103 protein-coding genes, 1 tRNA gene and 2 pseudogenes (1 of these 106 cut by a window edge) are annotated in these 112,405 nt (G+C 74.5%); 58 read left to right on the forward strand and 48 right to left on the reverse strand.

All coding sequences use genetic code 11. The features are described 5' to 3' along the window. Nucleotides 1-217: 217 nt before the first annotated feature. Together LEP48_RS09860 and LEP48_RS09865 are read left to right on the forward strand one after the other, a co-directional pair. Nucleotides 218-979 carry a lysophospholipid acyltransferase family protein gene (locus LEP48_RS09860; protein WP_225565427.1) on the forward strand — a complete coding sequence of 254 codons (762 nt, stop codon included), beginning with the start codon at nucleotides 218-220 and terminating at the stop codon, nucleotides 977-979. A 68-nt stretch (nucleotides 980-1,047) separates the two neighbouring features. Beyond that, entirely contained in the window at nucleotides 1,048-2,001 is a 954-nt protein-coding gene (locus tag LEP48_RS09865; protein ID WP_422723829.1) for an NAD(P)H-dependent glycerol-3-phosphate dehydrogenase, read from the forward strand. Between the two features lie 57 nt (nucleotides 2,002-2,058). On the opposite strand, the gene LEP48_RS09870 is transcribed toward LEP48_RS09865, so the two are convergent. From LEP48_RS09870 to LEP48_RS09900, 7 genes are all read right to left on the reverse strand, one after another. Beyond that, nucleotides 2,059-2,769: an AMIN-like domain-containing (lipo)protein gene (locus LEP48_RS09870; RefSeq protein WP_225565429.1), complete on the reverse strand. Its 711-nt coding sequence runs from the start codon at nucleotides 2,767-2,769 to the stop codon at nucleotides 2,059-2,061. Nucleotides 2,770-2,872: 103 nt separating this feature from the next. Then, complete coding sequence (locus LEP48_RS09875) at nucleotides 2,873-4,018, reverse strand: trans-sulfuration enzyme family protein (protein ID WP_225565430.1); 1,146 nt, start codon at nucleotides 4,016-4,018, stop codon at nucleotides 2,873-2,875. Between the two features lie 186 nt (nucleotides 4,019-4,204). Then, on the reverse strand, nucleotides 4,205-5,794 hold the full coding sequence (locus tag LEP48_RS09880; protein WP_225565431.1) for a pyridoxal phosphate-dependent decarboxylase family protein: 1,590 nt from the start codon (nucleotides 5,792-5,794) through the stop codon (nucleotides 4,205-4,207). Then, on the reverse strand, nucleotides 5,791-7,227 hold the full coding sequence (locus LEP48_RS09885; protein WP_225565432.1) for an MFS transporter: 1,437 nt from the start codon (nucleotides 7,225-7,227) through the stop codon (nucleotides 5,791-5,793). Before LEP48_RS09885 ends, LEP48_RS09880 begins: the two co-directional genes overlap by 4 nt. Before the next feature lie 150 nt (nucleotides 7,228-7,377). Then, entirely contained in the window at nucleotides 7,378-8,574 is a 1,197-nt protein-coding gene (locus LEP48_RS09890; protein WP_225565433.1) for an acyl-CoA dehydrogenase family protein, read from the reverse strand. A 28-nt stretch (nucleotides 8,575-8,602) separates the two neighbouring features. Next, the gene (locus LEP48_RS09895; RefSeq protein ID WP_225565434.1) at nucleotides 8,603-9,664 is read right to left on the reverse strand and encodes a hemolysin family protein; all 1,062 of its coding nucleotides are present in this window, start codon (nucleotides 9,662-9,664) and stop codon (nucleotides 8,603-8,605) included. Beyond that, a complete protein-coding gene (locus LEP48_RS09900; RefSeq protein ID WP_225565435.1) occupies nucleotides 9,661-11,070 on the reverse strand; it encodes a hemolysin family protein in 1,410 nt (469 codons plus the stop codon). Before LEP48_RS09900 ends, LEP48_RS09895 begins: the two co-directional genes overlap by 4 nt. Before the next feature lie 185 nt (nucleotides 11,071-11,255). Between LEP48_RS09900 and LEP48_RS09905 the strand changes: the two genes are divergently transcribed. Beyond that, entirely contained in the window at nucleotides 11,256-12,836 is a 1,581-nt protein-coding gene (locus tag LEP48_RS09905; protein WP_225565436.1) for an AMP-binding protein, read from the forward strand. A 45-nt stretch (nucleotides 12,837-12,881) separates the two neighbouring features. Next, nucleotides 12,882-14,048 (forward strand): D-alanine--D-alanine ligase family protein, encoded by a 1,167-nt coding sequence (locus LEP48_RS09910; protein WP_225565437.1) that lies wholly within the window; start codon nucleotides 12,882-12,884, stop codon nucleotides 14,046-14,048. 65 nt (nucleotides 14,049-14,113) lie between these two features. On the opposite strand, the gene LEP48_RS09915 is transcribed toward LEP48_RS09910, so the two are convergent. Continuing rightward, entirely contained in the window at nucleotides 14,114-14,611 is a 498-nt protein-coding gene (locus LEP48_RS09915; RefSeq protein WP_225565438.1) for a DUF3515 family protein, read from the reverse strand. A gap of 52 nt (nucleotides 14,612-14,663) precedes the next feature. Between LEP48_RS09915 and LEP48_RS09920 the strand changes: the two genes are divergently transcribed. Beyond that, on the forward strand, nucleotides 14,664-15,722 hold the full coding sequence (locus tag LEP48_RS09920; RefSeq protein ID WP_225565439.1) for a thiamine-phosphate kinase: 1,059 nt from the start codon (nucleotides 14,664-14,666) through the stop codon (nucleotides 15,720-15,722). Nucleotides 15,723-15,762: 40 nt separating this feature from the next. Here the strand turns inward: LEP48_RS09920 and LEP48_RS09925 are convergent, their stop codons facing one another. After that, the gene (locus LEP48_RS09925; RefSeq protein ID WP_225565440.1) at nucleotides 15,763-16,281 is read right to left on the reverse strand and encodes a GNAT family N-acetyltransferase; all 519 of its coding nucleotides are present in this window, start codon (nucleotides 16,279-16,281) and stop codon (nucleotides 15,763-15,765) included. A 214-nt stretch (nucleotides 16,282-16,495) separates the two neighbouring features. After that, entirely contained in the window at nucleotides 16,496-16,687 is a 192-nt protein-coding gene (gene rpmB / locus LEP48_RS09930; RefSeq protein WP_069984843.1) for a 50S ribosomal protein L28, read from the reverse strand. A gap of 109 nt (nucleotides 16,688-16,796) precedes the next feature. Between rpmB and LEP48_RS09935 the strand changes: the two genes are divergently transcribed. The 10 genes from LEP48_RS09935 (at nucleotide 16,797) to mutM (ending at nucleotide 26,387) form a co-directional block, all read left to right on the forward strand. After that, nucleotides 16,797-18,785, forward strand: a complete 1,989-nt coding sequence (locus tag LEP48_RS09935; protein ID WP_225565441.1) for a DAK2 domain-containing protein — start codon at nucleotides 16,797-16,799, stop codon at nucleotides 18,783-18,785. Then, nucleotides 18,782-21,040 carry an ATP-dependent DNA helicase RecG gene (locus LEP48_RS09940; protein ID WP_225565442.1) on the forward strand — a complete coding sequence of 753 codons (2,259 nt, stop codon included), beginning with the start codon at nucleotides 18,782-18,784 and terminating at the stop codon, nucleotides 21,038-21,040. Before LEP48_RS09935 ends, LEP48_RS09940 begins: the two co-directional genes overlap by 4 nt. Next, on the forward strand, nucleotides 21,033-21,995 hold the full coding sequence (locus LEP48_RS09945) for an endonuclease/exonuclease/phosphatase family protein (RefSeq protein ID WP_225565611.1): 963 nt from the start codon (nucleotides 21,033-21,035) through the stop codon (nucleotides 21,993-21,995). The genes LEP48_RS09940 and LEP48_RS09945 overlap by 8 nt, the downstream gene beginning before the upstream one ends. Nucleotides 21,996-22,107: 112 nt before the next feature. Next, on the forward strand, nucleotides 22,108-22,689 hold the full coding sequence (rsmD, locus tag LEP48_RS09950) for a 16S rRNA (guanine(966)-N(2))-methyltransferase RsmD (RefSeq protein ID WP_225565443.1): 582 nt from the start codon (nucleotides 22,108-22,110) through the stop codon (nucleotides 22,687-22,689). Nucleotides 22,690-22,711: 22 nt separating this feature from the next. Beyond that, a complete protein-coding gene (gene coaD / locus LEP48_RS09955) occupies nucleotides 22,712-23,212 on the forward strand; it encodes a pantetheine-phosphate adenylyltransferase (RefSeq protein WP_225565444.1) in 501 nt (166 codons plus the stop codon). Next, nucleotides 23,209-23,778 (forward strand): hypothetical protein, encoded by a 570-nt coding sequence (locus LEP48_RS09960; RefSeq protein ID WP_225565445.1) that lies wholly within the window; start codon nucleotides 23,209-23,211, stop codon nucleotides 23,776-23,778. The genes coaD and LEP48_RS09960 overlap by 4 nt, the downstream gene beginning before the upstream one ends. A 160-nt stretch (nucleotides 23,779-23,938) precedes the next feature. Continuing rightward, nucleotides 23,939-24,490 (forward strand): YceD family protein, encoded by a 552-nt coding sequence (locus LEP48_RS09965; RefSeq protein ID WP_225565612.1) that lies wholly within the window; start codon nucleotides 23,939-23,941, stop codon nucleotides 24,488-24,490. 2 nt (nucleotides 24,491-24,492) lie between these two features. Next, the gene (gene rpmF, locus LEP48_RS09970; RefSeq protein ID WP_225565446.1) at nucleotides 24,493-24,687 is read left to right on the forward strand and encodes a 50S ribosomal protein L32; all 195 of its coding nucleotides are present in this window, start codon (nucleotides 24,493-24,495) and stop codon (nucleotides 24,685-24,687) included. Nucleotide 24,688: 1 nt separating this feature from the next. Beyond that, nucleotides 24,689-25,468, forward strand: coding sequence for a ribonuclease III (gene rnc, locus LEP48_RS09975; protein ID WP_225565447.1), 780 nt, complete (start codon nucleotides 24,689-24,691; stop codon nucleotides 25,466-25,468). Then, on the forward strand, nucleotides 25,461-26,387 hold the full coding sequence (gene mutM, locus LEP48_RS09980) for a bifunctional DNA-formamidopyrimidine glycosylase/DNA-(apurinic or apyrimidinic site) lyase (protein ID WP_225565448.1): 927 nt from the start codon (nucleotides 25,461-25,463) through the stop codon (nucleotides 26,385-26,387). The genes rnc and mutM overlap by 8 nt, the downstream gene beginning before the upstream one ends. A gap of 9 nt (nucleotides 26,388-26,396) precedes the next feature. Here the strand turns inward: mutM and LEP48_RS09985 are convergent, their stop codons facing one another. After that, nucleotides 26,397-26,936, reverse strand: a complete 540-nt coding sequence (locus tag LEP48_RS09985) for a TetR/AcrR family transcriptional regulator (RefSeq protein ID WP_225565449.1) — start codon at nucleotides 26,934-26,936, stop codon at nucleotides 26,397-26,399. A gap of 61 nt (nucleotides 26,937-26,997) precedes the next feature. Between LEP48_RS09985 and LEP48_RS09990 the strand changes: the two genes are divergently transcribed. Beyond that, nucleotides 26,998-27,762 (forward strand): DUF3995 domain-containing protein, encoded by a 765-nt coding sequence (locus LEP48_RS09990; protein ID WP_225565450.1) that lies wholly within the window; start codon nucleotides 26,998-27,000, stop codon nucleotides 27,760-27,762. A gap of 70 nt (nucleotides 27,763-27,832) precedes the next feature. On the opposite strand, the gene LEP48_RS09995 is transcribed toward LEP48_RS09990, so the two are convergent. Next, nucleotides 27,833-28,777 carry a phosphoglycerate dehydrogenase gene (locus LEP48_RS09995; protein ID WP_225565451.1) on the reverse strand — a complete coding sequence of 315 codons (945 nt, stop codon included), beginning with the start codon at nucleotides 28,775-28,777 and terminating at the stop codon, nucleotides 27,833-27,835. A gap of 42 nt (nucleotides 28,778-28,819) precedes the next feature. Here LEP48_RS09995 and LEP48_RS10000 point away from each other — a divergent pair, with 42 nt between their 5' ends. Beyond that, a complete protein-coding gene (locus LEP48_RS10000) occupies nucleotides 28,820-30,445 on the forward strand; it encodes a phytoene desaturase family protein (protein WP_225565452.1) in 1,626 nt (541 codons plus the stop codon). A gap of 43 nt (nucleotides 30,446-30,488) precedes the next feature. On the opposite strand, the gene LEP48_RS10005 is transcribed toward LEP48_RS10000, so the two are convergent. The 6 genes from LEP48_RS10005 to LEP48_RS10030 form a co-directional block, all read right to left on the reverse strand. Continuing rightward, nucleotides 30,489-31,295, reverse strand: a complete 807-nt coding sequence (locus LEP48_RS10005; RefSeq protein ID WP_225565453.1) for an ABC transporter permease — start codon at nucleotides 31,293-31,295, stop codon at nucleotides 30,489-30,491. Beyond that, entirely contained in the window at nucleotides 31,292-32,215 is a 924-nt protein-coding gene (locus tag LEP48_RS10010; RefSeq protein WP_225565454.1) for an ABC transporter ATP-binding protein, read from the reverse strand. The genes LEP48_RS10005 and LEP48_RS10010 overlap by 4 nt, the downstream gene beginning before the upstream one ends. A 131-nt stretch (nucleotides 32,216-32,346) precedes the next feature. After that, nucleotides 32,347-34,089 (reverse strand): thiol reductant ABC exporter subunit CydC, encoded by a 1,743-nt coding sequence (gene cydC, locus LEP48_RS10015; protein WP_225565455.1) that lies wholly within the window; start codon nucleotides 34,087-34,089, stop codon nucleotides 32,347-32,349. Beyond that, on the reverse strand, nucleotides 34,086-35,858 hold the full coding sequence (cydD, locus tag LEP48_RS10020; protein ID WP_225565456.1) for a thiol reductant ABC exporter subunit CydD: 1,773 nt from the start codon (nucleotides 35,856-35,858) through the stop codon (nucleotides 34,086-34,088). Before cydD ends, cydC begins: the two co-directional genes overlap by 4 nt. A 10-nt stretch (nucleotides 35,859-35,868) precedes the next feature. Next, nucleotides 35,869-36,918 (reverse strand): cytochrome d ubiquinol oxidase subunit II, encoded by a 1,050-nt coding sequence (cydB, locus tag LEP48_RS10025; protein WP_225565457.1) that lies wholly within the window; start codon nucleotides 36,916-36,918, stop codon nucleotides 35,869-35,871. A 38-nt stretch (nucleotides 36,919-36,956) separates the two neighbouring features. Continuing rightward, complete coding sequence (locus tag LEP48_RS10030; protein WP_225565458.1) at nucleotides 36,957-38,465, reverse strand: cytochrome ubiquinol oxidase subunit I; 1,509 nt, start codon at nucleotides 38,463-38,465, stop codon at nucleotides 36,957-36,959. Between the two features lie 480 nt (nucleotides 38,466-38,945). On the opposite strand from LEP48_RS10030, the gene LEP48_RS10035 reads away from it, so the two are divergent. Together LEP48_RS10035 and LEP48_RS10040 are read left to right on the forward strand one after the other, a co-directional pair. After that, nucleotides 38,946-42,566, forward strand: coding sequence for a ribonuclease E/G (locus LEP48_RS10035; protein WP_225565459.1), 3,621 nt, complete (start codon nucleotides 38,946-38,948; stop codon nucleotides 42,564-42,566). 143 nt (nucleotides 42,567-42,709) lie between these two features. Next, nucleotides 42,710-43,348 carry a thymidine kinase gene (locus tag LEP48_RS10040; RefSeq protein ID WP_225565460.1) on the forward strand — a complete coding sequence of 213 codons (639 nt, stop codon included), beginning with the start codon at nucleotides 42,710-42,712 and terminating at the stop codon, nucleotides 43,346-43,348. A 32-nt stretch (nucleotides 43,349-43,380) separates the two neighbouring features. Here the strand turns inward: LEP48_RS10040 and LEP48_RS10045 are convergent, their stop codons facing one another. From LEP48_RS10045 to LEP48_RS18790, 4 genes are all read right to left on the reverse strand, one after another. Then, nucleotides 43,381-44,472, reverse strand: a complete 1,092-nt coding sequence (locus LEP48_RS10045) for a fatty acid desaturase family protein (protein WP_225565461.1) — start codon at nucleotides 44,470-44,472, stop codon at nucleotides 43,381-43,383. A 139-nt stretch (nucleotides 44,473-44,611) separates the two neighbouring features. Then, entirely contained in the window at nucleotides 44,612-45,436 is an 825-nt protein-coding gene (locus LEP48_RS10050; protein ID WP_225565462.1) for an inositol monophosphatase family protein, read from the reverse strand. Nucleotides 45,437-45,487: 51 nt separating this feature from the next. Beyond that, the gene (locus LEP48_RS10055; protein WP_225565463.1) at nucleotides 45,488-46,093 is read right to left on the reverse strand and encodes a protein-L-isoaspartate O-methyltransferase family protein; all 606 of its coding nucleotides are present in this window, start codon (nucleotides 46,091-46,093) and stop codon (nucleotides 45,488-45,490) included. Between the two features lie 34 nt (nucleotides 46,094-46,127). Continuing rightward, the gene (locus tag LEP48_RS18790; RefSeq protein ID WP_225565464.1) at nucleotides 46,128-46,664 is read right to left on the reverse strand and encodes a TetR/AcrR family transcriptional regulator; all 537 of its coding nucleotides are present in this window, start codon (nucleotides 46,662-46,664) and stop codon (nucleotides 46,128-46,130) included. A 191-nt stretch (nucleotides 46,665-46,855) separates the two neighbouring features. Between LEP48_RS18790 and rplU the strand changes: the two genes are divergently transcribed. The 12 genes from rplU to LEP48_RS10120 all read left to right on the forward strand — a co-directional run bounded on the left by rplU (nucleotide 46,856) and on the right by LEP48_RS10120 (nucleotide 56,505). Beyond that, complete coding sequence (gene rplU, locus LEP48_RS10065; protein ID WP_225565613.1) at nucleotides 46,856-47,164, forward strand: 50S ribosomal protein L21; 309 nt, start codon at nucleotides 46,856-46,858, stop codon at nucleotides 47,162-47,164. A 70-nt stretch (nucleotides 47,165-47,234) separates the two neighbouring features. Further along, nucleotides 47,235-47,492: a 50S ribosomal protein L27 gene (gene rpmA / locus LEP48_RS10070; protein WP_225565465.1), complete on the forward strand. Its 258-nt coding sequence runs from the start codon at nucleotides 47,235-47,237 to the stop codon at nucleotides 47,490-47,492. Nucleotides 47,493-47,605: 113 nt separating this feature from the next. After that, complete coding sequence (obgE, locus tag LEP48_RS10075; RefSeq protein WP_225565466.1) at nucleotides 47,606-49,123, forward strand: GTPase ObgE; 1,518 nt, start codon at nucleotides 47,606-47,608, stop codon at nucleotides 49,121-49,123. 25 nt (nucleotides 49,124-49,148) lie between these two features. Then, nucleotides 49,149-50,276 carry a glutamate 5-kinase gene (gene proB, locus LEP48_RS10080; RefSeq protein WP_225565467.1) on the forward strand — a complete coding sequence of 376 codons (1,128 nt, stop codon included), beginning with the start codon at nucleotides 49,149-49,151 and terminating at the stop codon, nucleotides 50,274-50,276. Nucleotides 50,277-50,384: 108 nt separating this feature from the next. Next, nucleotides 50,385-51,830: an alpha/beta hydrolase family protein gene (locus tag LEP48_RS10085; RefSeq protein ID WP_225565468.1), complete on the forward strand. Its 1,446-nt coding sequence runs from the start codon at nucleotides 50,385-50,387 to the stop codon at nucleotides 51,828-51,830. A 43-nt stretch (nucleotides 51,831-51,873) separates the two neighbouring features. Continuing rightward, nucleotides 51,874-53,187, forward strand: a complete 1,314-nt coding sequence (locus LEP48_RS10090; RefSeq protein WP_225565469.1) for a glutamate-5-semialdehyde dehydrogenase — start codon at nucleotides 51,874-51,876, stop codon at nucleotides 53,185-53,187. A 65-nt stretch (nucleotides 53,188-53,252) separates the two neighbouring features. Continuing rightward, nucleotides 53,253-53,402, forward strand: coding sequence for a hypothetical protein (locus LEP48_RS10095; RefSeq protein WP_225565470.1), 150 nt, complete (start codon nucleotides 53,253-53,255; stop codon nucleotides 53,400-53,402). A 19-nt stretch (nucleotides 53,403-53,421) separates the two neighbouring features. After that, entirely contained in the window at nucleotides 53,422-54,039 is a 618-nt protein-coding gene (nadD, locus tag LEP48_RS10100; RefSeq protein ID WP_225565471.1) for a nicotinate-nucleotide adenylyltransferase, read from the forward strand. Then, nucleotides 54,032-55,210, forward strand: coding sequence for a hypothetical protein (locus LEP48_RS10105; protein ID WP_225565472.1), 1,179 nt, complete (start codon nucleotides 54,032-54,034; stop codon nucleotides 55,208-55,210). Before nadD ends, LEP48_RS10105 begins: the two co-directional genes overlap by 8 nt. Next, complete coding sequence (gene rsfS, locus LEP48_RS10110; protein ID WP_225565473.1) at nucleotides 55,207-55,653, forward strand: ribosome silencing factor; 447 nt, start codon at nucleotides 55,207-55,209, stop codon at nucleotides 55,651-55,653. The genes LEP48_RS10105 and rsfS overlap by 4 nt, the downstream gene beginning before the upstream one ends. Further along, nucleotides 55,650-56,339, forward strand: a complete 690-nt coding sequence (locus tag LEP48_RS10115) for a histidine phosphatase family protein (RefSeq protein ID WP_225565474.1) — start codon at nucleotides 55,650-55,652, stop codon at nucleotides 56,337-56,339. Before rsfS ends, LEP48_RS10115 begins: the two co-directional genes overlap by 4 nt. Before the next feature lie 90 nt (nucleotides 56,340-56,429). Continuing rightward, nucleotides 56,430-56,505 (forward strand) — tRNA-Ala (locus LEP48_RS10120). A 91-nt stretch (nucleotides 56,506-56,596) separates the two neighbouring features. Here the strand turns inward: LEP48_RS10120 and LEP48_RS10125 are convergent. Together LEP48_RS10125 and LEP48_RS10130 are read right to left on the reverse strand one after the other, a co-directional pair. Further along, nucleotides 56,597-58,620 (reverse strand): annotated as a pseudogene (locus LEP48_RS10125) (heavy metal translocating P-type ATPase). A 58-nt stretch (nucleotides 58,621-58,678) separates the two neighbouring features. After that, nucleotides 58,679-58,912, reverse strand: coding sequence for a heavy-metal-associated domain-containing protein (locus LEP48_RS10130; protein WP_225565475.1), 234 nt, complete (start codon nucleotides 58,910-58,912; stop codon nucleotides 58,679-58,681). Nucleotides 58,913-59,033: 121 nt separating this feature from the next. On the opposite strand from LEP48_RS10130, the gene LEP48_RS10135 reads away from it, so the two are divergent. Beyond that, the gene (locus LEP48_RS10135; RefSeq protein WP_225565476.1) at nucleotides 59,034-59,717 is read left to right on the forward strand and encodes a Crp/Fnr family transcriptional regulator; all 684 of its coding nucleotides are present in this window, start codon (nucleotides 59,034-59,036) and stop codon (nucleotides 59,715-59,717) included. A gap of 229 nt (nucleotides 59,718-59,946) precedes the next feature. On the opposite strand, the pseudogene LEP48_RS10140 reads toward LEP48_RS10135, so the two are convergent. Then, nucleotides 59,947-60,846 (reverse strand): annotated as a pseudogene (locus tag LEP48_RS10140) (TagA domain-containing protein); the annotation flags it as partial. Between the two features lie 200 nt (nucleotides 60,847-61,046). On the opposite strand from LEP48_RS10140, the gene LEP48_RS10145 reads away from it, so the two are divergent. Then, nucleotides 61,047-62,276 (forward strand): MFS transporter, encoded by a 1,230-nt coding sequence (locus LEP48_RS10145; RefSeq protein WP_225565477.1) that lies wholly within the window; start codon nucleotides 61,047-61,049, stop codon nucleotides 62,274-62,276. Here the strand turns inward: LEP48_RS10145 and LEP48_RS10150 are convergent. Further along, nucleotides 62,232-63,101 (reverse strand): NAD(P)H-dependent oxidoreductase, encoded by an 870-nt coding sequence (locus LEP48_RS10150; RefSeq protein WP_225565478.1) that lies wholly within the window; start codon nucleotides 63,099-63,101, stop codon nucleotides 62,232-62,234. The two genes, LEP48_RS10145 and LEP48_RS10150, sit on opposite strands and share 45 nt — an antisense overlap. Before the next feature lie 114 nt (nucleotides 63,102-63,215). Here LEP48_RS10150 and LEP48_RS10155 point away from each other — a divergent pair, with 114 nt between their 5' ends. Genes LEP48_RS10155 through LEP48_RS10170 form a run of 4 tightly spaced genes read left to right on the forward strand, consistent with a single transcriptional unit; the run spans nucleotide 63,216 to nucleotide 68,180 of the window. After that, nucleotides 63,216-64,277, forward strand: coding sequence for a GlxA family transcriptional regulator (locus LEP48_RS10155; RefSeq protein ID WP_225565479.1), 1,062 nt, complete (start codon nucleotides 63,216-63,218; stop codon nucleotides 64,275-64,277). 9 nt (nucleotides 64,278-64,286) lie between these two features. Then, nucleotides 64,287-65,528 carry an aspartate aminotransferase family protein gene (locus LEP48_RS10160; protein WP_225565480.1) on the forward strand — a complete coding sequence of 414 codons (1,242 nt, stop codon included), beginning with the start codon at nucleotides 64,287-64,289 and terminating at the stop codon, nucleotides 65,526-65,528. A 26-nt stretch (nucleotides 65,529-65,554) separates the two neighbouring features. Further along, nucleotides 65,555-66,787, forward strand: a complete 1,233-nt coding sequence (gene doeA, locus LEP48_RS10165; protein WP_225565481.1) for an ectoine hydrolase — start codon at nucleotides 65,555-65,557, stop codon at nucleotides 66,785-66,787. A gap of 10 nt (nucleotides 66,788-66,797) precedes the next feature. Beyond that, a complete protein-coding gene (locus LEP48_RS10170) occupies nucleotides 66,798-68,180 on the forward strand; it encodes an aldehyde dehydrogenase family protein (RefSeq protein WP_225565482.1) in 1,383 nt (460 codons plus the stop codon). Between the two features lie 21 nt (nucleotides 68,181-68,201). Here LEP48_RS10170 and LEP48_RS10175 read toward each other — a convergent pair whose 3' ends face one another. From LEP48_RS10175 to LEP48_RS10185, 3 genes are all read right to left on the reverse strand, one after another. After that, complete coding sequence (locus tag LEP48_RS10175; RefSeq protein WP_225565483.1) at nucleotides 68,202-70,106, reverse strand: rhamnogalacturonan lyase; 1,905 nt, start codon at nucleotides 70,104-70,106, stop codon at nucleotides 68,202-68,204. Nucleotides 70,107-70,204: 98 nt separating this feature from the next. Continuing rightward, complete coding sequence (locus LEP48_RS10180; protein WP_225565484.1) at nucleotides 70,205-70,534, reverse strand: cupin domain-containing protein; 330 nt, start codon at nucleotides 70,532-70,534, stop codon at nucleotides 70,205-70,207. 32 nt (nucleotides 70,535-70,566) lie between these two features. Then, the gene (locus LEP48_RS10185) at nucleotides 70,567-71,373 is read right to left on the reverse strand and encodes an HAD hydrolase family protein (protein WP_225565485.1); all 807 of its coding nucleotides are present in this window, start codon (nucleotides 71,371-71,373) and stop codon (nucleotides 70,567-70,569) included. 74 nt (nucleotides 71,374-71,447) lie between these two features. On the opposite strand from LEP48_RS10185, the gene LEP48_RS10190 reads away from it, so the two are divergent. Beyond that, on the forward strand, nucleotides 71,448-72,191 hold the full coding sequence (locus tag LEP48_RS10190) for a maleylpyruvate isomerase family mycothiol-dependent enzyme (RefSeq protein WP_225565486.1): 744 nt from the start codon (nucleotides 71,448-71,450) through the stop codon (nucleotides 72,189-72,191). On the opposite strand, the gene LEP48_RS10195 is transcribed toward LEP48_RS10190, so the two are convergent. From LEP48_RS10195 to LEP48_RS10205, 3 genes are all read right to left on the reverse strand, one after another. Next, complete coding sequence (locus tag LEP48_RS10195; protein ID WP_225565487.1) at nucleotides 72,184-73,770, reverse strand: UxaA family hydrolase; 1,587 nt, start codon at nucleotides 73,768-73,770, stop codon at nucleotides 72,184-72,186. The two genes, LEP48_RS10190 and LEP48_RS10195, sit on opposite strands and share 8 nt — an antisense overlap. Continuing rightward, nucleotides 73,767-74,813, reverse strand: a complete 1,047-nt coding sequence (locus LEP48_RS10200) for a LacI family DNA-binding transcriptional regulator (protein ID WP_225565488.1) — start codon at nucleotides 74,811-74,813, stop codon at nucleotides 73,767-73,769. Before LEP48_RS10200 ends, LEP48_RS10195 begins: the two co-directional genes overlap by 4 nt. 69 nt (nucleotides 74,814-74,882) lie before the next feature. After that, a complete protein-coding gene (locus LEP48_RS10205) occupies nucleotides 74,883-75,590 on the reverse strand; it encodes a rhamnogalacturonan acetylesterase (protein ID WP_225565489.1) in 708 nt (235 codons plus the stop codon). A 226-nt stretch (nucleotides 75,591-75,816) separates the two neighbouring features. Here LEP48_RS10205 and LEP48_RS10210 point away from each other — a divergent pair, with 226 nt between their 5' ends. The 3 genes from LEP48_RS10210 to pntB are packed head-to-tail and all read left to right on the forward strand — an operon-like array spanning nucleotide 75,817 to nucleotide 79,211. After that, nucleotides 75,817-76,239: a pyridoxamine 5'-phosphate oxidase family protein gene (locus tag LEP48_RS10210; protein WP_225565490.1), complete on the forward strand. Its 423-nt coding sequence runs from the start codon at nucleotides 75,817-75,819 to the stop codon at nucleotides 76,237-76,239. 9 nt (nucleotides 76,240-76,248) lie between these two features. Next, complete coding sequence (locus tag LEP48_RS10215) at nucleotides 76,249-77,802, forward strand: Re/Si-specific NAD(P)(+) transhydrogenase subunit alpha (protein WP_225565491.1); 1,554 nt, start codon at nucleotides 76,249-76,251, stop codon at nucleotides 77,800-77,802. Beyond that, on the forward strand, nucleotides 77,799-79,211 hold the full coding sequence (pntB, locus tag LEP48_RS10220; protein ID WP_225565492.1) for a Re/Si-specific NAD(P)(+) transhydrogenase subunit beta: 1,413 nt from the start codon (nucleotides 77,799-77,801) through the stop codon (nucleotides 79,209-79,211). Before LEP48_RS10215 ends, pntB begins: the two co-directional genes overlap by 4 nt. A gap of 57 nt (nucleotides 79,212-79,268) precedes the next feature. Here the strand turns inward: pntB and mqo are convergent, their stop codons facing one another. The 5 genes from mqo to LEP48_RS10245 all read right to left on the reverse strand — a co-directional run bounded on the left by mqo (nucleotide 79,269) and on the right by LEP48_RS10245 (nucleotide 84,401). Continuing rightward, nucleotides 79,269-80,834 (reverse strand): malate dehydrogenase (quinone), encoded by a 1,566-nt coding sequence (gene mqo, locus LEP48_RS10225; RefSeq protein ID WP_225565493.1) that lies wholly within the window; start codon nucleotides 80,832-80,834, stop codon nucleotides 79,269-79,271. 113 nt (nucleotides 80,835-80,947) lie between these two features. Next, nucleotides 80,948-81,685, reverse strand: coding sequence for a maleylpyruvate isomerase family mycothiol-dependent enzyme (locus LEP48_RS10230; RefSeq protein WP_225565614.1), 738 nt, complete (start codon nucleotides 81,683-81,685; stop codon nucleotides 80,948-80,950). Continuing rightward, entirely contained in the window at nucleotides 81,682-82,419 is a 738-nt protein-coding gene (locus LEP48_RS10235; RefSeq protein ID WP_225565494.1) for a pyridoxine/pyridoxamine 5'-phosphate oxidase, read from the reverse strand. Before LEP48_RS10235 ends, LEP48_RS10230 begins: the two co-directional genes overlap by 4 nt. After that, on the reverse strand, nucleotides 82,416-82,982 hold the full coding sequence (locus tag LEP48_RS10240) for a TetR/AcrR family transcriptional regulator (protein WP_225565495.1): 567 nt from the start codon (nucleotides 82,980-82,982) through the stop codon (nucleotides 82,416-82,418). Before LEP48_RS10240 ends, LEP48_RS10235 begins: the two co-directional genes overlap by 4 nt. 168 nt (nucleotides 82,983-83,150) lie before the next feature. After that, complete coding sequence (locus tag LEP48_RS10245; RefSeq protein ID WP_225565496.1) at nucleotides 83,151-84,401, reverse strand: GNAT family N-acetyltransferase; 1,251 nt, start codon at nucleotides 84,399-84,401, stop codon at nucleotides 83,151-83,153. A 69-nt stretch (nucleotides 84,402-84,470) separates the two neighbouring features. On the opposite strand from LEP48_RS10245, the gene LEP48_RS10250 reads away from it, so the two are divergent. Then, nucleotides 84,471-85,823 carry an MFS transporter gene (locus LEP48_RS10250; RefSeq protein ID WP_225565615.1) on the forward strand — a complete coding sequence of 451 codons (1,353 nt, stop codon included), beginning with the start codon at nucleotides 84,471-84,473 and terminating at the stop codon, nucleotides 85,821-85,823. On the opposite strand, the gene LEP48_RS10255 is transcribed toward LEP48_RS10250, so the two are convergent. Beyond that, nucleotides 85,807-86,298 (reverse strand): GNAT family N-acetyltransferase, encoded by a 492-nt coding sequence (locus LEP48_RS10255; RefSeq protein ID WP_225565497.1) that lies wholly within the window; start codon nucleotides 86,296-86,298, stop codon nucleotides 85,807-85,809. The genes LEP48_RS10250 and LEP48_RS10255 overlap by 17 nt on opposite strands. Nucleotides 86,299-86,408: 110 nt before the next feature. On the opposite strand from LEP48_RS10255, the gene LEP48_RS10260 reads away from it, so the two are divergent. Together LEP48_RS10260 and LEP48_RS10265 are read left to right on the forward strand one after the other, a co-directional pair. Then, the gene (locus tag LEP48_RS10260) at nucleotides 86,409-87,422 is read left to right on the forward strand and encodes an NAD-dependent epimerase/dehydratase family protein (protein ID WP_225565498.1); all 1,014 of its coding nucleotides are present in this window, start codon (nucleotides 86,409-86,411) and stop codon (nucleotides 87,420-87,422) included. Between the two features lie 166 nt (nucleotides 87,423-87,588). Continuing rightward, complete coding sequence (locus LEP48_RS10265) at nucleotides 87,589-88,344, forward strand: SDR family NAD(P)-dependent oxidoreductase (RefSeq protein ID WP_225565499.1); 756 nt, start codon at nucleotides 87,589-87,591, stop codon at nucleotides 88,342-88,344. 110 nt (nucleotides 88,345-88,454) lie between these two features. Here the strand turns inward: LEP48_RS10265 and LEP48_RS10270 are convergent, their stop codons facing one another. From LEP48_RS10270 to LEP48_RS18795, 3 genes are read right to left on the reverse strand one after another with little or no spacing between them, the layout of a single operon-like run. Next, entirely contained in the window at nucleotides 88,455-88,961 is a 507-nt protein-coding gene (locus tag LEP48_RS10270; protein ID WP_225565500.1) for an SRPBCC family protein, read from the reverse strand. Between the two features lie 10 nt (nucleotides 88,962-88,971). Then, nucleotides 88,972-89,310, reverse strand: coding sequence for an ArsR/SmtB family transcription factor (locus tag LEP48_RS10275; RefSeq protein WP_225565501.1), 339 nt, complete (start codon nucleotides 89,308-89,310; stop codon nucleotides 88,972-88,974). Between the two features lie 30 nt (nucleotides 89,311-89,340). Further along, nucleotides 89,341-90,180: a DUF2599 domain-containing protein gene (locus LEP48_RS18795; protein WP_225565502.1), complete on the reverse strand. Its 840-nt coding sequence runs from the start codon at nucleotides 90,178-90,180 to the stop codon at nucleotides 89,341-89,343. A 96-nt stretch (nucleotides 90,181-90,276) separates the two neighbouring features. On the opposite strand from LEP48_RS18795, the gene LEP48_RS18800 reads away from it, so the two are divergent. After that, a complete protein-coding gene (locus LEP48_RS18800) occupies nucleotides 90,277-91,197 on the forward strand; it encodes a siderophore-interacting protein (RefSeq protein ID WP_225565503.1) in 921 nt (306 codons plus the stop codon). Here LEP48_RS18800 and LEP48_RS10290 read toward each other — a convergent pair whose 3' ends face one another. The 3 genes from LEP48_RS10290 to LEP48_RS10300 are packed head-to-tail and all read right to left on the reverse strand — an operon-like array spanning nucleotide 91,198 to nucleotide 95,926. Further along, nucleotides 91,198-92,346, reverse strand: a complete 1,149-nt coding sequence (locus LEP48_RS10290) for a M24 family metallopeptidase (RefSeq protein ID WP_225565504.1) — start codon at nucleotides 92,344-92,346, stop codon at nucleotides 91,198-91,200. It abuts the gene before it with no gap. 37 nt (nucleotides 92,347-92,383) lie between these two features. Next, a complete protein-coding gene (locus LEP48_RS10295; protein ID WP_225565505.1) occupies nucleotides 92,384-93,322 on the reverse strand; it encodes an NADP-dependent oxidoreductase in 939 nt (312 codons plus the stop codon). A 51-nt stretch (nucleotides 93,323-93,373) separates the two neighbouring features. Next, the gene (locus LEP48_RS10300; protein WP_225565506.1) at nucleotides 93,374-95,926 is read right to left on the reverse strand and encodes an ATP-dependent DNA ligase; all 2,553 of its coding nucleotides are present in this window, start codon (nucleotides 95,924-95,926) and stop codon (nucleotides 93,374-93,376) included. Between the two features lie 86 nt (nucleotides 95,927-96,012). Here LEP48_RS10300 and LEP48_RS10305 point away from each other — a divergent pair, with 86 nt between their 5' ends. Then, nucleotides 96,013-96,795 (forward strand): SDR family NAD(P)-dependent oxidoreductase, encoded by a 783-nt coding sequence (locus tag LEP48_RS10305; protein ID WP_225565507.1) that lies wholly within the window; start codon nucleotides 96,013-96,015, stop codon nucleotides 96,793-96,795. An 18-nt stretch (nucleotides 96,796-96,813) separates the two neighbouring features. On the opposite strand, the gene LEP48_RS10310 is transcribed toward LEP48_RS10305, so the two are convergent. Beyond that, entirely contained in the window at nucleotides 96,814-97,839 is a 1,026-nt protein-coding gene (locus tag LEP48_RS10310; protein ID WP_225565508.1) for an alpha/beta fold hydrolase, read from the reverse strand. 67 nt (nucleotides 97,840-97,906) lie between these two features. On the opposite strand from LEP48_RS10310, the gene LEP48_RS10315 reads away from it, so the two are divergent. Both LEP48_RS10315 and LEP48_RS10320 read left to right on the forward strand, forming a co-directional pair. Next, nucleotides 97,907-98,482 carry a helix-turn-helix domain-containing protein gene (locus tag LEP48_RS10315; RefSeq protein WP_225565509.1) on the forward strand — a complete coding sequence of 192 codons (576 nt, stop codon included), beginning with the start codon at nucleotides 97,907-97,909 and terminating at the stop codon, nucleotides 98,480-98,482. Between the two features lie 24 nt (nucleotides 98,483-98,506). Continuing rightward, nucleotides 98,507-98,788, forward strand: coding sequence for a glutaredoxin family protein (locus tag LEP48_RS10320; protein WP_225565510.1), 282 nt, complete (start codon nucleotides 98,507-98,509; stop codon nucleotides 98,786-98,788). A gap of 7 nt (nucleotides 98,789-98,795) precedes the next feature. Here the strand turns inward: LEP48_RS10320 and LEP48_RS10325 are convergent, their stop codons facing one another. Both LEP48_RS10325 and LEP48_RS10330 read right to left on the reverse strand, forming a co-directional pair. After that, nucleotides 98,796-99,620: an ABC transporter permease gene (locus tag LEP48_RS10325; RefSeq protein WP_225565511.1), complete on the reverse strand. Its 825-nt coding sequence runs from the start codon at nucleotides 99,618-99,620 to the stop codon at nucleotides 98,796-98,798. Next, nucleotides 99,617-100,567: an ABC transporter ATP-binding protein gene (locus tag LEP48_RS10330; protein WP_225565512.1), complete on the reverse strand. Its 951-nt coding sequence runs from the start codon at nucleotides 100,565-100,567 to the stop codon at nucleotides 99,617-99,619. The genes LEP48_RS10325 and LEP48_RS10330 overlap by 4 nt, the downstream gene beginning before the upstream one ends. 112 nt (nucleotides 100,568-100,679) lie before the next feature. Between LEP48_RS10330 and LEP48_RS10335 the strand changes: the two genes are divergently transcribed. From LEP48_RS10335 to ku, 4 genes are read left to right on the forward strand one after another with little or no spacing between them, the layout of a single operon-like run. Next, nucleotides 100,680-101,810, forward strand: coding sequence for a sensor histidine kinase (locus LEP48_RS10335; protein WP_225565513.1), 1,131 nt, complete (start codon nucleotides 100,680-100,682; stop codon nucleotides 101,808-101,810). 59 nt (nucleotides 101,811-101,869) lie between these two features. Continuing rightward, nucleotides 101,870-102,496 carry a response regulator gene (locus LEP48_RS10340; RefSeq protein WP_225565514.1) on the forward strand — a complete coding sequence of 209 codons (627 nt, stop codon included), beginning with the start codon at nucleotides 101,870-101,872 and terminating at the stop codon, nucleotides 102,494-102,496. A 41-nt stretch (nucleotides 102,497-102,537) separates the two neighbouring features. Next, on the forward strand, nucleotides 102,538-102,759 hold the full coding sequence (locus LEP48_RS10345) for an SCO4848 family membrane protein (RefSeq protein WP_225565515.1): 222 nt from the start codon (nucleotides 102,538-102,540) through the stop codon (nucleotides 102,757-102,759). 14 nt (nucleotides 102,760-102,773) lie between these two features. Next, on the forward strand, nucleotides 102,774-103,757 hold the full coding sequence (ku, locus tag LEP48_RS10350) for a non-homologous end joining protein Ku (RefSeq protein WP_225565516.1): 984 nt from the start codon (nucleotides 102,774-102,776) through the stop codon (nucleotides 103,755-103,757). 3 nt (nucleotides 103,758-103,760) lie between these two features. Here the strand turns inward: ku and LEP48_RS10355 are convergent, their stop codons facing one another. Continuing rightward, complete coding sequence (locus LEP48_RS10355; RefSeq protein ID WP_225565517.1) at nucleotides 103,761-104,315, reverse strand: TetR/AcrR family transcriptional regulator; 555 nt, start codon at nucleotides 104,313-104,315, stop codon at nucleotides 103,761-103,763. Between the two features lie 55 nt (nucleotides 104,316-104,370). On the opposite strand from LEP48_RS10355, the gene LEP48_RS10360 reads away from it, so the two are divergent. The 6 genes from LEP48_RS10360 to leuS all read left to right on the forward strand — a co-directional run. Next, nucleotides 104,371-106,005, forward strand: coding sequence for an MFS transporter (locus LEP48_RS10360; protein ID WP_422723828.1), 1,635 nt, complete (start codon nucleotides 104,371-104,373; stop codon nucleotides 106,003-106,005). Nucleotides 106,006-106,071: 66 nt separating this feature from the next. Then, a complete protein-coding gene (locus LEP48_RS10365; protein WP_225565519.1) occupies nucleotides 106,072-107,919 on the forward strand; it encodes a metallophosphoesterase family protein in 1,848 nt (615 codons plus the stop codon). Between the two features lie 9 nt (nucleotides 107,920-107,928). Then, nucleotides 107,929-108,636 (forward strand): metal-dependent transcriptional regulator, encoded by a 708-nt coding sequence (locus LEP48_RS10370; protein WP_225565520.1) that lies wholly within the window; start codon nucleotides 107,929-107,931, stop codon nucleotides 108,634-108,636. Between the two features lie 73 nt (nucleotides 108,637-108,709). Continuing rightward, nucleotides 108,710-109,876, forward strand: coding sequence for an MFS transporter (locus LEP48_RS10375; protein ID WP_225565521.1), 1,167 nt, complete (start codon nucleotides 108,710-108,712; stop codon nucleotides 109,874-109,876). Nucleotides 109,877-110,021: 145 nt separating this feature from the next. Continuing rightward, nucleotides 110,022-110,678: a vitamin K epoxide reductase family protein gene (locus LEP48_RS10380; RefSeq protein WP_225565522.1), complete on the forward strand. Its 657-nt coding sequence runs from the start codon at nucleotides 110,022-110,024 to the stop codon at nucleotides 110,676-110,678. Nucleotides 110,679-110,775: 97 nt separating this feature from the next. Next, a protein-coding gene (gene leuS, locus LEP48_RS10385; RefSeq protein ID WP_225565523.1) for a leucine--tRNA ligase crosses the window boundary here: on the forward strand, nucleotides 110,776-112,405 show its 5' portion. The gene runs 1,307 nt beyond the window's last position; the window shows 1,630 of its 2,937 coding nt (coding positions 1-1,630); its start codon is at nucleotides 110,776-110,778; the stop codon falls past the right edge of the window.

Raw genomic sequence — 112,405 nt, forward strand, 5'->3', positions numbered from 1 at the left:
CTGATCGCGGCGTTGACCGCGAAGGGGACGTCCACGGTGCGGGGGATCAGCCTGATCGATCGTGGGTACGAGGCGTTCCAGGACAAGCTGGTCGCGCTCGGCGCCGACGTCTCCCGCGACTGAGCACGACCGAGCAACGACCCAGCGCGCACCGATCCGACGGCTCGGCGTCCCGCGGCGCCGGGCCGTCGTCGTGCGAGCGGTAGGCTCTGGCTCCGTGCCGATCGCCCGACCTGACTCCCGTGCCTACCGCGCCGTCGCGGTCGTGGTGCGCAACCTGATGTTCGCGCTGGTTCGCTACGACTGGGACCGCGGGGAGGAGAACCTGCCCCGCGACGGCGGCTTCATCGCTGCCGCGAACCACGTGACCGAGTTCGACGCGCTCACGTTGGCGCACTACATGTTCGACAAGGGCTACGAGCCGCGGATCCTGGCCAAGCGCGGCCTGTTCACGACGCCGCTGGTCGGGTGGGCGCTGCGGGCCACGCGCATGATCCCCGTCGACCGGGGCACCGCGGCCGCCGCCAGGTCCCTCGAGGCAGCCGGAGAACAGCTCGGCGACGGCGCGTGCGTGACGATCCTGCCCGAGGGCACGCTGACGCGGGACCCGGACCTCTGGCCTATGGAGGGAAAGACCGGGCTGGCGCGAATGGCCCTCGCGAGCAAGCTGCCCGTGGTGCCGGTCGCCCAGTGGGGCGCGCACGAGTTCCTGCCCCGGTACGGCCGCGTCCCGCGCCTGTTCGGCCGCAAGAAGACGGTGACCATCGTCGCCGGGCCGCCCGTCGACCTGTCCGACCTGTACGACCGACCCGTCGACTCGCAGGTGCTGCGCCAGGTCACGGACCGCGTCATGGACGCGATCACCGCGCAGCTCGCCGAGATCCGGCAGGAGACGCCGCCCGCCGCGCGCTTCGACCTGCGCAGGCACCCCGAGTACGAGGCCAAGCGCACGACCTACCCGCCTGTGGAGCGCCCGTGACGAACCCGACCACCCCTGCGACACGTGTCGCCGTCCTGGGCTCCGGCTCCTGGGGCACCACCTTCGCGATGGTGCTCGCCGACGCCGGCTGCGACGTCCGCCTCTGGGGGCGCTCCGCCGACGTCGCGGAGGAGGTGACCACGCAGCACACCAACGCCCGGTACCTGCCCGGGATCACGCTGCCCGCGATGACGGGGACAACCGACGCCGCCGAGGCGCTGGCCGACGCGCAGATCGTCGTCGTGGCCGTGCCGTCCCAGGTGGCCCGCGCCACCCTCACCGCGCTGCGCGACCTCGTCGAGCCGGACGCCGTCATCGTCTCGCTGATGAAGGGGGTGGAGCTCGGCACGGACGAGCGCATGAGCCAGGTCATCGTCGAGGCGCTCGACGTCCCGCTGTCGCGCGTCGCCGTCGTGTCCGGCCCCAACCTGGCGCTCGAGATCGCCGAGCGGCAGCCCACGGCGACCGTCGTGGCCTGCATCGACGAGGACGCGGCCAGGTTCGTCGCGGAGGCGTGCTCGAACCCCTACTTCCGCCCGTACACCAACGACGACGTGGTCGGCGTGGAGCTGTGCGGGGCGGTGAAGAACGTCATCGCCCTGGCCGTCGGCATGGCCCAGGGGCGTGGCTTCGGCTCGAACACCATCGCCACCGTGATCACGCGTGGCCTGGTGGAGATCACGCGCCTCGGCCTCGAGCTGGGCGCCGACGCAGCGACCTTCTCCGGCCTCGCAGGCATGGGCGACCTGGTCGCCACGTGCACGTCGCCGCTGTCGCGCAACAACACCCTCGGCCGCCACATCGGCGAGGGCATGTCGCTCGAGGAGGCCGTCACGGCCACCGGGACCACGGCCGAGGGCGCCAAGTCGTGCCGCTCGGTGCTGGACCTGGCGAGCAAGCACGGTGTCGACGTGCCCATCACCTCCGGCGTCGTCTCCGTGCTCTACGACGGCCTGCCTGTCGAGGACATGGCACGTGGCCTGCTCTCGCGTCCGCAGAAGGCGGAGGGCATCGGCGGCTGAGGCCGCCGCACGCCGCGCCGCCCTGGGTGTCGTGCGGGGAACCGACTCGTTGTCGGCTCAGTCGTCGTCGGGTCCGTGCTGGACGTCGACGACGACGCGTGCCGGGTCCTCGAGCGCGAACACGCGGAACGGCAGCGGCTCGCCCGCCTCGCCGTCGTCGACCCCGACGAACGCCGTCGTGTAGCCCTCGAACCAGAAGCGGTAGACGACCTCCTCCACGGCGTCGGTGCCGTCCGGGTCGAGGGTGGCCCCGTCGTACTCGGTAACGTCGCCCTCGGTGGGCACGGCCATGCCCGAGAGCCGCACCTGCAGGATCTTGTCGCCGTCCACGTCGACGGGCTCGCCGCTGCCGTCGTCCGTCGCGCTGTCGACGTACTCCACGCTCCAGCCGGGCGTCCCCGTGCCCTCGAGGTCGAAGACGACGCGGTCGAACCCCTGGTGCGTGCCGACGCGGACGCCGGTCACGACCAGTGCCGCGTCCTGGCTCGCGTCGCCGGTGTCCTTCTCGGCGTTCGCGGGGAACGGGGCGTCCTGCGTGGGCTCGTCGCCGCTCGTGTCGTCGAGCGCTGTGTCGTCGTCGGCGCTGTCGTCCGTGCTGTCGTCCGCGGGACTGGTCGCCGGGCTCGGCGTCGCGCTCGCCTCCGTCGTGGTGGAGGTGGTTCCGTCGGTGCCCGGTGCGTCCGCATCGTCGGCGCACGCGGCGAGCAGCAGGACGGCGGTCGCTCCCACGACGACGCCGGTGCGGGCTCGGGTCAGGCTCCTGGACATCGCGCCTCCGCTCGTGGGGTTCCTCCCTCGACCGTAGACACACCGGCTGGTCACCGCATCGCGACCGGGCCGCCGTCGGCGACGGCCGGCCGCGCGGCGGGCGTCAGCGGGCGGTGCCGGCCAGCGCCTGGTCGAGGTCCGCCCAGAGGTCCTCGACGTCCTCGACCCCCACCGAGAGGCGCAGCAGGTCCTCGGGCACGGTGACGGACTCGGTCGGGAAGCGCCGACGCCGTTCGAGCGTGGACTCGACGCCCCCCAACGACGTCGCCGGCACCCAGAGCCGGAGGGCGGCGACGACGGCGTCCGCGGCGTCCGCCCCGCCCCGGGGGCGCAGGCCGAGGATGGCGCCGAACCCGTTCATCTGCGCGGCCGCGCGGTCGTGGCCCGGGTCGTCGGGCAGCGACGGGTGCCGCACCTCCACCACGGCGGGGTGCGCGGCGAGCCGACGGGCCAGCTCCGCGGCGTTCGCGTTCGCCCGCTCCACCCGCAGGTGCAGCGTGCGCAGGCCGCGCAGTGCCAGCCACACCTCCATCGGGCCGGCGATCGAGCCGTGCAGCGTGCGATAGGCGCGCAGCTCGGCCGCGAGGGCGTCGTCGCGCGTCACCGCCGCGCCGAGGACGACGTCGGAGTGTCCGGCGAGGTACTTGGTCACGGAGTGCACGACGATGTCGGCACCCAGGTCGAGAGGCCGCTGGCCCAGCGGGGTGGCGAACGTGTTGTCGACGACGGACCGTACGCCCCGCTCCCGGGCGGCGGCGAGCAGCACGGGCAGGTCCGCGACCTCGAGCATCGGGTTGGTGGGGGACTCCACGAGCAGCACGTGCGCGCCGTCGAGGGCCGTGAGCACCTGGTCGGTGTCGGCGATGTCCACGCGGCGCACCTCGACGCCGTGTCGCGCGGCGAGGTCGTCGAGGTAGCCCAGCGAGACCTGGTAGGCGTGCCGTGGCGCGACGACCACGCCGGCCGGCGGCACGGCACCGACGGCTGCGACGACCGCGGCCATCCCCGAGCCGAAGACGACGCCGTGCCGTGCGCCCTCGAGCGCCGCCAGCGCCTCCTCGAACGGGTGCCACGTCTCGGTGTCCATGCGCCCGTAGAGCAGGTCGCCGGGGGCGCTGACGCCCTGGTTGACGAACGTGGAGCTGAGCACGACCGGCGGGTTCACCGGGCCGCCCTGCACGCGGTCGGGCCGGCCGGCGGTGACCGCGACGGTGGCGGGGGACAGCGGGCTGGGTGCGTCGTGCGTCATGGTCGCAGCGTACGACGTGGTGCGAGGGCTGGAGCGGCCCGTTCCACCGTGCCGGGGAGAGTTGTCAGGGCCACGTGCAGGTTCCTGTGCACGTGGGCCTGACAACTCGGGGCACCCGGCAATCTGTCAGGGCCACGTGCACGTTTTCGTGGTGCTGGTCCTGACAACTCGCGGCAGGGGGACGGGTCAGCCCGTGTGCGGCTCCACGAGCCGGGCGAGGAGCTCCACCAGCAGCCGCTCGACGAGCGCGGCAGGGAGCGCCTCGACCAGGGCGAGCAGGGGCGCCATCGGGCCCACGCCCCGAGCGGCGCCTGTCCCGTCCACGCCGCCGACACCACCCAGGCCGATGCCCTCCAGCAGCGCGGCGGCGGTCGCGGAGTCGAGGGGACGCCCCGCGTCCAGCGGTGGCAGCGTACCGAGCAGCGCGCCCGCATCGGGGCGCGGGAGGCCGCGCACCTCGTCGGCGGCGCCCGTGAGCACCGGCAGCAGGTCGTCGAGCACCGACGCGGTCACGGGCGTCACCGTGAGATGGGTGGTGTGCGGCAGTCGCGTGCCGTCCGGCTGGGTCAGCGCGGGCTGGGCCTGCAGCACCCAGCCACGGCGCGCGACGGCGTCCGCCCACAGGTGCGGGTCGACGCGCCGCTCCGCCGGGGCGTCGTCGTCCGACGCGACGGCGAGCAACGGGCCCGCCGGCGTGCCGACGACGCGCAGCCCTTCGATTCCCGTCGCGGCGGACGAGCCACCGGACGAGCCACCGACGGCGTCGCGGAGTGCCAGCGTCGCGGTCCGCGCCCGGTCCGCCAGGGTGCCCAGACCGCCGGTGCCCAGGGCCCGCAGGATGGCCCACGACGCGGCGAGCGGCCCACCCGACCGCGAGCCCAGCAGCGTCGGGTTCACCACGGGGTAGCCCGGCCAGCGGGTGGTGGCGAAGTACTGCGCCCGCTGCCGGTCTCGGTCGCGGTGCAGCAGCACCGAGGCGCCCTTGGGGGCGAACGCGTACTTGTGCAGGTCCGCGCTGATGCTGGTGACCCCGGGCACGCGCAGGTCCCACGCGGGCAGGTCCGGCCAGAACGGCAGCGCGAAACCGCCGATGCAGGCGTCGACGTGCAGCGGCAGCCCGGCGCGGGCGGCGAGCTCCGCCACCTGCCCGACCGGGTCGAGCGCCGCGTGCGGGTACGACGGCGCAGAGACGACGACCAGAGCGACGTCGTCCGCGAGTCCGCCGGCGAACCGGGCGCCGATCGTGGCGGCGTCCACCGCGCCCGCCGCCGGGCCGGAGGCGGCCACCGGCACCAGGTCGAGCTCGAGCCCGTACAGGTGCGCCGCCTTCTGGAAGGCCGCGTGCACCGTGACCGGGGCGACCAGTCGCGGGCGGGCCTGGCCCGGCTCGAGCCCGCGGGCCGCGAGCCATGTGTCGCGGGCCGACTGCACGGCCAGCAGGCAGCTCTCCGTGCCGCCGCTGGTCACGGTGCCGACCGTGTCCTCGTCGCCGCCCAGCAGGTCGCGGGCGAAGGCGAGCACGTCACGCTCGAGCGCGGCGACCGAGCCGAACGTCGTCGGGTCCAGGCCGTTGACCGGCTGCATGGCGCGCACCGCCTCGGCGGCGAGCTCGTCGAGCTCGGGCACGCCCGGGTCGTACACGTAGCTGAGCACCCGGCCGCCGTGGGTGGGGGCGTCGTGGGCGCGCAGGGCGGCGAGGGCCGCGAGCACCGTGTCGGGCGCCTCGGCGAGATCCACCCGCGCGGGCGGTGCGGCGGGGGCGGGGGAGTCGGTCACGGGTTCTCCTGGGCGGTCGTGGTCGGTGCGCGGCCGGTGGTGTCGGTGGGGTCGCTCTTCTCGCCTCCGACGGTGTCCCCGCCACCGCCGTCGTCATCGATGTCGGCCCGGCGCAGCGGGTAGCGCGCCAGCGGTACCAGGCTCAGCGCGACCAGGAGCGCCGGCACGACGCTGAAGCCCGCGACGACGCCGACGACGGCGGACGCGGGCTGGGTGACGGACTGGACGTCCGTCGAGGCGACGTAGCCGGTCGCGGCGAGGACGGCGGTGAGCAGCGTGGTGCCGAGCGCCATGCCGGTCGTCTCGCCCGCGGTCCACACGCCGCCGAAGGTCCCGGCCCGCCCGGTGCCGCGCGTCCGGGCATCGTGCGCGATGACGTCGGGCAGCATCGCCATCGGCAGCGCCTGCATGCCGGAGTACGCGCCGCCGGCGGCGGCGACCGGCACGTAGACCCAGGCGCCCGGCGCCCAGGCGAGACCGACGAGCGCGAGCGCCGCGACGAGGAACACCGCCGAGGCCAGCCCGAACGCCCGCTCCTTGCCGACGCGGCGCGCGACCCGCCCCCACAGGGGCGTGCAGACCAGCGCCGGGCCCACGAGCGCGACGAACAGGAACGTCACGGCGGCGGTGTCGCGGAGCACCCAGGTGGCCACGTACTGGGCGGCGGCGAGCATCGCTCCGGTGGCGAGCGCCTGGAGCACGAACGCGGCCAGCAGCGTGCGGAAGGGCCGGCTGGTGCGCAGCAGCGCCACGCCGTCCCGGTAGTGGGTGAGCACGTGGTGCCCGGGCGCCGGGTCCCCGGTCGGTGCCGCGAGCGCCCCGGCGGAACGCTCCACGGTGGACGAGACCAGCATCGCCGCCCCGAGGACGAGCGCAGCGGCCGCCGCCATCACCAGGTAGCCGAGCCGTTCGTCGTCGCCGCCGAGCTCTCGCAGGGCCGGACCGCCGCCGCCGAACAGCAGGATCGCCGCGGAGAGGACCACGACGCGCGCGGTCAGCAGGCGGGTGCGGGCGTCGTAGGTGCCGGCGATCTCCGCGGGCAGCGCGATGTAGGGCACCTGGAACAAGCTGAACGCCGTCGCGGCGAGCAGAAACGCGCCCAGCACCCACAGTGCGCTCGCGGCCGGGGCCAGCCCTGCCGGGACGGCGAACGTGAGCAGGAAGAACAGCGGGAGGGCGACGCCGCCCGCGACCATGAGCCGCCGTCGCCGGCCGGTGGTGGCGCGCTCGCGGTCGCTCGCCGCGCCGATCACCGGGTCGACGAGGACGTCCCAGACCTTGGCCGCGGTGACCAGCAGCCCGGCGACGCCGGCGGCCACGCCGAGCGTGTCGGTGAGGTAGAAGACCAGGACGAGCCCCGGCAGGGTGCCGAAGCCGCCGGTCCCCACGGAGCCGACGGCGTACCGGGCGACAGTGCCCCTGGCCAAGGTCATGACGCGGGATCCTAGCCCCGCCCGGCCCCGACCTGTCAGGTCCAGGTGCACGGAATCATGCACGTGAGCCTGACAGCTCTCGGGCGCTCGGACCTGTCAGGTCCAGGTGCACGGAATCATGCACGTGAGCCTGACAGCTCGCCAGGGAGGTCAGGCGAGCGGGCCCAGGACGGACTGCGCCACCGTGGAGTGCGCGGACTCGTCGTCGGACGGGTGGAAGATCCCCGCGAGCACGTCGCGGTACAGGCGGCCGAGCTCGGAGCGGTTGAAGTACGTGGAGCCGCCCGAGCAGCGGATGGCCTCGTCCACCACCTGCCGCGCGGTCTCGGTGACGCGCACCTTGAGACCCGCCGTCGAGCGGAAGTAGCCGGCGCCGGACCCGGACCGCACGTCGACCTGCGCGTCGACCTCGCCCGCGACCATGTCGAGCTGCGGCCACAGGCCGTCGAGCGCCAGCGCGGCCGTGGCGATGCGCCAGCGGATGTCCGGGTCCTGCGCGTACGTCTTGCCGGTCTTCATCGAGCGGCGCTTGTTCACGGTCTCGACGGCGAGCGTCAGCGCCCGGTCGGCGATCCCGAGGTACACGCTCGCGAGCAGGATCTCGAACGACGTGAAGATGCCGAGCACGTACGGGTCGAGGCTGGGCCCGGGCGCGATGCGGCGCAGCACACGGTCCGCGGGGGCGTGGGCGCCGTCGAGCACCGTGGTGCAGGACTGCGAGGCACGCATGCCGAGGGTGTCCCAGTCGTCCTTGATCTCGAACCCGCCGCCGTCGCGCGTGATGAACGCGTGCACGATGCGCGGGTCGTCGGGGTCCGTCTCCTCGTCGAGGCCCATGACGCCGAGGCGCGTCCAGCCGGGCGAGTTGGACGTGAAGATCTTGGTGCCGTGGAACGCGTACCCGCCCTCGCCGTCGGGACGGGCCTGCGTGCGCGATCCCAGCAGCACCAGGTCGTTGCCCGCCTCGGAGTAGCCGAAGCCGAACACCTCGCCGCGCGCGGCCTCGGTGAGCAGCCAGTCGAGCGAGCCGTCGCCGCGCTCGTGCAGGTACCGGGCCACACCCACCCAGACGTGGTGCATGTTCACGGCCAGCGCGGTGGCGGGGGCCGCCCCGGCGAGGCGGGCCTGCTCCCGGGCGGCCTCGCGAAGCGTCAGCCCGGCGCCGCCGAGGTGCTCGGGGACCATCGCCGCCAGGTATCCCGTCGCCTTGAGGTCCTCGAGGTCCTCGGTGAAGAACGAGTTCTCGCGGTCGTGGGTCGCGGCGCGGCCGCGGATGGTCTCCAGCAGCTCCTCGGTGAGGATCTGGCGGGGCGGGGTGAACGGTGAGGCGGCTGAGGGCGCGGGCATGGGTTCACCGTAGCCCGCACCCTCGCTCTCAGTCGTCCGTCCCGGGCCCGACGGCGGCCGCGCCCCCGGGTGCCGGCAGCAGCCTGCGCAGCACGTCGGAGAGGGTGACGACGCCGACCGTGCGGCCCTCGCGCGTGACCAGCGCGAGCTGCTCCCCGGCCTCGCGCAGACGGGCCAGCGCCGCGTGCACCGTCGTCGTCGCGTCGAGCACGACGGGCTCGCGCGCGATGTCCGCGACCGGGGCGGCGTCGTCGAGCAGGAGCGTGTCGCGCACGTGCACCACGCCACCCGCCCCGCCGGCACCGACAGGGCTGGGGTCGTCGGGCGTGCCCAGCAGGATGCGCAGGTGCCCGGACGTCACGGACGCCGCCCGCACGTCGGCCGCCGTCGCGCTCGCGGGGACCGCCGTCGGGCGGGCACCCGCGGGCACGAGCGCCTCCACGGTGAGCGTCTGCAGCTCCAGCGCGCCGGAGATCTGCGTCGAGTACGACGCGTCGAGCGACCCGACGTTGGCGGAGTGCTCCACCAGGTGGCGCAGCGTCGCGGGGTCGTGACCGACCGCGACGTGGTCCACGGGCTCGACGCCCACCGCCCGCAGGCAGCGGTTCGCCAGCGCGTTGAGCCAGCGCAGCACGGGGCGGGTCGCCCACATGAACGCCCGCATCGGCAGCGCGAGCAGCGTCGCCGACCGCTCCGGGTGGGCGATGGCCCACGACTTCGGCGCCATCTCGCCCACCACCAGGTGCAGGAACGTCACGATGATCAGCGCCAGCACGAAACCGGCGACGTCGGCGACCCAGGACGGCGCGCCCCAGGTGGCGAACAGCGGGGTCAGCCAGTGGTGCACGGCAGGCTTGGTCACGGCGCCGAGCGCGAGGGTGCAGGCCGTGATGCCGAGCTGGGAGCCGGCGAGCAGCAGGGTCAGCTCGGAGGAGCTGCGCAACGCGGCGCGGGCCGAGCGGCTGTTCGGCGCGGCGTCCTCCAGGCGGTGTCGGCGGGCGCCAAGGAGGGCGAACTCGACGGCGACGAAGAACGCGCTCAGCGCGATGATCGCGACGGTCGCGACGAGGACGGTCCAGGGGTTGCTCATCGGCCCTCCTCCTGCGTGGTGGCGGTGCTCTCGCCGGCGCCGGTGAGCGGGGCGGCCCCGGTGCGCTCGACCAGGTGGCACCGCACGTGGTGCGGCACGTGGCGCTCGACGCTCAGCACCTCGACGTCGAGCCACCGGGTGACGGGCTCGTCGAGGACGAGGTCGGCCGCCTCGGGCGGCAGGTCGATGCGCACCGTGTCCCCGGCGCGCGGCAGGGCGCCGTGCCGGGAGATCACCAGGCCCGAGACCGTCTCGTGGTCGCCGCGCGGCAGGTCGTGCCCGATGGCGCGCTCGGCCTCGTCGAGGTGGACGTCGCCGCCCATCACCCAGGTGGCGTCGCCGGTGGCAGTGACCGTCGCGGGCTGCGCCACGTCGTGCTCGTCCGTGATCTCGCCCACCAGCTCCTCCGCCAGGTCCTCGAGGGTGAGGACGCCGGCGAAGCCGCCGTACTCGTCGACGACGACGGCGAGCTGGTTGCGGGCGCGGGTGAGCTCCGTCAGCGCGGTGGGCAGCAGCATGAGGGTGGGGAGCACCGTCACCGGCTGCATCATCTCGACGACGGGCGCGTCGTCCGGCAACGGGGTGCGCAGCAGGTCGGCGAGCTGGACCACGCCGAGCGCCTGGTCCTCGTCGTCGACCACGGGATAGCGGGAGTGCCCGCCCGCCATGAGCCGGCGCAGCTCGCCGACGCTCAGGTCCGGCGCGACCGTGCCCACCCGGGACCGGGGGATCATCGCGTGCTCGACGTCCTGCTGCGGGAAGTCGAGGATGCGGTCGAGCAGCACCGAGAGCTCGTCGGGCAGGTCCCCGCTGGTGCGGGAGTCCGCCACGATGTGCTCGAGGTCGCGCGCCGTGGCGGAGTGCTCGACGTCGTGCACCGGCTCGATGCGCAGCAGGCGCAGCAGGGCGTTGGACGCCCGGTCGAAGACGGCGATGAGCCAGCCGAGCACGGTGAGGTACGCGGTCGTGGAGGCCGCGAGGCTCCGGGCCGTGGGCTCGGGACGGGCGATCGCGAGATTCTTCGGGAACAGCTCACCGAAGAGCATCTGCACGAGCGTGGAGACCAGCAGGGCCACGACGGTGCCGACCGCGACGCCGACGCCGGTCGGGACGCCGACGCCGCCGAGCAGGGTGCCCAGCGCGTCGCCCACGAGGGGCTCCGCGACGTAGCCGACCAGCAGGCCGGTCACGGTGATGCCGAGCTGGGCGCCCGACAGCACGAAGGAGGTGCGGCGCGTGACCGCCAGGGCGCGCGCGGCGGTCGCGTCTCCGGCCTCCGCGGCGGCGGCGAGCCGGGACCGGTCCACCGTCATGTAGGCGAACTCCTGGGCGACGAAGTACGCCGTCACGGCGGTGATCGCGAGGATCACGACGACGCCGGCCAGGAGGCTCAGGACCGCGCTCATCGGGGCACCGCCCCGGGACTATGACTGGGGTCGTCGGCGGCCGGGGGGTCGTCCGCGGCCGCGGGTCTCAGGGTCGTCGTCTCTGGCACGTCCATCCCAACGAGGCTCCCGCCCGTGCGGTTCCCGCGGCTATGCTCCCGGCCACCACGGTCGACGAGGACCGTGCCGTACGGAGAGGTAGTGCCATGGTCATCCGCAGCCCCCACCCCGACGTCGAGATCCCCGACGTGACGATCTACGACTTCCTCTTCGACGGCCTGGACGACGCCGACCTGGACCACCCTGCGGTGATCGACGGACCGTCGGGCGCGGTGACCTCCTACGGGGCGCTGCGCGCGCAGGTCGACGCGGTCGCGGGGGCGGTGGCGGCCCGTGGGTACGGCGTCGGGGACGTCGTCGCGCTGCACAGCCCGAACGTCCCCGCGTTCGTCACCGTCTTCCACGGACTGCTGCGCGCGGGCGTCACGGTGACCACGATCAACGCGCTCGCCACCGGGGCGGAGGTCGGCAAGCAGCTCAAGGCCTCCGGCGCGCGGGCGCTCGTCACCGTCTCGCCGCTGCTCGACGCCGCGCGGGCGGGGGCGTCGGCCGTGGGCTTCGGGTCGGACGACGTCGTGGTGCTCGACGGCGCCGAGGGGCACCCGTCGCTGCGCGACCTGCTCACGTCGGGCAAGCCGGCGCCGGACGTCACGTTCGACCCGGCGACGCACCTCGCGGTGCTCCCGTACTCGTCCGGGACGACGGGGCTGCCCAAGGGCGTCATGCTCACGCACCGCAACCTCGTGGCGAACGTCGTGCAGGGGGAGCCGTACATCCCGCTCGGCCCGGACGACGTGATCCCGGCCGTGCTGCCGTTCTTCCACATCTACGGCATGACGGTGCTCATGAACGGCGCGATCTACCAGCGCTCGACGCTCGTCACACTGCCGCGGTTCGACCTGGCGCAGTACCTGCAGGTCATCGAGGACCACCGGGCCACCGTGCTGTTCGTCGCGCCGCCGATCGCGCTGGCCCTGGCCAAGCACCCGGCCGCCGCCGGCCGCGACCTGTCGAGCGTGCGGATCCTCATGTCGGGCGCGGCGCCGTTCGACGAGCAGCTCGCCGCCGCCGTGGGGCGGCGGCTGCCTGCGGCGCGGGTGATGCAGGGCTACGGGATGTCGGAGATGTCGCCGGTCTCGCACGTCATCCCGGCCGGCAGCACCGGAATCTCCGCCGGGTCGGTGGGGCTGCTCGTGCCGAACATGGAGGCGCGGATCGTCGACCCGGCCACCGGCGAGGAGATCCACCAGCCCGCCGAGGGGGTCAGCGCCCCGGGCGAGCTGCTGTGCAAGGGGCCGAACGTCATGGTCGGCTACCTCGCCGACGAGCAGTCGACCGCCGACACCCTCACCCGCGACGGGTTCCTGCACACCGGCGACATCGTCACCGTCGACGCGGACGGCGCGTTCTACGTCGTCGACCGGCTCAAGGAGCTCATCAAGCACAAGGGGTACCAGGTGGCCCCGGCCGAGCTGGAGGCGCTGCTGCTGACGCACCCCGAGATCGCGGACGCCGCCGTCATCGGCGTCCCCGACACCGAGGCGGGGGAGGTGCCGAAGGCGTTCGTGGTGCGCGCCCCGGGGAGCGAGCTCACCGCCGACGGCGTCCAGTCGTTCGTGGCGGAGCAGGTCGCCCCGTACAAGAAGGTGCGCGTCGTGGAGTTCGTCGAGGCGATCCCCAAGTCGTCCGCGGGCAAGATCCTCCGCAAGGAGCTCCGCGCCCGCTGACCGCCCGCTCACAGCAGAGGTGGTGGTCCGGTAGGGTCGGCGGCGATGTCCGACGCCACGACCGCACCCGTTCCCGCCGTCCCCGCAGACGCCGTCCCGCCCCGCCGGGTGCGCGTCGCGCTGCTGTTCGGCGGGCGCTCGGGGGAGCACGCCATCTCCGCCTCGACCGCCGCCGGGGTGCTGCGTGCCATCGACCGCGACCGCTACGACGTGGTGCCCGTCGGCATCACCCGCGCGGGCCGCTGGGTGGTGGCCGCCGACGACCCGGCCCGCTGGCAGATCACCGACGGGCGGCTGCCCGAGGTGACGGCCGACTCGGGCGCCGAGGTGCTGCTGTCCCTCACGCAGGGCGAGCGCACGCTGCGTACGCTCGAGCCGGGCCAGGTGCCGGCGGTGCTGGGCGAGGTCGACGTCGTCTTCCCGCTGCTGCACGGCCCGTTCGGCGAGGACGGCACCGTGCAGGGTCTGCTCGAGCTCGCGGACGTGCACTACGTGGGCGCGGGCGTGCTCGCCTCCGCCGTCGGCATGGACAAGCACTTCATGAAGCTCGTGCTCGCCGGCCAGGGGCTGGCCGTCGGGCCGTACACCGTCATCCGCCCGGGGGACTGGGCGCGGGACCGGCAGGCGTGCCTCGAGGCCGTCGAGCCGCTCGGGCTGCCGCTGTTCGTCAAGCCGGCGCGCGCCGGGTCGTCGCTCGGCATCACCCGCGTCGACGACCTCGCGGACCTGGAGGCCGCCGTCGAGGCCGCGCGCGAGCACGACCCCAAGGTGATCGTGGAGGCCGGCATCGACGGCCGCGAGATCGAGTGCGCCGTGCTGGGCGGCCGCGCCGGCGCCGGCCCGCGCGCCTCCCTGCCGGGCGAGATCGTCGTCGACCACGGCAGCCACGCGTTCTACGACTTCGAGGCGAAGTACCTCGACGAGGCCCACGTCGACCTGCGGTGCCCGGCGGAGCTGCCGCAGCACGTCATCGACGAGATCCGCGAGGTCGCCGTGCGCACCTTCGAGGCGGTGGGCGCCGAGGGCCTGTCGCGGGTGGACGTGTTCGTCACGCCCGACGAGCGGGTGATCGTCAACGAGATCAACACCATGCCGGGCTTCACGCCGTTCTCGATGTACCCGCGCATGTGGGAGGCATCGGGGGTCACCTACCCCGAGCTGGTCGACGAGCTGATCCAGCTCGCCCTCGAGCGGCCCACCGGCCTGCGCTGACCGCTCAGGGCAGCAGGCTCTCGCCGGGCGCGACGATCGCCCGGATCTCTGCTCGGGCGACCCGGTCAGGTGCAGACGGCGGTGGGCTCGATCAGGCCGACAGCCTGGGCGAGGTCACCGATGAACGACGTCGAGCGGCTCTCGGTGACCGCGGGCGGCACGAGGACCTCGACGGCCGGCTCGCGCCCGTACGTGGTGAACCGCCACGTGCCGTCGTCGCCCGCCTCGACGATCCAGTCGACCGTCCCGCCGGCGGACTCGACGCTCTGGCAGTCCGCGGACGGCCCCGGAGGCGTGACGCCGCACCGCAGCGTGACGGCCGCGCCGGGCTCGCCCCACGCGGTGGTGGCCTGTGCGTCGGTCTGGCGCTGGACGAGGTCGCCGGCGAGGGTCTCGGGCATCGCGAGCATGACCGGCGCGCAGGCGGGGTTCGCGGCGTCCTCGGCGGGGATCGCGCCGATCGTCGGGGCGCACGCGGCCAGCGGGACGACGGCGAGCGCGGCGAGGAGCGTCGCGGCGGCGCGCCGGGACCGGGGACGTCGCAGGGTGGGTGGGCGCAGCACGCGCCCACCGTACCCGGCGGCCCGAGATGGTCGAGCGCTTAGGGTCGTGCTCGTGACCGACGCCACCGCACCGCTCCCCGCCGCTCGGCCCGAGGGCGAGGTGCTCGTGCGCGACCTGTCCGAGGAGGAGCTGCTGGCCAGGGTCTTCCCGCTCCTGCCCGCGGGGGACGCGACGCTGCTCGGGCCGGGGGACGACGCGGCGGTGGTCGCCGCGCCGGACGGCCGGTTCGTCGTGACGACCGACGTCCTGGTCGAGGACCGGCACTTCCGCCGCCGCTGGTCGTCGGGCGACGACGTCGGGGCGCGTGCGGCGGTGCAGAACCTCGCCGACGTCGCGGCGATGGGCGCCCGCCCGACGGCGCTGGTGGTCTCGCTGGTGGTGCCGGGCAATGTCCCCGCGGCCTGGGTCGAGGGCCTGGCCCGCGGGGTGGCGGCGGCGTGCGCACCCGTCGGGGCCGCGGTGGTCGGCGGCGACCTGTCCGGCGGGGACGCCCTGGTGGTCGCGGTGACCGCCCACGGAGACCTCGAGGGCAGGGCGCCGGTGGTGCGCTCCGGGGCACGGCCGGGGGACGTCGTGGCGCACGCCGGGGTCAGAGGTCGCTCGGCCGCCGGGCTCGCCCTCCTGGGGGCCGGTGCCGCGTCGCCGGCTGACGGCGCCCCCGGGGCGTCGGGGCCGTCCGCGCCGTACGTGGCGGGCTACCTGCGCCCGCAGGCGCCCCTCGCCGCCGGTGTCGCGGCCGGGGCCGCGGGCGCGACGGCGATGCTCGACGTCTCCGACGGACTGTTGCGCGACGCCGGCCGGATGGCGCGGGCGAGCGGCGTGGTCGTCGACCTCGACGCCGCGGCGCTGCGCCCGGCGGTTCGCGGCCTGGAGGCCGCGGCCCGCGCGCTCGGGCTCGTCGGGCGCGCCGCGGCGGACCAGGCGCTGGACTGGGTGCTGTCGGGCGGGGAGGACCACGGCCTGCTCGCCACGTTCCCGCCCTCGGCGGCGCTCCCTGCGGGGTTCACCCCGATCGGGGTGGTGCGGGAACGGGCCGCGACGGGTCCGCGGGTGACGCTGGACGGGGCGGTGCCTGCCGTCGGGCCCGGGTGGGACCACTTCGGCGGCTGACCAGGCGCCGTCCGGCCGCGGCTCCGGGCCCTTCCGGGCGTCAGCCGCGGCGGAAGCGAACCTCGGTGACCGGGATGTCCGCGATGTCGTCGATGCGCTCGACGCCGTCGAGGGCGAAGCCGTGCCGGCGGTAGAAGTGGTGCGCCCGCTCGTTGTCGGCGAGGACCCACAGCGACATCGGCACGCCGTCGGGCACGCCGGCCAGGACGGTCCGCATGAGGTCGCGGGCGACGCCGCGGCCCCAGGCCTCCGGGTCGAGGTAGATCGCGTAGAGCTCGAGGTCCTCGTCCTCGGCGTCCTCGTCGCGCGACGGGCCGTAGCTGGCGAACCCCAGGAGGCGCCCGTCGCCCTCGGCGACGAGGACGGTGCCGCGCCCGGAGTCCAGGATCTGCTCCCACTGGGAGATCCGATCGGCGGGATCGAGCGAGTCGAGGTACTTCGCCGGGAGGACGCTCGAGTACGCGCTCTTCCACGAGGCGACATGGACCTGAGCGATGCGCGTCGCGTCGGCCACGTCCGCGGAACGGATCACCACGTCGTTATCGGTCTCCACCATCATCGCCTCAGGATGCCACGGAGGTGGCACCCTGGCCAAGGTGCGTTGGTGAATGCTTCACGAATTCTTTGCCGTTGCGGGGGTGTGCACGTCGTGCTCGGCGGCGCCCGGGCCGGTATCCGGCCCGTGTCCGGGCACAGCACGACGCCCGCCGGGTGAACCCGACGGGCGTCGATACGGTGTTACGTCTGAGACCGGGCAAGCCCGGCGCGGCGGCTCAGGCCTGTCGCGTGACCTTGCCGGCCTTGAGGCACGAGGTGCACACGTTGACACGCTTCGGGGTGCCCGCGACCACGGCACGCACGCGCTGGATGTTGGGGTTCCAGCGACGCTTGGTGCGGATGTGGGAGTGCGAGATGCTGTGCCCGAAGCCCGGGCCCTTGCCGCAGACGTCGCAGTTGGCAGCCACGGTGTCTCCTGAATCGTCGTGCACGTCCGGGTGCGCAGGGCAGCAGGACGTGGGTTCGGGTGTCTGGGGGAAGCCCAGGACAACCCGGGCAACCACACGAGGATAGCCGATGGAACGAGGCTGCCTCAACGTGGGGTCGGTCACCGCTACCGTGGGACCGCCGACCGGTGCCCTGTGGACCGGCGGCGGATCGTCCGACCGCCGGCGCACGAGCGCCCCCGAGGAGGTGCCCGTGCCGCACGTCGAGTCCCCTGTCGACGTCTGGGTCGACAACGTGGAGATGCTCGACGCCGCGGTGGTGCGCACCTGGGCCGTCCTCGCGGCCGAGGCCCTCGGGAGCGCGCGGGCGACGCTGGACGGCGCGAACGTGTTCCCCGTCGCGGACGGGGACACCGGCACCAACATGCACCTCACGCTGCGCGAGGGCGTCCACGCGGTGCGCGCCGAGCCCGTCGACGCGGGCGGTGCGCGCCTGCTGCGCCTGCTCGCCCGCGGCGCGCTGCTGGGGGCGCGCGGGAACTCGGGGAGCATCCTGTCGGAGTGGCTGCGCGGTCTCGCGGCGTCGGCCACTCGCCGCGCGTCGCTCGCGGAGGCGCTGGACGTCGCGGCCAGGACGGCCGCGCGTGCCGTGGCCCACCCGGCGCCCGGGACCATCCTCACGGCCGCCGAGGTCGCCGCCGGCGCGGCGCGGGAGGCCGCCGCCGGGCACGACCCGGCCGACCCGGCGTCCCGCCAGCGCGTGCTCGACGCCGCACGGGCCGGGGCGCGCCGCGCGGCCCTGGACAGCGGGCAGGCGCTCGCCGCGCTCCGCGACGCCGGAGTGCTGGACTCAGGGGCGGCGGGGCTGCTGCTGGTGCTGCACGCGCTCGCCGAGGCGCACCGCCGCTCGCTGCCGTACCCCTGCCTGACGGCGCCGGGCACCGCCGGACGAGCCGTGTCGGAGGCGCGCGGCACCATGTCGACCGTGACGCTCGACATCGACCTGCGTGAGCCGAGGGTGCGTGCGCCCGCCGACGGGGGCGCGCCCGCTGACGACGAGCTGGAGCTCATGTTCGTGCTCCACCGGCCGGGCGCGGCGGCGGAGTTCGGCGCCGGCGCCGTGGCAGACGAGCTGCGGCGGGACCTCGGCGCGGTCGGCGGGTCGGTGGTCGTGGTCGGGGGCGCCGACGGCGGCTCGGACGGCGGCTCCGACGGCGGCTCGGGCGGGGCCGGCGACGCGGACGCCGACCGTGACGCCGACCGTGACGCCGACCGTGACGCCGACGAGGAGACCCTCTGGCAGGCGCACGTGCACACGGCGGACCTGGCCGCGGCCCTGGCCGTCGCCCGGCGCTGGGCCGGGCGCGGCACGGTGTCCCGCGTGCACGTCCGCGACCTGGCGGCGACGCACCAGCACGGCGTCGCCCCGCCCGCGGGCACCGCGGGACGGGTCGCCTGGGGCCTCGTCGCGGCGACCGGCGCGCCCGGCCTGGCCGCCGACCTGGCGCGCGGGGGAGCGGTCGTGCTCGTCCACGTCGACGACCCCGTGACCGCGGACGAGCTCGCTGCGGCCGCGCTCGGACACCCCGCGCCCGGCGTGCTCGTCCTGTCCGGGCCGGTGGGCGGCGGGGCGGGCAGCGTGGTCCAGGCGGTGGCCGCGCACCGTGCCGCCGACACCGCCGCCGACGACGCCGCCGCCGCCGACGCCGCGACCGACGGCGCGACTGACGGCGTCGACCCGCCCGGGGCCACCGACACGGCGTCGGCCTCCGAAGGACCGGCGTCGGTCGTCGTCCTGGACGCAGGGACGGACGCCCACGTGGCCGTCGGGGCGGCGGCTCTGGCCGCCGCGGACGACGCCAGCGCCGCACGTGACGCTCTCGCCGGACTGCGGGTCGTGACCACGGACGCGGCGGGGGCTCCGGCAGCGCTCGACGGGCTGCTCGCCGAGGGTTACCCCGCCGTCGTGACGCTCCTCCTCGACGACGGGGTCCCGGCGGCGCTGGCCGGTGCGCTGGCCGAGCAGGTGGCGCGCCGGTCGGCGGACGCCGAGGTCGTGACGCTGTTGCGGGGCGTGCCGGGCGAGGGGGTCCAGCTCGCGATGGAGGTGGAGCGGTGACGGGTCGCGAGGCGGAGGCGCTGGCGAAGGTGCTCGGCGCGCGCAGCGCGACCCCGCTGGCGAAGCTGGGCCTGGAGACCGTCGGCGACCTGCTGCGGCACTACCCTCGCCGGTACGGTGACCCGGGCACGCTCACGGACATGGACCGGCTCGCCCTCGGCGAGCACGTCACGGTGATGGCACGGGTGGCCCGCGCGTCCGTGCGCACCATGCGCGCCCGCAGCGGTGCGCTCCTGCAGGCGGTCGTCACGGACGGCCGGCACGAGCTCGCGCTGACGTTCTTCGCCAAGCGCCCGGGTGCGCTGCGCCCGCACGAGGAGAAGCTCAAGCCGCAGAGTGTCGGGCTCTTCACCGGCGTCGTCAGCGAGTACCGCGGCACGCGCCAGCTCACGCACCCGGACTACGTCATGGTCGGCATCGACGCGGACGACGAGGAGTCCGCGATGTTCGAGGCGAGCCGGCCCATCCCGATCTACCCGGCCTCGTCGTCGGTGCCGAGCTGGCGCATCCAGCGCGCGGTGCGCACCGTGCTGGACCCGCTGAGGGCCGACGACGTCGAGGACCCGGTGCCGGTCGAGGTCCGGGCGCGGCTCGGCCTCGCAGGGAGGCTGGACACGCTCCGGGCCGTGCACACGCCCGCGGACAAGGAGTCGTGGGCCAAGGGTCGCGACCGGCTGCGGTTCGAGGAGGCGTTCGTCCTGCAGGCCGCGCTCGCGCAGCGACGGGCCCGCGCGGCCGAGCAGGAGGCGACGGCCCGCCCGCCGCGGCCGGTAGGGGAACCGAGCCTGCTCGCGGACCTCGACGCGGCGCTGCCGTTCGACCTCACGCAGGGCCAGCTCTCCGTCGGCGAGGACCTGGCGCGCGAGCTCTCGGAGCCCCGGCCCATGCAGCGGCTGCTGCAGGGCGAGGTGGGCTCCGGCAAGACGGTCGTGGCGCTGCGGGCCATGCTCCAGGTGATCGACGCCGGCGGGCAGGCGGCGCTGCTCGCGCCCACGGAGGTGCTCGCCGCGCAGCACGCCCGCACGCTGCGCCTGCTCCTGGGGCCGCTCGCCGAGGGCGGGCTGCTCGGGGGCGCCGAGCACGGCACGCAGGTGGCGCTGCTCACCGGGTCGCTGGGGGCCGCCGCCCGCAAGAAGGCCATGCTGCAGGCCGCGAGCGGGGAGGCGGGCATCGTCGTCGGGACGCACGCCCTGCTGTCGGAGAAGGTGCAGTTCGCTGACCTCGGCCTCGTCGTCGTCGACGAGCAGCACCGGTTCGGCGTCGAGCAGCGCGACGCCCTGCGCGCCAAGGGGCGCACCGCGCCGCACCTGCTCGTCATGACGGCCACGCCCATCCCGCGCACCGTGGCCATGACCGTCTTCGGGGACCTGGAGACGTCGTCGCTCACCCAGGTGCCGTCCGGACGTGCCGGCACGACGTCGCACGTCGTCCCGGCCGACAACCCGCGCTGGATGGAGCGCACCTGGACACGGGTGCGCGAGGAGGTCGACGCCGGGCACCGCGTGTACGTGGTGTGCCCGCGCATCCACCCCGACGAGGACCTGCCCGACGGCTCGTCCGCAGCGCGCCAGGACTTCGACGACGTCCCGGACCTGCTCGAGCTCGTGGACGCCGAGCCCGGCCGGTCAGGGGACCGTGCCCCGCTGCGGGCGGTGCTCGAGGTGGCCCCCATGCTGCGTGAGACCCCGGCGCTCGCGGGTCTCGAGGTGGGCGTGCTGCACGGCCAGATGGCGCCCGCGGACAAGGAGGCGGCCATGGCCGCGTTCGCCGCGGGCGAGGTCCAGGTGCTGGTCTCGACCACCGTGATCGAGGTGGGCGTGGACGTGCCGGAGGCGACCGTGATGGTGATCTTCGACGCGGACCGTTTCGGCCTGAGCCAGCTGCACCAGCTCCGCGGCCGGGTCGGGCGCGGCGCGGCCGCAGGCCTGTGCCTGCTCGTGTCCACCGCGCAGCCGGGCAGCCCGGCCGCCGCACGGGTCGAGGCCCTCGCCGAGACGACCGACGGGTTCCGGCTGGCGACGCTCGACCTCGAGCTCCGCTCGGAGGGCGACGTGCTCGGCGCGGCACAGTCGGGCAGGTCCAGCTCGCTGCGGCTCCTGCGGGTGGTGCAGGACGCCGACGTCATCGCCCGGGCGCGGCGCGAGGCGGCCGACGTCGTCGCCTCCGACCCGGGGCTGGACCAGCAGCCAGCGCTGCGCGCCGCCATCGCCGCCCGCCTCGACGAGGAGCAGGAGGAGTTCCTTGAACGTGCCTGACGGCCGCAGGCCGGGTACCGCGTGGACCCGGGGCCTGTTCCTCGCCGTGCTCGCCCTGGGGGTGGCGGTGCTGCTGCTCGGGGGTCACCGGCGGCTGCCGGACGCCGGCGGTCTGGCGAGCCTGGCCGGGACGTTCCTGCCGTGGCTGGGCCTCGTCCTGGTGGCCGTGCTCCTCGGGGCGGCGCTGCGCCGGTCCGCGACGGCGGCGCTCGCGGCGGTCGCCGCCGCGGGCGTGTGGATCTGGGTGTGCGGACCGCTCCAGGCCGAGCCGCTCGCGCCGCGCGGTGGCCAGGGGCTCGTCGTCGTGCAGCACAACGTGGCCGACACCAACACGGACCCGGACCGGACGGCGCAGGTCCTGCTGGCCTCCCAGCCCGACGTCGTCACGCTCGTCGAGGTGACCCCGGCGCTGGCCGGTGCGTTCACGGCGGCGTTCGGCGACGACCTGCCGCACCACGCCGTGCAGGGGACCGTCGGCGTGTGGTCACGGCACCCGCTCACCGGCGCGGAGCCGGTCGACCTTCGTCCCACCAGCGTCGACGCCTCGTGGGACCGCGGGCTGCGCGTGACCGTCGACCTCGAGAAAGGGCCGGACCCCCGCGTGTACGCGGTGCACCTGCCGTCGGTGCGGTTCGGCTCGGCGGGCCTCGAGTCGGAGCTGCGCGACGAGAGCGTCGGCCGGCTCGCGGCGGTGCTCGCGGACGACGACGCCCGGGCGCTCGTCGTGGCCGGCGACCTCAACGCGACGGTCGACGACCGCGCGCTGGAGCCGGTCCTGGCGCACGTGGCCGCGGCGCCGGCGACCCTCGGGTTCACGTTCCCGGCGTCCGCGCCGGCGGTCCGCATCGACCACGTCCTGGCGCGCGGCGCGGTCGTGACCGGCGTCGACGTGCTGGTGCGCACGGCCAGCGACCACCTCCCGGTGGCGGCCACCGTCGCGCTGCCCGAGCGTTGACCACAGCGTCGGGGCAGCGTCGGGGGCGGCGTCGAGGGGAGGGCCGACGGCGACCGCAGGGTCCGCACCGGCGCTGCTGGTGCGGCCGGGCCACCGGGATACGCTCGGCGCCATGACGAGGATCGTGGCCGGTACCTTCGGCGGACGTACCATCGCCGTCCCTGCGCAGGGCACCCGCCCCACGAGCGAGCGGGTCCGCGAGGCGATCTTCTCCCGTCTGGTGCACCTGGACGTGCTCGACGGCGCCCGGGTGCTCGACCTGTACGCGGGATCGGGCGCGCTGGGCCTGGAGGCGGCGAGCCGGGGCGCGGCCGAGGTGGTGCTCGTCGAGTCCGCCCGCAAGGCGGCCGACGTCGCGCGGCGCAACGTGGTCTCCCTCGGCCTGCGCGACGTCGTGCACGTGGTGGCCGACACGGTCGAGCGGTTCGCGGCGCAGGCCGCCGCGGCGCCGGGCGCGCGCCCCTACGACCTGGTGTTCCTGGACCCGCCCTACGACCTCGCGGACGACGTCCTGGTCGCGGTGCTGGGGCACCTCGCCACGCCGGGGCTGCTCGACGACGGCGCCGTCGTCGTCGTGGAGCGCTCGACGCGCAGCCCGGAGCCGGCGTGGCCGTCCGGCCTGGCGCCGTTCTCCCGCAAGGACTACGGCGAGACGGCGGTGCACTACGCCGAGCCAAATCCCCGCCTTCCGTGACGTGTCGTCATACGGTGACCGCGTGAGCATCGCCGTCTGCCCCGGGTCGTTCGACCCGATCACCCTCGGTCACCTCGACATCGTGCGCCGCGCGCGTCGCATGTTCGACGTCGTGGTGGTGGGGGTCGCACGCAACGCCTCGAAGACGGCGCTGCTGCCCCCGGAGCAGCGGGTCGAGCTGGCCCGGGGGGTCCTCGCGGACGACCCGGAGACGGCGGACGTGCGGGTCGCGGAGGTGCCGGGACTGCTGGTCGACTTCTGCCGCCAGGTGGGGGCCGTCGCGGTGGTCAAGGGGCTGCGGGGCGGCGCGGACTTCGACGCCGAGCTGCCGATGGCGCTGATGAACCGTCATCTGTCCGGGCTGGAGACGATCTTCGTGCCCGGCGACCAGCGGTTCGAGCACGTCGCGTCGTCGCTGGTCAAGGATGTGGCCCGGTTCGGCGGGCCGATCGACGACCTCGTACCGCCAGGGGTCGGGGACGTGGTGCGGGCGGCACTGGCAGGGCGAAGGAGCGAGGGATGAACAAGGCGAGCGCCTCGGCGCAGGAGAACCCGACGGCAGGACTGCTGGAGATCCTCGACGATCTCGCGGCGCTGGTGGAGAACGCGCGGTCCAGCCCGCTGTCGACGAACGTCAAGCTGGACCGCGAGCAGGCGCTCGGCCTGGTCGACGAGCTGCGCGACGCGCTGCCCACCCAGGTGGCGCGGGCCGACGAGGTGCTCGCCGACGCGCAGGCGGCGCTCGACGCCGCCCACCGGCAGGCGGAGGAGATCGTCGCGACGGCGCGGGCCCGTGCCATCGAGCTGGTGGAGGCCGAGCAGGTGGTGGTCCAGGCGAAGTCGCGGGCGGCCGAGATCGTGGCGGACGCCGAGCAGCGCGCCGCACGGCTGCGTTCCGACGCCGACCAGTACTGCGACGGGCGGCTCGCGGACTTCCAGCAGGACCTGGACGCGCTGGGCGCGCAGGTGCGGGCCGGCCGGGAGAAGCTCTCGGAGCGGCTCGAGCAGGGCACGCCGCGCGTGCGGTGGGACGCCGTGCAGGACCCGGCGTGGCCCCGGCAGCGGGCCCGGGCCGAGCGCGGGGCGTGAGAGACGGGTCACGTCCCCGCCCCGTGCGGATCGCCCCCGTGATGGCCTAGACTGGACCGCTGGCCCGGCAACGGGCTACGGGCAGCCTGGCTGCCACCCACCCCCTTGAGTCCCGTCGTCCTTGGAGCCTGCCATCAGCACCGAGAAGCGTTCGCCGCTCGTGCTCGACACGCACGAGCTCTCCCGTCGTCCCGGGACGATGGTGGAGGTCGCCAAGGTCGTCAAGGCTCCCGCGGACATGGGCACCACCGTCATCGGTGTCCCCGAGGGCGACGACCTGACGCTGGGGCTCCGGCTCGAGTCGGTCATGGAGGGTGTGCTCGTCACGGGTGTCGTGCGCGGCACGGCGGTCGGCGAGTGCGTCCGCTGCCTCGACACGGTCTCCCAGCAGGTCACGGTCCGCGTCCAGGAGCTCTTCGCGTATCCTGAGCGGGCTCAGGCTGCTGAGGAGTCCGGTGACGAGGACGCCGAGGACGAAGCCGTCCTGGTCGACGACCAGGCCGACCTGGAGCCCGCGGTTCGGGATTCGCTGGTCACTGCACTACCATTTCAACCGCTGTGTCGTCCGGACTGCCCCGGGCTGTGCTCCGAGTGCGGAGCGCGGCTGGCGGACGACCCGGATCACCATCATGACCTCGTCGACCCCCGGTGGTCGGCGCTGCAGACCATGCTCGAGCAGTCGAGCGTGTCCGACGAGACGAAAGAGAGCTAGCCGTGGCTGTTCCGAAGCGCAAGATGTCGCGCAGCAACACCCGTGCGCGCCGTTCGCAGTGGAAGACCACCGCCGCGGCCCTCACGACGTGCCCGAGCTGCAAGGGGCAGAAGCTGTCCCACGCCGCGTGCCCCACCTGCGGCACCTACAAGGGCCGCCAGTACGCCGAGGCGCTGCGCACCGAGCACGCGGGCTGACATGCCTGCACCCGGCAACCGGGATCGTCCGGTGCCGACCGCTCTTCTCGAGAAGCTCGGGGTCCACCTGGACCCCGAGCTTCTCGTGCTTGCGCTGACGCACCGGTCGTTCGCGCACGAGGCCGGCGGCATCCCGACGAACGAGCGCCTCGAGTTCCTGGGCGACACCGTGCTCGGCCTCGTCGTCACCGAGGCCCTGTACCGGCGGCACCCGGACCAGCCCGAGGGCGAGCTGGCGAAGATGCGCGCGGCGACCGTGTCGCAGCGCGCGCTGGCCGCCGTCGCCCGCCGTCTGGAGCTCGGCCGCTACGTGCTGCTCGGCAAGGGGGAGATGCGCACGCGCGGCTTCGACAAGGACTCGATCCTGTCGGACACCGTCGAGTCGCTCATCGGTGCGACCTACCTCTCGCACGGCCTGGAGACCGCCCGCGGGCTGGTGCACCGGCTCGTCGACTCCACCCTGGACGCGGCCGCCGACCTCGGCGCCGGCCTGGACTGGAAGACGTCGCTGCAGGAGGCCACTGCCGAGCGCGGCTTCGCCGCGCCGATGTACGAGGTCACGGGCGAGGGGCCGGAGCACGCCCGCGTCTTCCAGGCGCAGGTCACCGCCGGTCCGGTGCTCGGGCTCGGTACGGGGACGGCGAAGAAGCACGCCGAGCAGGCTGCCGCGGAGCAGGCGTACCACGCCCTGCAGGCCCTCGACTCGGTCTCCGATGCGGCCACCGGCACCGACGACGCCACGGTCGAGCAGCCCGCGGGCGGTGAGGGCGCGAGTGCCTGAGCTGCCCGAGGTCGAGACCGTCCGCGACGGTCTCGACCGGCTCGCCGTGGGCGCGGTCGTGTCCGACGTCGAGGTGTTCCGCGACTACTCGGTGCGGCGGCACGCCGGAGGGCCGGCAGGGTTCGCGGACGAGCTGCGCGGGCGGCGCCTCGCCGCCGCCGTGCGCCGTGGCAAGTACCTGTGGCTCCCGCTCGCCGATCAGACCGAGCCGGCTGCAGCGCTGCTCGCGCACCTGGGCATGTCGGGCCAGCTCCTGGTGCGCGACCCCGCGGTCGTGGACGACTGGACCCACCCGCACCTGCGCGTGCGGCTGCACCTCGACGGTGCGCCGTCCGGCGCGCGCTACCTCGACTTCGTCGACCAGCGCACGTTCGGTCACCTGTCGGTCGTCGACCTTGCCCCGACGCCGGACGGTGCGCCCGGCGGCCACGGCAGCCCGCTCGCCGCGGTGCCGGAGCCTGCCGCGCACATCGGCCGCGACCCGCTGGACCCGGCGTTCGACGTCGACGCGGTGGTCGCGGCGGTCCGCCGTCGGCGTACGGGGATCAAGCGCGCGCTGCTCGACCAGACGCTGCTGTCCGGCGTGGGGAACATCTACGCCGACGAGGCGCTGTGGCGCGCCCGCCTGCACTTCGCCCGCGCCACGGACCGGCTCCGCCCGGTCGAGGTCCGCCGGGCGCTCGACGCCGCGACCGAGGTCATGACGGAGTCCCTGGCCCAGGGCGGCACGAGCTTCGACGCCCTGTACGTCAACGTCAACGGGGAGTCCGGGTACTTCGCCCGCGGCCTGGCCGTGTACGGGCGCGAGGGCGAGCCCTGCCCGCGGTGCGGCACGCCGGTGCGGCGCGACGCGTTCATGAACCGCTCGTCGTACACCTGCCCGGTCTGCCAGCCCCGGCCCCGCGCCGGCCGCTGGTGAGGTCGTCCCTCAGCGGCTGAGCGCCCAGTCGGCCAGGGCGTCGACGGCGTCCTCCCTGAGCGCCGGCGATCCGGCGTGCCGCATCGCGTACTCGCCGAGCAGGGTGCGGTAGACCACGGCGGCGCGGAGCTCCGGCTGGGGCGCCTCGGCGTCGGTGAGCAGTCGCACGAGGTAGGCGACGCGCACCTCGTCGATCTCCTGCACCACGGTGCGTGCACGCTCCTCGCGGGCGGCCCAGGCCCGGACCGCGCCGTCGAACCCGCGGTCGGCGTGCGCGAAGGCGAGCCGCACGAGGCGGTGCAGCCGGCGCGCGGGATCGTCGCCGGCGGCCTGCTCCACCTGCGTGATGACGCCGGCGGTGCCGGCGTCGCGCCAGTACACCAGGAGCGCGCCGAGCAGTGCGGCGCGGTCGGGGAAGTGCCAGTAGAAGCTGCCCTTCGAGACGCCGAGCTCCTTGGCGAGCGGCTCGACACGGACGGCGTCGACGCCGTCCGCCGCGAGCCGGCGGGCGGCGGCACGGACCCAGTCGTGGGCGGTGAGCGTGGCCACCCGTTGACCATACGTCACCGTATGGCTACCGTGGCCATACGCCACCGTATGGAGGATCTGGATGTCGACCGCCGCTGCCGTCCCGCTCATCGTCATCGCCGTCACGCACTCCGTCCTGGGGGAGCACGTGATCATCCGGCCCCTGCTCGCCGCACCCGGCTGGAGTGTGCGGCTCGCCCGCCCCTGGGCGGACCGCCTGCTGCGCGTCATCTGGCACCTGCTCTCCGTCGCCTGGGCCGGCCTCGCCGTGCTCCTGCTCGGGGCCTCGGTCCCCGTGGTCACCGGCGTGGTCTGCCTGCTGACCGGCGCCGCGATCTTCGCGTGTGCGCCGGGCCACCTGTCCTGGCCCTTCTTCGCCACCGCGGGGCTCCTCGCGCTGGCGGCGGGCGGGGCCCTCCCCGACGCAGCGCTGTGGGCCGGCGTCGTGCTCGCCGTGGTCACGGCGCTCGTCGCCGCCGGGTTCCACGTGGCCTGGGCCGCCGGGTCGCGGGCGGGCGCGACCCGGGTGCTGCCGACACGCCGGGGCACGCACGAACCGACGGTGCGCCCGCCGGTGGTAGCGACACTGGCGGCCGCGGTCGCGTTGTCCGCCTACGTGGGCGTCGTCGTCGCGCTGGTGCTCGGCGCCGCGGGCGCGGGGTGGCGGGTGCTCGGCGTCGTGGTGCTCGTCGTGCTGCTGGCGCGGGTCGTGGGCGACGGGCGCTACGTGGGAATCCTCAAGCGGGTGCGGGGCACGCGGTTCGCGCACGCGGACGACCGGTGGTGGACCCCGGCCGTCGGGCTGCTCGCCGCCGGTGCCGCCGCGAGCCTCGCGCTCGCGGCCTGAGCCCGAGCCCGCCTCGACCTGCGGCGCCGACAGCCTCCGGCGGCGTGGAGCGTGGTCGCCCCAGGCCCGATCACCGAGGGACGACGTTGCGCAGCCCGACCGCGCCGTCGGCCAGCCAGGCCCGCAGCTGCTCGGCGACGAACGCCGCCGCGCCCTGCGGGCGCCCGCCGGCGACGTGCGGGGTGAGGATCAGGTGCGGCGCCTCCCACAGGGGCGAGCCGGTGGGCAGCGGCTCGGTCTCGGTGACGTCCAGCGCGGCACCGGCGATCGTCCCGTCGCGCAGAGCGGCGACGAGCGCCTCCTCGTCGACGGTGGCGCCGCGCCCGGCGTTGACGAACCGGGCGTGGGAGGGCAGCAGGCCGAGCGTCGGTGCGTCGAGCACGTGCCGGGTGTCCGGTGTCGCGGGCAGCAGGGAGATCAGCACGTCCGTCGTGGGCAGGATCTCGTCGATGGACGACGCGGCCACCACGGGGAACCCGTAGCGCTCGCCCGCCGACGACGCCACGCCCGTCACCTGCGCGCCGAGCGCGGCGAGCTGGGGTGCCAGGACCGCGGCGATCGACCCGAAGCCCCACACGGTGACACGGGCGCCGTGCAGCGTGAACAGGGCCTCGTCGCGAGCCTGCTCGCGGCCCAGCTCGCGGTCCCACGTGTGGTCGTGCTGGGCGGCGAGCGTCCGGTCGAGCCGGCGCACCGACGCGAGCACGAGGGCGAGCGTGTGCTCGGCGACGGGCGTGTCGTGCAGGGAGCGGCCCGAGGAGATCACGACGCCGGGCGCGAACCCGGCGGCCAGCGCCTGGTCCGGCCCGGCGTTCAGCGTCTGCACCCAGCGCAGCCGGGTCAGCCTGCGGGCGGCGTCGTCCAGCACCCGCTGCGGGCTCGACCAGGTGACCAGCGCCTCGGCGTCGACGTGCTCGGCCGGGATCTCGTCGCGCATCACGTAGCCGGCCACCTCGACCCCCTCGACGTCGATCGTGAGGTCGAAGGGCACGTTGCTGGGCACGAGGATCTTCACGCCTCGGGACGCTACCAGCCGGTCATGCGGCAGCATGGGCCCATGACGACGACGTCACGGACGACTCCCGTGCTCGCCCGGTACGACGCCGTGGTGGTGGGCGGCGGCCACAACGGGCTCACGGCGGCGGCCTACCTCGCCCGGGCGGGCCGCAGCGTGCTCGTGCTGGAGCGCCTGGACCACACCGGCGGGGCGGCCGTGTCCGCCCGGGCGTTCGACGGGGTCGACGCGCTGCTGTCGCGCTACTCCTACCTGGTCTCGCTCCTGCCCCGCCAGGTGATCGACGAGCTGGGCCTGGCGATCACGCTGCGCCGCCGCCGCTACTCCTCGTACACGCCCGTGGGCGACGCGGGGCTGCTCGTCGACACCGGGTCGGCCGCCGCGACGGCGGCCTCGTTCGCCGCCGTCGGCGCGGGCGCGGCCGACCACGACGCGTGGCGCCGCTTCTACGGCGCGACCGGACGCCTCGCCCGGCGGCTGTTCCCGACGGTGACCGCGCCGCTGCTGTCCCGGGCCGAGGCCCGCGCCCTGGTCGACGACGACGAGACCTGGCGCGCCGTCGTCGAGCGCCCGCTCGGCGAGACGCTTCGCGCGGCGTTCGCCCACGACGTGGTGCGCGGCGTCGCCGCCACCGACGGGCTCATCGGCACGTTCGCGGACCTCGACGACGCGGACCTGCGGCAGAACCGCTGCTTCCTGTACCACGTGGTCGGCGGGGGGACGGGGGACTGGGACGTTCCGGTCGGCGGCATGGGCGCCGTGACCGGTGCCCTGCGGGACGCGGCGCTCGCGGCGGGCGCGGAGATCGTCACGCGGGCGGACGTCACCGCCGTCGAGCCGGGCGGCGGCGACCGCGAGGCCGAGGTGACGTGGACCGACGACGACGGCCGGGCGAGGGCCGTCGCGGCCGGGGCGGTGCTGTCCGGGGCAGCACCGGCGACCTTGGACCGGTTGCTCGGCGCGGCCGGTGCCGCGCCGAGCGGACGGGCCACGGATCAGGCGCCCGAGGGCGCTCAGCTCAAGGTCAACGTGCTGCTGCGCCGGCTGCCACGGCTGCGCGACGGCGTGGACCCGGTCGCCGCCTTCAGCGGCACGTTCCACGTGAACGAGTCGTTCGACCAGCTCCAGGCCGCCCACGCCCAGGCCGCCGGCGGGCGGGTCCCCGACCTGCCGCCGTGCGAGATCTACTGCCACTCCCTGACGGACCCGTCCGTCCTGGGTCCCGAGCTGCGGGCGGCGGGGGCACAGACGCTCACGCTCTTCGGCCTGCACATGCCCGCGCGGCTGTTCCGCACCGACCCCGACGGCGCCCGCGACCGGGCGCTCGCGGCCACGCTCGCGTCCCTCGACTCCGTGCTGGCCGAGCCGGTCGCCGACGTGCTGCTGCACGACGCCGACGGGCGGCCGTGCCTCGAGGCGCGGACGCCCGTCGACCTGGAGGGCGACGTCGGCCTGCCGGGCGGCAACATCTTCCACCGCGACCTGTCGTGGCCGTGGGCGGACGACGGCGGCCACGCGGAGCGCGAGGACGGCCTCGACGCCCCGGGGTCGTGGGGCGTCGAGACCGTGCACCCGCGCGTCCTCGTGGCGGGGGCCGGGGCCCGCCGCGGTGGGGGAGTGAGCGGCATCCCCGGTCGCGCGGCGGCGATGGCGACGTTGGGGACCTGACGACCGGCGCGCCTGGCCGGCCCGGGCGGGCCCGGCGCCTCGGTCAGCGGATCTCCACCCGCAGCAGGCGCCGCATGCCGAGCACGAGCGGCACCACCAGCCAGAGCACGGCCGTGGTGCCGAGCTGGGCCCACTGCTCGCCGGTCATGGTCCCGGCGAAGAGGCTGAGCTGGCCGTGGGTGAGGTCCACCCACGGCGCGACGTCGCCGTACCACTCCTGGGCGCCGGCCAGCATGCTGGAGAGCGTCGGGACCACGAGCGCGAACACGAAGTAGCCCACCAGCGCGGCGGGGGAGCTGCGCAGCACCACCGCGAGGGTGAACGCCGCCGCCATCCCGATCGCCTGGAACAGGGTGAGGAACAGGTGCTCGGCGGCCGACACGTCCCACACCGGGTCGATCCCGGCGACGGCGGCCGCCGCGACGTTGCCCGCCGCGGACAGCGCGAAGCACAGCGCCATCGCGGCCAGGACCACCCCGGCGGCGCACGCGGCCTTGGCGCCGATGACGCGACCCCGGCGGGGCACGAAAGCGAACGTCGTCAGTCCGCCCCGCTGGCTCCACTCACCGGTCACGGAGAGCAGGCCCACCATCGGGATCATGAGCGACCATGGGTAGCCGATCGTGTTGACGAACATGGCGTACGTGATGTCGCCGGTGGGCTGGAACGCGATGACCATGGGCACGGCGGCGAGCGCCACGATGCCGATGCTGGCCAGCAGCCAGAAGCTGGACCTGGTGTCGAACATCTTGCGCAGCTCGACCCCGACCAGCCGGCGGAAGGGGACGGGCGCGGTGCGGCGGGGCACCACGACGGCGCGGAGGGTGGCGGTGGCGGCGACGGTGGTCATGCGGAGGCTCCGGTCGGGATGGGCGCGGACCCGACGGCCTCGCGCGCGGTGGCGGCGGTGAGCTCGAGGAACATGTCCTCCAGGCCGGCACCGTCGGCGGTGCGCAGCTCGGTGACGGCGAGACCGGCGCCGAACGCCAAGCGTCCGGCGGTGCCGGGGCCGGCGTCGGTGAGGACGGCGTCGCCGGACGGCGTGACGTGGTGCCCGGCGCCGGCGAGCGCGGCGCCGAGGGCGACGACGTCGTCCGCACGCACCAGCGTCCGGGCGCCGGCCAGCAGGTCCGTCGTGGGTCCTTGGGCGACGACGCGCCCGGAGCCGATCATGACGATGTCGTCGGCGATCATCTCCACCTCGGCGAGCAGGTGGCTGGACAGCAGCACCGTGCCACCGTCGTCGGCGAAGCCGCGCAGCAGGTCGCGCATCCACCTGATGCCGGCGGGGTCGAGCCCGTTGGCGGGCTCGTCGAGCACGAGGACGCGCGGGTCCCCGAGCAGCGCGGTGGCGATCCCCAGGCGCTGGCGCATGCCGAGGGAGTAGTCGCGCACACGACGCCGGGACTCGGCGCGGGTGAGGCCGACGAGCTCGAGCGACTCGTCGACGCGGGCGGCGGGCAGGCCCATGGTGCGCTGGGCGAGCACGAGGGTCTCGCGCCCGGTGCGGCCGCCGTGCTGGGCGGAGGCGTCCAGCAGGACGCCGATCTCGAGCCCGGGGTTCGGCAGGTCGGCGTACCGGTGGCCGAGCACGGTGGCACTGCCCGACGTCGCCGTGGCGAGTCCTGCGAGGATCCGCAGGGTGGTCGACTTCCCGGCACCGTTGGGCCCGAGGAAGCCGGTGACGCGGCCGGGGGACGCTGTGAACGACACATCGTCCACGGCCGCGAGCCGGCCGTAGCGCTTCGTCAAGGACGTGATGGTGATCATGGCCACGACGCTAGGCCGACGGGTACGACCCCCGGATCGGGCATCGCCCCGGTCGTGACCCTGAACGCCGACCCTGAGCCGCTCCGGGGGATGTCCCTGGACTCCCGGACTCCCGGACCCCCGGACCCCGGTCAGCCGACCGGGGGCGGTGCGGCCGGGCGCGGCGCGGTCGCGGCCTCCTGCGCCAGGGACCACGCGTACCCGGCGTCGTCGCGCAGCAGCTCGTCGTGGGTGCCGCGGGCGACGACGCGGGCGGGCCCGCCCGCCGCGGGGGCCGGTGCGCCGAGCACCAGGACCTCGTCGGCCACACCGAGCGGGGTGAGGCGGTGCGAGGCGACGACGACGGCGCTCCCGGTGTCCCGCGCGTGCGCCGCGAGCGTGTCCAGCAGGGCGTCGGCGGTGACGGCGTCGAGGTGCTCGGCGGGCTCGTCGACCAGGAGCACCCGCGCCGGTGCGAGGAGGGCGCGGGCGACGAGGAGACGCCGGCGCTCGCCGCCGGAGACGTCCGCGCCGTCGGGGCCGAGCATGGAGTCCAGGTCCCGGGGGAGCGCGTCCAGCCAGTCCGTCAGACCCACGGCCGCCAGTGCCCTGCGGGCGTCGGTCTCGGTGACGTCGGGCCGCGCCACCCGCAGGTTCTCCAGCACCGTGGTGCCGAAGAGGTGGCCGTCCTCGGCGGCGAACAGCGCGTCCTCGGCCCGCACCTCGCCGGCGAGGGACGGCACCAGGCCGGCAGCCGTGAGCAGGAGCGTGGTCTTGCCGACGCCGGACGGTCCCGCCAGCGCGACGACCGATCCGGGCCGCAGGGTGAGGTCCACGCCGGCCACGACCGCACGGTCGTCCCAGCCCGCGGCGACGTCGTCCAGGGTGAGGAGGGTGCCGTCGGCCGGCCGGCCGGGGGTGCGGGGGCGCTCCTCGCGGTCGGGCAGCAGGGCGACCAGCCGGCGCGCCGCCTCCCGCGAGCGTCGCAGCTGCACGGCCGCGGCGGGCAGCGTCGAGGTCGCCTCGAACACGGCGAGCGGCGTGAGCACGACGACGGCGAGCTCGACCGGGGCGAGCGTCCCGGCCGCGACGGCGGGCAGGCCGAGCAGCAAGGAGCAGATCACGGCGAGGGTCTGCGCGCCCGCGTCGATCGCGGCGGACACCCCCGAGATCCGCGCGCCGTCGTGCGTCGAGCGGGTGAGGCGGGCGTCCGCGGCGCGCAGGGCGGTCAGCCGGGCGCCGAGCCGCCCCGCGACGCGCAGCTGCTGGCCGTCGTCGAGCAGCTCGAGGGAACGGCCGGTGACCTCCGCACGTGCCTCGGCGCCGCGGCGCTCGACCGAGACTGCCGCCCGCGACGCGAGCCACGGGGCGAGCACGCCGGTCAGGAGCAGGCAACCGAGCAGGGTGAGCCCGGCGGCGGGCAGGAAGACGCCGACCAGGACGACCGAGCCGATGCCGAGGCACACCGCGACGCCCGCCGGGATCAGCGCGCGCACGACGACGTCGCCGACGTCGTCGACGTCCGCGCCGACGCGGGCGAGCAGGTCGCCGCGGCGCAGCGCGACGACGCGGCTCACCGGGCCGCGGGCCAGCGCGTCGTAGAGGTTGGCGCGCAGGGCGGCCATCCCGCGCAGCGCGACGTCGTGGGAGGCGAGCCGCTCCAGGTAGCGCCACACGCCGCGGCCGGTGCCGAACGCGCGCACGCCCACCGTCGCCACGGACAGCTGCAGCACGGGCGGCATCTGCGAGGCGCGGGCGATGAGCCACGCGGCCGTGGCGGCCAGGCCCACGGAGAAGCCGAGGGCGAGGGTGCCGAGCAGCACCGCGCGAGCCACCCGCGACCAGCGCACCTCGAGCATGGGCAGCACGCGCCGGAGCGGGTCTGCGGCGCTCATGCCGGGGCCTCCTCGGTCTCGAGCCCGACCTCGCGCGACGCGATGTCGACGACCTGGTCGGCCAGGGCGAGCAGCGACGCACGGTGCGCGACGACGACGACGGTGCGCCCCGCGTCGCGCCAGGCACGGACCGTGTCGAGCACGACCCGCTCACCGCGTGCGTCCAGGTGCGCGGTGGGCTCGTCGAGCAGCACGAGGGGTGGCGGGTCCGCGTCTCCGGTGCCGTCCAGCAGCGCGCCGGTCAGCGCGACGCGCTGGCGCTGCCCGACGCTGAGCCCGGTGCCGCCCAGCCCGACGGGGGTGTCCCAGCCGGCGGGGAGCCCGGCGACGACGTCGTCGAGGCCCGTGGTGCGGGCCGCCGCGGCGAGGGCCTCGTCGGTCACCGGCCGCCCGTCGGCCACGACGTCGCGCAGGGGCCCGGGCGCGAGCGCGGGGCGCTGGGGCACCCAGGTGATCTGCGACCACCAGGTCTGGGGGTCGATGTCGGCGAGGTCCATGAGCCGGCTGCCGCCGGTCTCGACGAGCACCCGCCCGGCGTCGGGCCGCAGCAGGCCGAGCAGCACGAGCGCCGTCGTCGACTTCCCGGACCCGCTCGGGCCGCGCAGCGCCACGACGCGGCCGCTGCCGGGTCGCCCGCTGCCGAGCGGGACGCGGGCGGTGAGCCCGGCGGGGGCCAGGACCCCGCGGTCGCCCGCCCGCACGCTGACGCCGTCGAGCACCAGCGTCGCGCCGGCGAGCGCGGGAGCGGGCGTGGTGCCGGGCGTGGGCAGCGGCCGCTCGAGCACGGCGAACGCGCGCTCGGCGGCGGCCAGGCCGTCGGTCGAGGCGTGGAACTCGGCCCCCACCCGCCGCAGCGGCAGGTACACCTCCGGAGCGAGCACCAGCACGGCGACGGCCGGCACCAGGGCGATCATCCCCTCCACGAGCCGCAGTCCCACGCCGACGGCGACGATCGCCACGGACAGGGTGGTGAGCAGCTCCAGCACCATGCCGGAGAGGAACGCGACCCGCAGCGTGCCCATCGTGGCCCGCCGGGACGCGTCGCCCAGCGCCCGGACGCGCGCCCCCGGTCCGGTCTGGCGTCCGAACGCGCGCAACGTGGGCAGCCCGGCGAGCAGGTCGAGCACCTGGGCGCCCAGCCGCTCGATGGTGCGCAGGCGCCGCTGCGACGTGCCCGCCGTCATCACGCCCACCAGCCACATGAACAGCGGCACCAGCGGCAGCGTCACCACGCAGACGAGGGCCGACACCCAGTCCAGGCCGAGCACCACGAGCACCAGCGCCGGGGTGAGGATCGCGGTGAGCAGGAGCTGCGGCAGGTACCGCACGAGGTACGGCTCGAGGTCGTCCAGCCCGCGCGTCGCCAGCGTGGCGGTCGCCGCATGACCGGCGACGTCGGCGGCCGCGTCCGGGCTCACGTCGGGGGTCGCGGCCCTGGGTCCGAGCGCCACGGTGTGGGCGACGACCTGCTCGCGCAGCTCGGCCACCACCTGCGCGGCCGCCTTCTGCGCGTACCGTTCCTGCGCCCAGGCGATGACCGCCCGGCACAGCATGGCGCCCACGAGCACCCCCAGCCAGGGCGCGACGTCGGCCAGGCCGATCGGCGTGCCGGCGCTCCCGGCCGTGACGGCGGGGCCCAGGGTGTGGGCGATGGCGAACGCCTGGACGACGATCGCGCCGGCCGCCGCGACGCCGAGCCCGGCGGTGAGCGCGACGTACCAGCGCGCGGCGCGGGCGCGTCGCAGCAGGCGCGGGTCGAGGGGTCTCACAGGAGCCAGGCTAGAACGCGGCGTCCTTGATCTTCTGCCAGCTGAGCCCGGCGGAGGCCGGGATGTCCCGGGTCGACAGGCGGCGGCGGAAGATCCAGTACGTCCACGCCTGGTACGCGATGACCAGCGGGGTGAGGACGACGGCGACCCACGACATCACGGTGAGCGTGTACGGCGTGGAGGACGCCTCGGCGATGCCCAGCGACGTGCCGCCGTCGAGCGCCGGGATGACGTCCGGGTACATGGAGCCGAAGATCAGGACGACGGCGCTGGCGATGGCGACCGCGGAGAGCGTGAAGGCGACGCCCTCGCGCCGTGCCCGCGTCGCGACGACGACCCCGGCCAGCGCGATCGCTGCCACGGCGACAGCCGCCCAGGTCCAGGCCACGGAGAAGGCGAGCTGGGCCCAGACCGCCCACCCGCCGGCGACGACGAGCGCGACCACCGCGAGGCCGGACGCGAGGCGCTGGGCCCGCAGGCGCAGCTCGCCGTCCGTCTTCAGCGCGACGAACACGGCGCCGTGCAGCAGGAACAGGGTGGCGGTGGTGAGGCCGCCGAGCAGCGCGAACGGGTTGAGCAGCGCCCAGAACCCGCCGACGTACTGGTGGCCCTCGTCGAGCAGCAGCCCCCGCACCAGGTTCCCGAAGGCGACGCCCCACATCACGGCCGGGATCCAGGAGCCGAGCTGGATCCCCAGGTCGCAGCGGCGCACCCAGGTGGCGTCCGCGATCTTGCCGCGGTACTCGAACGCGACGCCGCGCGCGATGAGGCCGACGAGGATGATCAGCAGCGGCAGGTAGAAGCCGGAGAACATCGTGGCGTACCACTCGGGGAACGCCGCGAAGGTGGCGCCGCCCGCGGTGAGCAGCCACACCTCGTTGCCGTCCCAGACCGGTCCGATGGTGTTGACGAGCACGCGGCGCTCGGTCTCGCGATGCTCCTTGCTGCCGCGGGGCAGTACGGACATCAGCATCCCGACGCCGAAGTCGAAGCCCTCGAGCACGAGGTAGCCGGTCCACAGGACGGCGATGATGACGAACCACAAGAGTGCGAGGTCCACGGGAGTCTCCAGTCAGTTCTCGGGCGCCGGCGGGACGCTCAGTAGGCGAACGACAGCGGTCGGTCGGCGTCGTCGTCACCGGCGGCCGCGCGGGCCTCGGGCGAGACGTCGGGCACCGAGTCCGGGGCGCCCTCGATCGTGTACCGGTGCATGAGCCGGAACCAGACGACACCGAGGACGGCGTAGACGACGGTGAAGACGATCATCGAGGTGAGGATGACGCCGGCCGGCACGGCGGTGGAGACCCCGCGCTCGGTGAGCAGGCGCACCGCGTCGATGCCGGTCGGGTTGGGCGCGACGGCCCAGGGCTGCCGTCCCACCTCCGTGAAGATCCACCCGAACGAGCAGGCGGCGAACGGCATGGGGATGGCCAGGAGGCCGAGCCGGGAGAGCCAGAGGTTGTCGGTGACCCGGCCCTTGCGCGTGAACCACAGTGCGGCGAGCGCGAGAGCCACGGAGAAGGCCGCGAGGCCGATCATGAGCCGGAACGACCAGTAGGTGACGGCCAGCGGCGGCGTGTACCGGACGGGTTCGCCGGCCGCCGTGGTGTCGCCGTACCGCTCGGTGTACTGCTCCTGGACGTCGTAGACGCCGGGCAGGTACGACTCGGGGCCGGAGAAGTGGCCGGTGCCGAGGAAGCTCGTGACGCCCGGGATGGAGATGAGGTGGTCGACGTCCTCGCAGCCGGCGTAGAGGGGCCCGACGGCCAGGATGGAGAACTCCGCGGCCTCGGTGCCCGTGCAGAGCGCCTCCGCCGAGGACATCTTGCCGGGCTGCTGCTCGTACATGAGCTTGCCCTGGACGTCGCCGGACCAGATGACGCCGATCCCGGAGATGATCATGACCCACACGCCGAGGACGACGGCGGGCCGGTAGACGGTGCGTGCGGTCTCGACGTTCTCGGGCCGCCGGGAGCGCACCAGGCGCACCATCCACCAGGTGGCGATGCCGCACACGAACGTGCCGGCGGTGAGCCAGGCGGCGCTCACCGTGTGCGGGAACGCGGCCCACAGCGTGTTGTTGGTGAGCACGGCGCCGATGGACTCCATCTCGGCCCGCCCGGTCTCCGGGTTGTAGACGGTGCCCACGGGGTGCTGCATCCAGGAGTTCGCGGCGAGGATGAAGAACGCCGAGAGGTTCGTGGCCAGCGCGAACAGCCAGATCGACGCGAGGTGCACCTTCTTGGACACCCGGTCCCAGCCGAAGATCCACAGGCCCAGGAACACGGACTCGACGAAGAACGCGGCGAGCGCCTCCATCGCGAGGGGAGCGCCGAAGACGTCGCCCACGAAGCGCGAGTACTCGCTCCACGCCATGCCGAACTGGAACTCCTGCCAGATGCCGGTCACGACGCCGAGCGCGAAGTTGATGAGCAGCAGCTTGCCGAAGAACTTGGTGAGCCGCAGCCAGCGTTCGTTCTTCGTCATCACCCACGCCGTCTGCATCCCGGCCACGATCGGGGCGAGCCCGATCGTCAGCGGCACGAAGATGAAGTGGTAGACGGTGGTGATGGCGAACTGCCAGCGGGCCAGGTCGAGGGCGTCCACGGGTGCTCCTGTGTCTCGGGCGCCGTCCGGTGGAGCGATGCCTCTGGTCCCAGAGGTCCCGCACCACCGCCGGCTCCGACGGTGGTCTGGTGCCTTCCGTGGCGTGGTCGGGACCCTGCGGACGGCGCTCGTGAAGACGTTCACAATATAACTAGTGAAATCCTTCACGAGTCAAGTCGGGCTACGGCGCCGCGCCGCCGACGACCCGGGGAGCCGGTGTGTCGATCGGGATGCGATACTGGTCCGAGGCCGCCGGGACCACATCCCCTGACGGCCACGAGCTCGCAGCACGCGCGATCCGCACGCGATGCCGCGGCCTGGCCGTGAAGGCCGGCCGCGGGCGTCCGCGAAGAACGCCGGGTGCCGCAGCCGAGACCGAGACTTCCGTCCGGTCGGTGCGCTGAGCAGCGCCGCCGTCCGACGACGACCACCCGGTGGTCCGCAGGTGTGGGCGGGGCCATCGGAGCAGGAGCGCATTCCGTGACGTCCGACAACACCACCGGGACAGATGCTGGCGCCACGCAGGGGGCCGACGCCCCCGCGGGACGCAGGCCCGCCCGCCGGCGCGCGACCCGCGCCGCGGCAGCACCCCAGGCCGCACCGGTGAGCACCCCCGCGCCCGGGCTGGCCGCCATCGTGATCCCCGACCGGGCCGCCCCCGAGCAGACACCGGCGCCGGAGGCACCTGCCGCCTCCCGCTCGCTGGCCGACATCGTGCTGCCCGAGGGCCCGGCAGGCGCCGCGGGCGCCGCCCCGGCCGAGAAGCCGGCGCGGACCCGCCGACGCGCGACGCGGCCCACCACCGCCCCGGCCGCGACCACCGAGCCCACCTCTGCACCCGACTCCGCGTCCGCGGCCGAGCCGGCCGAGGCCCCGGAGCCCGCTGCGCCGAAGAAGGCCGCGTCGAAGAGGTCCGCGGCCTCGAAGAGGTCCGCGGACGCGAAGGCTGCGGACGCGCCGACGACGGACGCGACGACGACGGACGCGGCGTCCGCTGAGGGGGCCGAGGACGCGAGGCCCGCGGAGACCAAGAGCACGGCGAAGAAGGCCGCCCCGAAGAGGGCTGCGGCGAAGAAGTCCACGGAGCCGGTCCCGGCGAAGGCCGAGCCCGCTGCCGCCGACGCCGTCGCCGACGTCCCGGCGGAGCCCGCGGCCGAGCCCGGAGCCAAGGCTCCGGCGAAGCGGGCCGCCACGAGGCGGACCGGCACGAAGAGGTCCACGGCCCGCACCGACGTCGCGCAGGACGCGCCGGAGGCAGCAGCCCCGTCAGCGTCGTCGACGTCGTCAGCGGCGCAGACGGAGCCGGGTTCGAAGCCCGAGACCGACCCGAGGTCCGCGACCGGTTCCACGACCGCCCGCGCCGGTGGCACGTCGACGCCCCGCCTGGCGACGACCGCGCTGCTGTTCCAGGCGCCTGACCTGTCGACGCCGCGCCGCTCGCGCCGCGCCCAGGCCCCGGCCGGGCCGCCGCGCCCGCACGAGGAAGTCCCGTCGACCGTCATGTCGCGGCCGGTCGAGCGGCCCGCCCAGAAGCCGTTCGAGCAGCCCACCGTGCAGCCGGCCGAGCAGCCGGCCGAGACGGCCGCCTCCGAGCGACCCGCCGCGCGCCGTGCCGAGAAGCCGGCCACGACCTCGTCCGACCAGGGGACGGAGACGGCCGTGGAGCCCGCCACGCGCGGCACCTCCGAGCGGCCCGCCCGCCGTCGTGCCTCCCGCGGCACCGGCGCCCCGAAGGCGGAGAGGCCGGCGACCGAGCGCGCCCCGCAGGGGACGACGAGCAGCATCGAGCTGCCCTCGGCGTCCGGCGAGTCGGTGCGGATCGAGCTGCCGACGGCCGCTCCCGCGAGCACGCCCGAGGCCGGGAAGGCTCCGGCGACGGCCCAGGTCGAGCTGACCGAGGACGAGGTCGCCGCGGTCCACGAGGTCGAGGTCATCGAGTCCGAGCTCGTCGCCGAAGGCCTCGAGCTGGTCGACCTCGGCCCGGAGGACCTGGTCGAGGACTCCGAGGAGGAGGACGAGATCCGTCCGCGCCGTCGTCGTCGCCGGGGTGGCCGTGGCCGTCGCGGCGGACGCCGCGAGGACGGCGACGAGAACGGTGACGAGGGCTCTCACGAGGGCGACGACCTCGACCAGGACGAGGGTCACCGCGACGAGGATGCGGACGCCGAGGGCAGCGACCCCGACGACTCCGACGAGGCAGAGGGCGACGGCGACCCCGACTCGTCGTCGGGCCGCCGTCGTCGTCGCCGTCGTCGCGGCACCCGCGCCGAGCGGGCCGAACGGGCCGAGGTCACCCGCGGGCGCGAGCGTGACGAGGTCACCGCGCTCAAGGGGTCGACGCGTCTCGAGGCCAAGCGCCAGCGTCGCCGTGAGGGCCGTGACGCCGGCCGTCGTCGTCAGATCATCACCGAGGCCGAGTTCCTCGCGCGCCGCGAGTCGGTGACGCGATCGATGGTCGTGCGCGAGGACGACGGCCGCACGCAGATCGCCGTGCTCGAGGACGGCGTGCTCACCGAGCACTACGTCTCGCAGCAGTCGCAGGCGTCGATGGTCGGCAACGTCTACCTGGGCCGCGTGCAGAACGTGCTGCCCAGCATGGAGGCCGCCTTCGTCGACGTCGGCAAGGGGCGCAACGCCGTCCTGTACGCCGGCGAGGTCAACTGGGACGCCGCCGGGATCGAGGGCCAGCCGCGGCGCATCGAGGAAGCGCTGAAGTCGGGCGACCCGGTGCTCGTGCAGGTCACCAAGGACCCGATCGGGCACAAGGGCGCGCGCCTGACCTCCCAGGTCACGCTCGCCGGCCGCTACCTGGTGTTCGTGCCGGGCGGCGGGATGACGGGCATCAGCCGCAAGCTCCCCGACACCGAGCGCAACCGGCTCAAGAAGATCCTCCGGGACGTCGTCCCGGAGGGTGCCGGCGTCATCGTCCGCACCGCGGCCGAGGGGGCCAGCGAGGACGAGCTGCGCGCCGACGTCGAGCGGCTGCAGGCGCAGTGGTCGGCGATCTCGGCGAAGGCGGAGAAGTCGAGCACCTCGGCGCCCGCGCTGCTCCAGGGCGAGCCCGACATGGCCATCCGCGTGGTCCGCGACATCTTCAACGACGACTTCTCGTCGCTGGTCGTCCAGGGCACCAGCTCCTGGGACGAGATCTCCCAGTACGTCGAGGAGCTCGCACCGGACCTGCGCGAGCGGGTCTCGAAGTGGACGGAGAACACCGACGTGTTCGCCGTGCACCGCGTCGACGAGCAGCTCGCCAAGGGCATGGACCGCAAGGTGTGGCTGCCGTCGGGCGGGTCGCTCGTCATCGACCGCACCGAGGCGATGACCGTCGTCGACGTCAACACCGGCAAGTTCACCGGCGCCGGCGGCACTCTCGAGGAGACCGTCACGCGGAACAACCTCGAGGCCGCGGAGGAGATCGTCCGCCAGCTGCGGCTGCGCGACATCGGCGGCATCATCGTCATCGACTTCATCGACATGGTGCTGGAGTCGAACCGCGACCTGGTGCTCCGCCGCCTGGTCGAGTGCCTGGGGCGTGACCGTACCAAGCACCAGGTGGCCGAGGTGACGTCGCTCGGGCTCGTGCAGATGACGCGCAAGCGTGTCGGCCAGGGCCTGGTGGAGGCGTTCTCGTCCACCTGTGAGCACTGCAAGGGCCGGGGCTTCATCGTCCACGAGCACCCCGTCGAGAAGGGTTCCCCGCAGCCTGCGGCCGAGGAGGCCGGAGACAGCGGCACCAAGCGCTCGCGTCGCAAGCGGGGGAGCGGCAAGTCCGCCGAGCCCGCCGAGGCGCACGCCGACGTCCCCAAGCTCCCGGAGGACAAGTCGGAGGCGCGCGAGGCGGTCAAGGCCACGCTCGCGACGATCGCAGCCGCGGCCGCGCACGCGCACGACCTCAAGGAGGACGGCGAGGAGCCGGCCGCCGCCGAGGCCCTGGTCGCCGACGAGGCCGCATCGGCCGAGCCCGCACCGGTCGAGGCGCCGGCCGAGGCGCCGGCCGAGGTCCCGGTCGATGCCCCGCTCGAGGCCGCGACGCAGGAAGCGGCCGCACCGGAGCCCGCCGACGAGGAGTTGTCCGTCGAGGGAACCCCGGAGGCCTGAGCCGCGTCCCTGCGGCGCACGGCTGAGACGACGCCCCGTGACCCGGCACAGCGCCGGGTCACGGGGCGTCGTGCTGCCTGCCGGTCGAAGGTCGCCGACGTCCGGTCGGTCAGGGCGGGGGCCGTCGTGCTTCACTGGCGGGCATGGACGAGCCGCAGGGCAACCCGGGCAACCAAGGCGACCTAGGCAACCAAGGCAACGAGGGGAGCCGCGGTCCCGGCGACGGCCGCGTCGAGGTCGTCGCCGGCCCGATGTTCGCGGGCAAGACCGAGGAGCTCGTGCGCCGGGTGCACCGTGCGCAGATCGCGCGGCAGCGGGTGCTCGTGGTCGCCCACGAGCTCGACACCCGCAGCGGCGCGGGTCGGGTGCGCTCCCACTCAGGGCTGGAGGCGGCGTCGCGCACGGTGGCCGCGGCCGGTGACATCCCGCGGCTCGTGGAGCCCGGCACCACGTTGCTCGCCGTCGACGAGGCGCAGTTCTTCGGTGCGGACCTGGTGGACGTGCTGGTCGGTCTCGCCGACGCGGGGCTCGTGGTGGTGGCCGCAGGGCTGTCCGTGACGTTCGACGGGCGGCCGTTCTCCCCGCTGCCAGAGCTCATGGCGGTCGCGGAGTCGGTCACGAAGCTCACCGCCGTCTGCACGGTGTGCGGTCGTGACGCGGCCTACCACGTGCGGCTCGCGGGCGGGGTGCCCGCTGTCGGCGACCCCTTGGCCCCGACGGCGGCCCACGTCGGCGGTGCCGAGACGTACGAGGCGCGGTGCCGACGGCACCGCGCCTCCTAGGCAGGGCTCAGGGGTGGCTCGAGGTGGGCGGGTCAGTACCCGCGCATCTGGCGGCGCATGGGGCAGTCGAACGGGTCGCGCGCGGCGAGGCCGACCCGGTTGAGGTAGGCCACGACGATGGCGTACGACCGCAGCAGGCTGGTCTCGGTGTAGGGCAGGCTCTGCGCCTCGCAGTGCTCGCGCACCAGGATGCGGGCCCGCGCCAGGTGCGGCCGCGGCATGCTGGGGAACAGGTGGTGCTCGACCTGGTAGTTGAGACCGCCCATGAAGATGTTCATGCCGGCGCCGCCGCGGATGTTGCGCGACGTCAGCACCTGCTTGGACAGGAAGTCGAGGCGGCTGCCCTCGGGCACCATCGGCATGCCCTTGTGGTTCGGCGCGAACGTCGCGCCCATGTACACGCCGAAGACGGCGAGCTGTACGCCGAGGAACGCGAACGCCATGCCCACCGGCAGCCACCAGAAGATCACCGCGGTGTACACCGTGAGGCGCACCAGGATGGTCACGAGCTCGCGCGCACGGGTACTGCGGTCCTCGGCCGTCCCGTGCAGCAGCGAACGGACCGACGTCACGTGCAGGTTGAGGCCCTCGAGCGTCAGCAGCGGGAAGAACAGCCAGCCCTGGCGCCGCGTGATGGCGCCGAGGAACCCGGTGTGCTCGCTCGCCGCCTCCTCCGTGAAGGAGATGACGCCGGGCGCGACGTCCGGGTCCTTGCCCACGTGGTTGGGGTTGGCGTGGTGCCGCGAGTGCTTCGACATCCACCAGGAGTAGCTGATGCCGACGACGGCGTTCGCGAGGATGCGCCCCACCGTGTCGTTGACCCGGCCCGAGGCGAAGACCTGCCGGTGCGCCGCCTCGTGGGTGAGGAACGCGATCTGCGTGAGGATGATGCCGAGGGCACCCGCCACGACCAGCTGGAACCACGAGTCGCCGAGCAGGACGAACGCTGCCACCGCCCCGCCGAGCGCGAGGGCCAGGGCGACGCCGATGCCCAGGTAGTAGCCGTAGGCCCGGCCGAGCAGTCCCTCTTCCCGTACCGCGCGGGAGAGCGCGCTGTAGGAGCTGGTGTGAGGTGCTCGGGCGAGTCGCTCGGCAGGGTCGGCGACGGCGGTGGCAGGCGTCATACGGGCCTCGCAGGGTCGGTGTCGACTTCCCAGCCGAGGAGGTGAGCGGGTGCTCGGTCGAGCGGATGCTCCCGACCCTACGGGCGCGTAGGTTCGCCCCGGCAGGGGGACAGCCCCCCAAACGGCAGAGGGGACGACCTCAGTCGGAGAGCACGTCCCGGACCCGCCGCAGCAGCAGCCTCGACGTCGCCGCGTCGGCAGCGGCCACGAGCCCGCGACCCGTGTCGACGGGTCCGCCCGTGAGGTCGGTGACGACGCACCCGGCGGCCCGGCACAGCGCGATCCCGGGGGTGAAGTGCACGGAGCCGGCCACGTCACGGTCCGTCACGTAGGCGGAGCGCTGCCCGGCGGCGACCCAGGCCAGCGCGAGGCTCGTCGACGAGACCCGCACCGCCACCTGCTCCCGGAAGACCGGGTCCGCCACGAGCCGCGGGCCTACGACGTTGGTGGCGCCGTCCACGTCGACGTCGACGAGGCGGCTGGCGGCGTCGGGCACGAGCGGCTGCCCCGCGCCCCCGGCGCCCGCCCTCGAACGGCCCGTCCGCGCGCCGTCGGTCCAGAGCACGTCACCGCTGACGGGGTCGACCACGACGGCCACCGCACTGTCGCCGAAACCGGCGGCGCGGGCCACCTGGAGGGCGACGTTGACCCCGAACGGTCCCGTCCCGGCCGCGAAGTTCAGCGTGCCGCACAGCGGGTCGACCAACCAGCGGCGCGGTGCGAGGCCGTCGCGGGGGCCGCCGAGCTCCTCACCGACGACGACGTCGTCAGGGCGCGCGGCGGCCAGGACCGCGCGGATCGCCCGCTCGGCGTCCAGGTCCGCCTGCGTGGCGAAGTCCGTGCCCTCCTTGGCGTGCCGGGTCACGGGGCCGCCGAACGCGGCGCGGACCACCTGGGCCCCCGCGCGTGCTGCCGCCAGGGCCACGTCCAGGTCCGAGATCGTGCCCGTCGCGGTACGTGTCACGCGCAGAGCATGCCACGCGTCCCGTCCGCGCTCCCCGCGCGGCGGGCGGGGTCAGCCCTCCGGCGGGTCCTCCACGAGCGGGACGAACGAGTAGGTCCCGTGCTCGCTCCTCCGGACCGCGCCGCCGGTGTCCCGCTCGACGAGCGTCATGACGTGCCGCACCGGCACCACCAGGCGCCCGCCGGGCGCGACCTGCTCCACGAGCGCGTCGGGCAGGTGCTGGGCGGCGGCGGAGACCAGGACGCGGTCCCAGCCGCCGTCCCGCGGAGCCCCGAGTACTCCCGGGACCGCCCGCACGACACGTGCCCACGGCATGCCTGCCCGCCGGACGTTCGCGGCGCCCCACGCGGCCAGGTCGGGATGGCGCTCGACGCCGAGCACCTCGCCGTCGGGCCCGACGAGTCGTGCCAGGATCGCGGTCGTCCAGCCGGACCCCGCGCCGACGTCGAGCACCCGGGCGCCGGCGGGCACTGCGAGCAGGCGGAGCATCGACGCCACCGTCGACGGCTGCGAGCTGGTCTGGCCGTGGCCGATCTCCAGCGGCCGGTCGTCGCCGGCCTTGCCCGACAGCGACCGTGGCAGGAAGCCGCGCCGGTCGACGGCGCGCATCGCGAGCGCGACGTCGTCGGGCGGGCTCTCGGGCAGCGGACGGCGCATCCGTCCATCGTCGCGCGGACGGCGGCGACACGCCTCAGGCGGCGGGAGGCGGGCCCGGCACGACCGCGCGGCGGACGCAGTCACGCAGCAGCGAGCGACGCTGCTCGTGCACGTCCTCCGGCTCGGCGCCGGTCGCGGCGTAGACGTTGCGGACGGGCGACCACGCCATGGACATCGCGATCACCATGGCCATGATGTCGAATGGGTCGCCGGCCCGGACCAGGTCCGGGCGGGCCAGGTACTCGGCGTAGAGCCGGACGGCCCAGTCGGCCAGGTCGGCGGCGTCGATCGGCACGACGTCCACGATGCGGTGGAGCGAGCCGAAGAAGATCGCGTCGAACAACCCGTCCTTGCTGCCGAAGTAGGCGTAGAGCTGGGCCTTGTTGGTCCGAGCTCCGGCGACGATCCGGTCGACGCGCGCCCCGGCGATCCCGTGCGCGGCGACGGCGACGTGCGGTACCGGTTCGTGCTCGACATGTCCGACCTCGGGTAGCTCACCTGCGGTCACCTGCGGTCGGCCGGTGTCGAGGGACCGGGTCCCGGCACCACCGGGGGACGTGGGCCACGTCACGGACCGTGCCGACCGGCGCGGTTTGAACGAGGTCGGCGCGTCGCGTAGTCTTGATCGTCGGCGTGCCCTCGGTGCGCCAGTCCCGTGTGCTCAGGACGCACCGCACTCGACCGCCGCGGCGGGCCGAGTTGCAGACCAAGTCGGTGGCGAACGTCGTGCAGCACACCCAGACCAGAGAGATGAGCAGCAACGTGGTGTACGCAATCGTCAAGGCCGGTGGCCGTCAGGAGAAGGTGTCCGTCGGGGACATCGTCGTCATGAACCGGATCCAGGCCAGCGCCGGTGACACGGTGGAGCTGCCCGCTCTGCTCCTGGTGGACGGGGAGAAGGTGACCTCCGACGCCGAGAAGCTCGCGAACGTGAAGGTCACCGCCGAGGTCGTCCGGGACGACAAGGGTCCCAAGATCACGATCCTCAAGTACAAGAACAAGACCGGGTACCGCAAGCGCCAGGGTCACCGTCAGCAGCTGACCCGCCTCAAGGTCACCGGTATCAAGTGACTTCCCGCGGGCCCGAGCGCGGCCCGCGAGCGAGATCCTCTTCGTACTTCCAGAAAGCAGGTTCCTTCAGATGGCACACAAGAAGGGCGCGAGCTCCTCGCGCAACGGTCGTGACTCGAACGCCCAGCGTCTCGGCGTCAAGCGCTACGGCGGCCAGGTCGTCAAGGCCGGCGAGATCATCGTCCGCCAGCGTGGCACGCACTTCCACCCCGGCAACAACGTCGGCCGTGGCGGCGACGACACGCTGTTCGCGCTGACCGCCGGTGCGGTCGCCTTCGCGACGCGTCGTGGCCGCAAGGTCATCGACATCGTCGCTGCCGAGGTCTGAGCCTCGTCGCAGCACCCAGCATTTCCCACGAGGGGCGCACCGTCGCGGTGCGCCCCTCGTGCTGTTCCGCCTTCTGCCCCCTGCGGGCGCAGCTCTCCTGAGAGGATCTGACCATGGCCAGCTTCGTCGATCGCGTGGTGCTTCACGCCACGGGAGGTGACGGCGGGCACGGTGTCGCGTCGATCCGCCGGGAGAAGTTCAAGCCGCTCGCCGGCCCCGACGGCGGCAACGGCGGTGACGGCGGCAGCGTCCGGCTCGTCGTCGACCCGCAGACCACCACCCTGCTCGAGTACCACCACTCCCCGCACCGGCACGCGCCGAACGGCACCCAGGGCATGGGCGACGACCGGGACGGTGCCAAGGGCGGCGACCTCGTGCTCCGCGTGCCCGACGGCACCGTCGTCAAGGACCGGGACGGCAACGTCCTGTGCGACCTCGTCGGCGCGGGCGCGGAGTATGTCGTGGCGGCCGGCGGCCGCGGGGGCCTGGGCAACCGTGCACTCGCCTCGCCGAAGCGCAAGGCCCCCGGGTTCGCCCTCCTCGGCGAGCCGGGGGAGGAGGCCGACGTCGTCCTCGAGCTGAAGACGATCGCGGACGTCGCCCTCGTGGGGTACCCCAGCGCGGGCAAGTCGTCGCTGGTCGCCGCGATCTCCGCCGCCCGGCCGAAGATCGCCGACTACCCCTTCACGACCCTCGTGCCGAACCTCGGCGTCGTGCAGGCGGGCGAGGCGCGGTTCACCGTGGCCGACGTCCCGGGTCTCATCCCCGGCGCGAGCGAGGGCAAGGGTCTCGGCCTGGAGTTCCTGCGGCACGTCGAGCGCACCGCCGTCATCGTGCACGTGCTCGACTGCGCCACCCTCGAGCCGGGTCGTGACCCGCTGAGCGACCTCGAGACCATCGAGTCCGAGCTCGCCGCGTACTCCGCCGACCTCGGCATCTCCGGCGGCCGCGTCCCGCTGACCGAGCGGCCGCGCGTCGTCGTCCTCAACAAGGTGGACGTCCCGGAGGCCCGTGAGCTCGCCGAGCTCGTGCGCCCCGACATCGAGGCCCGCGGCGTGCGCGTCTTCGAGATCTCGACGGCCAGCCACGAAGGGCTGCGGCCGCTCACCTTCGCCCTCGCCCAGCTCGTCGAGGAGGCCCGGGCCGCGGCGCCCGCGCCGGAGCCGGCCCGGATCGTGCTGCGCCCGCGCGCCGTGGACGAGGCGGGGTTCACCGTCACCGTCAAGAAGGACCACGACGGCACGTACTACGAGGTCCGCGGCACCAAGCCCGAGCGTTGGGTGCGCCAGACGGACTTCAACAACGACGAGGCCGTCGGCTTCCTCGCGGACCGGCTCGCCAAGCTCGGCGTCGAGGACGGCCTCTTCAAGGCCGGCGCCGTCGCGGGCGACGAGGTGCGCATCGGCGACCCGCGCAACGCCGTCGTCTTCGACTGGGAGCCCACGCTGATCACCGGCCCCGAGCTCCTCGGTGCCCGCGGCACGGACCTGCGTCTCGACGAGAGCGACCGGCCCACCCGGGCGACCAAGCGGCGCGAGTTCACCGAGCGGATGGACGCCAAGACGGAGGCCCGGCGCGAGCTGTGGACCGAGCGCGAGTCGGGCCACTGGACGGACCCCGACGACGCCTGACGCCTGCACCGGCGACAATGCGCAGGTGAACGTCGCCACCTCCCGCGCCAGCCTGCCGGACGCCCGACGCGTCGTCGTCAAGATCGGCTCGTCGTCGCTCACCGGCCCGGACGGGCACCTCGACCTCGCGGCGCTGCGCGCGCTCGTCGAGGTGCTCGCCGAGCGGGTCGCGGCCGGCGGGCAGGTCGTGCTGGTCACGTCGGGCGCGATCTCGGCGGGGATCGGGCCGCTCGGCCTCGCGGCCCGCCCGCGGGACCTCGCGACGATGCAGGCGGCGGCGATGCTCGGCCAGAGCCAGCTCGTGGCCCGGTACACCGAGGCGTTCGCGACCCACGGGCTCCAGGTCGGGCAGGCGCTGCTCACCGCCGAGGACACGGTGCGCCGCCGGCGCTACCGCAACGCGCAGCGCTCGCTCGAGCGCCTCCTCGCCCTCGGCGTCGTGCCCGTGGTCAACGAGAACGACGCGGTGACCACGGACGAGCTGAAGTTCGGCGACAACGACCGGCTCGCCGCGCTCGTGTCACACCTGGTCCGCGCGGACGCCCTCGTGCTGCTCACCGACGTCGACGGCCTCCACGACGCGCCGCCCGCCCGCCCGGGCGCGCGGCGGATCCCGCACGTGGCGGACCTCGCCGACATCGCCGGCGTGGAGGTGACCGGTCGCGGCAGCGCGGTGGGCACCGGGGGCATGGTCACCAAGCTCGAGTCGGTCCGCATCGCGACGGGCGCGGGCGTGCCCGCCGTGCTCACCAGTGCGGGCAACGCCCGTGCGGCGCTCGCGGGCGACGACGTCGGCACGTTCTTCGCCGTGACCGGCCGCCGGACGTCGGCCCGCCGCCTGTGGATCGCCCACGCGGCCGGCTCCCGGGGGCGCCTGCACCTGGACGAGGGAGCGGCGCGCGCCGTCCTCGGGGGGCGCGCGTCCCTGCTTGCCGCGGGGGTGACCCACGTCGAGGGCTCGTTCGACGCGGGGGATCCCGTCGAGATCGTCGGGCCGGACGGCGTCGTGCTCGCGCGCGGCCTCGTGGCGTTCGACGCCGTGGAGCTGCCGCCGCTGCTCGGCCGGTCGACGTACGACCTGCGCGCCGAGCTGGGGGAGGGGTACGACCGGGAGGTCGTGCACCGCGACGACCTCGTGATCGAGCACCGGTGAGCCACGCCGGCCCGCGGGGGGCCGGCCACCGATGAGTTCGCCTGCCGCCCGGCGTCGGTAGGTGCGCAGGCGCACGCCCGTGCGCCCTCTCGCCGCAAGGAGGCACCGATGCCCCGCCGTACCGCACCGCACGCCCTTCGCGCCGCTCTGCTCGCGGCCGCACTCGTCGTCACCGCGTCCCCCGGGGCCGCCGCCCTGACCGCCGGCCCGGGTGCCGGGGGCGACGCCCCGCCCACCGAGTACTCGGGGGTGATCGAGGGCGCGAAGTACAGGGTGCTCGTGCCCGACGACTGGAACGGCACCCTCGTGCTCTACAGCCACGGCCACTATCCGTCGGAGTTCTTCTCCGGGTTCCCCGTGCCGCACACCCTGGGCAACCAGGAGCTCAGCGAGCAGATGTTCACCGACCACGGCTACGCGGTGGCGGGGTCGCTGTTCCAGGGCGACGGGCTGGACTTCACGGTGCCCACGGCCGTGGCCGACCAGTCGCGCCTGCTCGACTGGTTCACCGAGCACGTGGCCGAGCCGGACCGCACCATCGCCTACGGCCAGTCGATGGGGGCGGTGACGGCGGCGAAGCACGCCGAGGTCGAGCCCGACCGCATCGACGGGGTACTCAGCACCAGCGGCGTCCTGGACTGGGTGGGCCACTTCGACGTGATCCTCGACATGCAGGCCGCGACCCGCGCCCTGCTCACCGACGGCACCGACGCCCACGGGAACCCGATCGAGCTCGTCGACGCCGAGGACGCCCCCGCGAGCCGCGACGCGCTGGTCGCGGCCCTCGGCGCCGCCGTCGAGACCCCCACGGGCCGTGCGCGGATCTCCCTCATCGCCTCGCTGGGCAACGTCACCGGCTGGTACGAGATGAACGAGCCCAGGCCGCGCACGCTCGAGGAGAGAGCTCGCGGGCAGGCGCAGTGGCTGATCGGGGCGTACACCCTCGGCCTCGGCCCGACCGGCCGCGCCGAGCTGGAGAGCACGCTGGGCGGCAACCCGAACAGCACCGACCTCGACGGCCTGCGCGCCCGCCTCGCCCGGTCGGGAGCCGCCCCCGCGGTCGTGGCGTCCTACGCGCGCGCCGGGCTCGACCTGCGCGCCGACCTGGCGGCTCTCGAGGCGACCGAGCCGATCGAGGCCGACGCGGCGGCGCGGGCACGGATGGTCGACCACCGGCCGGAGGGCACCTCGCCCGCGCCGCTGCTCGCCCTGCACACCACGGGTGACGGCGGGGCGCCGCCGTCGGCCGTCCGCTCCTACGCGCAGCGGGTGCGGGAGCTGGGGCACCCCGAGCGGGTGCGCAGCCTGTTCGTGGAGCGCGGGGCGCACATCTCGGTCAGCCTCGGGGAGGAGCTCGTGGCGCTGCGCACCCTCGAGCACCGGGTCGACACGGGCCGATGGCCCGTCCGCGCCCCGCGGGTGCTCAACCGGGCGGTCGACGCCCTCGGCCCCGAGTACCGCACCACCTTCGAGGTCGTCACGTTCAGCACCTTCGACCACGCCCCGGCGTTCACGCGCTTCGTGCCGCCGGCGGCACCCCGTCCCTCCTGGTGAGAGGGGTCTGCCGCTGCGTGCCCCCGCGTCGTACCCTCGGGGGATGACCACGACCTTCACGGAGGACCAGACCGCCGGGAGCGCGCCGGGCGCCGACGTCACGGCCGCGGTCCAGGACATCGCCCGGCGCGCCCAGGTGGCGTCCCGCGCCCTGGCGACGGCCACCCGGGCGACCAAGGACGCTGCGCTGCACGCCGTCGCGGACGCTCTGGTGGCCTCCGCATCGCGGATCGTCACCGCGAACGCCGAGGACGTCGCCCGGGGTCGTGCCGGCCGGCTGAGCGAGGGCCTGCTGGACCGGCTCGCGCTCACCGACGAGCGGATCGGGGCGATCGCCGACGCGCTGCGCGAGCTGGCCGGCCTGCCGGACCCGGTCGGGGAGGTCGTGCGCGGTCAGACGCTGCCCAACGGCCTGCGGCTGCGTCAGCTGCGCGTGCCGATGGGCGTGGTCGGGATGATCTACGAGGCCCGGCCGAACGTCACCGTCGACGCCGCCGGCCTGGCGCTGAAGTCGGGGAACGCGGTGATCCTGCGCGGGGGCAGCGCCGCGGCGTCGTCCAACGCGCTGATCGTCGACGTGGTGCGCGCCGCGCTCGAGGGCCAGGGACTGCCGGCCGACCTGGTGCAGACCATCGACGCGTACGGGCGGCCGGGGGGCGTCGCGCTCATGCAGGCACGCGGCCTGGTCGACGTCCTCGTACCGCGCGGTGGGGCGGATCTCATCCAGACCGTGGTCCGGTCCTCCACGGTGCCCGTCATCGAGACCGGCGTCGGGAACGTGCACGTGTACGTGGACGCCACGGCCGACGTGCCGAACGCCGTCGAGATCGTGATGAACGCCAAGACGCAGCGCGTCGGGGTGTGCAACGCGGCCGAGACGCTGCTGGTGCACGCGGACGCCGCCGACACGTTCCTGCCCGCCGCGCTGGCGGCGCTGGCCGGTGCCGGCGTCGTGCTGCACGGCGACGAGCGGACGGCGGCGCTCGCGCCCGAGTCGGTCGAGGTCGTGCCCGCCACCGAGCACGACTGGGCGACCGAGTACCTGGCGCCCGAGCTCGCCGTGCGGGTCGTCGACTCGCTCGGCGACGCCATCGAGCACATCCGCACCTGGTCCTCGGGCCACACCGAGGCGATCCTCACGCGGGACCTGACGGCCTCGGAGCGGTTCGTCGCGGAGGTCGACTCGGCCGCCGTCATGGTCAACGCGTCGACGAGGTTCACCGACGGAGGGCAGCTCGGCCTCGGCGCCGAGATCGGCATCTCCACCCAGAAGCTGCACGCGCGCGGGCCCATGGGACTCGCCGAGCTGACCACCACCAAGTGGGTCGTGACCGGTGACGGGCACGTGCGGCCCTAGGGGGCGCGCGTGAGAGACTTGCCACCGACCGCACCCACCCCCGCACTGACGCACAGGAGGACCCCGTGCTGCACACCGCCGTCCAGGTCGCCCAGGAGGCCACCGAGCACGCTGAGACGATCAACCCGATCGCTCTCGGTGGGCTCGCCTTCGGTGGGCTCGTCGCCGCGCTCCTGGTGACGTACGCCTTCCGCAACGTCGCCAACCGCCACTGACGACGGCGGTCCGGCCAGCGTGAGCCAGCCGACGTCCGGTGAGCGGCGTCCCCGTCTCGGGGTGATGGGCGGGACGTTCGACCCGATCCACCACGGGCACCTCGTCGCCGCCTCCGAGGCGGCGTCGGTGCTCGACCTCGACGAGGTCGTCTTCGTGCCCACCGGGAAGCCCACCTTCAAGCAGCACCAGCGGGTCACCGCCGCCGAGGACCGGTACCTCATGACCGTGATCGCCACGGCGGCCAACCCGCAGTTCACCGTGAGCCGGGTCGACATCGACCGCCCCGGGCTCACCTACACGGTGGACACCCTCCGCGACCTGCACGCCCAGCACCCCGACGCCGACCTGTACTTCATCAGCGGCGCCGACGCGATCGAGCAGATCCTCACGTGGAAGGATGCGGCGCAGCTGTGGGAGATGGCACACTTCGTGGCTGTCACGCGGCCGGGGCACCAGCTCACGGTCGACGGTCTGCCCGCCGACGGGGTGACGACGCTCGAGGTGCCGGCGCTCGCCATCTCCTCGACCGACTGCCGTCGTCGCGCGCAGGCAGGTCAGCCGGTGTGGTATCTGGTGCCGGACGGCGTGGTCCAGTACATCGCCAAGCACGGTCTGTATCGAGGTCTCGATGAGTGACAACAATCCGTCCCGCCCGCTGACCCGCCGCGAGATTCGCGAGCGGGAGCAGGCCGCCGCCGCGCGCGCAGCAGCCGCCGCGCCCGCCGGGGGAGGGGTGGACCCGCGGTCCGCGGCGCCGGCCGCCCCACCGAACCAGCACGCGCCGGCTCCTCAGCCGCGTGGCTACGGAGCGCCCGCCGCGCAGCCCCCGGCCGCCCCGCCGCCGTCACGCCGGTCGCTGCGCGAGCAGTCGCCGGAGCCGTCGTACGGTGCGTCGGCGCCCGTCGTGCGCCCGCCGTCCGCCACGGGAGGCATGCGCGGTCTCGACGAGACCGGGCGGCTCACGCCGATCCAGCGGTCCCCGGAGCCCGGTGCGGGGCGCGGCAGCGCCCCGTCCGCGAGGCCGTCGTCCCCGCCGCCCGCGCAGCCCGGCCTCCGCGGCCCGTCGCAGCCGGGCCCCGGCGCGTCGTCGGGCCCCTCGACGGGCCCGCGCGACCCGTCGGCGTGGCGCTCGGCGAGTGCTTTCGGCACCGGCGCCTCCGCGGCGGCCCCTGCCGCCCCCGCGGCGATGCCACCCTCGTCGCCCCCCGCCGGGCCGGCCCTCCCCGGCGGCTCCGACGCCCCCGCGGCCCCGTCCCGCCGCTCGCCGTTCGGTTCGACGCGCGACGCGTCGCCGTTCGGGTCCGCAACGTCCAGCCCGTCGGCGTCGGCGCCGGCGAGCGTGGCTCCGCCTGCCTTCCCCGGCGCGTCGTCCGGCGCGCCCGGCGGCGCGGCCGCCACGTCGGCGGGTGCTCGCGCCACCGACGCGTCGTCCGCCCCGGCCCTGCCGTGGGCCACCACCTCGACGGAACGCCCGTCCGCGCCCCCGCCCGCGGTAGCGCCGACGTCCGCCGAGCCGCGTCCCGCCACCGCCTCCCCGTTCGACGCCCTCGTCGGCGCGGAGCAGCCGGTCCGCGCCCGGTCCGGCGCCCAGGCCTCGCCGGAGGCCGACGACGACGACTGGGAGGAGCCCGAGTCGTCGTACACCTGGCTGCACTACATCGTCCTCGTCGTGGTGGCGTTCGTGCTGGGGCTGCTGCTGTGGAAGCTGCTGCTCGGCGGCGACGAGCCCGAGCCGTTCGAGGCGAACACGGCCTCGACCGCCGGCACGTCCTCCATCCTCACCCACCTTCCCGAAGGAGCTGCATGACCGCCAGCGACCGCGCGCTCGAGCTGGCCGTCGTGGCCGCCCGCGCCGCCTCGGACCGCAAGGCCCAGGAGATCATCGCCCTCGACGTGAGCGAGCAGCTCGTCCTGACGGACGTCTTCCTCATCGCGTCGGGAACCAACGAACGACAGGTCTCGGCGATCGTCGACGCCGTCGAGGAGGCGATGATCCGCGCGGGCGCCAAGCCGATCCGCCGGGAGGGCAAGGCACAGGCCCGCTGGGTGCTGCTCGACTTCGGCGACGTGGTCGTGCACGTCCAGCACGCCGAGGACCGCGTGTACTACGCGCTCGAGCGGCTCTGGAAGGACTGCCCGCTCGTCGAGCTGCCCGAGGACGCGCGGGGCGGTGACGGCGAGGCCGCGGACGAGGAGTTCGGCGGCGGCACCGGCGACGGGGCGATCCGTCTCGCCGGCGACGAGCAGTGACGGCGGGCACCGTCGTCCTGGTGCGGCACGGCCGCACCGCCTACAACGCGACCCTGCGGCTGCAGGGGCAGATCGACATCCCGCTGGACGACGTCGGCCGCTGGCAGGCGGCCGAGGGCGCTGCGGCGCTCGCCTCGTCCCACCGCGCGGACCGCATCGTCACGTCCGACCTGACCCGGGCCGCGGACACGGCGGCCGCGTACGCGGCCTCCTACGGCGGGCCGGTCGTCCAGACGGACGCCCGGCTGCGCGAGCGCAGCTTCGGTGCCTGGGAGGGACTGCTGGCCTCCGAGATCCGTGAGAGCTGGCCCGACGAGTACGACGCGTGGCGTCGTGGGGCGGAGCCCGCCGCCGCCGGCGCCGAGTCGAAGGCGGACGTCGCCGCGCGGATGCTCGCGGCGGTGGCCGAGCACGCCGAGTCGATGGGCGAGGACGAGACGCTCGTCCTCGTCTCCCACGGCGCGGCGATCTCGCTCGGCGTGACGGCGTTGCTCGGGCTCGACGCCACCGCCTGGCGCGGGCTGTCGGGCATGCACAACGTGCACTGGTCCCACCTGCACCGCGCGGCGGCCGGGGCCACGCCGTCCTGGCGGCTGGTGGCGCACAACGTGGGCGCGGGCTACCCGATCGACCACTGGCAGGCCGGTCCGGACTGGAATTTGGAACCTGGGCCCGAGTCTGCCTAAGATATCGACGTTCCAAGGGGCGGTAGCCCCCAGGAACCCACCGAACCAGGCATTGTGCACCGGACTCGTCCGTGCGGAGCGCGGGTTCTCGGGGCTGTGGCGCAGCTGGTAGCGCACCTGCATGGCATGCAGGGGGTCAGGGGTTCGAGTCCCCTCAGCTCCACCACGTGGGAAGTGTGAAGATGCCCCGCCGGATGGCGGGGCATTTTCGCGTTCCGGACCGGTGACGGCGCTGCCGTCACCGGACGCCGGGAGCGTCACCCGAAGTCACTCGACGTCGTGACGGTCTCCGGCGATCGGGACACCGGAGATGCCTGCCGGGACGCGCGTGCCGTACCGCCGCCGGTGACGCCTCGGGTGTCGTGCAGCAGCCGCATCGCGTTGGCGATGACCACGAGCACCGAGGCCTCGTGCACGAGCATGCCGACGACATGGTCACCCCGCCGGCGAAGACGCCGGCCAGCAGCAGCACCACGGTGACCAGGGCGATCACGATGTTCTGCCGCATCACCGCCACCGTCCGCCGGGCCAGGCCGACGGCCTCCGGGAGCCGGAGCAGCGTGTCACTCATCAGGGCGATGTCGGCGGTCTCGACCGCTACGGCCGACCCGGCAGCCCCCATCGCCACACCGATGTCCGCGATGGCGAGCGCTGGAGCGTCGTTGACGCCGTCGCCAACCATGGCCACGGTGTGGCCCTGCCGCTGGAGCCGCGCGACCACCTCCAGCTTGTCCTCGGGGAGCAGGGAGGCGTGGATCTCGTCGATCCCGGTGGCCGCCCCGACCGCGTCGGCCACCCGCCGGGTGTCCCCGGTGAGCATGACCACCGTGTCCACGCCGGCCCGGTGCAGCCGGGCGACCATCTCGGGCGCGTCCGGGCGGATCCGGTCGGCGACCGCGACCACGCCGATCACCGCGTCGTCGACGGCCACGATCATCGGCGTCCTGCCCTCGGCGGCCAGGAGCTCTGCGGCCCGCGCGCCGCTGCTGCCGGCGATGCCGTGCTGGACCAGCAGCGACAGGTTGCCGACCAGCACCCGGCGGCCGTCGACGTCGGCCACGACGCCCTTGCCGGGAACCGGGGTGACGGCAGCGGGGGCGCCCCGGGGGCCGACCCCTTCGGCCCGGGCGGTCTCCAGGACGGGGCGGGCCAGGGGATGCTCGGAGCCGGCCTCCGCGGCGGCGGCCCAGCGCAGGACGTCCGCGCGTCGTGCAGCGGGGTCCAGGACGACGACGTCGGTCAGCCGGGGACGTCCCTCCGTCAGGGTGCCGGTCTTGTCCAGGGCGACCGCCGAGATCTTCGCCGACGTCTCCAGGAACTCGCCGCCCTTGATGAGGATGCCGTGGCGGGCCGCGCGGCCGATCCCGGCCACGACCGCCACCGGGACGGAGATCACCAGGGCCCCGGGGCAGCCGATGACCAGCAGCGTCAGGGCCAGCACCACGTCGCCCGAGACCAGCCCGGACACGAGCGCCAGCACGATCACCGCGGGGGTGTACCAGCGGGAGAAGCGGTCCATGAACGCCTGGGTGCGGGCCTTGGCGTCCTGGGCCTCCTCCACCCGGTGGATGATCCGGGCCAGGGTGGTGTCGGCGCCCACGCCGGTGGCTCGTACCTGCAGGAACCCGCCGCCGGAGACGGTGCCGGCGAAGACCTGGTCACCCACCGACTTCTCCACCGGCACGGACTCGCCGGTGATCGTGGCCTCGTCCACGGCGCCGGTGCCGGAGACGACCAGGCCGTCGACGGGGACCTTGGCGCCGTTCTTGACGAGGACGGTCTCTCCCGTGCGCACCTGCGCGGCGGGAACCTCCTGCTGCTCGCCGTCGCGGACGACGATCGCGAGCGCCGGGGCGACGGCGACCAGCTCGGCCAGCGCCGAGCGCGTCTTGGCCACGGTGGTGGCTTCCAGGGCGTGGCCCACCCCGAACAGGAACGTGACCGCCGCGGCCTCCCAGAAGTTGCCGATGGCCACCGCGCCGACGGCCGCGACCGTGACGAGCAGGTCGATGCCGACGACCCTGGCAGCCAGCGCGCGAACCGCGTCGACCGCGATCCCGTAGCCGGCGACCACGGCCGCGGCGATCATGAACGCGTCGCCGAGCGTGAAGGCCGCGGCGTGCGTGGCGTGGGCTCCGGCGTCGAGCCACCACTGCGTGCCGAGGGTGGCGTCGGCGGCGCCTCCGCCCAGCCGCTGGAGGCTGAACGAGACGAGGATGAGGACGCCGGACACGACGGGCACCGACCACTTCCCGTGGACCCGTCCCAGGAGCCTGCTCATTGCGATACGAACCTTTCTGCACGGGGCCGGCGGACCGGCGCGGAGGACCTTCGCTGCGTCAGAAGGCGGCGGGAGCGGCCCGGTAGCCCGCCTTCGCGACGGCGGCGACGAGGTCGTCGACCGAGGCTCGCCGGGCGTCATGGTCGACCTCGATGCGGGCGGAGGCGAAGTGCACCCGCACGTGCTCGACCCCCGGCAGCCGACCGACCTGCTTCTCGATCTTGGCCACGCAGGAGGGGCAGGAGAAGCCCTCCGCGCGGAGGACGGTGTGCGTGGTGCGCGTGGTGGACATGGCGGTCATGGTGGAGCCCTTCTCGTGATCTTCCGTGGTGATGCCTTCACGGTAGGAGCGCCGTGGCGCGAAGTCCTTGACCTGGATCAAGTCCGCGGCCGGCGAGGGCTACGCTCGGGACATGCCCGACGGCGACCTGTGCGTCACCCGCGTCCCGATCTTCCAGGGCCTCACGCCGACCGAACAGCGCCGGGTCGCCGACCTGGCCCGGCCGCTGGTCGTGCACGAGGGAGAGGTCGTCTACGCGCCCGGACAACCGGTCTCCCGGCTGCTGGTCATGCACAGCGGGCGGCTCAAGGTGAGCCACGCCGCCGCCAACGGTCAGGAGCAGATCCTGCGCACGGTGACCGGCGGGGACGTCGTCGGCGAACGGTCCTTCCTCACCGGCGATCGTCCGAGCGACCTCGCCGTGGCGCTCGAGGACAGCAGGATGTGCGTCTTCGAGCATGCCGACCTCGCCGGCCTGATCCGCGACTACCCCGACATCAGTCAGCGGATGCTGCGGACGCTCTCCGACCGGCTCTGGTCCGTGGAGCGTCTTCTGGCCGCCATCACGTCCAGCGACGTCGGCGCCCGGGTCGCGGCCTACCTCCTGGACCTGCCCGGCAGCTTCCGGGACGGGGCGGCCACGGTGCGGCTGCCGATGGCGAAGCAGGAGGTCGCGGCCTACCTCGGCACGACGCCCGAGACCTTGAGCCGCCGCCTCGCGGCGCTCTCCGCGGCCGGTCTCGTCGAGCTCCACGGCCGACGCGACATCACGATCCTCGACGTCGACGGGCTCGAGCGCGCCGCCACCCCTCGGTAGCGAGCTTTGCACACGTCGTCGACGGAGGCGGCCGGCCGGCTGACGGCAGGGGAGACCAGGTCCGGGGCTTGAGACGTGGGGACGGACCGGCGGCGACGGGAACGGACCGGGCGGCGCTGCGCGTCGTCGCTCCCCGCCCTTGCGGAGAACACGACAGGCCGCCCCCGGCCCGGAGGCGACCCGTCGCGTCGGGGCTTCGCGTGCCGCGCGCCTCGACCTCGGTGCGTGCTCAGCGCATGTTCGCCCTGCGCACCAGCACGAGCGAGGCGCCGACGCCAAGGAGCGCCACCGCCGCCGCCGGGATGGCGGGGACGACGCAGAGCTCGGGCGCCGACGCCGGGTGGATGCGGTCCGACACGTCGACGAACCAGGTGTCGCCCCGCGTCGCGGCGCAGCCCTCGGAGTCGCCGTCCACGCGGGTGACGTTCTCGGACAGGTAGAGGCAGTGTCCGCCGTCGACGGTCACCGGTGCGCCGGCCGGGAGCACGTTCCCCTGGTCGTCGACGTAGCCCCTGTCCGTGAGGAACTCCGCGAGCTCCGGCAGGTTGTCCGCGGTGCCCTCACCCACGTGCTCGGCGAGGTAGGCCTCGACGTCGGCGGCGTCCTGCACCAGCCCGAGGACCTGGTCCGCGACGGCGCGCGCGGTGGTGCTCAGCGACGAGAGGTCGTCCGACCAGCTCCGCAGCGCGAGCAGGTCCGCCGCGCCGAGGACAGGTGCGGCCTCGTCCGCGAGCCCTTCGAGCGTGCCCTCGAGATCGGCCAGCTCCGTGGCGCGCAGAGCCTCGTACCCGGCCGTCTGACCCACGACGACCGCGGACGGCAGGGGCTCGAGGTCCGTGGCGATCTCGATGGGGTCGCCGAGCGTCATGGTGGTGCCGTCCACGCGGCAGGAGACCTGGGCGCCGGTCGGGCGCTCGGACTCCGCGACGTTCACGTTGAGCTGCTTGACACCGTCGCTCGCGTCGAGCGCGACGTGCTGCGTCTCCGCGCCGTCGAACGTGACCTCGAGCCAGCAGACCCGCTCGGCGGAGGTGACCGTCGTGTCTGCCTGCGGCAGGTCGAAGGTGACGCCGTAGTTGGAGCGAAACGCCGGGTAGACGAGGGTCTGGTCGGCGTCCGACGGGTTGCCGAGGCGGAGGAGCCCGACACCGTCGACAGGGTCGAACTACCCAGCGCGGTCATCGATGACGAGCTTCGGTCGTTCCTCACCGGGGATCGTCCGAGCGACCTCGCCGTGGCGCTCGAGGACAGCAGGATGTGCGTCTGCGACCGCCCGAGAAGGTGGGACGGAGCGGCGTCGTCGGTGGCCGGTGGGGTAGGAAGGAGGACGTGCCGTCCCCGCCCCTCTTCCCGATGCGCAACGTCGTCCTCGGCGCGTTCCTCCCGACGCTGCTGCTGGAGGTGGGGATCGGTGCGATGCTCCCGGTGGTCGCGGTCACGGCGACGGGGCGCGGGGCGACCCTGACCGTCGCGGGCCTGGTCACGGCGCTCCTGCCGATCGGCAAGATCCTCTTCGACCTGCCGGCCGGGGCGCTCGCGCAGCGGTTGGGCGACCGTGCGGCGATGCTGCTCGCGGGCGGGGTCGCCGTCCTCGCGTTCACGGCCGTCGCGGTCACCTCCGGCCTGTGGGGGCTCGCGGCAGGCGTGCTCGCGCTCGGCGCGGCGAACGCCGTGTTCAACCTGGCGCGGCAGGCCTACCTCACGGAGATCACGCCCCCGCTGCGGCGGGCACGGGTGCTCTCGACGCTCGCGGGCGTGCACCGCATCGGCATCTTCCTGGGGCCGTTCGCCGGCGCCCTCGTCATCGCGTCGTCGTCCGTCCAGGGGGCGTACTGGCTCGGCGCCGGGTGCGCCCTGCTCGCCGTCCTGGTGCTCGCCGTCGTCCGCCCGGAGCGGGAGCCACAGGCCGGTCCCGCCGGACCGGCGGGGGCGGCACGCCCCCGCGTGTCGATCCGGGCGGTGGCCCGCGAGCACCGCCGGCTCTTCGCGACGCTCGGGGTCGCGATCCTGCTCGTCAGCGCCGTCCGCGGGGCGCGGCAGACCGTGATCCCGCTGTGGGGCGAGCACCTGGGGCTCGACGCCGAGGTGACGTCCCTGGTGTTCGGCGTCTCCGGGGCGCTCGACATGCTGCTGTTCTACCCGGCGGGCAAGGTGATGGACCGGTTCGGACGGTTGTGGATCGCGGTCCCGTCGATGGTCACGATGTCCGCCGGCCTGGCATTCCTGCCGCTGTCGCACACGGTCGCGGGCCTCACGGTGGCCGCGGCGGTGCTCGGCGTAGGCAACGGCATGGGCTCGGGGATCGTCATGACCCTGGGGGCGGACGTCGCGCCCGCGGACGTGCGGCCCACGTTCCTCAGCGTGTGGCGGCTGTTCCAGGACACCGGTGACGCCCTCGGCCCGCTGGTGCTCTCGGCCGGGGCGGCGCTCGGGTCTCTCGCGGCCGGCGTGTGGGCGACGGCCGTGCTGGGGGCGGGCTCTGCTGCGGCGCTCGCGCGCTGGGTGCCGCGCTACTCACCGCACGGGAACCTGGTGCGCGGCCGACGCCGGGGTCTCTGACGGCCACGTGTCCGTGACGGCGGTGTCGGTGCGGTGCACCCCGAGGCCGGAGCGACCCGGCGCGAGGTCGGCCCGCAGCTCGTCGTTCCGGTCGTAGTCCCCGCTCTCGTGCGTCCGGTACTCCACCCACGGGCCGTCCTCCAGGCCGGCCAGGCGCGCGCGCAGGGTCCGGGCGGCCTGCGCGTAACCGCCGTCGTCCATCCGGTTCGCGCCGAGGACGAGCACCGGATCGGCGACTCGCATGCCCGTGTACCAGAAGGTGCCGTGCAGCAGTCCGAAGAGCACCTCGGTGAGGTCGCCGTGCAGGCCGCGCGGCCCGACGCCGTTGCCCGCGCCCACCGTCACCACCGCGAGGGCTCGCCGCCCGGCGAGGCCGCCGTCGCCGTAGCGCAGGGTGCGGCCCGAGCCCGGGTCGCGCACGCCGTAGGCGAAGCCCTGGACGAGCACCCGGTCGAGCCATCCCTTGAGGATCGCCGGCGGCCCGTGCCACCACAGCGGGAACTGCAGGACGACGGTGTCGGCCCAGGCGAGCTTGTCGTGCTCGGCACGGATGTCGGGCGCGAGCGTCCCGGCGCGCAACGCGCGCTCGGAGGCCGCGGCGACGTCGAGCCGGTCCGTCGGCAGCTCGTCAGGCAGGCCCTCGAACGCGCCGTCGTCCGGCTCGCCGAAGTCGGCAGCGGTGACCACGGGGTTCCACCCCATCGCGTACAGGTCCGACTGGACCACCTGGTGCCCGCCGGCGCGCAGCGCGGCCACGCCGTCGTCGCGCAGGTTTGCCGTCAGTGACCGGGGCTCCGGGTGGGCGAGCACCCACAGGACCTTCATCGTCAGCTCTCCCTCTGTCGGTGGCGGCGCCGGCCGTGGCGCCGTGCACCACTCTGCAGGGCTGCGGCGTCCGCGGCCAGTGGCCGGAAAGCCACACCGTGCAAGGATCGGGCCATGCCCACGACGACCGAGGCGGCGCCGGGACCGCCCGAGCGCCACCTGGTGGCCGTCCTCGTGCGCGACGGCGTCATGCCGCTCGAGCTGGGTCTGGTCCACCAGCTCTTCGGCGTGGCCCGTGCTGCCGACGGCCGCCGCCTGTACCGCGTGCGCACCTGCGCGGCGGAGCCCGGGAGGGTCCGCACGGACGCCGACTTCGCCGTCGAGGTGCCCCACGGCCCCGCGACCCTCGCCGAGGCGGACACCGTGGTCGTTCCCGCCTCGCACGAGCTCGACGAGACGGAGCACGCCGCGGTCGGCGAGGACCTCCTCGCCGGCGTCCGGCCGGACGCGCGGATCGTCTCGATCTGCACGGGCGCGTTCGTGCTGGCCCGGGCCGGCCTGCTCGACGGGCGGCGGGCGACGACGCACTGGCTGTCCGCCGAGCGCTTCCGGGGCCGCTTCCCGCAGGTCGACCTGGACGCGAGCGTGCTGTTCACCCAGGACGGCCGGGTCCTGACCTCGGCGGGGGAGGCCGCGGGGATCGACCTGTGCCTGCACCTGATCCGCACCGACCACGGCGCGGCCGTCGCCAACGACGTCGCGCGCCGCACCGTCGTCCCTCCCTTCCGCGACGGTGGGCAGGCCCAGTACGTGGACCTCCCCGTGCCGGAGGCGACCGGCGAGCACACCGGCCCGGCACGGGCGTGGGCGCTGGAACACCTGGACGAGCCCATCGGCCTGGCGGACCTCGCGCGCCGCGCGGCGATGAGCACCAGGACCTTCACCCGCCGTTTCCGTCAGGAGGTGGGCGTCTCGGCCGGGGCGTGGCTGGTGCAGCAACGCCTCGTCCGGGCTCGCCACCTGCTGGAACGCACCGACCTGCCGGTCGAGGCCGTCGCCCGCCGCGCAGGCTTCGGCACCGGTGCGTCGCTGCGCCAGCGCTTCGGCAGCCAGCTCGGCGTCAGCCCCGCCGCCTACCGGGCCACGTTCGCCCACGGTCGCGCAGAAGGCGCCCGCACGGAGAAATCACCTCACGAGTCCCGTGAGTTGCTTGACGGAACTGCACTTCGCACCTAGATGTAGGTGATGGAGGTCTTCGAGAAGTGGGAATCCGAGATCCGCGGCTACAGCCGGGCCTACCCCACGGTGTTCGCCTCGGCGTCGAACGCGCGTCAGGTGGACGAGGCCGGGCGTAGCTATATCGACTTCTTCGCGGGCGCCGGGGTGCTCAACTTCGGTCACAACAACCCGCGCATGAAGCGCGCCATGATCGAGTTCCTCGAGGCCGACGGCGTCGCGCACAGCCTCGACATGGCCACCACGACCAAGCGGGACTTCATCGAGGCCTTCGTCGCGACGGTGCTCGTGCCGCGCGGCATGACGATGCGGCTCCAGTTCATGGGACCCACCGGGACCAACGCCGTGGAGGCGGCGCTCAAGCTCGCGCGGCGGGTCACCGGTCGCCGCGAGGTGGTCGCCTTCACCCACGGGTTCCACGGCATGACCCTGGGTGCGCTCGCGCTCACGGGCAACGACGCCTTCCGCCGGGCCGCGGGCGTACCGCTGGACAACGTGCACCGGCTGCCGTTCGAGACCGCCCCCGGCGGCGGCCTCGCGTCGCTCGAGGCGTACCGGGCGCAGCTCGCCGACGTCTCGAGCGGGCTGCTGCCGCCGGCGGCGTTCGTCGTCGAGACGATCCAGGCCGAGGGCGGCGTCAACGTCGCGAGCCCCGAGTGGCTGCACGCCGTGCAGGACCTCGCGCACGACGTCGGAGCGCTGTTCGTCATCGACGAGATCCAGGTGGGCTGCGGCCGCACCGGCAGCTACTTCAGCTTCGACGGCATGGGGCTGGACCCGGACGTCATCTGCCTGGCCAAGGGCATCGGTGGCTACGGGACGCCGCTCGCCATGAACCTCAACCGCCCCGAGCTCGACGCCCAGTGGGCGCCCGGGGAGCACACCGGCACGTTCCGGGGGCAGGGCCTGTCGTTCGTGGCGGGACGCCAGGCGCTGACCTACTTCGACGACGACGAGCTCATGACGCAGGTCCGCGCCAAGGGCGACGTGATCCGCAACGCCCTCGAGGACCTGGCCGCCGGGATCGACGGTGCCGTCGTCCGCGGCCGCGGCATGATCCAGGGCCTCGACGTGGTCGACGGCGCACGCGCCAAGGCCGTCGCCGCGGCCTCCTTCGAGCGCGGGCTGCTCGTCGGCCCCTGCGGCAGCGGCGGCCGCGTGCTCAAGGCCATCCCGCCGCTCACCATCGGAGACGACGACCTGGCCGAGGGCCTGGAGATCCTCGCCGAGGCGGTGCGACGCACGAGCTAGTCCGACGAGCAGCGAGGAGGCCGGGCATGCGGCAGCGCGACGACATGACGTTCCCGTTCGAGGAGTACGAGCGGCGCGTCGGCGACCTGCGCCGACGCATGGCCGACCGGCTGCTGGACGCCGTGGTGATCACGGACCCCGAGAACCTCATGTACCTGACGGACTACCAGACCACCGGGTACTCGTTCTTCCAGGCCCTCGTGGTGCCGCTCGACGCGGAGCCGTTCATGATCACCCGCTCCATGGAGGAGTCGAACGTCGTCGCCCGCACGTGGGTCGAGCTCACCCGCCCCTACCCCGACACCGGGGACGCGATCCAGAGCCTCGTGCAGTCGCTGCGGGAGTTCGGCCTGCACACCAAGGACGTCGGGTACGAGCGCAACAGCTACTACTTCCCGGCCTACCACCAGGACTACGTGCACACGTCGTTCCGGGAGGGCCGCCTGCTGGACTGCTTCGGCATCGTCGAGGAGGGCCGCATCTGCAAGTCGCCCGCGGAGATCGAGGTCATGCGCCGGGCGGCGCACGCGACCGAGGTCGGGATGCGCGCGGGGATCGAGGCGGCCGCCGCCGGCGTCACGGAGAACGACATCGCCGCCGAGATCAGCGCGGCCATGTTTCGTGCGGGGGGCGAGTTCCCCGCCGTGATGCCGTACGTGACGTCCGGGCCGCGGACGATGATCGGGCACGCGACGTGGGAGGGGCGCACCGTGCAGCCGGGGGAGCACGTGTTCCTCGAGGTCGGCGGGTGCTTCCGCCGCTACCACACGGCCATGATGCGCACGATCGTGCTCGACGACCTGTCGCCGTCCCTGTACGTGGCGCAGGAGCGCATGAAGCTGGCGCTCGCGGAGGTGGAGGCCGCCATCCGGCCGGGGCTGACGGTGTCCGACGCGGACAACATCGTGCGCAGCATCATCTCGGACAACGGGGTCCAGGGGGAGCTCATCACGCGGTCCGGGTACTCGATCGGCATCGCGTTCCCGCCGAGCTGGGACGAGGGCTACATCGTGAGCCTCAACCAGGGCGACTCCCGCATCCTGCGCGAGGGCATGACGTTCCACATCATCCCGTGGATGTGGGGGGTGGACGGGGACAAGACCGTCGGCATCTCCGACACCGTCCGCGTGACCGCCGACGGCTGCGAGTCGTTCTTCACGCTCGACAAGGACTTCACCAGCAAGCCGGAGCACGCCGCCGTCCGCGCGCCCGACGACGTCGAGGCCGAGCCCACGCCCATCCGTCCGGAAGTCGCCTGAGGAGGTGCACGTGCTCACCGTGACCGATCCGAGCACCGGCGAGGTGGTCAGCGAGCAGCCCGCCGCGACCGCTGCCGAGGTCGAGGCCGTGCTGGCCGCCGCCGAGGCGGCCCGTGAGCCGTGGGTGGCGCGCGGTCTCGAGGGCAGGGCGCAGGTGCTCCACGCCGTCGCCGCCCACCTGCGGGCGCACGTCGAGGACCTCGCTCCGCTGATGACGCTGGAGATGGGCAAGCCGATCACCGAGGCGCGCGGCGAGGTGGAGAAGGCGGCCTGGTGCGCCGAGCACTACGCCGAGCACGCCGCCGCCTACCTGGCCGACGAGGTCATCGCCTCTGACGCCACCCGCAGCTACGTGCAGCACCTGCCCCTGGGCACCGTGCTCGGCATCCTGCCGTGGAACGCCCCGTTCTGGCTGGCGCTGCGGTTCGCCGCCCCCGCGCTGATGGCGGGCAACACCTGCGTGCTCAAGCATGACCCGCACGTGCCCGGCTGCGCGGCGGCGATCGGCCAGGTCTTCGCCCACGTGCTCGCCGAGGCGGGCGCGCCGGCAGGGGTGTTCGCGAACCTGCCGCTGGAGACGGCCGACGTCGCGGACGTCGTCCGGGACCGGCGCGTGCAGGCGGTGTCGTTCACGGGCTCCGCGCGGGGCGGGGCGGCCGTCGCGGCCGTCGCGGCGGGGGAGATCAAGCCCGCCGTGCTCGAGCTCGGCGGGTCGGACCCGTGCATCGTGCTCGCCGACGCCGACCTCGACGCCGCGGCGGACGTCATCACGACGTCGCGGATCATCAACGCCGGCCAGTCGTGCATCGCCGCGAAGCGCATCATCGTCGAGGCGCCCGTGCACGACGAGCTGGTCGACCGGCTGCGCGTCCGCCTCGCCAAGCTGGTCGTCGGCGACCCGCGCGAGGCGCAGACGCAGGTGGGCCCGATCGCCCGCGCCGACCTGCGTGACACCCTGCACCGGCAGGTCACCGAGACGGTGGCCGCCGGCGCGTCCCTGCTGCTCGGCGGCGAGCTCCCCGACGGCCCGGGCTACTTCTACCCGCCGACGCTGCTCGCCGGCGTCACCGACCGGATGCCGGCGGCGTGCGAGGAGACGTTCGGCCCGGTCATGGTGGTGATGCGGGCCGCGGACGCCGAGGACGCGCTCGCGCGGGCCAACGACACCGACTACGGGCTCGCCGCGAGCGTCTGGACGACCGCCGAGCGGGGCGAGGAGCTCGCCCGGCGGATCGCCGCGGGCCAGGTCTCGGTGAACGGCATCGTCAAGACCGACCCGCGGCTGCCGAGCGGTGGGATCAAGCGTTCGGGCTACGGCCGCGAGCTCGGCCCGCACGGGATCAAGGAGTTCGTCAACGCCCAGCAGGTGTGGGTCGGCCCGCGCCGCGGCTGACGCGGGCCGGCCCACGGCACGTCACCGGACCGTCGCGAAGCTCGGGTGGGGCGGCTGGTTGTACGCCGAGTTCTGCCAGGCCACGGCCAGCCGGTACTGCCGGTCCTCCATGAGCGACGAGTGCGCGATCGGGGTGGGGATCGTCGTGGAGTAGATCCGCAGCGCGCTGCTGTCGCCGGTGCGCCAGACGACCTCCTCGCGCCAGTCCCCGATGATGTCCGCCTGGAGCGCGGGCGTCGCCTTGGTGCCGTTGTTCGACGCCACGCCTGTGGCGGTGAGAAGACGCGTGTCGCCGCCAGTGCCGTACTCGTCGACGTGGGTGCCGTCGAGCAGCTCGCGCTGCCCGTCGCCGTCCCACCAGACGACGAAGTTGGTGGAGCCGGGCTTGCGCCCGAGGTTTCCGTTGTCGGTGGCGCTCCGCAGACCGCTCACGGCCGACGACCACACCTCGGCGCCCGGGTTGCCCGCCCAGACGTCCGCCGCCACGCCGCGGCCGTTGTCGCAGCCGCACGCCGGGGCGCTGGACACGATCTGTCCCGTCGCCGCGTCACCGACCCAGTGCGCGGGGTCGCTGCCCGACTCCGAGGGCTTGAAGACCTCGAGCCCCGGCCGCGACGGCACCAGGTCGCTGACGTGGTAGGCGTCGCCGTGGTGCGTACCGTTCTGCCAGAGGCCCCAGCCGTTGTCGTCGATCGCCATCGAGCCGTAGAGAATCTCGTCCCTGCCGTCGGAGTCGACGTCCGCGACCGAGAGCTGGTGGTTGCCGCGGCCGGTCCACTCGGGCCCGTTGGTCGACGAGCCGGAGTCGAACGTCCAGCGACGCGTGAGCTCGCCGCCCCGGAAGTCCCAGGCGGAGACGGCGGTCTTGGCGTAGTAGCCGCGGCCCATGACGATGCTCGGGCGTGAGCCGTCGAGGTAGGCGGTGCCGGCGAGGAACCGGTCCACCCGATTGCCGTACGTGTCGCCCCAGTCGCCGACGTTGCCGCGTGCGGGCCGGAAGTCGGCGGTGTCGAGCACGGCGCCGTCGGTGCCGCGGAACACGGACAGGAACTCCGGTCCCGTCAGGACGTAGCCGCTGGAGTTCCGGTGGTCGGCGGACGCGCTGCCGATCACCTGCCCCGTGCCGGAGACCGAGCCGTCGCCGGTCCGCACCGCGACCTCGGCCCGGCCGTCGCCGTCGTAGTCGTACACCTGGAACTGCGTGTAGTGCGCGCCGGCCCGGACGTTGCGCCCCAGGTCGATGCGCCAGAGGCGCTCGCCGTCTAGCTCGTAGGCGTCCAGGAGCACGTTGCCCGTGTACCCCGACTGCGAGTTGTCCTTGGCGTTGCTCGGGTCCCACTTGAGGACGATCTCGTACTCCCCGTCGCCGTCCAGGTCGCCCACCGAGGCGTCGTTGGCGGAGTACGTGTAGCTGCCGCTCGGGGTGCTGCCTCCTGTCGGCACGTCGAGCGGGACGTCGAGCGTGCTCGCGAGCGCGCCCACGACGGGCTCGAGGACCAGCGAGCCCTGCGAGCGGGCCGGCGTGCCCGTGGACCGTGCCGCGGCCGCGCCGGGACCCGCGGGGACGACGGCGTACCGGGCGTCGGCGGGCGCGCCACGGTCGAGGAACGTGGTGGCACCGCGGACGGGCTCGGGCGAGACGAGCACGCCGTCGCGGTAGACGTCGAAGGCAGCGTCGTCGCCGTCGGCGGTGAGCAGGCGCCAGCTCACGACGTTGCCGTCGTCGCCGGGCGTGCTGATCGTGCCCCGTCCGGAGACGGGGGAGAGGCCCGGGGCGACGGCGACGCCCTGACCGGCGGGTTCCGGGAGGTCACCGGGTCCACCGGGGCGGTCGAGCGCGACGGCGAGGGTGGGCACCGACAGGGCGAGCGCGCCGAGGGCGGCGACGCACGCACCGAGTGTGGACTTGCGGGAGATCGGCAGCATCATTGCTCCGTTCCGTGTGAGTCGATTCACTTCGGACGGTACGACACTGCCAGAAAGCGGTTGCCCGCGTCATCCCCTGGTCCCACCCCGTGGGACGCTCAAGGGCGGGGGATGCTCGTCACCGTCGTCAGGAGGAACACCGAGTCGTCGAGCGCGAGCACGGCGTGCCGGTCATGGGTGAGCACGCGGAGCTGGCCGGCGCCCACCTCTTCGTCGCCCTCCAGCGCCGTCACGCGCACGCGGCCGTGCAGCACGAGGATCGACGCCGCGGGCGGCGAGTTGTGCTCGCCGAGCTCGACCCCCTCCGTCAACGCCAGCACCGACTGGCGCAGCGGGCCGTCGTGGACGACGATCTCGGCGCTGCGGCCGTTGTCGGCGCTCCTGGCGCGTTCGAGGTGCGATTCGATCAGTCGGTCGAGGTCTGCCATGCGCCTCACCGTAGCGGCAGCGAGGCCATTCCTCAGCCGAGGAGGCCGAGCCGCTCGAAGGCCTGCGCCACCCCGCCGCCCGCCGGGCCCGGGACGACCAGGTCGGCCTCGGCCAGCAGCCCCGGCGGGGCGCCCTCGACGGCGACGCCCGTCCCGGCGCACTGCAGCATCTCCAGGTCGTTGTGCCCGTCACCGACGGCGACGACGTCGGACAGCGGGCTGCTGAGGTGACGCATCACGATCTCGATGCCGACGGCCTTGGTGATCTCGGCGAGGTGGATCTCGCCCGAGCCCGTGCCGGTGTCGGCGTACGAGCTCGGCAGCACCCCGATCCGGCTCCCGAGCTGGGCACGCATGACGTCGAGCGGCACGGGGGAGTCGAAGTAGCTCACCTTGGCGAAGCTCACGCCCGACAGGTCGCCGGGCATGCGCAGCACGTCGGCGATCTCGGGCGGGGCGGCCGCGCCACGCCGCAGGAGGCGGACGTCGGTCCCCACGGGTCCGTACACGGCGTCCGGCGTCTCGAGCAGGTAGGCGACGTCGTGCGCGTCGAGCAGCGCCAGGACGCCGGCGGCCAGGTCGGCGGGGAACCTGACGTCCTCCGCGACGGCCCCGTCCAGGCGCACGTACGCGCCCGCGGAGGCGACGACGCCGTCGAACCCCGCATCCAGGAGGTGGTCGGTCAGCATGGACACCGGTCGCCCGGTGCACAGCAGCACCCGGTGCCCCGCCCGGCGTGCGGCGCGCACGGCCGCCGCGTGCGCCGGCGGCACGGTGCCGTGGTCGGCGTACGTGCCGTCCACGTCCAGGAACACGGTCCTCGGGCTCGATCCCGTCACGTGGTCAGTCCTCCGGTGCGTCGACGGCGTGGGCTCCTGCCAGCCTAGTCGGAGCCCCGTGCTTGACTGCCGCCATGACTGCCGCAGCGCACGAGGGCTCCCCCGAGGACGACGTCGCGACCCGGGGCGACCTCTGGTCGATGATCCACGCGGAGCGGGCGGCGCTCGCGGAGGAGCTCGCGGGCCTCGACGACGAGGCCTGGCGCACGCCGTCGCTGTGCACGGGGTGGTCCGTGCAGGACGTGGTCGCGCATCTCACCGCGGGGGCGAGCACCGGCCGGTGGGCATGGCTGCGCAGCATCGTGGCGGCGGGGTTCGACGCCGACAAGCACAACGCCCGCCGGCTCGCCGAGCACCGGGGGCCCGACCCCGCGGACACGCTGCGCCGGTTCCGGGCGGTCGTGGACAGCCGGGTGGCGCCCTCGGGCGACACCGCCGCGTGGCTGGGCGAGGTCGTCGTGCACGCGCAGGATGTCCGACGGCCGCTCGGGATCACCACCGTGCCGCCCGTCGCGACCCTGACGCCGGTGGCGCGGTTCTTCGCGGCGAAGGACTTCGCGGTGAACAGCCGGAGCACCGCGCGCGGGCTGCGGCTCGTCGCCACCGACGGGCCGTTCGCCGCGGGCTCCGGCCCCGAGGTGCACGGCACCACCCTCGCCCTGGTCATGGTGATGGCCGGTCGGGCGTCGTTTTGCGACGAGCTCTCGGGGGGCGGCGTGGCGATCGTGCGCGACCGGCTGGCGCCGCCGGGAACGTCACCGCGTCGGCTGCTGCGCGGGATCAGGGCTGAGGGCGGTCAGCGAGGCGACGTCACGTGACGGCGCCGAGCTGCCAGGGCACGAACTCGTCCGCGCCCAGGTCGAGCTCCTCGGACACGGTCTGCTCGCCGGAGGCGACGGCGAGGATCTTCTCGAAGAGCTCGGCACCGACCTCCTCGACGGACAGGCCGGTCTCGACGATCCGGCCGGCGTCCAGGTCCATGTCCTCGCGCATGCGCCGGTAGGTGTCGGAGTTGGTCGCCACCTTGATCGACGGTGCCGGCTTGCAGCCCAGCACGGAACCCCGCCCGGTGGTGAAGACGACGACGTTCGCACCGCCCGCGACGATGCCGGTCACCGAGACCGGGTCGTAGCCGGGGGTGTCCATGAAGGTCATGCCGCGCTCGGTGACGGGCTCGGCGTACTCGTGGACCGCGACGAGGTCGGCGGTGCCCGCCTTGGCGACGGCGCCGAGCGACTTCTCGAGGATGGTGGTGAGCCCGCCCGCCTTGTTGCCGGGCGACGGGTTGTTGTCGAGCGTGCCGCCGCCGGCGGCCGCGTAGCCCTGCCACCAGTCGAGACGGTCCAGCAGCCGCTGGCCCACCTCGCGGGACACCGCCCTGCGCAGCAGCAGGTGCTCGGCACCGAACACCTCGGGGGTCTCGGCGAGGATCGACGTGCCGCCCTGCGCGACGAGCAGGTCGGACGCGTGGCCCAGCGCGGGGTTGGCCGTGATGCCGGAGAAGCCGTCGGAGCCACCGCAGTTCAGCCCGAGCACGAGCTCGGAGGCGGGTGCCTCCTCGCGGCGCAGCGCCTCGATCCCCGGGAGCATCTCCGTGATCGCGGCGACCCCGGCGCGCACCGTCGCACGGATGCCGCCGGTGTCCTGGATCGTCAGGGTCCGCACGGGCAGGTCGTCGCGGAGCCGCAGCCCGTCGAGCACGGACGTCACGGGCAGCATCTCGCAGCCCAGCCCGACGACCAGCAGGCCCGCCATGTTGGCGTGCGACGCGTACCCGCGCAGCGTGCGCAGCGTCACCTGGGCGCCCTCGGACGTGGGCACGAGGCCGCAGCCGGTGTCGTGCGTGAGGGCGACGACGCCGTCGACGTGCGGGTAGGCGTCGAGCACCGGACCGCGGAACTGGTCGGCGATCATCCGCGCCGTCGAGGCCGAGCAGTTCACCGACGTGAGGATGCCGACGTAGTTGCGGGTGCCCCAGCGGCCGTCGGAGCGCCGGTAGCCCTGGAACGTGCGGCGGTGCGTGGCGGGCGGGAGCACGGTGCGCGCGGTGCCGAACTCGTACTCGCGGGCACCGTCGTCCATGCCGAGGTTGTGCGTGTGCACGTGCTCGCCGGGTGTGATCGCCGCCTTGGCGAGCCCGATGGACTGCCCGTACTTGTGCACCCCGGCGCCGGCCTCGACGGGGCGGACGGCGAGCTTGTGCCCGCGCGGCAGGGTCGACGCGGTGATGATCTCGTCCCCGCCGGGGAGCCGGACCGTCGTGCCCGCGGGCACCTGGCGGGTCGCCACCGCGACGTCGTCCGCGGGCCGGAGCAGCAGCGCGATCTCCGCGAGGTCGACGGTGCCGGGCAGCGGCTCGGGCGCGTGCGGGACGCTGGTCAGCGGGATGGTGCTCACGGGATCACGACCTCGGGATCGGGGGAGAGGCGGACGGCGGGGGAGGAGGCGGCAGGGGCGGGGGCGGGCCCGCTGGAGGAGCGGACCACCAGGTGCGTGGGAAGGCAGCGGCGCTCCGGCGCCTGCCCGGCGGCCCGACCGCCGGTGACGTCGAGCAGGTCCACGGCCTGGCGTCCGGCCCGGGCGAGCGGGACGGCGACGGTCGTCAGCGGGGGCGTGACGAGGGTGGCGGCGGCGACGTCGTCGAAACCGACCACGGAGACGTCGTCGGGCACGCGCACCCCGCGGGCGTGCAGGCGGGCGAGCACGCCCAGCGCGACGAGGTCGTTGAAGCACAGCACGGCGCTCGCGCCGGCGGCGAGCGCGAGGTCGGCCGCCTGGACGCCGCCCGCGTGGACGGGGCGGAACGCGCCGAGGTCCAGGACCTCGGTCGCCTCGACCTCCGCCGCGCCGCCGGCCGTGAACGCGGAGCGGCGCAGGGCGTCCGACCACGAGGCGGCGGGACCGCCCGCGTACGCCACGGCGTCGTGGCCGAGCGCGCGCAGGTGCGCCAGCGCCTGGCGGACGCCGTCGGCCGTGTCGAAGGAGACCGACGGCGCGCCGGGCGCCTCGCGGTTGACCAGCGCCACGCGACCGTCGGCCACGACGCGCTCCAGCGCGGGCGGGGGCATCCGGGGGGAGCAGAGCACGAGGCCGTCGACGCGGTCGAGGAGGCGGTCCACGAGGTCGCGCTCCAGGTCCCCGTCCTCGTCGGTGTCGGCGACGAGCACCTCGCGCCCGGTCTCGCGGGCCCTGCCCTGCACGCCCTTGGCGACCGCGGCGAAGAACGGGTTCTCCAGGTCGGGCAGCACCAGGCCGATGGTGCCGGTGCTGCCGGTGGTCAGCGCCCGGGCGGCGTGGCTGGGGCGGTAGCCGAGCGCCTCGGCGGTACGCACCACCTGCTCGCGGTTCGCCGCGGAGACGTGGGGCGCGTCGCTCAGGGCGCGGGACGCCGTGGCGAGCGAGACGCCCGCGGCGCGCGCGACGTCACGAAGAGTGACCACGCGACCTCCCGAGGGCTCCGGGGAACCGACTGGAACCGGTTCCAACGCGTTCCACCCTACCGCAGGGGGTCAGGCCGGAGGATCGGCCGGCCAGGAGAACCAGTCCTCGGGGACCGACTCGTCGAGCCGGTGCACCTCGTCGTCGCGCAAGGCCCAGGCGACCAGGAGGCCCGTGGCCACGATCCTCGCGACGGCCCCGGCGCCGAGCGGGCTGAAGTGCGTGTCGTCCGCCCGCCCGTCGGCGTGCAGGAAGTACCGCTTCGTCTCCTCCGGTCCGAGCCCGTGCCACAGGGCGAGCGAGTCGCCCTGGAGGTCGAGCAGCGGCACGTCCTCGTCCGCGGCCACGGCCCGCACCGCGTCCGGGTACTCGCCGTGGGTGGGCAGGGCGGTCCCCGCCTCGTCGAAGGAGCGCCGCTCGACCGGCGTCACCAGCACGGGCTCGGCCCCGGCGTCCCGGGCACCGCGCACGTACTCGCGCAGGTGCTCCGAGTAGTCGGACCAGGGCTCCGTGAACCGCGACGGGTCGTCGGCCTTGGCGTCGTTGTGCCCGAACTGGATCACGAAGACGTCGCCCCGGCTGACCGCGGCGAGCGCCGTGCCGCGACGGCCCTCGGCGGCGAAGCTCCTGGTGCTGCGCCCGTTGCGGGCGTGGTTCGCCACGGCGACGTCGTCGCGCAGGTAGAAGGGCAGGGCCATGCCCCAGCCCGTCTCCGGCGCGGCCGCCGCGCCCTTCGGAGCGGCGGTCGAGTCGCCGACCAGGTGGATGGTGCGGGGCATGGGTCCTCCAGGGGACGTGGGAAGACGCGGGAGAACCCCGCGCCCACCGGTATGGCCGGGTGCTCGTCTGCACCCTATGTGCCCCACGTCACCCGGCCGTGCCGCTCCGCACCGCCGACCCGGGGCCGCCCACCGAGATGCCCTGTACGCACACCGGTCCCGTGAGTAGGGTCGGCGCAGATCCGGTCAGCACCAGCACCGTCGCCGCGCGCACCAGGAGTCAACGATGCCCCGTCCACCGTTCCCCGCCCCCGTGCTCGACCTGCTCCGCGAGCCCCGGCCCGCGGTGATCGGCGTGGTGCGCAGCGACGGCAGCCCTGTCACGGCGGCCACGTGGTACCTGCTCGAGGAGGACGGCGCCGGCGGTGGGCAGGTCGTGGTGAACCTCGACGCCACGCGCAGGCGGGTGGCCCACATGCGCGCCAACCCCCAGGTGAGCGTGACGGTGCTGGGCGAGAGCTGGTACACGCACGTGACGCTGCTCGGCCGCGTGAGCGCCTGGCGCGACGACGTCGACCTGGCGGACATCGACCGGATCTCGCGGCACTACGGCGGCGAGCCGTACGCCGTGCGGGACGGCGCCCGCGTGACCGCCGTGATCGACGTCGAGCGCTGGACGGCCTGGGGCTCCCTGGCCGGCGCCCGCTGAGCGGCGGCGATGCGACTCGGAGTGCCCCGTAACCCCGGGGCCGAGCATCGCCTGGCCGTCGTCACCCCCGACGCGGCCGGCCGGCTGACCGACCTCGGCTACGACGTCGTCGTCGAGCCGGGGGCCGGCGACGGCGCACGGATGCCCGCCGCCGAGTACGTCGCGGCCGGCGCTCGCGTCGCCGAGCGCACGGAGGTCTGGTCGGCCGACGTGGTGGTGACCCTCGACCCGCCCGGGCCGGACGAGCTCGCCCTGCTGCGACCGGGCACCGTCCTGGTGTCGCGGCTGGCGCCCGCGACCGACGCCGAGCTGCTCGCCGACCTCGCCGCCCGCGGCGTGACGGCGCTCGCCCTCGACGCCGTGCCGCGCATCTCGCGCGCCCAGGCCCTGGACGTGCTGTCGGCGCTGTCCAACGTGGCCGGGTACCGGGCCGTGATCGAGGCGGCCGACGAGTTCGGCGGCATGTTCACCGGCCAGGTCACCGCCGCCGGGTCGACGCCGCCCGCCCGGGTCTTCGTCATCGGCGCCGGGGTGGCGGGGCTCGCGGCGATCGGCACGGCGGTCAGCCTCGGCGCCGAGGTGTACGCCTTCGACGTCCGCCCCGAGGCCGCCGAGCAGATCGAGTCGCTCGGCGCACGCGTCGTGCGGGCGGACGCCGCGACCCAGGACGTCAGCGCCGACGGGTACGCGAGCGCGCAGAGCGCGGACCAGGAGGCCGCGGCCCTGCGGGCGTACGCCGACCAGTCGGCGCAGGCGGACGTCGTCATCACGACCGCCCTCGTGCGGGGCACGGCACCCACGACGATCACGCACGAGATGGTCGGGTCGATGCGCCCCGGGTCGGTGGTGGTCGACCTCGCGGCGTCCGGCGGGGGCAACTGCGAGGCCACCGTGCCGGGCGAGCGGGTCGTGACGGACCGCGGCGTCGTGGTGCTCGGGTACACGGACCTGCCAGCCCGGCTGCCGCAGCACAGCTCGCGGCTGCTGGGCACGGTCGTGGTCAACCTGCTCACGCTGCTCACACCGGCCCGCGACGGCACGCCCCTGCTCGACCTCGAGGACGCGGTCGTGCGCGGGATGACGGTGGCGCGTGGCGGCCAGGTCCTGTGGCCGCCACCACCCGTGCAGGTCTCGGCGGCGCCACCGCCCGCCCCCGAGAGCGATGCCGGCGCGGTGGGCGCGGGCGTGGCGCCCGACCCCGCGCTGCGCCGCCGTCGCCGGACGCTCCTGGCAGGGCTGGGAGCCGTCGCCGCCGGCGCCCTCGTGGCGATCTCCCCGTCGGACGTCGTGGGCCACTACACGGTGTTCGCCCTGGCCGTCGTCGTCGGGTTCTACGTGATCTCGAACGTCACCCACGCCCTGCACACACCGCTCATGGCCCAGACCAACGCGATCAGCGGCATCATCATGGTCGGCGCGCTCCTGCAGATCGGGGACCCGTCGCCCGTCGTCACGACGCTCGCGGTCCTCGCCGCGGCCCTGGCGAGCATCAACGTCTTCGGCGGGTTCCTCGTGACCCGGCGGATGCTCGGCATGTTCCGCCGCGACCCGGAGGCGTCATGACCGTCACGTCCGTGGTGCTGGCCGCCTACCTGGCCGCCGGGATCCTGTTCATCGCGTCGTTGGCGGGCCTGTCCGCACAGACCTCCGCGCGGCGCGGCACCGTGCTGGGCATGCTCGGCATGACGGTGGCGCTCGCGGCCACCGTCGCGCTGGCGCTCGAACGGTCGTCGCGCCCGTGGCCGGTGACCGCGGGGCTGATCCTGCTGGTGCTGGTCGTCGGTGCGGCGGTGGGCACCTGGCGGGCGCGGCGCGTCGAGATGACGCAGATGCCGGAGCTCATCGCGCTGCTGCACTCGTTCGTGGGACTGTCCGCGGTGCTCGTCGGGTACGGGTCGTACCTGGCCGAGCCGGCGGGCGCGGCCGCGGTCGACCCCGTGCACCGGGTCGAGGTCTTCCTCGGCGTGCTCATCGGAGCCGTGACGTTCACAGGGTCGGTGGTGGCGTTCGGCAAGCTGTCTGGCCGGATGGCGTCGGCGCCGCTCACGCTGCCGGCGCGCAACCTGCTCAACCTGGCGGCGCTCGTGGTGTGCGGCGGTCTGCTGACATGGTTCCTCGCGGGGGGTTCGACGGCGGCCGGGCTGGCGCCGCTGCTGGTGATGACGCTCGTCGCGCTCGCCCTGGGCTGGCACCTGGTGGCGGCGATCGGCGGCGGCGACATGCCCGTCGTGGTGTCGATGCTCAACTCGTACTCGGGCTGGGCGGCGGCTGCGGCCGGGTTCACGCTCGGGAACGACCTGCTGATCGTCACGGGCGCCCTCGTCGGTGCCTCCGGTGCGATCCTCAGCTACCTCATGTGCAAGGCCATGAACCGTTCGTTCTGGTCCGTCGTCCTGGGCGGGTTCGGCACGGGCGGCGGCACGTCGCCCGGCGCGACCACGGAGCAGGGGGAGGTCCGCGAGGCCTCGCCGGAGGCCGTGGCCGACCTGCTGGCCGGCGCGCGGTCGGTCGTCGTGGTGCCCGGCTACGGGATGGCGGTGGCCAAGGCGCAGCACCCGGTCGCGGAGCTCGCCCAGCGCCTGCGCGACCGCGGGGTCCGTGTGCGGTTCGGCGTGCACCCGGTGGCCGGGCGGCTGCCCGGGCACATGAACGTGCTGCTGGCCGAAGCGCGGGTGCCGTACGACATCGTGCTCGGCATGGAGGAGGTCAACCCGGACCTGCCGGACACCGACGTCGTGCTCGTGATCGGCGCGAACGACACGGTGAACCCTGCGGCGCAGGACGACCCGGCGTCGCCGATCGCGGGCATGCCCGTCATCGAGGCGTGGAAGGCCCGCGACGTCGTGGTCTTCAAGCGCTCGCTCGCCACCGGCTACGCGGGCGTGGGCAACCCGCTGTTCTTCCGGGACAACACGCAGATGCTCTTCGGCGACGCGAAGGAGCAGGTGGACAAGATCGTCCAGGCGCTCTGACGACGGAGTCGCGACGCCCTGACGGCGCGGCCGGACCGCGCCGTCAGGAGTGGCCGGTCAGACCCGGGAGTCGGCCTGGGACTCGTACACCGCGGCGTCGAGCACGCCGTCGGCGCGCACGACGGGGGCAGCCGGCTCGACGGGTGCGGCCGGTGCCGTCTCGAGGTCGCGGGCGTCGGCGGGGACGCCGTCGATGCTGGGCATCAGGGTGGACAGCTCGCCGCGCCAGGAGGCGAAGCGCTCCGGGAAGCAGGTCTCGAGCACGTCGACCATCGCGGAGGCGGCGGTCGAGGCGCCGGGGGAGGCGCCGAGCAGGCCGGCGATGGTGCCGTCGGCGCCCGAGACGATCTCGGTGCCGAACTGCAGCACGCCCTTGCCCTCGGCGTCGCGCTTGATGACCTGCACGCGCTGCCCGGCGGTGATCGTCTCCCAGTCCTTCGGGTGAGCGGTCGGCATGAACTGCTGGAGGCTGTGGAACTTGGTCTCCGGCGCCGCCACGAGCTGGCCGACGAGGTACTGGGTGAGGTCGAGGTTCTTCAGCCCCGCGCCGAGCATCGACGTGAGGTTGTGGGCGCGCATCGACGTGATCAGGCCGAGGTACTTGCCCTTCTTGAGGTACTTGGGGCTGAACCCGGCGTACGGGCCGAACATGAGGTACTGCCGGCCGTCGATGACGCGCGTGTCCAGGTGAGGCACCGACATCGGCGGCGCGCCGACGTCGGCCTTGCCGTAGACCTTGGCCTGGTGCCGCGCGACGACCTCGGGGTTCGAGGTGCGCAGAAACTCGCCGGAGATCGGGAAGCCGCCGAAGCCCTTGATCTCGGGGATGCCCGAGGACTGCAGCAGCGGCAGCGCGCCGCCACCGGCGCCGACGAACACGAACTTGGCGTCGACGGTGCTCGTGCGCACGTCCGCGTTCCAGGAGCGGTCCTTGACGCGCAGGCGCCAGCGGCCGTCCTTGCGGCGCTTGAGGCTCTTGACCTCGTGCTCGAGCTTGAGCTCGGCGCCGTTCTGCACGAGCCCGTCGACGAGCTGGCGGGTGAGGTTGCCGAAGTCGACGTCGGTGCCCGAGGTCGACCGGGTCGCGGCGACGGCCTCCGAGGCGTCGCGGTCCTCGGTGAGCAGCGGTGCCCAGCGCTCGATCGTGGCGCGGTCGGTGCTGAGCTCGAGGTCGCGGAACAGGGGGTGCGCGCTGAGGGCCTGGTGCCGGCGGCGCAGGTACTCGACGTTCTTCTCGCCACGCACGAACGTCATGTGCGGGGTGCGGCTGATGAACGACGAGTCCTTGAGGCGGCCGGTCGCCAGCAGGTGCTGCCACAGCTCGCGGGAGACCTCGAACTGTTCGTTGATCGCCACCGCCTTGCTGATGTCGACCGTGCCGTCGGCTCGCTCCGGCGTGTAGTTGAGCTCGCAGAGCGCGGCGTGCCCGGTGCCCGCGTTGTTCCACGGGTTGGAGGACTCCAGCGCGACGTCGTCGAGGCGCTCGTAGATGCGGATCGACCACGTCGGCTCGAGCTGCTGGAGCAGCGTGCCGAGGGTCGCACTCATGATGCCGGCGCCGATGAGGACGACGTCGACGTCGCCTGAGGCCTGGGTGCCGGGAGCCGTCTGTCGCGAAGTCACGCCCGCCACTGTACGACGTGCGTGAAAACTGTCACAAAGAATGAGAGGAACCTCACAAGAGCTCCTGACCTGCAGTGACGCCCGTCACAGAACGGTTCCTGCAACCGCGCAGGTCAGGCCCCGGAGGTCGGTTCAGGGGTCGTCGACGACGGCCAGGGAGCCATCTCGGGAAGCGAGACGGGGTTGCCGTCCCGGGTCGCGGAGACCTCTCCGGCGGGCTCGCGACCGGCCAGCCAGGCGGCGACGTCGCGCGGGTCCCCGACGAGCTCGAGCCCGCCGTCGCCGCCCCGCCAGGCATCCGGGAGGCGCACGGCCAGGAAGTCGCGCAGGTGGGCGCAGAACGCGGGGTCCCACGTGTCGTACCCGAGGCTCAGGCCGCCCAGCCCGGCGGTCGCGTCGACGGCGTGGATGCGGGCCTCGCGCCACCAGGCCAGCAGCGCGTCGGTCAGCACGCCGTCGCGGTACGCGATCGGGGCGTCCCACAGCGGGTGCCCCGGCTCGGGCCAGGCGGCCGCCAGGCGCTCCCGCGCCGCGACGAGGGCGTCCGCGTGCTCGGCGGCGGTGCGCCCGGCGCCCGCCTCGATCGCCGCGGCACGGCCGGCCTGGCCGCCGTCGTAGGGGGCCACGGTCTCGCCGCGCGCGGCGTACTCCGCCTGGCGCGCGAGCGCCGCCGCGACGCCGGCGAGGTGCGAGAGCACGTGCCCCCGCGTCCAGCCCGGCAGGGGCGACGCGTGGCCGACCGCGTCGTCGGGCAGCGCGCGCACGACGTCGACGACGGCGCCGAGCGCGGCGTCGGCGTCCGCGAGCACGTGGGCGGTCGGGGTCTCGGGGGTCGCGGCGTCGTCCGTCATGGCCACAGCAGCTCCTTGGTCCAGGTGATGTCGGTGTCGTCGTGCGTGGTGGGGGTGGTGGGGGTGGTGCGGGTGGCGCCGGCCGCCGGTGTACGCCGGTAGCGCAGGCGCGACTGGCCCTTGTCGTCGCTCGCCTGCCAGAACTCCACCTCGACGGGGGTCAGCACCCACGCCGTCCAGGTGGGGGCGGCGTCGTCGGGGTGGGCGCGGGCATGTTCGAGCCGGTCCGCGAACGCGTCCCGGTACTCCTGCGGGGAGCCGAGGGGCTCGCTCTGGTGGCCCACCAGGCCGGCGGCGCGCGAGCCGTCGGGTCGGGCCCGGAAGTCCGCCGCCCCGGCCTCGGTGCCCGCCGAGGTGGCGCGGCCGGTGACCCGCACCTGCCGCCCGAGGTCACGCCAGAAGAAGGTGAGCGAGGCGTGCGGGTTCGCCTCGAGGTCGCGGCCCTTGGGGCTGCTCGCGTGCCCGGCGAACCACCAGCCGTCGTCCGTGACGTCCTTGAGCGCGAGGGTGCGCGCGTGCACCCGTCCCTCGGTGTCCGCCGTGGAGAGGGTCGCCGCGTGCGGCGCGCCGACCCCGGCCGCGAGGGCGTCGTCGAGCCACGCGCCGAACAGGTCCTGAGGCGCGGCGGGAGCGCTGCTCAGGTCGTCGAGGTCGACGCCGAACGGCGGGAGGCCCGGAGGAAAGGTGCGGAGCGCGCGCAGGCGCTCGCGGAACGTCGGCCGTCCCTGCGTCATGCGTCCTCCTTCGTGGTGCGGCCGAGCAGCGTGACGAATCCCCGCACGGCGGCACGCATGGCGCCGGGGTCGCCGGTGGCGCGGGCGAGCACGTAGCCCCCCTGCACCACGGCGACCGCGGTGTGCGCCAGGTCGCGGGCGGCGTCGTCGGGCAGCCCCGTCTCGCGCAGGGCGGCGGCCACGGACCCGACCAACCGGACGAAGTAGGCGGTGACGACGTCGCGAAGGTCGTCGTCGTCCATGACGGCCTGGTCGCTGGTGAGGCGGCCGATCGTGCAGCCGCCGAGCGCGTCGCGGGGCCGCTCGAGGTAGGCGACGACGCGGTCGAGCGCCGGCGAGTCGTCGTCCAGCTCGGCACGCGCCACCGCGAGCGCCTCGGCCACGGAGGCGCCCACCGCGGCGAGGGCGAGGTCGTGCTTGGTGGGGAAGTGGTGGTAGAGGCTGCCCTGCCCCACGCCGCTCACCTCCAGCACCTGGCGCGGGCTGGTGGGCCCGACGCCCTGGGAGGCGAAGAGCCGCTGGGCGGACGCGATGAGCCGGTCCCGTGCGTCGGTGGTGACCATCACGCCAACATACCTACGTGTAGGTATGTTGGCCAGGGGGACCGGGACGCCTCCGCAGCGCGACCGCCCCGCCCCCTGGAGCGTGTGTGGGGGGGGGTTGGGCCCCCCCGCCGGCCCCCCCCCCCCCCCCCCCCCCCCACACCCCCCCCACACCGCCACGGTGCCCGGTCAGAAGTAGTCGCGCACGTGCACCTGGCGGCCGCCCCACAGGGCGTCCCAGACGGCGTCGTGCTCCGTCGGCCCCGTGAGGTGCCCGGCGAGGCGCAGATTCGCGCACGACTGCGCCCCGGCGTAGGACTGGGCCAGCCCTGCGGAGGTGAACGTCGGGCGGTCGCCCGGCACTGCGTGGCCGTCGGCCTCCACCCGGACGGCGCCCGCCTCGACGGCGAGCGTCCAGGCGCCCTCGAGATCCGGGGCGAGGGGGTCCACGACGGCGAACGGCACCCGCGCGCTCACGGGGGCGAGGCGCGCGGACGCGAGCGCGCCGGGCACGTCGAGCAGCCGCAGCATGTACGGACGGCTGGTCGTGGTGGCGGCGTGGTCGGGCAGCACGAGCCGCGTCACGTCCGCCCCCGCCCAGGCGCCCGACGTGGCGACCGTGACCTCGCCGACCACGGCCGAGAACGAGCCGAGCAGCCGCCACAGCGCCCGCGCGGCGTCGGGAGTCAGCGCGACCAGGTCGTCCACCTCGACGGCGCCCGTGCGGTCGTACCCGGACCCGCGCGACCAGCTCACGAAGCCGACGAGCCGTTCGTCGCCGGCGCCGGCACCGTCGCCGCCGCCTGCGCCGCCCGTCACGGCGAGGGTGACGCCGGTGCAGTCGGCGTCCGGGCCCACCATCTCGCCGGGCTCCATGAGGAACGGGGCTTCCGCGCGCGTCAGCGGGCCGTTCTGCGCGGAGGCCCACGTGGAGTAGACGCGCCGGACTGCGGGCACGTCGGCCGCCGTCGCGCGGCGGGTGCGCACGGCGTCGGGCGGTCGGACGGCGGCCAGGGCCGCCATCGGGACGCGCGCCTCGTCGAACGAGCCGACCACCTCGTACCCGAGGCCGCGGTAGATCCCGGCCGAGGAGGGGTAGAGGGTCGAGACGACCTCGCCGAGGCCGCGAGCCTCCGCGAGCGCGGCGTCCACCAGCGGGCGCAGGATCCCGCTGCCGCGGCGTTCCGCCGCCACCGTGACGCCTGCGAGCCCCGCCGTGGCGACGGGCACGCCGTGGAACCAGGAGGTGAACCGCCGCACGCCCAGCGCGGCGACGACCTCGCCGCCGTCCGTCGCGACCCACGGCCGGGTGTTCGGGGCCGGCCACGACGCGGGGTCCGGGTCCGCCTGCGGGCGGGAGGGGACGCCGAAGGCCTCGGCGCCGAGGCGGCGGGCGGCGGGCACGTCGACGAACGCGCTGCGGCGGATCTGAAGGCTCACACCGGCGACGCTAGCGGCCGGCGGCCGGAGCGGCAGCGTCATTTGCGCCGTAGCGTGGTGCGGGTGGCCGTGACCTCGCAGCAACGCCGCGTCCTGCTCGTGGCGATCCTCGCGTCGTTCGTGTCGTTCCTCGACGGGACGGTGGTGAACGTCGCGCTGCCCGCCATCGGCGACGAGCTGGGCGGCACCGGCGCGGACCGGCTCCGGCTGCAGCAGTGGGTGGTCGACGGCTACCTCGTGACGCTCGGCTCCCTGATCCTGCTCGCCGGCTCGCTGTCCGACGTGCACGGGCGGCGACGGGTGCTGTCCGCCGGGCTGGTCGGGTTCGCCGTCGCGTCGGTGCTCTGCGCCATCGCACCGACCGGACCCGTGCTCGTGGGCGCCCGGCTGCTGCAGGGCGTGGCGGGCGCGCTGCTCGTGCCCAGCTCGCTCGCGCTCATCATCTCGGCGTTCGACGGCGAGGCGCAGGGCCGGGCCATCGGCCGGTGGACCGCGTGGACGGGCACCGCGATGATCGTCGGGCCGTTCGTCGGCGGCGGGCTCGTGGACCTGGCGTCCTGGCGCTGGGTGTTCTGGATCAACGTGCCGGTCGTCGCCGTGACCTGGTGGCTGCTGCGCGCGGTGCCGGAGTCGGCCGGGACCGGGCGGCGGCTCGACGTCCCCGGGGCGGTCCTCGCGGCGACAGGGCTGGCGGCGGCCGTGTTCGGGCTCATCGAGCGGGTGTGGCCCGTGGCCGTGGTCGGCGCCGTGCTGCTCGTCGTGTTCGTCGCCTACGAGCGGCGCGCCCCCGACCCGATGATGCCGCTGCGGCTCTTCGCCGCCCGGAACTTCGCATGGGGCAACGTGGCGACGTTCGCCGTCTACGGCGCGCTCTCGCTCGGCGGGTTCGTGCTGGGCCTGTTCCTCCAGCAGGTGGCGGGGTACTCGGCCACGGCCGCCGGCGTGGCGCAGCTGCCCATGACGCTCGCGATGCTGGCGCTCTCCACGCGGTTCGGCACCCTCGCCGGCCGGTACGGGGCGCGCTGGTTCATGACGGTGGGACCGGTCGTCGCCGGGGTCGGCTTCCTGATGCTGCTGGTCATGGACGAGTCCGCCGCGTACGTCACCCAGGTGCTGCCCGGCCTGCTCGTCTTCGGGCTGGGGCTGTCGATCACCGTCGCGCCCCTCACCTCGGCGATCCTGGGCGCGGCCCCGCCGTCCGACGCGGGGATCGCGTCGGCGGTGAACAACGCCGTCTCCCGCGTCGCCGGGCTGGTGACCGTCGCGCTCGCGGGCGTCATCCTCGGGGGCACGCTGGACGTCGCGTCGTTCCACCGGGCGCTCGTCGTCACCGCGGCCATGCTCGTGCTCGGCGGGCTGATCAGCATGATCGGGATCCGGGACGTGCGGCGTCCCGTCGAGCCCGTCACAGAGGCAGCTTGAACCCTTCGTGCGACTGCGCGTAACCGAGCGACCGGTAGAAGCGATGAGCGTCCGGGCGCTGCTTGTCCGACGTGAGCTGGGCCAGGGTGCAGCCGCGCTCGCGGCCGCGGGCGTGGGCGTGCTCCATGAGCGCGCGCCCGAGCCCCTGGCTGCGCAGCCTCGTGTCGACCCGCACCGCCTCGACGAGGAGCCGGGTCGCCCCGTTGCGCGAGATGCCGGGGACGAACGTCAGCTGCATGACGCCCACCACCTCGCCGTCGAGCTCGGCGACGACGAGCTCGTCGTTGGCGCTGGCCTCGATGGCGTCGAACGCCGCCTCGTGGGCAGGCCCGTAGGTGCCCGTGCGCGCGGCCGCGACGGCGTCGTCCGCGATGAGCTCGACGACGCGCGCCAGGTCGGCGTGGCGGGCGGCGCGGAACCTGAGGGCCGACGCGGGCTCGGTGGGCTCGGTCGCGGGTGCGGGGGACTCGGGCACGCCCGGACGGTATCAGCGTCTGCCCGAGCACCGTCGAGCCGCCCCGAGCGTGCCTCCGCCCTGGGCAGAATGCGCGGCGTCCGTCCGGGGACATGCGCCAGGGTGGGCGCATGAGGGTTCTGGTGCTGGGTGGCTCGGTGTTCCTCTCGCGTGCGGTCGCGGCCGACGCCCTGGCGCGCGGTCACGAGGTGGTGGCGCTGACGCGCGGGCGCACGGGCGGTGTGCCCGACGGCGTGCGGCACGTGGTCGCGGACCGCGAAGGGCCGTTCCCGGGCGATCTCGCCGCCGAGGCCTGGGACGCCGTCGTCGACGTGTCGCGCACGCCGTCGCACGTGCGCAAGGCGGTCGCGGCCGTCCCGGGGGCGCACTGGGTCTTCGTCTCCACGATCAACGTGTACGCCGACGACACGGACCCGGGCGGGCCGGGCGTGGGGCGGTTGCGCGAGCCCGAGCACCAGGACCTCGACCCGTCGACAGGCCCTGAGGCCTACGGCGCGATGAAGGTCGCGTGCGAGCAGACGGTGCTCGCCGCCGTCGCGAGCGCCACGGTCGTCCGCCCCGGCCTGGTGGTCGGCCCGGGCGACCCGAGCGGCCGGTTCGCCTACTGGCCCCAGCGGATGCGCCGGGTGCTCGACGGCGGCGCCGCCGACGTCCTGGCGCCCGGGGACCCGGACGACGTGCTGCACGTCGTCGACGTCCGTGACCTGGCCGCGTGGATCGTCGACGTCGCCGAGCGGCGGACGGAGGGCACCTTCGACGGCGTGGGCCCTCGGACGACGGTGGGCGAGCTGCTGGACGCCGTCGCCCGCGGCACCGGGGCCGCCGCGCCCCGATGGCGCTGGGCGGGCAGGGCGGAGCTCGAGGCCGCCGACGTCCGGCCCTGGTCGGGGGAGCGTTCGCTGCCGTTGTGGTTGCCACGCCCGGAGTACGACGGCATGGCCGCGCACGACGCCGGCCCGGCGCTCGCGGCGGGCCTGTCGCCGCGTCCCGTCGAGGACACGGCACGCGACACGCTCGCGTGGCTACGGGCCACCCCGGACGCCGCCGTCACCGGTCTGACCGCCGAGCAGGAGTCCGGGGTGCTGCGGGGTGTCGCCGGCCCGCCGCCGACCCCAGGGGGGTGAGTGGGGTCGGTCACGTACCCCGTACCACGCCTGGTTCAGGGCTACGGTTGAACCGTCAGCACCCGCTCCTCAACCCGGGGGCCGTGGGTGGTCGTTCGTCCTTCAGGGCGTCGTCTCGCGATCTTCGCGTCCCCGCCCGTGGGCGTGATGTGAGGGAGTGAGACGGATGTCGTTCGACGGCAAGGTGGCGCTCGTGACCGGCGGAGGTTCGGGCATCGGGGAGGCGATCAGCAAGGACCTCGCGGCACACGGCGCGAAGGTCGTGGTCACCGACATCCGGCTCGACGCGGCCCAGCGCGTGGCCGACGAGATCACGGCCGCGGGCGGCCAGGCGGCGGCGTTCGAGCAGAACACCGCGGTCAAGGAGGACGCCGTCAAGGCGGTCGAGTTCGCCCGGTCGACGTTCGGCGGCCTGAACTACGCCGTCAACAACGCCGGTATCGGCGGCGCGCAGGCCCCGGCGGGCGAGGTCGACCTCGACGACTGGGACCGTGTCATCGACATCAACCTCAACGGCGTGCTGTACAGCATGCGCGCCCAGATCCCGGCGATGCTCGAGCAGGGTGCGGACTCCAGCGCGATCGTCAACATGGCGTCGATCCACGGCACGGTGGCGGCCATCGGCAACGGCGCGTACACCGCCGCCAAGCACGGCGTGGTGGGCCTGACCAAGAACGCCGCCGCGGAGTACGGCCCCCGCGGTCTGCGCATCAACGCGATCGGCCCGGCCTACATCAAGACCCCGCTGGTGGAGTCGAGCCTCCCGCCCGAGGTGCGTGAGGCGCTCGTCGCGAAGCACCCGCTCGGCCGGCTTGGCGAGCCCGAGGAGGTGGCGACCGTCGTGCGGTTCCTGCTGTCCGACGACGCGTCGTTCGTCACCGGCGCCTACTGGCTCGTCGACGGCGGCTACACGACCGTCTGAGACGCTGCCGAGCTGCCGAGCTGCCGAGCAGGAGTTTGACACCGTTATCGGCCGAGAATCGGCGCGATAACGGTGTCAAACTCCTGCTCGGCAGCGGGAGGGGTCGTGGCTCAGGCGAGGCCGGCGGCGAGCTCGTCGACGAGGTCGAAGCCCTCCTGCAGGCCGCTCTCCATGCCGGATGAGACGATCGCGTCGCGGACCTCCTTGCTCGGGGCCCGGGTCACGAGGGTCAGCGTGGTGCGCCCGTCGTGCTCGACGAACACGTACGTGTTGAGCGTGGCCGCCGACTCGCCGTCGGGCATGCCCTCGAACACCTCCGTGTGCACGAGGCGCTCGGTGGGCACCACCTGGGTGAACTCGCCGTGGAAGGCGACCTCGAAGCCCTCGTTCGCCTGCATCGCGTACCGATAGGTGCCGCCGGGGCGCGCGTCGATCTCGACGCTCGTGACGGTGCCGTGCTGGCCGGCCCACCACTGGGCGATGAGCTCGGGCTCGGTGAACACGCGCCAGACGGCGGCCGCCGGGGCGGCGAACTCGCGCACCACCTGGATGTCGGTGTCGTTCGGCAGCGTCAGGTTCGCGCTGCCCTTGGTCGGGGTGGGGGTCGTGCTGGTCATGGTGCTCTCCTCAGTCGTCCGTGGGTGTGTCCATGGAGGCGAGCAGCTCGTCGATCAGCTCGAACCGCTCCTCCCACAACCGCTCGTAGCGGCCGACCCACGCGTAGATCTCCTGCAGGGGCCGGGCGTCCGCGCGGTAGAGGCGACGACGGCCGTCGTCGCGGACCTCGACCAGCCCGACCTCGCGCAGCACGCGAAGGTGCTTGGAGACGACGGGCTGGGCGACGTGGAGCAGCTCGACGAGCTCGCCGACGCTGCGTTCCCGAGCGGCGAGGGCGTCGAGGATCTCGCGGCGCCGGGGCTCGGCCACCGCGTTGAACGCGTCCGTCGTCGTTGCTGCTCGTGCCATGGGAATAATCTATGCCTATATAGGAATGTGTCAAGTGGTGGGGTTGCAGCGGGCTGCCAGCGTGGCCAGGAGGCCGACGTCCGGCCGCCACGGCTCCAGGTTCCAGGTCGCCTTGTCCGGGGCGCCGAGCGCGTGGCACTCGAGCTGGTCCCGCATGGTCGGGCTGTCGACCTCGGGGTCGCCCGCCGTCAGCTCGGACCAGGCGACGTCGGCTCCGGCCCGGCCCGCGCCGCGCGCCCAGGCGGTCGGGGTGACGGCGAGGGACCGGCCGCCCTCGCGCTCGCCCCAGTCGGCGCCCGCCACCGCCGTCGTGCCGAGGGTGGCCTCGAGCGGTGCGGGCTCGGCGCTCGCCGTGGGGCGGGGTTGCAGCGCGAGGTGCGTGTCGTCGACGGCCACCAGCGCGCCGCGGGACGCCGCGAGCCCGCCGACGGCCGCCTCGTCGACGAGCACCGTGACGCTGCCGTCCGGACGGACCTCGAACCGGCCGCCGGAGCGCAGCGCGATCTCGGGCGCCCCCGCGAGGCGCGTGGCCACGTCGTCGAGCGCGGCGGCGTCCACCGTGACCGTCGCGGCGCCCTCGCCCGCGTCGTCGACCCGGACCCCGGGGTCGTCCTCCGCCACTCCGGGGACCCGCACCTCGAGCGTTACCCCGCCGGAGGACAGCTCGACGCGCAGGCCGTCGGCGGCGGGGCCAGGAGAGCGTGGCGACGGGAAGGAGGTGGGCGAGGCGGTGGGCGAGGGTATGGGCGACGTGGACGGCACGGCGGACGACGGCTCCGCCGGCGCGGGGGAGCCCGTGCAGCCGCCGAGGGCCAGCGCGAGCGCGCCGAGCACAGCGGGCCAGGGGGGAGTCGTCGGGCGTGGGAGCACGGCACCAGTGTCGGCGTGGGGGCGGCGCGCGGCCAGAGAGCTTCCGACGCGGACAAGGCTGGACGCAGACACTTAGGCTCGCCTAACCTTAGTGCCGTGAGTGCCAACAGCTTCCGGAAGCCGGTCGACCCCCACGTCCTCGTCGCGGAGGTGGTGACGTCCAAGCAGATCAGCCCTTCCCTGCAACGGGTCACCCTGGGCATCGAGGACATCGACCGGCTGACGCTGGTCGGCGACGACCAGTGGTTCCGGCTGTTCCTGCCGCGCCCGGGCCAGGAGTCGCTCAAGCTGCCCACCCGCACGTCGAACCTCGGCTGGTACGCGCAGTACCTCGCGACGCCGCGGGCACGCCGTCCGCTCGTGCGCAACTACACCGTCCGAGCCGCCCGTCCCGAGCTGCGCGAGATCGACGTCGACTTCGTGCTGCACGGCCCGGGCGGCACCGGCCACGACGCCGGCCACGACGCCGGCCACGAGGCGGCCCACCAGGCAGGACACGACGCGGGGCACGCCGCCGCGGAGCCGGCCGGCCCCGGCGCCACGTTCGCCAGGACCGCGACGGCGGGGGACACCGTCGGCATCCTCGACCAGGGCGCGTACCACCGCCCGCGCCCGGACGCGGCGTGGACGCTGCTCGTCGCCGACGAGAGCGGGCTCGCCGCCGTCGCCGGCATCTGCGAGTCGCTGCCCGACGACGCGCAGGGCGTCGCCGTCGTCGAGGTCCCCACCGCGGACGACCGGCAGGACTTCCGCGTGCCCGCCGGCGTCGACCTGCGCTGGGTCGAGCGCGACCGGGCGGCATCCTCCGAGCCGGTGCTCGGCGAGGTGCCGGGCCGGGCCGCGCTCGAGTTCGCCCGGCAGGCCGAGCTGCCCGCCGGCACCGGGTACGCGCTCGTGGCCGGCGAGCAGGCGCTCGCCGCAGGCATCCGGCGCCACCTGGTGAACGACCGGCGGTGGTCCAGGGCGAACGTGGACTTCGTGGGCTACTGGCGGCACGGCAAGGCGTCGCCGAGCTGACTATCCGACGACGACGACCTCGTGCGGCGACGTGTTGAGCCGTACGGCCGCGTCGGGCGTGTCCGCCATGCCGGGCACGCCCGAGGGGAAGGCGACGACGATGTCCTCGATACGCACGCCGAAGTCCCCGGGCAGGTAGATCCCCGGCTCGACGGAGAAGCACATCCCGGGCTCGACCGGCGTCTCGGAGCCCTCGACCATGTAGGGCGGCTCGTGCGTCGTCAGGCCGATGCCGTGACCCGTGCGGTGCACGAAGTGCTCGCCGAACCCGGCGTCGTCGACGACGGAACGGGCCGCGCGGTCCACGTCCTGGCAGGTGGCTCCCGGCCGGACGGCGTCGACGGCCGCCTGCTGGGCGGCACGGACGACGTCGTGCACCTGCTGCTCGCGGTCGGTCAGCGGGCCGACGTGCACGGTGCGCGTGGTGTCCGAGCCGTAGCCGTCGGCGAGCCCGCCGAAGTCCATGACCACCATGTCTCCCTCGACGACGACGCGGTCCCCGGCCTCGTGGTGCGGGTCGGCGCCGTTCTCGCCGGCGCACACCAGCGTGAAGTCGACCTGCTCGTGCCCGTGCTCGCACAGCAGGGCGTCGAGGTCCGCCGCGACGTCGCGCTCGCGGCGGCCGGCGAACGGCCGCGTGACGATCTCGGCGAACACCGCGTCGGCGCCCGCGCCGGCGGCGGCGAGCCGGGCGACCTCCTCGGGCGACTTGACCGCCCGCAGCATGGGCAGCGCCGTCGTCACCGCCGCGTAGGACGAGGCAGGCAGCGCCCGCTGCAGGCCGAGCACGTGCAGCGCCCACGCGGCGTCGCTGATCGCGTACCGGCCGTCCGGGCGCAGCAGGCGCGCGGCGACGGCGTGCTCGTCCTCGCCGTCGGACCAGGCGACGGCCTCGATCCCGCCGACCGCGCCGACCTCCAGGTCGTGGGCCTCGAGCCGCGGCACGACGGCGCTCGCGGCGGCTCCGTCGTCGTCGGCGCGGATCACGAGGAGCGTGAGGCGCTCGGTGTCGGCGGCGGGTGTGTAGCCGAGGAAGTACCGCAGGTCGGGGCCGGGGGTGACGAGCACCCCCGCGAGCCCGGCGGCGGCCGCCTGGGCGGCGGCACGGGCGCGTCGGGCCGAGTAGACGGGCGCGTCGAAGGGCGTCATGCCGCCAGCATTCCACCGCGCGGACGGGCCGGCAGGCTCAGCCGGCGCCTCCCGCGACCCGCACCACGATCTTGCCGCGCGTGTGCCCCGACTCGTTCGCCCGGTGCGCCTCGGCGGCGTCGGCCAGGTCGAAGACCTCGGCCACCTCGACCGTGACCTTTCCGGCGTCGATCAGCGCCGCCAGGGCCTCGAGGTCCGGCACGGACGGGCGCACCCAGACGTACTGCCCGCCGTGGTCGTCGCGGGCCGCGGCGTCGACGACGGAGGCGATGGTGCCGCCGTCGGCGAGCACGGCCGCGCTGACGGCGACCGCGTCCCCGCCCACGTAGTCCAGCGCGACGTCGACGCCGTCGGGCGCGAGCGCGCGGACGCGGTCCGCGAGACCGTCGCCGTAGGTCACCGGCTCGGCACCGAGACCCCGCAGGAACTCGTGGTTCTTCTCGCTGGCGGTGCCGATGACCCGGGCGCCCAGCGCACGGGCGATCTGCACCGCGAACGCGCCGACGCCGCCGGCGGCGGCGTGCACGAGCACGGTCTGCCCCTCGTGGACGCCGGCCCGCCGGATCGTCTGGTAGGCGGTGAGCCCGGCGAGCGGGACCCCAGCCGCCTCCTCGAACGACAGCGTGGCCGGCTTGCGGGCGAGGGTCCGCACCGGCGCCGCGACGAGCTCCGCGAAGGTGCCGCCCTGCACCACGTCCTTGCGCACGTAGCCGTAGACCTCGTCGCCGGGCGCGTACTCGGTGGCGTCCAGGCCGACCTGCTCGACGACGCCCGCGACGTCCCAGCCGGGCACGGCGGGGAAGAAGGTGTCGAGGACGGCGTCGAGGTAGCCGCCGCGGACCTTCCAGTCCACCGGGTTGACGCTCGCGGCCCGGACGCGCACCAGCACCGCGTCGGGCGCGACCTTGGGGGTGGGCAGGTCGGTCAGCTCGAGGACGTCGGCGCCGCCGAAGCGGGAGTAGGAGATGGCTCGCATGAACGGGCCAACCCGGCCCGGGGCGCGGAACATTCCCGGGCGAGGCCCGCGTCAGGTCTCGACCACCACGTCGGCCGGGGTCTTGTCGTCGCGCCAGCCGCGCCACACGGCGTGCCGCAGGCGGGGCGGGTCGTCGGAGGACGGGCGCGCGGGGTCGCTGGTCCAGTCGCCGAACGAGACCTCCGCGACGTGCTCCGGGGCGGCCCACCGGGCGTGGGCGGCCTCGGGGCGCGGCACGCCGTCCAGCGGCGCCGCGTCGACCGGGCGCAGGCGGCGCACGACCTGGCGCCGGTCGGCCTCCCGGAAGCCGGTGCCGACCTTGCCGACGTACCGCAGGGAGCCGTCGGCGTCGGGCAGCGCCAGCAGCAGCGACCCCGCCACGGCCGGGTCCTCCTGGCCCGAGCCCGCGTGCAGCGGGCGCCAGCCCACCACCACGACGTCCTGGGTGCGCGCGTGCTTGATCTTCAGCCAGTCCCGCGAGCGCCGGCCGGGCGTGTAGCCCGACCGGCGGCGCTTGGCCACCACGCCCTCGAGCCGCATCAGGCGCGACGTCTCCAGTGCCTCGCCGAGGTCGCCGTCCAGGGCCTGGGGGACGTGGACCGGGCGGCGCGGGTCGACGACCCGTCCCAGCTCCGCGCGCCGGTCCGTGTACGGCGACTGCTCGAGCGACCGGCCCGCCACCCGCAGGACGTCGAAGAGCACGAGGTCGACCGTGACCCCGCGCCGTGCCTTCTCCACGTCGCGCGGCCGGGTGAGGTTCGCGCGCTGCTGCAGGCGCCGGAACTCGGGCCGCCCGCCGGCGTCGAGCGCCACGATCTCGCCGTCGAGCACGAGGGGCAGGTCGTCGTTCCCGACCATGTCCGCCAGCGCCTGCAGCTCCGGGAACGTCACCGTGAGGTCCTGTCCCGAGCGGGACGTCAGGCGCACACGGCGGCCCGCGTCGTCGGCGAACACCTCGACGACCGCGCGGAAGCCGTCCCACTTGACCTCGAAGGCCCAGTCGTCCGGGTCCAGGCGGGCGAGCTCGGCGGGCGGAGCCGTGGTCGCGAGCATCGGGCGCGGTGCCGGGGCGCTCGCGGCGGGGCCCGCGTCTCGCGCGGCAGCGGGGCGGTCGCCGGAGCGCCGGTCCGATGGCTCGCCCGGCCGCGGCTCGCCGCCGGACCCGGGCTGGTCCTTCGTGCGGTGGATGAGCCACGAGTTCTCATCGTCCCCGCCCCGGCCGCCGGTGCGGATGAGCGCGAGCCGACGCGAGCCGCGGCGCTCGCTGTGCAGGGTGGCGATCACCTCGCCCTCGCGCCACTTCTCCAGCTCGTACGTGCCCGCGTCCCAGATGGTCACCTCGCCCGCGCCGTACTCGCCGGCGGGGATCGAGCCCTCGAAGGCGCCGTACTCCAGGGGGTGGTCCTCCGTCTGCACGGCGAGGTGGTTCTGCTTCGGGTCGGTGGGCTCGCCCCGCGGCAACGCCCAGCTCACCAGCACGCCGTCGTGCTCGAGGCGGAAGTCCCAGTGCAGCCGGCGGGCGTGGTGCTCCTGGATGACGAACGACGGCGCGTCGGACGTGGCGCCGGCCGGCGCGCCCCCGTCGGTACCGCCCATCGGCTCGGGCGTCCGGTCGGGGTCGCGCTTGGCCCAGTACGTCGTCAGCCGGTCCGACGGCGCGCGGTCGAACGTGGCCAGGCGCTCCGGCGTCGGCTCGAGCTGGGACAGGTGCCCGGCGACCAGCGGCTCGAGCAGGTCGCCGTCGCGCTCCAGGCGTTCCAGCACCTCGGCGTAGCCGAGCTGGCCCAGAGCGGGGTCGTCGAGCTCGGCCCAGGTGCGCGGCGCCGCGACGGTCGGCTCGTCGCGTCCCCGGAGCGAGTAGGGGGCGATCGTGGTCTTCGCGCCGTTGTTCTGCGACCAGTCCACGAGCACCTTGCCCGCGCGCAGCGACTTCTTCATGTCGCTGACCACGAGGTCCGGGTGCTCGGCCTCGAGGTGGCGGGCGAGCTCGCGTGCCACGGCGGAGACGGCGTCGGAGGTGAGCGCGTCGTCGTGGCCCGTGAGCGCCGCGTACAGGTGGATGCCCTTGGACCCGCTGGTCACCGGGAACGGCTCCAGGTCCATGCCCTGCAGGATGGTGCGCGCGAGCCGCGCCACCTCGGCACACTCCGCCAGCCCCGCGCCCGGCCCCGGGTCGAGGTCCAGGACCAGGCGGTCCGGAGGCAGCGGGGTGCCCGTGCGGCCGAACTGCCACTGCGGCACGTGGATCTCCAGGGTCGCCGTCTGGCCCAGCCAGGTGAGGGTGGCCAGGTCGTCCACCAGCACGTAGTCGTTGGTCGAGGTGCGGTGCTTGATGGCGCGGCGCGGCACCCAGGACGGCGTCGAGGCGTCCAGGTTCTTCTGGAAGAACATCTGCCCCGAGACCCCGTCCGGCCAGCGCTTGCGCGTGGCGGGCCGGTGCGCGGCGTGCCGGAGCAGCGCGGGCGCCACCTGCGCGAGGTACTGCAGCACCTCGCCCTTGGTGGTGCCCGTGGCCGGGTAGTAGACCTTGTCGAGGTTGGTCAGCTGCAGGCGTCGTCCCTCGACCGAGACGGTCTGCGGAGGGCTCGACGACGGGCGTGCCATGCGGTCATCGTCGCGCGGCGGGCCGCTGTGCGCACCAGCGCGGGCACCCGCCGCCCCGCACCGGGGCCCGTCCTAGGGTGGGGCCCGTGACCTCGACGGACGCGTACCTGAGCTCCCTGTTCTCTCTCGGCGGGCGGGTCGCCGTCGTGACCGGTGGCAGCTCCGGCATCGGGCGGGCCATCGCCGGGGCCCTCGCGCGGGCGGGCGCACGCGTCGTCCTCGTGGCCCGCCGCGAGGCCGAGCTGGCCGCCACCGCGGCGGAGCTGGTCGCCGACGGCTGCACCGCCGCCTGGGTGAGCGCGGACCTCGGCACCCGCGCCGGCGTGCGCGACGCCGCCGAGCGGGCGGCCGCCGTCTACGGGGAGCCCGACGTGCTGGTCAGCTCCGCCGGGATCAACCTGCGACCGCCGATGGACGACCTCGACGACGCGACCTGGGACGCGACGATGGCGGTCAACCTCGAGGCGCCGTTCCTGCTGGGGCAGCGGTTCGGGCCGGGCATGGCCGAGCGGGGCTTCGGGCGGCTCGTCCACGTGTCGTCGCAGCAGGCGCACCGCGCGTTCGTCACGTCCGGCGCCTACGGCGTCTCCAAGGGGGCGCTCGAGTCGCTGGCCCGGTCGCAGGCCGAGGCGTGGTCCGCCCGCGGCGTCACCGCGAACACCCTCGTGCCCGGGTTCGTCCTGACACCGCTCAACGCGCGGCTGCAGGCCGACCCCGCGCGGGTGGCGGCGCTCGCGGACCGCACGCTGGTGGGCCGCAACGGCGTTCCGGGCGACTTCGCCGGCGCTGCCGTCTTCCTCGCGAGCGCCGCGTCCGCGTACGTGACGGGACAGTCGCTGTTCGTGGACGGCGGCTTCTCGGTCCACTGAGTGGACCCGTCCCTCGGGTCACCGGTCGAGGAAGTCCAGCAGCTCGGCGGTGACGAACCCGGGGTTCTCCTCCACCAGCCAGTGCCCGGCGTCCGGCACGTCCGTCGCCCGCACGATGCCGGTCATGCGCGGGGCCACGGTGGCGCGGATCGGGTCGAGCTGCCCCTGCGCGGTCAGGAGCAGGGTGGGGACGTCCACCGGCGTCGCCGACTCGTTGTCCTGGACGTCCTGCTCGAGGCTGCGGTAGAGATCGAAGCCGCCGGACAGGGCCTCGGGTCGCTCGTACGTCCGCGCGTACTCGTCGATCTCGGCGTCGGTGAACGGGGACCGCTGCGAGGTGCCACCGAACGACGTCCCGCCGAACGCGACCTGCGGGTAGAACAGCGCGAGGTACTCGCGGACGTCGTCGCCGACGATCGCCTCGGGGACCTTGGGCTGGGAGTGGAACGCGATGTGCCAGCTCAACGAGCGGTAGGTCGGGGCGTCCAGCGCGGGCCCGGGCAGCGGGAGGTCGAGGTAGCCGAGGCTCGCCGTGTCCTCGGGGAACTGGGCGGCGTACTGGAACGCCACGGCGGCGCCGAGGTCGTGCCCGACGACGTGGGCGTCGCGCACGCCGAGCCTGTCGTCGACCAGGGTGTGCAGGTAGCGCGCCAGGGTGGCCTTGTCGTAGCTGTCCGGGCTCCCGGTGCTGTCGCCCAGGCCAGGCAGGTCGACGGCGTAGACGGTGTGGTGCTCCGCGAGCTCCGGCATGATCGACCACCAGCTGAACCAGGTCTGTGGCCAGCCGTGGATCAAGACCACCGGCGTGCCGCTTCCTCCTGTCACGTAGTGCATCCGGACCCCGTCGACGGACGCGAACTCGTGGCGGAACGTCCCGTCGAACCCGGGCTCGTCCCAGGTGGCGGCGGCGTGCGGAGGGGCCTCGTCGATGCGGGGAGCGCAGGCGGCGCCACCGAGCGTCAGGACGACGGCGAGTGCAGCGGCGAGCACTGTGCTCGGACGTCGGGCGGCACGGCTCGGGAACGGTCGGGGTACGTGGCTCATGACGCCGAGTCTCTGCTGGCTCACCACGGTCTGGCACGACTTCTTGCTGTTCTGGCAAGGTCGTCGGATGGGTAACGAATCGGAGGACGTGCTCGCCCTTGTCGGGCCTCGGCTGCGCGCGCTGCGGCGCGAGCGCGGCATCACCCTCGCCGGCCTCGCGGCCGTCACGGGCGTGTCGGAGAGCACCCTGTCCCGCCTGGAGAGCGGGCAGCGGCGCGCGACGCTCGAGCTCCTGCTGCCGTTGGCGCGGACCTACAACGTCCCGCTGGACGACCTCGTGGGTGCCCCGCGCACGGGCGATCCCCGGATCCACCTGAAGCCGATCCGACGGCACGGGTTGGTCTTCATCCCCTTGTCACGCAGGCCGGGCGGCACACAGGCGTTCAAGATGATCATCCCCGCCCGACCCGTACCGCAGGTGCCGACGCCACAGACCCACGACGGCGTCGAATGGCTGTACGTGCTCAACGGACGTCTCCGGCTGCTCGTCGGCGAGCGGGACCTGACGCTGTCGCCCGGCGAGGTGGCCGAGTTCGACACCTCCCTGCCGCACTGGCTGGGCAACGCCGACGCCGGTGGTGTCGAGGTTCTCGTCCTGTTCGGTCCGCAGGGCACGCGCGCACACCTGAGTACCTCGACCTGACCCCACGGGGGTACGGTGCTGCGCATGGCCGACGACTCCACCGCGACCGACATCCGGCGCCCGCTGACCCTCACGATGTACGGGGCGACGTGGTGCGGCGACTGCCGCCGCGCCAAGCGCGTGCTCGACACCCGCGGCGTCGAGTACGTGAACGTGGACCTCGTGGCCGACCCCTTGCGGGCCGACGACGCGGAGGCGATCAGCGGCCGCAAGAACATCCCCGTGGTCGTGTTCCCCGACGGCGACGTCTTCGTCGAGCCCACGGACGCCGAGCTCACCGCCAAGCTGGACGCCGCCGGCCTCTGAGCGCCCGCTACTCCCAGCGGAACCAGGCGGCGGCCGCGGCGCCGGCGACGACCGTGCACGCGCCGAGGGCGACGAGCGACTGCCCGGGCACGGCGGCGCCGGCCCCTGCGGCGCTGAGCCCGTCGACGGCGGCGCCGAAGGGGAGCCGGCCGCCCACCGTCTCGAGCGCCTCGGGCAGGTTCTGGCGCGGACCGAACATCCCGCCGAGCGCCCCCTGGGCGAAGAACGCCGTCAGGCCGATCGCCACGGCGGAGCCGGGCGTCGGGGCGACGGCCGCGACCAGCAGGCCCACCGCGTACATCGCGGCGATCGTCAGCGCCAGCACGCCGACGGCGGCCGCGAGGCGGGCGGGTGCCGACGCCCCGAGCCACACGGCCGCGACGCCCAGCGCCAGCGCGATGCCGAGCAGGATCTGCGCGACCCCGACGAGCGCCTGCGCGCCGAGCACCAGCGCGGGGGACGCGGGCGTGACGCCCAGCCTGCTCAGGATCCCGCTGCGCCGGTAGTAGGCGAGGAAGCTGGGCATGTTGACGACGCCCACCAGGGCGACCACGAGGGTCAGCGTCAGCGGGATCACGTAGACGTCGAGCGCGGTGCGCCCGCCCGTCCCGGGGATCACCTGGTCCAGGCCCGGGGCGAGCCCGTTCATCACGAGGATCAGCACCGGCATCCCGAGCGGCACCACGAGCCCGGCGGTGTCGCGCGCGACCATCTTTGCCTCGGCGACCGTCAGCGCGAGCCAGGCCGCCGCCCCTGGGCGGGGCGCCGCGGGAGGCAGGCCCGCGTCCAGGTCGTCGGTGCGCGGGTCGCGGCTGGTGCGGTCGGTGGTCATGACGCCTCCAGGGTGCTGCCCGTGAGGGCGAGGAACGCGTCGTCCAGGCCGGGACGGCGCAGCTGGGTCTCGGTGGCGACGACCCCGGCCCGCGCGAGCGCCGAGCCCACCTCGCGCAGCAGCTCGTCCGGCCCGGTGCCCGCCGAGCCGGCGGAACCCGTGACGACGAGCCGCGGACCCCGGGCGTCGACGTGCCCGACGACGGGCAGCCCGGCCAGCAGGTCGGCGGCCGCCGGGTCGTCCGTGCGCAGGGTGACGGTCGGTCGCAGCCCGGCGCGGTCCACCAGACCTGCGACGGAGCCGGACGCGACGACCCGGCCGGCGTCGAGGATCGTCACCCGGTCGCACAGCCGCTCGACCTCCTCCATGTGGTGGCTGACGAGCAGCACCGTGACGCCGTCGGCACGCAGGTCCTCCACCAGCGCCCACATGCTGCGCCTGGCCTCCGGGTCGAGGCCCGTCGTGAGCTCGTCGAGGACGACCGCGCGCGGCTCGCCCACGAGGGCCAGGGCGACCGACACGCGCTGCTGCTGCCCGCCGGACAGCTGCTCGAAACGGGTGTCGCGCGCCTTGCCGAGGCCGACACGCTCGACGAGGCGGTCCGGGTCGAGGCCTTGCCGGTAGAACGAGCGGTAGAGCCGCACCAGCTCCCGGACCGTCAACGCCCCGTGCAGGGACGCGCCCTGGAGCTGCACGCCCAGGACGCTGCGCACCCGACGCCGGTCGGCGCGGGGGTCGAGCCCGAGCACCCGCACCCGGCCGGAGTCCGGCGCGCGGGCGCCGGCCAACAGCTGCACGGTCGTGGACTTGCCGGCCCCGTTGCGGCCGAGCAGGCCCACGACCTCGCCCCGGGCCACCGACAGGCTCACGTCGTCGAGGGCCACCATCGGCGGGCGGCCCCGTCGTCGGTACGTCTTGCGCAGGTGCTGCGCCACCAGAGCGGTCATGGTGGCGACGCTACGAACGGGCCGCCCGCCGGCGCGCGTGCCGCCGGTCACGACCGGCACCCATGACTTCCGGCACGGTCGGGACGGGGCCCGGCCGGTTAGCGTGGTGACCGTGCGCCGGCTGGGCCCCGAGGAGCTGTCCGGGCTGACGATCCTCGTCGTCTGCCTGGCCATCGTCGTGCCCGTGCCCTTCGTGGTCGACCCGGACCGGATGCTCGTCCCGCTGGCCGTGTGGGGGACGCTCGCCGTGGCATGGATCGTCGCCACCGCGGCAGCGGTCCTGCTCCCGCCGCGCCGCCGCACCGCACTCGGGGCGCTCGCGGCGCAGACGGTGCTGACGGCCGCCCTCGTCGTCACCGTGCCCGGGATCGGCTGGCTGCCGATCCTGCTGGTCTTCGGCGCGGCCCTGAGCACCTACGTGGGCCCGTGGGCGGTGACGGGGGCCGTCGTCGTCGTGAACACGGCGGCCCTGCTCGTGGTGTCCCTGCTCGCCCCGGGCCCGGGGCGCGCGCTCGAGCTCGTGCTGTCCCTGGGGCTCTACGTGCTCCTGCAGGTGGCGAGCGCGGCGGTGTGCGTCGCGCTGCAGCGCGAGCAGCGCCTGCGCACCGAGCTCACCGTCGCGCACACGGCTCTCGCGGCGGCGGCCGTCCTGGGCGAGGAGGCGACCCGCGCGTCGGAGCGGCTGCGGATCTCGCGGGAGCTGCACGACCTCATCGGCCACCAGCTCACGGTGCTCACGCTCGAGCTGGAGTCCGCCGCCCATCGTCCCGGCGAGCGCGGGGTCGAGCACGTCGAGCGTGCCCGGTCCTTGGCCCGCGAGCTGCTCGGGGACGTGCGGGCCACGGTCGGGGAGCTGCGCCGCCGGGCCCCGGACCTGCGCGATGCCCTCGGCGCGGTCGCCGCCGCCGTACCGTCCCCGCGGGTCGACGTGGTGGTGGCCGACGATGTCGTCGCGGACGAGGAGCAGACGGCCGCGCTCGTGCGCATCACCCAGGAGGTGGTGACCAACGCCGTCCGGCACGCCGAGATGGCCACCGAGCTGCGGATCGCCGTGACGACCGACGGCGACGGCGCGCTGCGGCTGGTGGCCCGTGACGACGGGCTCACGTCGGGCCCTCTGCGCCTCGGGCACGGGCTCGCCGGCATCGTCGAGCGGGCGGAGGCGCTCGGCGGCGGCGCGACGTTCGACGCCACGTCCGGGTTCACGGTCGAGGCCCGGTTGGCCGGCCGGGCGGCGTCGTGAGCGGGACCCCCGGCGCGACCGGTCGCGCAGGCGCGGAGGATCAGGGTCGAGTGCGCCTGGTGCTCGCCGACGACCAGACGCTGGTGCGGCACGGCATCCGCAGCCTCCTGGAGATCGCGGGCGGCTTCGACGTCGTCGCCGAGGCGGAGGACGGCGAGGCGGCGGTGACGGCGGTGCGCGAGCACGCCCCCGACGTCCTGCTGCTGGACCTGAGGATGCCGGGTCGCGACGGGATCTGGGCGCTGGAGACGCTGCGGGCTGCGGGGCTCGACGTCGCCGTCCTCGTGCTGACCACGTTCGACGACGACGCGCTGGTGCTGCGGGCGCTGCAGGCGGGGGCGAGGGGCTACCTGCTCAAGGACGTCACGCTGGAGCAGCTCGCCGACGCGGTGCGGACCCTGGCCGGCGGAGCCACGCTGGTGCAGCCGGCGGTGACCGCCCGGCTCCTGCGCGCGGTCCGGGCGGGTCCTGCGCCGGTCGTCGCGGTGCCGGCCGGCCTCACCGAGCGTGAGCGTGAGGTGCTGCGGCTCATGGCCCAGGGCTGGTCCAACCGGGAGATCGCCGACGCCCTGTACCTGGCCGAGGGGACGGTCAAGAACCACGTCTCGAACGTGCTCCTCAAGCTCGGTGCGAAGGACCGGACGCGCGCGGTGCTGCTCGCGCTGCAGTCGGGCCTGCTGGCCTGAGCGTCGCTCCGCACCCGCCGGCCCGGGGGATACTCGTCGGCGTGGAGATCCCCGTCGCCTGGTCCGTCGTCCTTCTCGTCGCCGCCCTGTGGAACCTCATGGTGTGGCCCTCGTTCTGGCGTCGCGTGACCAAGGACCCGCGGGCCCGCGACGACGCCGGCCGCCCCACCCGCTTCTTCACCGTGCACGCCGTGCTGGTGGGCGTCTCGATGGTGCTGGCGCTGCTCGTCGGCGTCGTGGGGGTGCTCACACTCGTCGGCTGAGCCACCATGGTCACATGAGGGCGATCTGGAAGGGCGCGGTGACGTTCGGCCTCGTGAACGTGCCCGTCAAGCTGTACAGCGGCACGGAGGACCACGACGTCCCCCTGCACCAGGTGCACGACAAGGACGGCGGGCGCATCCGCTACCGCCGCGTGTGCGAGATCGACGGCGAGGAGGTCTCCTACCAGAGCATCGACCGCGCCTACGACGACGGCGAGCGCACGGTGGTGCTCAGCAAGGAGGACCTGGCGTCCCTGCCCGCGGAGGCCAACCGTGAGATCGAGGTCGTCGAGTTCGTGCCGACCGACCAGATCGACCCGATCATGTTCGACCGCACGTACTACCTGGAGCCGGACTCCAAGAGCCCCAAGGCCTACGTGCTGCTGCGGCGCACGCTCGAGGAGACCGACCGCACCGCCGTCGTGAAGTTCGCCCTGCGGCAGCGCACCCGGCTCGCGGCCCTGCGCGTGCGCGACGAGGTGCTGGTGCTGCAGACGCTGCTGTGGGCGGACGAGGTGCGCGAGGCCGACTTCCCGTCGCTGGACGGCTCGGTGACCGTGTCGGACCGGGAGCTCGCGATGTCCGCGCAGCTCGTCGAGAGCTACGAGGCGGACTTCACGCCCGACGAGTACGCCGACGAGTACCAGGTGCAGCTGCGCCAGCTCATCGAGGCGAAGATCGAGCAGGGCGACGCGCTCGACACTGCCGAGACGTTCGGCGAGCAGCCGGAGAAGGGTGACGCCGAGGTCATCGACCTCATGGAGGCGCTGCGGCGCAGCGTGAAGGGGTCGAAGTCCTCGGGCGCGACGTCGAGCACGGACGACTCCGGGGCGAAGGGCACGGGCGAGAAGCCCCGGACGAGCAAGGCCCCCGCGAAAAAGACCCCGGCCAAGAAGGCCCCCGCGAAGAAGGCTGCCGCGAAGAAGCCGGCGGCCGCCAAGGCTCCCGCCAAGAAGCCCGCGGCGAAGAAGCCGGCGGCCCGCAAGAAGGCGGGCTGACCCCTACGCGGTCCCGGCGGTGCCGCGCCGGGCCTGCGCCGTCTGGGCGACGAGAGCGATCAGGTCGCCGAGCCCGGCGTCGTCCACGCGCGTCGCGCCGATGGTGGCGAGCGAGTACAGCCCTTCGCTCATGAGCGAGACGGCGCGCGCGAGGACCGGGTCGCCGAGCTCGTCGTCGAGGGCCTCGGTCCACGCCGCCTGGGCCTCGTCGAGCACCTCGCGGGCCTGCGGGTACAGGCCCTGGGACAACCGCGAGGCGGCGAGGTAGACCAGCTCGAACTCGCCGTCGATGTCCGCGGAGGTGCGCAGGAGGTAGTCGACCGCGCCCTGCGGTGCGCTCCGCATGGCGGCGACGTCGGCTGCGGTGAGCTCGCGCAGGTGCTCCAGGAGGCCGTCGGCGAGGGCGTCCTTGGACGGGAAGTGGTAGAGCAGGCCGCCCTTGGAGACGCCGGCACGCTCGGCGACGGCCTCGAGGGTGGCGGAGCGCTCGCCCGTGGACACGAGGATCTCGGCGTACGCGTGCAGCACCTTGGCGCGGGCGGCGGGAGGCGGAGGCATGTCGACACCCTAGTGGGAACCTGTTACTGTACCGGCTGGACGGTGCGGAAGTTCGATGTCGCCACCTCGCCCCGGCCGTCCTGCTCGTGTGAAAGGCCACCCCGTGACTTCCGTCCTGACCTCGGCGCGCCCTGCCCCGAAGGCATCCGCGCCGACGACCTTCGCCCCGAAGGGCCCCGGCTTCCAGAGCCCCGGGCTCGCCGGGCCTGCCTGGCGCCGCTGGGTCGCCCTCGTCGTCCTCATGCTCCCCGTGCTGCTGGTGTCCGTGGACAACACGGTGCTGAGCTTCGCGCTGCCCCAGATCTCCGCGGCGCTGGCCCCCAGCGGGTCCCAGCTGTTGTGGATCGTGGACATCTACCCGCTCGTGCTGGCAGGGCTGCTGGTGCCGATGGGGTCGCTCGCCGACCGCCTCGGACGGCGCCGGGTGCTCCTCGTCGGCGCGGTCGGGTTCGCGGCGGTCTCCGCCGTCGCGGCGTTCGCGCCGACCGCCGGCGCCCTCGTGGCCGCCCGCGCGGGGCTGGGGTTCTTCGGCGCGATGCTCATGCCCTCGACGCTGTCGCTCCTGCGCAGCGTCTTCACCGACCGCGAGGAGCGCCGGCTGGCGATCGCGGTGTGGGCGGCGGGCTTCGCCGCGGGCTCCGCCGTGGGGCCGATCGTGGGCGGTGTGCTGCTGGAGCACTTCTGGTGGGGCTCGGTCTTCCTGCTGGCGGTGCCGGTGCTGGCCCTGCTGCTCGCCACCGCGCCCGTGTTCGTGCCCGAGTCGCGCGACCCCGAGCCGGGCCGACTCGACCCGCTCTCGGTGGTCCTCGTGATGGGGGCGATGGTCCCGGTCGTCTACGGGATCAAGTCGCTCGCCGCGGACGGCGTCACCGCCCTCACGCTCGCGGTGATGGCCGCCGGCGTCGGGGCGGGGGTGGCGTTCGTGCGCCGCCAGCTGCGTCGCCCGGACCCGATGCTCGACGTCCGGCTGTTCGCCGTCCCGGCGTTCACCGGCAGCGTGCTGGTCAACCTGCTGTCCGTGTTCTCCCTGGTCGGTTTCCTGTTCTTCGTCTCGCAGGACCTCCAGCTCGTCATCGGGCTGTCCCCGGTCGAGGCGGGGACCGCCCTGCTGCCCGGCACCGTGGTGATGGTCGTCGCCGGGCTCGCCGTGGTGCGCGTCGTGCGCCGGGTGCGTCCCGCGCACGTGGTGGCCGCGGGCCTCGGGATCTCCGCCGTGGGCTACCTCGTCACCGCCCTGGTGGCGGGCCGCGGCGAGGTCGGGTGGATCTCGTTCGCCTTCGTCGTGCTCGCGCTCGGCATCGGCGCCGCGGAGACGGTGTCCAACGACCTCGTCGTCTCGACCGTCCCGGCGGCCAAGGCCGGGGCCGCGTCCGCCATCTCGGAGACGGCGTACGAGATCGGCGCCGTGCTCGGCACCGCCGTCCTGGGCGGCATCCTCACGGCGTCGTACGCGGCGAGCGTCGTCGTCCCGCGCGGGGTCTCCGCCGCGGACGCCGCGACAGCGGTGGAGACGCTCGGCGGTGCGACCACCGTCGCCGCCGGACTGTCGGCGGGGCGGGCGCAGGCGCTGCTCGACTCGGCCCACGCGGCGTTCGGCAGCGGTGTCGTGCTGACCTCCGCGATCGGGTTCGTCGCCGTCGTGATCGCGGCAGGCATCGCGCTCGCGACACTGCGCGACGTGCGTTCCTGATCACACCTCCGCGCAGGTGGGAGCGGGAACTGGCGTCGTGCCGCGCGTTCGGTCAGGGTGGAGGCGATGACCGACGAGCGCGACGAGCAGGACCTTCACGTCCCGGACGGCGAGACCGCCGAGGCCGTCGGAACCGTCGAGGCCGGCGGAACCGGCGGGACTGGCGTGGCCGGAGGGCGCCGGGTCCCGCCGCGCTGGGTCCGCTGGACGCTCGTGGCCGTCGCGGCGCTGGTCGCGTCCGTCGTCTTCGGTCTCAGCACGGCGACGGCCGAGCTCGGGTTCGGGCCGCACGAGGCGATCTACGAGGTCGACAACGACGGAGTGGTCGCGCTCGACCTCGGCCCGCTCGGCACGCTGGAGATCGACGCGCCGCTGCCGCTCGGCCTCGGTGTCGACGTCACGGTCAAGGAGATCCCGGCCGACCTGACCACGGTGACCGCCGCGAACACCCTCGAGGCCCTCAGCCGGGACCTGCAGAGCTACCTGCAGTTCTTCTCGACACCGGACGTCGCCGTGCACAGCGTCGCCGTCGCACTGATCCAGAACGCGCTGTGGCGGACCGGTCTCGCCCTCGTGGTGCTCGCACTGGTCGCGCTCTGGCTGCGGTGGCTGCTCGGGCCCCGGCGCCGGGCCGAGCTCAGCACGGCGCTCGCGCCGCGCACGGGCGAGATCACGGCCGGTGTCGCGGTGGTCGCGCTCGTCGTCGGCACGATGTCAGCGGGCGGCATCGAGACGTCGTCGTCCGGCCGGACGGCCTCGCCCGTCTTCGCCGGCACGGCGCTCGAGGGTGCGCGCATCACCGGCCGGCTCGCCGGCGTGATCGACACCTACGGTGGTCAGCTCGTCTCGCTGTACCAGGACAACGAGGCGTTCTATGCCGCCGCGAACGACCAGCTGTCCAGGGCGTGGGACGTACGCCTCGGCGCCGAGACGGTGAGCGACGCGGCGGCCGACGGCAGGCTGTTCGCCTCGCCGGCCCCCACCGGGGAGGCCGCGGACGCCGAGGACGACGCGCCGACCGTGCTTCCCCCGCGCACCGCGCCCACGGGGGTGCCCGAAGAGGACCTGGTCACGCTCGTCGTCGTCTCCGACCTGCACTGCAACACCGGGATGACCCCCTTGATCGCCCAGACGATCGAACGCTCTGGGGCCGACGTCGTGCTCAACGCCGGCGACACGACCATGAACGGCACGTCGGTGGAGAAGGTCTGCGTCGACTCCTTCGCGTCCGCGGTGCCGCGCGGCGTCACGATGGTCGTGTCGGACGGGAACCACGACTCGCAGATCACGTCCCGCCAGGAGGCGGCGCACGGCCAGAAGATCCTCGACGGCGGGGTGATCGAGGTGGAGGGGCTGCGCATCCTCGGCGACCGGGACGCGCTGGAGACGCGTGTCGGCGGAGGGACGAACGTGGCCCGGGAGCGCACCCCGGCAGAGCAGGCGGCCGAGCTGGCCGCCACGGCGTGCGACGACGGCCAGGTGGACCTGCTGCTCGTCCACACCCCGCAGGTGGGGCTGGAGGGGCTCGAGTCCGGCTGCGTCCCGTTCCAGGTCTCGGGGCACACGCACGCCATGGCAGGCCCGGAGCAGGTGGGGCAGGGCATCCGGTACGTCAGCGCGTCGACCGCCGGCGCGGCGGCGAACCAGCCCACGGTGGGGCCGCTCAACGGGACGGCGGAGATGACGGTGCTGCGCTTCGACCCGGGGGCGCGGCGGATGGTCGACTGGCAGCTCGTGTCGATCACCCCCGACGGCGGTGCCACGGTCTCCGAGCGTCAGGAGGTGCCCGTGCCGGTCCCGGTCGACGACGAGGCGCTGTCGTCGTCCGTGGTGGTGGGCGACGCGCCGGAGGGTGAGGCGCCGGAGGGCACCACGTCGCCCTCCACGTCGCCCTCCGCGTCGCCCTCGCCGTAGGCTCGTGAGGTGCCCCCGCCCTCCCCGGAACCGTCGCTCGACCCCGACGAGCTGACCCCCGTCGCACAGGACTACCTCAAGGCCGTGTGGTCGGCCACGGAGTGGTCGGACGAGAGCGTCACCACCGGTCTGCTGGCCGACCGCCTCGGGGTGGGCCCGTCCACCGTCTCGGAGACCGTGCGGCGGCTCACCGCCCAGGGGCTGCTCGGCCACGAGCCGTATCGCGGGGTGTGGCTGACGGAGCTGGGGCGCCGGTACGCGCTGGTGATGGTGCGCCGCCACCGGGTGCTGGAGACCTGGCTGGTGCGCGAGCTCGGGTACGCCTGGGACGAGGTGCACGACGAGGCCGAGGTGCTGGAGCACGCGGTCTCCGACCGGCTCGTCGAGCGGATCGCCGCGCGCCTCGGCCACCCTGAGCGGGACCCGCACGGCGACCCGATCCCAGGACCGGACGGGCAGGTCGTGCGCCCGGCGGCCGTTCCCCTGGTCGACCTCGCGTCCGGTGCGCACGGCGTCGTCGCGCGCATCTCGGACGCCGATCCCGAGGCGCTGCGCTACCTCGCCGAGCTCGGCATCGACCTGGACGTCACGGTCGTCGTGACGGAGCGGCGCGAGTTCGCGGGCACCGTCGGGCTCGCCTGGGAACGGGACGGCGAGCAGGTCGCCGTGGACCTCGGGATGCTCGCGGCGTCACGGATCTGGGTGGTCCCCGCGTAGGCTGTCGGCGTTCCCCGACGACGTGCGCACGGTTCTTCGTGCCGCGTCGTCGAATCGTTTCGAGAGGCGTCGCGTGAATCGTCCCACCCCCGTGTCCCTGGCGCTGTTCGCCCTCGCGCTCGGCGGCTTCACCATCGGCACGACCGAGTTCGCCACCATGGGCCTGCTGCCCCAGATCGGCGCCGACCTGGGCGTGAGCGACCCCGTCGTCGGGCACGCGATCACCGCCTACGCCGTGGGCGTGGTCGTCGGCGCGCCGCTGCTGACCGTCGCGGCCGCCCGGATGTCACGCCGGCGCCTGCTCCTGGTGCTGATGGGGTGCTACACCATCGCGAACGTGCTCTCCGCGGCCGCGCCCGGCATCGAGTCGCTCGTGGCCGGCCGGTTCCTCGCCGGCCTGCCGCACGGCGCGTTCTTCGGCGTCGGCGCCGCGGTGGGCGCGGCCGTGGCGGGCCCGGGCCGGCGCGGGCACGCCGTGTCGATGATGATGACCGGACTCACGGTCGCGAACGTCATCGGTGTCCCGGTCTCCACCGCGGTCGGCCAGCAGCTCGGCTGGCGGGTCGCGTTCGTGCTCATCGGGGTGCTGGGCGCGGCCACGTTGCTCGGCATCTGGCGGTTCGTCCCGGACCACGGCGCGGTCGACTCGAGCGTGCGCCACGAGCTCGGCACCCTGCGCAACGGGCCGCTGTGGATCTCCTTCGCCGCCGGGGCCATCGGGTTCGGGGGGCTCTTCGCCGTCTACACCTACGTGGCGCCGACCGTCACGAAGGTCGCGGGCATGGCCGAGTCGGCCGTGCCCTGGGTGCTCGCCGTCTTCGGCGTCGGCATGACCGTCGGGACGCTGCTGGGTGGCCGGCTCGTGGACCGGAACGTGCTGCGCACCGTGGTCGGCGGGTTCGTCGCCACCGCGGCCTCCCTCGTCGTGTTCGCGCTCGTCGGGACGATGCCGGTGCCCGCCGTGCTCGCGCTCTTCGCACTGGGTGTCACGTCCCAGGTGCTCGGGCTGGCGATGCAGACCCGCCTGATGGACCTCTCGCCGCGGGCGCAGTCCCTCGGCGCGGCCCTGTGCCACTCGGCGCTGAACATCGGCAACGCCGGCGGCGCGTTCTTCGGCGGCCTCGTCATCGCCGCGGGCCAGGGCTACCTCGCGCCGGCCTGGGTCGGGCTGGCGCTCACGCTGGTCGGCCTGGCGATGGTGCTCGCGTTCGGCCGCCAGCGCGTCCCGCACCCCGGCTGAGCCGGAGGTGCAGCGCAGGGTGAGGGCCGAGGGACGAGGCACTCGCGCGCAGCGGAACCGCAGGTGCGGCCGGCGAAGGGTCCGCTGAGCCGGAGGTGCAGCGGGCGTCGCCCGGCCTGTCAGGAGGGTGCGGTACCGTCGCGCCGTGACCGAGAGCACGGTGAGTGACGGACCCTCCTCCGACGTCGACGGCAACGACGATCCCCAGCCCGGCGGCGTGCGCCCGCTGGCCTACCGCACCCTCGGCGTCCTGCTGACGGTGCTCGGCGGGATCGGCTTCGCCGGCTCGTTCTGGCTCTCCTACGAGAAGATCCAGAGCTTCGTCAACCCGGAGCGCGCGGCGAGCTGCACCATCAACATCTTCCTGTCGTGCAGCGACGCGATGGGGTCCTGGCAGGGCGCGCTGCTCGGGTTCCCGAACCCCTTCATCGGTCTGGCGGCGTTCCCGGTGGTGGTCACCACCGGGGTCGTGGTGCTGGCGGGGGTGCGCCTGCCGCGCTGGTACTGGCTGGGCCTGCTCGGCGGGTCGGTGCTGGGTCAGGCACTGATCTTCTTCCTCATGTGGACGAGCTTCTACGACCTGGTCAAGCTCTGCCCGGCCTGCCTGGTGGTGTGGACGATCATGTGGCCGCTGCTGTGGTTCCAGGTGGTCCACGCGGTCCAGGAGGGCCACCTGCCGGCGGGCGCTGGGCTGCGTCGTGCCGTCGTGGGCAACCGCGGGATCGTGCTGGTCATCGGCTACGTCGTGGCCGTGGGCTGGCTGCTGCTCGCCGTCGGGCCGGAGCTGTTCGCGTCCTTCTGACGCGGGCGGGGTGCGCGGATCGCCGAGAGGACCGTGGGCCGGGTGGTGCCCGCGAACCGCTCCGGCACCCGCCTGACCGGCCGGTAGACTCCGGCGGGTGAGCACGCCCGAGAACCCTGCACCCACCCAGTCCCCGACCGAGCCCGCGCACCGGTACACGCCGGCCCTCGCCGGGCGGATCGAGGAGCGGTGGCAGGACCTCTGGGAGGAGCGTGGCACGTTCTACGCCGCGAACCCTTCGGGGGCGCTGACCGACGGCGCGGGCGAGCACGCCGGCACCGGTCAGCCGTTCTTCATCATGGACATGTTCCCGTACCCCTCGGGGGCGGGCCTGCACGTGGGGCACCCGCTGGGCTACATCGCCACCGACGTCGTCGGGCGCTTCCGCATGATGTGCGGTGACAACGTCCTGCACGCCCTCGGGTACGACGCGTTCGGCCTGCCGGCCGAGCAGTACGCCGTGCAGACCGGGCAGCACCCCCGCACCACGACCGAGCAGAACATCGTCACGATGAAGCGCCAGCTGCGCCGCATGGGCCTGGCCCACGACGAGCGTCGGTCGTTCGCGACGATCGACCCGGAGTATGTGCGCTGGACGCAGTGGATCTTCCTGCAGATCTTCGACTCCTGGTACGACACGGACGCGAACCGGGCCCGGCGGATCAGCGAGCTGGAAGCCGAGTACGAGGCCGGGACGCGGGCGCTGCCGGACGGCCGGTCGTGGGCCGACCTGTCCGACGCCGAGCGGCGCGACGTGGTCGACGCCCAGCGCCTGGCGTACGTGGACGAGTCCCCGGTGAACTGGTGCCCGGGCCTGGGCACGGTGCTGGCGAACGAGGAGGTCACCGCCGACGGCCGCTCCGAGCGCGGCAACTACCCGGTGTTCACCAAGTCGCTGCGCCAGTGGAAGATGCGCATCACCGCGTACGCCGACCGCCTGACGGACGACCTGGAGCTCATCGACTGGCCCGAGAAGGTCAAGTCGATGCAGCGCAACTGGATCGGCCGCTCCACCGGCGCGAACGTCCGGTTCGACGTGGTGGGCGCCTCGGACCACGACGCGGCCGGAGCGGGCGCGCAGGTCGAGGTCTTCACCACCCGGCCGGACACGCTGTTCGGTGCCACGTTCATGGTGGTGGCCCCGGAGCACCCGCTGCTGGACGAGGTGCCCGCGGCCTGGCCGGACGGCACCCACGGGGTCTGGACCGGCGGGTACGCGACGCCGATCGAGGCCGTCGCGGCGTACCGCAGCGAGGCCGCGTCCAAGACCGCCGTCGAGCGGCAGGCGGACGCCGGCAAGAAGACCGGCGTCTTCACCGGCCACCTGGCGGTGAACCCGGTGAACGGGTCCACCGTCCCCGTGTTCACCGCCGACTACGTGCTGATGGGCTACGGCACCGGCGCCATCATGGCGGTGCCCGGCGGCGACCAGCGCGACTTCGACTTCGCCGAGGCGTTCGAGCTGCCCGTCGTCCACACCGTCGAGCCCGCGGGCGGGCTGCCGCCCGAGCACGTCGGCGCGTACACGGGCGACGGCGTGGCGGTGAACTCCACGAACGACGAGGTATCCCTGGACGGGCTGGGCGTGGCCGACGCCAAGGAGCGGATCGTCGCGTGGCTGGAGGCCAAGGGTGCCGGCGAGGGCACCACCACGTACCGCCTGCGCGACTGGCTGTTCAGCCGCCAGCGCTACTGGGGGGAGCCGTTCCCCATCCTGTGGGACGCGG

It is taken from the genome of Isoptericola luteus, assembly GCF_020297055.1.
Taxonomy (GTDB): Bacteria; Actinomycetota; Actinomycetes; order Actinomycetales; family Cellulomonadaceae; genus Isoptericola; species Isoptericola luteus.

What these genes read in the sequence shown, in the direction of transcription:
- LEP48_RS10190 (WP_225565486.1), top strand. Translation starts at nt 71,448, where the DNA reads ATGACTGCCGCAGCGCACGAGGGCTCCCCCGAGGACGACGTCGCGACC.
- doeA (WP_225565481.1), top strand. Translation starts at nt 65,555, where the DNA reads ATGCGGCAGCGCGACGACATGACGTTCCCGTTCGAGGAGTACGAGCGG.
- LEP48_RS10295 (WP_225565505.1), bottom strand. Translation starts at nt 93,322, where the DNA reads ATGCGAGCCATCTCCTACTCCCGCTTCGGCGGCGCCGACGTCCTCGAG.
- LEP48_RS10160 (WP_225565480.1), top strand. Translation starts at nt 64,287, where the DNA reads ATGGAGGTCTTCGAGAAGTGGGAATCCGAGATCCGCGGCTACAGCCGG.
- LEP48_RS10325 (WP_225565511.1), bottom strand. Translation starts at nt 99,620, where the DNA reads ATGACCACCGACCGCACCAGCCGCGACCCGCGCACCGACGACCTGGAC.
- LEP48_RS09925 (WP_225565440.1), bottom strand. Translation starts at nt 16,281, where the DNA reads ATGATGGTGGAGACCGATAACGACGTGGTGATCCGTTCCGCGGACGTG.
- ku (WP_225565516.1), top strand. Translation starts at nt 102,774, where the DNA reads ATGAGGGCGATCTGGAAGGGCGCGGTGACGTTCGGCCTCGTGAACGTG.
- LEP48_RS10300 (WP_225565506.1), bottom strand. Translation starts at nt 95,926, where the DNA reads ATGGCACGCCCGTCGTCGAGCCCTCCGCAGACCGTCTCGGTCGAGGGA.
- LEP48_RS10230 (WP_225565614.1), bottom strand. Translation starts at nt 81,685, where the DNA reads ATGACGGACGACGCCGCGACCCCCGAGACCCCGACCGCCCACGTGCTC.
- LEP48_RS10330 (WP_225565512.1), bottom strand. Translation starts at nt 100,567, where the DNA reads ATGACCGCTCTGGTGGCGCAGCACCTGCGCAAGACGTACCGACGACGG.
- LEP48_RS10000 (WP_225565452.1), top strand. Translation starts at nt 28,820, where the DNA reads ATGACGACGACGTCACGGACGACTCCCGTGCTCGCCCGGTACGACGCC.
- LEP48_RS10175 (WP_225565483.1), bottom strand. Translation starts at nt 70,106, where the DNA reads ATGCTGCCGATCTCCCGCAAGTCCACACTCGGTGCGTGCGTCGCCGCC.
- LEP48_RS10260 (WP_225565498.1), top strand. Translation starts at nt 86,409, where the DNA reads ATGAGGGTTCTGGTGCTGGGTGGCTCGGTGTTCCTCTCGCGTGCGGTC.
- LEP48_RS09890 (WP_225565433.1), bottom strand. Translation starts at nt 8,574, where the DNA reads ATGCCCGCGCCCTCAGCCGCCTCACCGTTCACCCCGCCCCGCCAGATC.
- cydC (WP_225565455.1), bottom strand. Translation starts at nt 34,089, where the DNA reads ATGAGCGCCGCAGACCCGCTCCGGCGCGTGCTGCCCATGCTCGAGGTG.
- LEP48_RS10240 (WP_225565495.1), bottom strand. Translation starts at nt 82,982, where the DNA reads ATGGTCACCACCGACGCACGGGACCGGCTCATCGCGTCCGCCCAGCGG.
- LEP48_RS09935 (WP_225565441.1), top strand. Translation starts at nt 16,797, where the DNA reads ATGGAACGAGGCTGCCTCAACGTGGGGTCGGTCACCGCTACCGTGGGA.
- LEP48_RS10040 (WP_225565460.1), top strand. Translation starts at nt 42,710, where the DNA reads ATGGACGAGCCGCAGGGCAACCCGGGCAACCAAGGCGACCTAGGCAAC.
- LEP48_RS09960 (WP_225565445.1), top strand. Translation starts at nt 23,209, where the DNA reads ATGAACAAGGCGAGCGCCTCGGCGCAGGAGAACCCGACGGCAGGACTG.
- LEP48_RS10090 (WP_225565469.1), top strand. Translation starts at nt 51,874, where the DNA reads ATGACCACGACCTTCACGGAGGACCAGACCGCCGGGAGCGCGCCGGGC.
- obgE (WP_225565466.1), top strand. Translation starts at nt 47,606, where the DNA reads ATGGCCAGCTTCGTCGATCGCGTGGTGCTTCACGCCACGGGAGGTGAC.
- LEP48_RS10085 (WP_225565468.1), top strand. Translation starts at nt 50,385, where the DNA reads ATGCCCCGCCGTACCGCACCGCACGCCCTTCGCGCCGCTCTGCTCGCG.
- LEP48_RS10320 (WP_225565510.1), top strand. Translation starts at nt 98,507, where the DNA reads ATGGCCGACGACTCCACCGCGACCGACATCCGGCGCCCGCTGACCCTC.
- LEP48_RS10150 (WP_225565478.1), bottom strand. Translation starts at nt 63,101, where the DNA reads ATGAAGGTCCTGTGGGTGCTCGCCCACCCGGAGCCCCGGTCACTGACG.
- LEP48_RS10135 (WP_225565476.1), top strand. Translation starts at nt 59,034, where the DNA reads ATGCCCGACGGCGACCTGTGCGTCACCCGCGTCCCGATCTTCCAGGGC.
- LEP48_RS09875 (WP_225565430.1), bottom strand. Translation starts at nt 4,018, where the DNA reads ATGACGCACGACGCACCCAGCCCGCTGTCCCCCGCCACCGTCGCGGTC.
- LEP48_RS10360 (WP_422723828.1), top strand. Translation starts at nt 104,371, where the DNA reads ATGTCGCCACCTCGCCCCGGCCGTCCTGCTCGTGTGAAAGGCCACCCC.
- LEP48_RS09900 (WP_225565435.1), bottom strand. Translation starts at nt 11,070, where the DNA reads ATGAGCGCGGTCCTGAGCCTCCTGGCCGGCGTCGTCGTGATCCTCGCG.
- LEP48_RS10310 (WP_225565508.1), bottom strand. Translation starts at nt 97,839, where the DNA reads ATGAGCCACGTACCCCGACCGTTCCCGAGCCGTGCCGCCCGACGTCCG.
- LEP48_RS09905 (WP_225565436.1), top strand. Translation starts at nt 11,256, where the DNA reads ATGGTCATCCGCAGCCCCCACCCCGACGTCGAGATCCCCGACGTGACG.
- LEP48_RS10045 (WP_225565461.1), bottom strand. Translation starts at nt 44,472, where the DNA reads ATGACGCCTGCCACCGCCGTCGCCGACCCTGCCGAGCGACTCGCCCGA.
- LEP48_RS10180 (WP_225565484.1), bottom strand. Translation starts at nt 70,534, where the DNA reads ATGGCAGACCTCGACCGACTGATCGAATCGCACCTCGAACGCGCCAGG.
- rnc (WP_225565447.1), top strand. Translation starts at nt 24,689, where the DNA reads ATGCCTGCACCCGGCAACCGGGATCGTCCGGTGCCGACCGCTCTTCTC.
- rsfS (WP_225565473.1), top strand. Translation starts at nt 55,207, where the DNA reads ATGACCGCCAGCGACCGCGCGCTCGAGCTGGCCGTCGTGGCCGCCCGC.
- LEP48_RS10155 (WP_225565479.1), top strand. Translation starts at nt 63,216, where the DNA reads ATGCCCACGACGACCGAGGCGGCGCCGGGACCGCCCGAGCGCCACCTG.
- LEP48_RS10275 (WP_225565501.1), bottom strand. Translation starts at nt 89,310, where the DNA reads ATGGCACGAGCAGCAACGACGACGGACGCGTTCAACGCGGTGGCCGAG.
- pntB (WP_225565492.1), top strand. Translation starts at nt 77,799, where the DNA reads ATGACCGTCACGTCCGTGGTGCTGGCCGCCTACCTGGCCGCCGGGATC.
- LEP48_RS10130 (WP_225565475.1), bottom strand. Translation starts at nt 58,912, where the DNA reads ATGTCCACCACGCGCACCACGCACACCGTCCTCCGCGCGGAGGGCTTC.
- LEP48_RS09990 (WP_225565450.1), top strand. Translation starts at nt 26,998, where the DNA reads ATGTCGACCGCCGCTGCCGTCCCGCTCATCGTCATCGCCGTCACGCAC.
- LEP48_RS10005 (WP_225565453.1), bottom strand. Translation starts at nt 31,295, where the DNA reads ATGACCACCGTCGCCGCCACCGCCACCCTCCGCGCCGTCGTGGTGCCC.
- LEP48_RS09910 (WP_225565437.1), top strand. Translation starts at nt 12,882, where the DNA reads ATGTCCGACGCCACGACCGCACCCGTTCCCGCCGTCCCCGCAGACGCC.
- LEP48_RS10210 (WP_225565490.1), top strand. Translation starts at nt 75,817, where the DNA reads ATGCCCCGTCCACCGTTCCCCGCCCCCGTGCTCGACCTGCTCCGCGAG.
- rpmA (WP_225565465.1), top strand. Translation starts at nt 47,235, where the DNA reads ATGGCACACAAGAAGGGCGCGAGCTCCTCGCGCAACGGTCGTGACTCG.
- LEP48_RS10205 (WP_225565489.1), bottom strand. Translation starts at nt 75,590, where the DNA reads ATGCCCCGCACCATCCACCTGGTCGGCGACTCGACCGCCGCTCCGAAG.
- LEP48_RS10215 (WP_225565491.1), top strand. Translation starts at nt 76,249, where the DNA reads ATGCGACTCGGAGTGCCCCGTAACCCCGGGGCCGAGCATCGCCTGGCC.
- LEP48_RS09895 (WP_225565434.1), bottom strand. Translation starts at nt 9,664, where the DNA reads ATGAGCAACCCCTGGACCGTCCTCGTCGCGACCGTCGCGATCATCGCG.
- LEP48_RS10105 (WP_225565472.1), top strand. Translation starts at nt 54,032, where the DNA reads ATGAGTGACAACAATCCGTCCCGCCCGCTGACCCGCCGCGAGATTCGC.
- LEP48_RS10010 (WP_225565454.1), bottom strand. Translation starts at nt 32,215, where the DNA reads ATGATCACCATCACGTCCTTGACGAAGCGCTACGGCCGGCTCGCGGCC.
- LEP48_RS10270 (WP_225565500.1), bottom strand. Translation starts at nt 88,961, where the DNA reads ATGACCAGCACGACCCCCACCCCGACCAAGGGCAGCGCGAACCTGACG.
- LEP48_RS10235 (WP_225565494.1), bottom strand. Translation starts at nt 82,419, where the DNA reads ATGACGCAGGGACGGCCGACGTTCCGCGAGCGCCTGCGCGCGCTCCGC.
- LEP48_RS10315 (WP_225565509.1), top strand. Translation starts at nt 97,907, where the DNA reads ATGGGTAACGAATCGGAGGACGTGCTCGCCCTTGTCGGGCCTCGGCTG.
- LEP48_RS09865 (WP_422723829.1), top strand. Translation starts at nt 1,048, where the DNA reads ATGGTGCTCGCCGACGCCGGCTGCGACGTCCGCCTCTGGGGGCGCTCC.
- LEP48_RS10265 (WP_225565499.1), top strand. Translation starts at nt 87,589, where the DNA reads ATGTCGTTCGACGGCAAGGTGGCGCTCGTGACCGGCGGAGGTTCGGGC.
- LEP48_RS10055 (WP_225565463.1), bottom strand. Translation starts at nt 46,093, where the DNA reads ATGCGCCGTCCGCTGCCCGAGAGCCCGCCCGACGACGTCGCGCTCGCG.
- LEP48_RS10290 (WP_225565504.1), bottom strand. Translation starts at nt 92,346, where the DNA reads ATGACGCCCTTCGACGCGCCCGTCTACTCGGCCCGACGCGCCCGTGCC.
- rsmD (WP_225565443.1), top strand. Translation starts at nt 22,108, where the DNA reads ATGACGAGGATCGTGGCCGGTACCTTCGGCGGACGTACCATCGCCGTC.
- LEP48_RS10365 (WP_225565519.1), top strand. Translation starts at nt 106,072, where the DNA reads ATGACCGACGAGCGCGACGAGCAGGACCTTCACGTCCCGGACGGCGAG.
- LEP48_RS10355 (WP_225565517.1), bottom strand. Translation starts at nt 104,315, where the DNA reads ATGCCTCCGCCTCCCGCCGCCCGCGCCAAGGTGCTGCACGCGTACGCC.
- LEP48_RS09885 (WP_225565432.1), bottom strand. Translation starts at nt 7,227, where the DNA reads ATGACCTTGGCCAGGGGCACTGTCGCCCGGTACGCCGTCGGCTCCGTG.
- LEP48_RS09870 (WP_225565429.1), bottom strand. Translation starts at nt 2,769, where the DNA reads ATGTCCAGGAGCCTGACCCGAGCCCGCACCGGCGTCGTCGTGGGAGCG.